A 115,343-nucleotide genomic window follows, 5' to 3' on the forward strand; every position below is an offset into this window, starting at 1 on the left:
GATTATTTGCGTGAGCAGTTACGCTCGCCTTCGGTCGTCTTTGCGTAAGTCCTATTATAAATAACATGGGCTGAAATTTTAATCTATCAGCTTTTTTACAAACCGTTATTTGCTTAATTTACTGCTGATTTCACGCAGCAATAGTACTTCTTCTGAAGGTTCTGGTGCAGCCGCTTCTTGTGCTTCGCTTTGACGGCGTAGGCGGTTCATAGCTTTCACCAACATAAAAATGATAAATGCCAAAATAATAAAGTTGATTAAGATGGTGACAAAATTACCATATGCAAATACAGGCACACCCGCTTTTTTGAGCGCATCATACGTCATAGCGGTGCCTGCAGGTACATCACCTAACACCACAAACATATTGGTAAAGTCGATTCTGCCGCCCATAATCGCAGAGATAATCGGCATAATAATATCTTCTACCAACGACGTGGTGATTTTACCAAATGCGCCGCCGATGATGACACCCACTGCCAAATCCATCACATTGCCTTTGAGGGCAAACTCTTTAAATTCTGACATCATACTCATATAACTTCTCCTACTTTCAAAATAATTGCTACAATCGTTGACTAAAAAACCCTTATCATCATAAGGAATTGTGTAAAATTTTAAATCTTTGCTTTGCCAGTGTGTAGATTAAATTAAAAAAGCTTGTAACAGGTACAAGCTTTTTGTAAATAAATGTTAGGCTTTTTCAAAATTTTTATCGCGTAGATTCGCTATTATTTACGACCGTTACGTTTACGCTCATTTTCAGTCAAGTATTTTTTGCGTAGACGAATTGATTTTGGTGTCACCTCAACCAGCTCATCATCTTCAATAAATTCAAGCGCTTGTTCAAGGGTGAAAATGATTGGCGGCGTTAAAATAATCGCATCATCGGTACCACTGGCGCGCACGTTCGTCAACTGTTTTGCTTTAGTTGGATTGACTACCATGTCATCGCTACGTGAGTTTTGACCGACAATCATACCTTCATAGACTTCAGTTTGTGGCGATACAAACATACGACCGCGTTCTTGAAGGTTAAATAGCGCATAGCCCAATACAGTACCATTCACCATAGAAATCAACACCCCATTTTGGCGTTTTGCCACATCGCCTGTTTTCACAGGACCATAATGTGAGAAACTTGAGGTCATGATACCGGTACCTGAGGTAATGGTTAAGAACTCAGAGCGAAAACCAATCAAACCACGTGACGGTACCACCGCTTCAATACGGATACGACCTTTGCCGTCAACTTCCATATTGGTCAATTCGCCTTTACGGTAGCCCATTTGCTCCATTACCGCGCCTTGGTGTTGCTCTTCAACATCAAAAATCACATTTTCAAAGGGTTCTTGTTTCTCACCCTCGATTTCACGAACAATTACTTCTGGACGTGATACACCCAGTTCAAAACCTTCACGGCGCATATTCTCAATCAATACAGATAAGTGAAGTTCCCCACGACCTGATACTTTAAATTTATCAGGACTGTCGGTATCTTCCACGCGAAGTGCCACGTTATGAATTAACTCACGTTCTAGGCGCTCACGAATATTGCGTGACGTCACGAATTTACCTTCTTTACCCGCAAATGGTGAGTTGTTCACTTGGAAAGTCATCGATACGGTTGGCTCATCGACACTTAGCGGTGGTAAGGCTTCCACGTTTTGTGGATCACAGATAGTATCAGAAATATTTAACGCATCGATACCTGTGATACATACAATATCACCTGCCTGTGCCATAGGTACTTCGATACGGTCAAGACCATGATAACCCATGATTTGTAGGATACGGCCGTTGCGTTTATTACCTTCTTTATCAACAATTGTTACAGGCGTATTGGTTTTAACCGACCCACGCTGAATACGACCGATACCAATCAAACCTTTGAAGTTATCATAATCAAGGCTCGAAATCTGCATACGGAATGGACCGTCCGTATCCACTTGTGGTGGCTCAACAACATTAACGATGGTTTCAAACAATGGCTGCATATCTTCTGCAAGCTCGTCAGGCGATAACCCTGCAATACCATTCATGGCAGAGGTATAAACGATTGGAAAATCTAGCTGCTCATCTGTCGCACCCAAATTATCAAACAAATCAAACACCTGATCCATGACCCAGTCTGGACGTGCGCTTGGTTTGTCAATTTTATTAATCACCACGATTGGCTTTAAGCCCCGGGCAAATGCTTTTGAGGTCACAAAACGGGTTTGTGGCATAGGACCATCAACGGCATCAACTAATAACAACACACAGTCAACCATCGACATCACCCGTTCAACTTCACCACCGAAGTCGGCGTGACCGGGGGTGTCGACGATGTTAATACGGTATTCAACGCCGTCTTTAGGATTGGTCCATTTGATCGCCGTATTTTTGGCTAAAATGGTAATACCACGCTCTTGCTCTAATGCGTTAGAGTCCATGACGCGTTCAACTTCTGCGGCACGCTCACCAAAAGTACCTGATTGTTGTAACAATTTATCGACTAGAGTAGTTTTACCATGGTCAACGTGGGCAATAATCGCAATATTGCGAAGATTTTTGATTGAATCTGACATAAAAAAATAGCTCTTGAAAATTCGGCTAGGAAGGGAAATTAAAACACGCGGTAGTATAACATCTTATCGTTAAAAATAGATTAAATTTATCTAAGTTGAGTTTATAGCTGATAATAAAAATAAAAAAAGCTACCAACGAGGGTAGCTTTTTTTATTTAATAACTAATTATTGTACGTTCATGTCTTTAGTTTGAACAGTTGTGCCAGAGTTGTTACCAGTGATGATAGCATATACACGACGGTTCATTGCACGGCCTTCAGCAGTGTTGTTGTCTGCGATTGGGCGGTCATAACCGTAACCCACTGTGCTAATACGTTGTGGTGCAACACCAAATTGGTTAACTAACATTGATTTAACCGCATTTGCACGTGCTTCAGACAAACGTTGGTTGTAACGCGCAGATGGACCAGTTTTTGAAGCATGACCTTCAATTGAAGCTGTTGAATTTGGATATTCATTCATTTTTTCAGCAACTTTTTGGATTTCTGGTTTGTACTGATCTTTGATGACAGTTTTGTCATTGTCAAAGAATACACGTAATTCCATACGTAATAAATCATCAAATGGGATTTCACGTGGGCAACCGTCAGCATCTACAACAACATTTAATGGAGTGCCTGGGCATTTGTCAACGCTATTTGGTACGCCATCTTGGTCATCATCACCATCAGTCAAAACGATTGGCTCAACGGGAGTAGGTTCAACCAATGGTGCTGCTGGTGCCAAGTGACCACCTAGAACCACGTTAAGACCTGCTAACGCTAGACCTTCCCACCAATCATTATCGAAGTTATAGATCGCACGACCTTCACCACGTAAGCTTAATGCGTCATTGATTCGGTAGTAAGCACCAAGACCTAAGTTACCGATAGTGTCTTTAGAAGTTGCTTTGCTGCCATCATCAAATGCCATTGAGGTTTTTGATTGACCTGCACCGATTAACACATATGGCTTGAATGGGCTGTTAGTATAGCCACTAAAGGTTTCAGTACCGATAGTAAAGTTACCTGAGTATGATTTTTGTTCAAACTTATGTCCGTTAACTTTATCGCCGTTGCCATACAATGCGTCAGAATCAGTTTCACCGTACTCTAATTCAAGTGCGATAGTAGGTGTCAATTCGATACCAATACCTGCACCAGTGTACAAGTCGTTACGTTGATGAGTACCTGCGAATTGCTCACCTTGTTTATCTTCAGTTTTGCTGATACCGTCTACATAATGATAACCTAGTAGTAAAGGTGTAACAGTAACGCCTGCGTTAGCGGCTACTGGCATAACAGCTGCAGCAACAACTGCTAGAGCGATTTTATTTAGCTTCATAGAATTCCTCCAAAGGATTGGCTCATTTTAAATTAAAATAACCTGACAGTTAATTCACAAAATAACACATCAAAACACATGTAATTTATGAACTTGTTAAATATAGCTTAACGCCTAAAAATTGTGTTTACAACTCTTTTTTTTACATTGCTACACAATATTACACGAACATCACAATATGTTATATTTTTATTTTTTAGTAGCTAAGCTTATTAATTACGCTCGATACTAAGAATTCAACAACTATTATAATGATTCGACATTACACATCAAAACTATATACTTATCTTGAGAAGGATTTTAATACAGTCTATTTAAATTTACCATATCTTAAATTCATACTGTCACTAAATGATACATTCTAGTCACATTCATTTACTTAATGTGCAATTGATACGTTTACCATACCACTAAAACAGTTTCGTCTAGATAATCGCTTAACATTAATAATATGGTATAGATGATTTAACATGTAAACCCATCAATCGGTTTTGAAAACTTCAGCATGTCAGACAGCACCAGCCTTTTGGTCGCTTTTATTAGCTTTATAATCAAATACAAATTTTATATCAATATTTGTTTGTTAATCTATCAAAACTCTCTATAATGATGAACTAATATCGTTTATTGTGTTATTCCATCATGATCTAGCCGGTAGCTCTAATAGCATGAATGATTCGAAAGCCAACGTATTCTCAATAAAAAGACAGGGATTTACTTTGATTGAAACAGTCGTTGTTTTGGCGGTTTTATCTATCATTGTGGCGATGGCTTCGATTACTATTACCAACAGCTTAAAGCAAATGGAAGCAAAAAACATTGCTTCAAGTTTAATGAATTTTTTAAGCAGCGCAAAACAAGAGGCGTTGATTTATCAAAATCCTGTCGTCGCCTGTGTCGCTAATGACAGCTTGGCTTGCGTGACAACTGGCGGTCATCAGCTGATTAGCTTTATCGATAAAAATAACAATAACAGCTATGAGGCAGCGGTAGACAAACTCAATCATCAACTTACGTTAGACTTGTCTTGGGGTGTAATTACGGCAAATATCTCGCTGAATAATAACTATATTATTTTTAAGCCAGAAAACGCTAGACCCATTGGTTATATGGGTAATATTCAATACTGCCCTTTAGATGGTAAGGTCGATAATCGATTAAAGGTAAGTTTTAGCAAAACAGGCATTATTAAATATAAGCCCTACTCAGTTGAACAATTTAACTGCCCCTAACAGCTAGGCTTTTACTGTAAATGCCTTTCTCATTGCGCTAACTGCTTGGCTAAGCCCCATAAACACACTATCTGCAATAATGGCATGACCGATGTTTAGTTCATGGATGCCACCCATATTAGCAATAGGTGCAACGTTGTCACGGGTAAGACCGTGCCCTGCATTGACCAGTAAACTTGCTTTTGCCTCGTGGGCATGAGTCACGGCTGTTTTGATACGGGTGATTTCATGGCTAATTTTAACTTGGTCATGTTGCAAACAATAGTCCGCATAGGCGCCCGTGTGAAGTTCAATGGCGTCTGCCCCGAGCGCAATGCTTTTATCAATTTGTGCCAACTCTGGATCAATGAATAGTGACACTTGAGTGCCGACTTGATGTAACTGTTGAATCGCGCGGGCTATTTTGTGCTGATTGCCAATCACATCAAGCCCGCCTTCGGTGGTCAATTCTTGGCGTTTTTCAGGGACAAAGCACACCCAAGCTGGCTTAACATCACAGGCTATCGCTACCATCTCGTCAGTGACCGCCATTTCAAGGTTCATACGAGTGGTTATGACTTTGGCGAGCCGATAAACATCATCATCTTGAATGTGACGACGATCTTCACGCAAATGCAGCGTAATACCATCCGCCCCGGCCTGCTCACAAATTAACGCACCTGCCACAGGATCGGGATACGCCACGCCACGTGCTTGACGCAGGGTTGCAATATGGTCGATATTGACACCGAGTAAGGGTTGATTGCTTGTCATGATATGCCCTATTTTGTCTATTATTGATACTGGGTAAGCTTATTGATATCGGGTAAGCTGCTGCCAAAGTTCTCGGCTTTGCAAGGTTTGATAATTGAGTAAATTATCCATCAAATGCCGGTGCATGGCACTGATGCTATTGACCAATTGTTTGGCTAAATCAAAATCTTGCTGCATCATTTGGTTAAAGCGCGTTTCATCTTGTAAACATTGATACCAAGTTAGCAGCTGCTCACCTGTTAATGCTATGTCGGGTTTATCCAAGGATAAAACTGGCATAAATCCCTGCTGTAGCTGGTATTGATAACGCTGCGATGGTGCTATTAAATCCCCCAACGTATCTTTAGCAAAATCGAACCCATAGCCTAATTGTTCAAACAATACATTTTCAAAGCGCCTTAAATGCCACTTTAAACGGGTCATGTCATGTGGCGATTGCGCTGGGTCGACAAACAGCGTTGCCATGTTTGCAAGACACTGCTGATATGCTTGCCATATCTCAGCAAACGGCTCTTCAACAGGCAATAGTTTTTGCAAAATCTCATTAAGATACATACTTGCATACAGGCTTTGTCCTCTGAGCGTAATGTGATTTTGCAAAATCTGGCTTTGACTAAAGGTTTTTAGGCTGTTTTTACCATTGCCAAAAAATTGTATGGGGACAAATAGCGGTAAGTTTTTTTTACCGATACCATGTACTACCCCCCATTCCTCACTAAACAGGTAAATTAAACTACGGCTTTCACCATACGGCTTCTGGTGCAGAATATAACCTGTTAGCAGTTGATTGCGCATAGTAGCTTATTTGCCTTATTGCTTAGTAGCCCAAGCTCGTTAGCGCACGCTCATCATCTGACCAGCCTTTTTTGACTTTGACCCACAGCGTTAGCATCACTTTTTTATCAAACATTTTTTCCATGTCTTGGCGCGCTTCGATGCCGATTTGTTTGATTTTTTCGCCTTTATCACCGATGACAATCACCTTTTGACCTTGACGCTCGACAAAAATTGTGGCATCGATAAAGGTCACAGCTTTACGCCATTTGCCTGTTTTTGGGTCTTGATGCGCGGGCTCATCCTTGAAGGTGTCGATTTGTACGGTTAAATCGTAAGGAATCTCATCGCCCGATGCGCGCATCACTTTTTCACGAATGATTTCACTGGCTAAAAAACGTTCCGAACGGTCAGTAACTTGTTCTGCATCATAGATTGGCGCTGCAATCGGTAAATGCTTACCGATGACTCGTACTAGCTCATCTAAGTTATGCGCACGTAATGCAGATACGGGCACGATATCGCTAAATACTTGGGTATCATGCAGTTTTTGTAGTAGCGCAAACAGCTGAGCTTCGTCCTTAATGGTGTCGCTTTTATTAACCACTGCAATCACAGGGACACCCAAATTTTGCACTTTGGCAAACACCAGCTCATCATCTTCCACCCATTTTAGGCTATCAATCACAAACAATACCGCATCAACGTCTGCCAAAGCCGAAGTTGCTGCCTTATTCATACGCTCATTGATAGCGCGCACTTCGCGGCTATGGATACCTGGGGTGTCAACAAAAATTGCTTGTAGTTGCTCGTTGGTCAAAATTCCCATAATGCGATGGCGGGTGGTTTGGGGTTTTCGCGAGGTAATCGACAATTTTTGACCCAACACATGATTCATTAACGTTGATTTACCCACGTTTGGACGTCCGACAATGGCTACATAACCCGTGCGAAAATCCACTGCGCGCACGGGCGCTGAATCACTTTGCCCACTGAAGAATTGACTGATAACATCCTGGTTGTTGTCCGCTGATGGATTGTCGACAGCTGGGTCAGTGGTGGTTTGTTGGGTAGCGTCTGCTTGGTTAGACATAAAGTGGGATCTCAACATTGGTTTAAAGGGTACAAATTATTGTAGAATAGTTTTGAGCAAATTTCAGTAAGCATTTCAGCAAATTTGGGTGTTGACGGTATGGCAGGTCGGCAAATTAGCGCAGCGGGGGTAACAAATCACTGATTTTAGCCAGCATGGCTTCGGCGCAGCGCTGCTCGGCAATACGGCGACTTTCACCTTGGGCTGTGACTAAAGCTTGGGTCGGTGCTATGGGTTTGGCGGTTTTATTGTCAAAAACAATGTCGACTTGGCAGCTGACCACAAAAATTTGATTGGGGGCATTGCCAATGGTTTCGGTCACTTCATAGCGGGGCAGCGCAAGTTGGTGTGCTTGCAACAGCTCTTGTAAACGGCTTTTGGCATCTTTTAGCACTTTTTGTTCTTTCACTTTTTCGAACAAATCTTCAAACCACGCCAGCACACAAGCCTTAACCGTATCAAAATTTTGACTATCAAGATAAATAGCGCCAATCAAGGCTTCAACGCTATCTGCCAAGATTGAGGCGCGCTGACGACCACCGCCTTTACGCTCGCCCACCCCTAAAATCAAATAATCTGACAGATTGAGCTGCTTTGCAATAATCACCAAAGTTTCTTCGCGCACAAGCGATGCACGTAAGCGACTGAGCCGACCTTCATTATAGTCGGGATAGCGCAAAAATAAGGCTTCTGCGATGATAACACCGAGCAATGCATCTCCCAAGAACTCTAATCGCTCGTAATTGTGCTCGCTATCAAATGAGCGATGCATGAGTGCCATAATGGGTAAATTCACATTATCAAACTGATAACCCATTTCATAAAACAGCGCGGTTAATTGACGCACTTGTGGCGGTAGTTTTTTGAGATTAAAGGTAGGGATAGTGATTGGTAAATTCATCTGCTTCAAATTGTTAGAAAAGTATTCGCCATTTAAATCATAACATGGCTATCACTTACTTAAGATTGGGGATAACTATTGCTTGGCGACTTTGGCATCTTCTGCGCTAATGGTATCTTCAAAGCGATTGACGATATCGACGTTACCAAAAAAGTTGTTTGCTTCATCGTATTTCAATTTCACTGACATCGCACCTGGCGTATTATCCACCACTTCCACGACGTCCTCTGCCTTTTGGCTGACACCGTTGATATGCCATTGGGAATTGACGCTACCTAAAAAATCTTTAACACTTTCTTTATTGTCATTGGACTTTTTAAGTTCAAAAGCCAACGATTTTTTGAGTTGGTAGTGACCGACTTGGGCAGGGATAATAGCTAAACCGATTTTGGCACACACGACGATGAGTACAATCATAATCACGATACCCGTGACGCTGGCGCCGCGCTGATGACTTGGTAGGTTCATGCCGTATTCTCCTTTGACCATCGCTCAAGATAGATTAATGTAAGCTTTAGTTAATTAAATATTCTCAACAACAAAGGCTTTGATATCCAATTTTTTAAAGTAAGCGGTTAGTGTATTGCGCCATTGCGATTAAAGGTGGGTAGACTGAGTCCACTGGCTTTGTGCGTCCACACATACACGGCTTTACCCGCTAGGTTCTCATCAGGTACAAACCCCCAAAAACGACCATCAGCACTGCGATCACGGTTATCGCCCATCACAAAATAGTGCCCTTTAGGCACTGTTAGTTGCCATTGTTGACCTTGGCTCGCCATCAATTGAGGTGACGCTTGCTGCAAAAAGCTGGCATATTGATACCAATTCTTGTCACCCAAATAGCGCACCAAATGTTGATGATTACTACTGGGCGATTCTTGCACGTATTTGGCAGACAATTCTTCTTGATTGCCCAGTTGCGCTGCTTGCTCAGCTGTCACAAGCTCACCGGTCTCGGTTTTACCTGGCGGATATAGCTGCGCTGTCATCTTAGGGTCGGGGGTAAAGTTGGCAGGCGTAGTAGCAATCGCTTTGCCATTGACGCTTAACTGCCCATTATTAAAGCTCACCGTATCCCCACCCACGCCAATCACCCGCTTGATATAATAAATTTTTGGGTTCTCAGGATAGCGAAATACCACCACATCACCATGCTGCGGTGCGCCTAAATCAAGCACCTTGGTATTCACCAATGGCAAGCGGATGCCATACGCGTATTTGTTGACCGCAATAAAGTCACCCGTATATAAGGTGGGCACCATCGACGATGAGGGGATATTAAACGGCTCAATCAAAAACGAGCGCACTACGAGCACAATCGCTAAAATCGGGAAAAAATCATACGCCCATCGCACCGGCGCAGTCGATTTCTCCAATCCTTTGCTTTGCTTTTGCTTTAGTACCAATTTATCCAGTAGCCAAATAGCGCCTAAAATCAAGGTCGCAGGGACAAGAATCAAATTAAAATCAAAATCCATACTTGCCTCTACGACTGGTTATCCACTTTTAATACCGCCAAAAACGCTTCTTGTGGAATCTCGACACGCCCCACTTGCTTCATGCGTTTTTTACCTTCTTTTTGCTTTGACAGTAGTTTTTTCTTACGCGACACGTCACCACCATAACATTTGGCAAGTACGTCTTTACGCATGGCTTTGACGGTACTACGGGCGATGATTTGGCTACCAATTGCCGCTTGAATAGCCACATCAAACATTTGACGCGGAATCAATTCTTTCATTTTTTCAACCAGCTGATTACCGCGATAGCGCGCTTGCTCAGCATGACAAATCATCGCCAATGCATCAACTTTTTCGCCATTAATCAGCACATCTACCCGCACCAGTTTATCTGTTTCAAAGCGCTCAAAACCGTAATCAAGTGACGCAAAGCCACGTGACACTGATTTTAGACGGTCAAAAAAGTCCATGACCACTTCGCCCATCGGAATATCAAAGGTCAACTGCACTTGCTGTCCCATAAACTTCATATCGACTTGGATACCACGACGCTCGATACATAATGTCATCACGTTACCCAAATAATCGGGTGGCACCAGAATATGACAGCGCGCAATCGGCTCACGAAACTCATCAATCAGACCTGGGTCAGGCATTTTTGATGGGTTATCGATTTGGATAATCTCACCACTCCGTTTTTTGATTTCGTAGATAACGGTCGGGGCGGTAGTAATCAAATCTAAATCGTATTCACGCTCAAGACGCTCTTGGATGATTTCCATATGGAGCATCCCCAAGAAACCACAGCGAAAACCAAACCCAAGTGCATCAGAGGTATCAGGCTCAAAAAACAACGCAGCGTCATTGACTTGCAGTTTTTGTAGCGCTTCACGAAACGCTTCAAAGTCACTCGAATCGACAGGGAACATACCGGCATAGACTTGCGGCTTGACCTTTTTAAACCCTGGTATGCTATCTACATCTGGGGTTTTGGCAAGGGTAATGGTATCACCCACAGGCGCCCCGCCAATGTCTTTGATACCGGCAATCACAAAGCCTACTTCACCGGCTTCTAAGATATTGGTCTCAAACGATTTTGGGGTAAATACCCCAATCGATGTCACAATATGCGTGCCTTTGGTAGATTTGATATGGATTTTATCGTCTTTTTTGAGCGTGCCTTGACGCACACGTACCAATGACACAACGCCAAGATAATTGTCAAACCATGAGTCAATAATTAACGCTTGCAAAGGGGCATCACGGTCGCCTTCGGGCGCGGGAATACGCTCAACAATCGCTTGTAGCAAATCATCCACGCCCACGCCTGTCTTGGCAGACACGCGCGGTGCATCCATCGCTTCAATCCCGATAATGTCTTCGATTTCTTGAATCACGCGCTCGGGATCCACTTGCGGTAAGTCAATCTTGTTGAGTACCGGTAATACTTCAAGCCCCTGCTCAATTGCGGTATAACAGTTGGCAACCGACTGCGCTTCTACGCCTTGCGCGGCATCAACCACCAGCAAAGCGCCTTCACAAGCCGCCAGTGAACGCGACACTTCATACGAAAAATCAACGTGCCCTGGGGTATCAATAAAGTTAAATTGGTATTTGTCACCGTTTGGGTGGTTATAATACAGTGTGACAGATTGGGCTTTAATGGTAATACCGCGCTCGCGCTCAATATCCATCGAGTCAAGTACTTGCGCCTGCATTTCACGTGCTTGTAGACCACCACACATTTGGATAATGCGGTCGGCAAGCGTGGATTTACCGTGGTCGATATGGGCAATAATAGAAAAATTACGAATATGAGATAAGGCGGTCACAATTACCTACTAACAAAAAAGTATATGATTAAATTTGTAGAAAAATAGCCTTATTGTAACGTATTTTTCTACAATCACCTACTGAATTTATTGTGACAGCTTTTGGGAGATCATAAAAAAAGATAAGCTTTGGGTGTCAATATCCATTGCAAACGCAAAGCCCCAAACAAAGCCCAAACCCTCCCCAAGCTAGGCTTTTTTGACGACGCTGGATTTGAGTTTCATCGCGCCAAAACCGTCAATTTTACAATCAATATCATGATCATCGGTAGCATCATGGAGCAGGCGAATGGATTTGACTTTGGTGCCAACTTTAATGGGCGTGCTTGCGCCTTTGACTTTTAAGTCTTTAATAACCGTCACACTATCCCCATCTTGTAGCACATTGCCGACAGCATCTTTAATAACTTGCTCGCTGTCTGCTTCGGTTTCGCCCGCTTGCCATGCCTGCTGCGCTGCTTCAAAGCCACACATCGGGCAAATCAATAAATCGCCATCTTGGTAGGTATAATTTTCTTTACACTTGGGGCATGGGGGACAGGCAGGTAAACTCATAGCACACGCTCAATTATCTTAGAAAAATTTAATGGTCTTAAGATAGTGTATTGTACGCGATAAGTCACATCAATAATAGTAATCAGCTAGTACACTGACAAATGACCTAGCAAATCAGGACTTAAACCAGAATTTAGTCAAGTATAACCTAATAAAGCATGATTGCAGTCCGAGCCCAATTGTGCAAAACTTTGATTATAATTTTTTTAGCAAATAAAAAGAGAGCCACCATGACAGATTTCGTCGTCTTTGATATAACCGGTGCCGATGCCCAAAAATTCTTGCAAGGACAACTGACCTGCAACGTCACCAAACTCAGCGAGCAGTACCAAGCGACCGCAATTAGTAATCTCAAAGGGCGCGTTGCGTTGGGTATTTGGATTAGGAAAATAGCGGATGACGCTTACCAAATCGTCATCAGCCAAGACTGTGCCGATGAGTTTGCCAAGCATATCAAAAAATACGCGGCGTTCTCAAAACTTACCTTATCAGCCCCACGTGATATTTTTGCGGTTGTTGACAATGGGGTACCTAGTTTTAGTGAATCAGAGAATGGCTCTGACACCGACGCTAACCGCAAAGCATGGCAAAAAGCGAGTATCGCTACAGGTAATTACTGGATTGTCACAGCCACCCAAGGCTTATGGCAACCCCAAGAGTTACGTCTACACCAACACGGCGGGGTTGACTACGATAAAGGCTGTTATTTAGGTCAAGAAATCATTGCCCGGTTATATTTTAAAGCCAGCCCAAAAGCTTGGCTCCACCGCGTAGCAGGTACCGGTGATATGCCTAACGCAGGTGAAAAAATTGGCAACGTGGATGTGGTCAATAGCATTGCCACTGACACAGGTTTTGAAGCCTTGGTCGTCGGGCGTCCCGATGATATTGCCGCCAGTAACCTGATCATTCTTGAGTTACCTCAAGCACTGCAACAACCGGTTGCGCGCCAACACTAAACACCCACCAAACTTGATTAAAGTAAATGCGTTAAAATAAATCGGTTAAAATAAAAAAGGCATTTCGCTAATGCCTTTTTTAACCATTTTTTTAGGTTCATCAATACTTAACCCACTTCAAACCTAACCCATTTATAGCTAAACCTCTTTCATTTTATATTTATAGCTAAACCACTTCGCCAGCCACGAACCCACTTGCCCAAGCCCACTGGAAATTGTAGCCACCTAACCAACCAGTAACATCGAGCACCTCGCCGATAAAATACAAATTCGGTTGTAACTGACTTTGCATGGTTTTTGAGGAGACTTTATCAGTAGCAACGCCGCCGCGTGTGACTTCAGCTGTACGATAGCCTTCAGTGCCTGATGGCGTCAAACGCCAAGCATTGAGCTGCTCGCCCAGCTGCGCTAACTTCTCGTCTTTGATATTGGCAAGCTCAGTCTCCGCCATGTCTTGCCACAATAAATTTTGCAAAGTACTCATAACTTTTTTAGGTAGCGCCGCCGCGCCTATCTGGTCATTTAGCACGGTTCTAATCAGCTGTTTTGGGTGCTGTTTTTTTTGCTCGGCTAAAAATGCTGCCATATCAAGGCTTGGGAATAAATTGATAAAAATCGGCTCGCCCACGTGCCAATAATTCGATAGCTGCAACATCGCAGGCCCGGATAAACCGCGATGGGTAAATAGCACGGGCAACCTAAAACTGATGCGCTCGTTAAACGCAATGACCTCAAAACTAACCCCCGATAACGATTTAATCGCATCGCCAATCTTATCGGTAAAGGTAAAGGGTACGAGTCCTGCCGATGTTGGCACAATGGTATGCCCAAATTGCTGCGCTACTTGGTAACCAAATCCTGTCGCACCCATGGTCGGAATTGACAGCCCGCCTGTGGCGACTACCAACGAGTGACAAGTTAAGGTTTGCTGGCTACTTTTTTGATTGGCTGCTTGATTAGCCTGTTGATGAGGCTGTTGACTAGCTGGTTGATTGACAGTTAAGACAAACCCCGTATTGTCGGGTAACGCTTGGATTTGCTGGATGGCGGTTTTTAGTTGAATAGTCACTTGATTGGCACGGCATTCATTCAACAGCATTTGTAAAATATCATTGGCAGAGGTATCACAAAACAGTTGCCCATGCTCACGCTCATGATAAGGAATCTGATACTGGCTAACCATGCCAATAAAATCCCAATTTAAATAGCGTGACAATGCCGATTTGCAAAAGTGCGGATTGCTACTTAAATAATGCTTGGGCTCAATTTCATAATTGGTAAAATTACAGCGCCCACCGCCGCTCATAAGGATTTTCTTACCCGCTTTATTGGCATGATCTACCACCAGTACCCGCCGTCCGCGCTTGCCCGCTGTCAATGCACAAAATAGCCCTGATGCCCCTGCCCCGATGATGATGACATCATACGCAAACGTGGACGGTGCGTTTGTTGACCCAGCGTGATTTTGAACCGTGTCAATCTTTGGTGAAGTATTTGATGAAGTATGTTTTTGCTGCATGATGACCGCTATTTATCAAGTAAAAGACCAAATGAGAATCCGCTTACAATACAGATGTTTGCCCAATATCTGAAAAAATATCCTTAAAAATATCCTGAGTAACATTGCAAAATTTGTAATTTTTTGCCAAACTAAGGAAAAGGCACTCTAGAATCAAGGATTAGATTGTATTGCATTTTCATAGTGAGCGGACGTTTATTGATGGCTCGTTTCATCGCTCTGTTGATGGCCTGTGTTACTGGCAGCTTGTCAATGTTAGCTTATCAACGTGAAAATGTTGTTTTTGAAGTTAAGCCCGCTACCTATTTGAGCCGTTTGTCAGTTCGTAGCCATTTAGAGTATTACCCCACCAACCTACGAGTCATAACAAGGAATGTTTTATGAAGAGCTACCCTCATAGCGCTGAATTTGCCGCTAAAGCCAACACCACTCCCCAAAAATACGCCGAGACCTATCAAGAATCTGTGGAAAATAACGAAGCGTTTTGGGCAAAACGCGCTGAATGGGTTGATTGGATAAAAAAACCTACCAAAATCAAAAACGTCAATTATGACCTAAACAATTTTAGCATTAAATGGTTTGAAGATGGTGAGCTTAATCTATCGGTCAACTGTCTTGACCGTCATGTTGCTGAAAACCCTTACAAACCTGCGATTATTTGGGAAGGCGATCATCCCTCACTTCACAAAATCATCTCATACAAAGAGCTACATTCAGAAGTATGCCGCCTTGGTAGCGCATTGCGTCGTAAAGGCGTCAAAAAAGGCGACCGTGTCACCATTTATTTACCGATGATTCCTGAAGCGGCGGTTGCGATGCTGGCTTGTGCGCGGATTGGTGCGGTTCACTCATTGGTATTTGGCGGGTTTTCAGCGGACAGTCTAGCCAGCCGTATCATCGATAGCCAATCAAAAATTGTCATCACCGCTGATGAATCTGTGCGTGGCGGTAAACATACGCCGCTTAAACAAAATGTGGATCGTGCGCTAGACCATGACGGCACCGAATGTGTTGAAAAGGTCATTGTGGTGTACCGTACCGGTGAATCCATCCCAATGAGCGGTCGCCGCGACATTTGGTATCACAACTTAATCGACAATGCGTCGGAAGACTGTCCACCAGAACCAATGAATGCCGAAGACCCGTTATTTTTGCTTTACACTTCAGGCTCAACTGGCAAGCCCAAAGGCGTGGTACACACCACCGGTGGTTATTTGACCTATTCGTTATCCACCTTCCGTGACGTGTTTGATATCAAAGACAATGACGTATTTTGGTGTACCGCGGATGTGGGCTGGGTCACCGGTCACACCTATGTGGTGTATGGACCGCTTGCCAACGGCACAACAACCGTGATGTTTGAAGGGGTGCCGCAGTACCCAGATTGGGCGCGTATCGGTCATATCGTTGATAAGCATGACGTTACCATCTTGTATACTGCACCAACCGCCATTCGCGCGATGATGAAAGAAGGCGATGATTACGTCCGTAAATCAAACCGTTCTAGCTTACGTCTGTTGGGCTCAGTGGGTGAACCTATCAATCCTGAAGCCTGGAACTGGTACTATAACGTGGTGGGCGAAGGTCGTTGTCCGATTGTCGATACTTGGTGGCAAACTGAAACAGGGGGTATTTTGATGACGCCAATCCCCAATACGGTTGATCTCAAACCAGGCTCCGCGATGAATCCGCTGTATGGCGTCAAGCCAGCGATTGTCGATGCCGAAGGTGCTGAATTAACGGGTGCTGCTGAAGGCAACTTAATCATCAAAGACAGTTGGCCGGGTCAAATGCGTACCATTTGGGGAGACCATAAACGCTTTTTAGAAACTTACTTTAGCACCTATCCAGGCGCTTACTTCACAGGTGATGGTGCCCTGCGCGATGAAGACGGTCATTATTGGATCACAGGTCGTGTAGATGATGTCTTAAACGTATCTGGGCATCGCCTAGGTACGGCAGAGATTGAAAGTGCGTTAGTATCGCATCCTTCCGTCGCTGAAGCAGCTATTGTGGGTATGCCGCATGAGCTTAAAGGCCAAGGCGTTGCCGCTTATGTCATCTTAAAGTCAGGCGAAGAGCCAAGCGAGATGCTCAAAGGTGAAATCAACCGTCATGTCCGTGGTGAGATTGGTCCAATCGCCAACTTAGACTCGCTATATTTGGTCGAAGCCTTACCAAAAACGCGCTCCGGTAAAATCATGCGCCGTATTCTGCGTAAACTTGCCGCGCATGAATTTGAAGGTTTGGGTGATACTTCGACCTTGGCAGAACCAGAGGTGGTTGATAACCTTATCAATGTGGTTAAAGCCGATAAACAACCTGCTTAGTGGCTTACCAAATTTAGAAAACGTCTGTAGCTACAGGCGTTTTTTCATGGTTTTTCAATTGTTAAATATATTTAAAAATCCAATTCAAATTTTTAATTTTAATGATGATTTAATTAAACCCAATTGCTTACAATTTCAAGCTTAATCATGCGATAATTGGTTATGTTATAATGCCGACCAAAGGCATTTTTAATAAAACCAATATAACAAGGATAAACCGATGACAGATATGACTGCGGCCACAGCGCCATTAGATTTTAGCAAACCTATCAAATCGCGTGCTGCGGTAGCTTTTGCTGCGGGAGAACCATTACAAATCGTCGAAATCGACGTTGAACCACCGCGTAAAGGTGAAGTACTCGTCAAAATTACTCATACGGGCGTTTGCCATACGGACGCATTCACCTTGAGTGGCGATGACCCTGAGGGGGTTTTTCCAGCGGTTTTAGGTCATGAAGGCGCAGGTATTGTGATGGCAGTCGGTGAAGGGGTAACCAGTGTACAACCTGGTGATCATGTCATTCCGCTGTATACGGCTGAATGTGGTGAATGTTTATTTTGTAAAAGTGACAAAACCAATCTATGCGTCGCGGTGCGTGCCACCCAAGGTAAAGGCGTGATGCCTGATGGTACTACCCGTTTTAGCTATCAGGGTCAGCCAATTTATCATTACATGGGCTGCTCAACGTTTAGTGAATATACTGTCGTTGCTGACGTATCGCTTGCCAAAATCAATCCTAAAGCCAATCCTGAGCAAGTCTGTCTATTAGGTTGTGGCGTGACCACAGGACTAGGTGCGGTAAAAAATACCGCTAAAGTACAAGAAGGCGATAGCGTCGCGGTGTTTGGGCTTGGCGGTATTGGGCTTGCTGTTATTCAAGGCGCCAAACTTGCCAAAGCAGGCCGCATTATTGCGGTTGATACCAACCCCGACAAATTTGAGTTAGCCCGTGAGTTTGGCGCGACCGATTTTGTCAATCCAAAAGATTATGACCAACCCATTCAACAAGTGATTGTTGAGATGACAGGTTGGGGTGTGGATCACAGTTTTGAATGTATCGGTAACGTCAATGTCATGCGCTCGGCACTTGAATGCGCGCATCGTGGCTGGGGTCAAAGCGTGATTATTGGTGTCGCAGCTGCAGGTCAAGAGATTTCCACTCGTCCGTTCCAACTAGTGACAGGTCGCCGCTGGTTAGGCTCTGCATTTGGTGGGGTGAAAGGTCGCTCACAACTGCCAGGTATGGTGGAGCAAGCCATGCACGGTGATATCCAACTGGCACGTTTTGTCACCCATACCATGGGTCTTGAAGATGTCAATACCGCATTCGATTTGATGCATAAAGGTGAGTCCATTCGTTCAGTGTTGCATTACTAAATCATTACCAAACTTGGCATTATAAAGAATGGGAAATTCACCATGAAAAAAATTGAATCGCATAAATTGCACGGTGGTGACCTACAAGTGTGGCAGCATACCAGTGCGACCACACACACGGAGATGAAATTTGCCATCTATTTGCCACCCAAAGCTATCGCCCATGAAGCCACTGAAACAACAGGTCAAAAATGTGCGGTGCTATATTGGCTATCAGGGCTGACTTGTACTGAGCAAAACTTTATTCAGAAATCTGGGTTTGCTGAGTATGCCAGTCGTCACAACGTGATTGTGGTGGCACCCGATACCAGTCCTAGGGGTGTCGATATCAGCGGTAACGATGTGCCTGATGACAGCGCTTATGATTTGGGGCAAGGGGCAGGCTTTTATGTCAATGCCACCCAAGCGCCTTGGGCAACGCATTTTCAGATGTATGATTATATCGTCGATGAGTTGCCTAATCTCATCGAACAGCACTTCCCTGCCAGTGACCAGCGCAGTATTTTTGGTCATAGTATGGGTGGGCATGGCGCGCTGATGATTGCCCTACGCAATCCCCAGCGCTATGCCAGCGTATCGGCTTTTTCCCCCATCGTCGCACCGTCACAAGTGCCTTGGGGACAAAAAGCCTTTAGCGCTTATTTAGGCGATGACCAAAACACCTGGGCAAACTACGATAGCTTAGCGTTGATGAAACAGTCTCAGCATAGCAAAAAATTACCGCTATTGATTGACCAAGGTAGCGGGGATGAATTTTTGGCTGAGCAGCTCAAACCTGAGCTTTTTGCGCAAGCTGCCAAGGATGCCAATTATCCGATGACGCTGCGTATGCACGACGGTTATGACCATAGCTACTATTTTATCAGTAGTTTTATCGCTGACCATTTTGCTCACCACGCCGCTGCCCTCCAAGCTTAATCACATAATTTTAATCACACAATCACTTGTCGGCGCACACGGCTGACAAGTGATTGACCATTTTGTAATCGCATTCCCCTCTCCGACATTTAAAATAACCACAAATTTGCGATGATTATTTTGTCCGCGATCCTATTTGATAAGGAAGATTGTCATGGTTGACAAGCGCACTGATATCACGGTAACCCCTACCCATAAAGAGCCCTATTTGCAAGGCGTTGTGCTTCGCTACAGCGCGTTTGTCATTGCCTTTGCTATCCTTGCATTGGGGATTGTGCTACTCAAATGGTGGCTGATAGTAATTGGTCTGGTGGGCTTTGTGGTGGGCATTTATGATTTGATGCAAGTACACCATGCTGTATTGCGTAACTACCCAATTTCGGGACATATTCGTTATCTATTGGAAGAGTTCCGACCTGAACTGCGCCAGTATTTGATTGAAGATGACCAAGCCGCCGTGCCGTTTTCGCGCCAGCAGCGTGCGCTTGCTTATCAACGTGCCAAAAACGTCAGTGATACCAATGCCTTTGGTACCTTAGAAAATCTATACCAGTCTGGCAAAGAATGGTTTTTACAATCCACCCTTAGCTACCCCCTCAAAGAAACCAATTTTCGTATTATGGTGGGCGGTGAACGATGCCTGCAGCCCTACTCGATGTCGGTGTTTAATATCTCTGCCATGAGTTTTGGCAGTCTTTCAGCCGCGGCAATCGAAGCGCTCAATCAGGGCGCAAAACTCGGTGGATTTGCTCATGATACAGGTGAAGGTGCGATTAGTCCGTACCATAAAGAACACGGCGGCGATTTGATTTGGGAGCTGGGTACCGGGTATTTTGGATGCCGTAATCACGATGGCACGTTTAGCGCCGAAAAATTCGCTGAACGCTCGCGCATTGAGCAAGTCAAAATGATTGAAATCAAGCTGTCGCAAGGGGCAAAGCCTGGTAAAGGCGGGGTGTTGCCCAAAGAAAAAATCACCCCGGAAATTGCCGAAACCCGTGATGTGCCGATGGATGTAGACTGCGTTTCTCCAGCGAGCCACTCAGCCTTTACTACCCCGCGTGAGATGGTGCAGTTTTGGCAACAGCTGCGTGAATTGTCAGGGGGCAAGCCGGTTGGTTTTAAGCTGTGTGTCGGACAGCCTTGGCAGTTTATGGCGATTGTCAAAGCCATGATTGAAGCAGATAATTACCCTGATTTTATCGTGGTTGATGGTGCAGAAGGCGGTACAGGTGCTGCGCCTGTTGAGTTTATGGATAATGTTGGCATGCCACTACTCGATGGCTTTTTGCTTGTGCACAACACACTGGTGGGTGCGGGGGTGCGTGACAAAATCAAAATCGGTGTCAGTGGTAAAATCATCTCTGCCTTTGATATCGCTCGCATGCTAGCGCTAGGTGCAGATTGGTGTAACTCAGCGCGTGGCTTTATGTTTGCGGTGGGCTGTATCCAATCACGCGCGTGCCATACCAACAAATGCCCAACTGGGGTTGCTACCCAAGACCCGTATCGTCAACGGGCATTACATATTCCTGATAAGGCACAGCGGGTCTATAATTTTCATAAAAACACGCTTAAATCATTGGCAGCGATTGTCGGTGCGGTGGGTTTACACCACCCAAAAGATTTACAAGCGTATCATATTGCCAGACGGCTGGAAAATGGGCAGATTAAGCTATTATCCAAGTTTTATTATTTTACGGAACCTGGCGTGTTATTGAATTTATCGGCGCGCTCAGATGTTTTTAACCAAATGTGGGTCATGGCAAATCCTGATAGCTTTTTGGCAAATAATGAGGCGTTAATTGCTTACAATCACGATGTACGTCACGCCCATGAGCACAACGAAAAGCGCTTTAATGAAGGTAATTACCCTGAGCGTATCGACAGCTTCGATGAAACTGCAAATAGCTATTATACCTACGATGATGACCCTTCTTAATACTTTTCCACAAAAAAACCGCTAACGATTAGCGGTTTTTTTGTGCCAGCTTAACTTATAGCTTAGTTTATTCCACCGTGACGCTCTTGGCCAAATTACGGGGTTTATCAACGTCTGTACCTTTGGCAAGCGCAACATGGTAAGACAACAATTGTACAGGAATGGTGTGTACTATGGGCGATAACACACCAATATGACGTGGGGTACGAATCACGTGTACGCCTTCACTATCGGAAAAATCACTGTCAAGATCGGTAAAGACAAACAACTCACCGCCACGCGCCGAGACTTCTTGCATATTGGCTTTGACTTTATCAAGTAGGCTGTCATTTGGCGCTATCACCACCACAGGCATGTTTTCATCAACCAATGCTAATGGACCGTGTTTTAACTCGCCAGCAGGATAGGCTTCTGCATGGATATAGGTGATTTCTTTGAGCTTCAATGCGCCTTCTAATGCAATCGGGTAATGAATACCACGTCCCAAAAACAGCGCGCTTGGCTTATCAGCAAATTTGCTTGACCAGCTGCTGATCTGTGGCTCAAGATTGAGCGCATATTGAATATCATTGGGTAAGCTGCGCAGCGCATTGGTGTATTCGACCAGTTTAGTGTCATCCACATAGCCCCGCACACGACCAAGTGTCACCGCCAAACCAAATAAAGCCACTAACTGGGTGGTAAAGGCTTTGGTTGAGGCGACCCCAATCTCCGCACCGGCTCGGGTATAGACTACTAGCTCACTGGCGCGAGGCAAGGCGGATTCCATCACGTTACAGATGGATAGACTATGTTTGTGACCCATGGCTTGTGCGTATTTTAGCGCTTCCATGGTATCTAGCGTTTCCCCTGATTGCGAGATGGTGATAATCAATTGTTTTGGATTGGCAATCACCTCACGATAACGGTATTCGCTAGCGATTTCAACATCGGTGGCAATTTTGGCAATACTTTCCAACCAATATTTGGCGGTCGATGCAGCATAATACGACGTGCCACAGGCAAGAATCTTAATACTGTCGATATCATTGAAAACGGCTTCAGCATTTTCACCAAAATTTTCGGCGATAAACCCGGCATCCAAAAAGATTTCGGCGGTATCTGACACCGCTTTTGGCTGCTCGTAGATTTCTTTTTGCATAAAGTGGCTATAAGCCCCTAGTTCAAGAGACGCTAAGGACACTTGCGAAGTAGTGGCTTTGCGGGTCGCTGGATTGCCTTGTTTGTCAATCATTTGTGCCACGCCATCTGCGGTCAACTGGGCAATATCACCATCTTCCAGATACATGATTTGACGGGTAAAGGCGACAACGGCTGAGACATCCGATGCGATAAAGGTTTCATGCTCACCTAAGCCGATGAGTAACGGGCAGCCCATACGCGCCACCACCATGTTTTGTGGCATATCGTTGGCAATCACAGCAATTGCATACGCACCATGAAATTGCTGGGTCGCCGCTTGTACCGCTTTGAATAAATCACCGCCGTTTTGTACGTAGTGCTGGTGCACCGCATGGGCGATGACCTCGGTGTCGGTTTGTGACTCAAAATGATAGCCATTTTGCTGAAGGCGGGCGCGCTCAGCTTCAAAGTTTTCGATGATGCCGTTATGTACCACCGAAATCAAATCACCCGAGATATGCGGATGGGCGTTTGGCTCAGTGACGCCGCCGTGGGTGGCCCAGCGTGTGTGACCGATGCCGGTGTGACCATACACGCCACGCTCTTTGGCAGCGGCTTCCATCAAGGCAACACGCCCCACTCGGCGCACGCGTTTGAGTCCTTCATCGGTTTGCACCGCAATACCCGATGAGTCATAACCCCGATATTCTAAGCGTTTTAAGCCATCGGTTAAAAAATCTACCACATTGTCTTGCGCACGAATGGCGCCAACGATACCGCACATAACTGTTCCTTAGTATCCAGTTTTTGGTGTGAGCAATCAACTTTGACTGCTGTGAAAAACAATCCCCCCGTTTACACAGTCGTTAGATTGTTTTATTGTTGCTTAATCAAACTGCTTTATCGTATAAAGCAAGTTTATCGTATTAAGCAAGAATCTGTTAAATTTAGGCAAAAATTCAAATATCAAGATTTTTTTTCAGGACGTTGCCAACCCTCAATCGTGACTTGTTTGCCACGGGCGATGGACAGTTTTTCGGCAGGGCAGGCTTTACTGATGGCACTACCAGCGCCAATAGTGGCACGGTCACCAATGGTCACAGGGGCAATCAGCACCGCATTTGAGCCAATTCTGACCTCATCACCGATTTCGGTTTTAAACTTATTGACGCCATCATAATTGGCAGTGATAGTGCCTGCGCCGATATTGGTCCTTTGTCCAATGGTGGCATCGCCCAAATACGCCAAATGATTGGCTTTAGCGCCGCTTGCCATTTGGGTGTTTTTAAGCTCGACAAAGTTACCGATATGCACGTCTTTGTCAGTGACCGCATTGGGGCGCAGACGGGCAAATGGTCCGATTTGGTTGTCTTCACCCACCACCGCATTGTCAAATAGACTGTAAGGTTGCACCACGGTGCCACTGGCGATTTTGCTGTTTTTGATGATACAACCTGCGCCGATTTTGACGTTATCACCTATCTCACAGTCACCTTCAATGATGACATTAATATCAATTTGCACATCTTTGCCAACTTTGAGCGAACCGCGTAAATCAAAACGGCTTGGGTCAATCAAATGTACGCCTTGTTGCATCAGCGCTTTAGCTTGATGCGTTTGCCAAGTACGCTCTAGATTTGCCAACTGCAGACGGTCATTCACGCCTTCGATTTCAAACTGATGGGTTGGCGATACGGTGGCGATTTCGATGCCATCATCCACCGCCATTTTGACGATATCGGTCAGGTAATATTCACCTTGGGCATTGTTATTGGTCAAGTTATTGAGATATCGATGCAAAATATCATTGGCAACACAGTACACACCGCTATTGATTTCAGTGATTTGTCTTTGCTCATCGCTGGCATCTTTTTCTTCAACAATGGCGATTACTTGGTTGTTGTCACGCACAATACGACCCAAGCCAAATGGGTTGGCTAAGTTTAGGGTTAGCATGGCAAAACGGCTGTCTGTATTTGCCAATTTCTCTAAGGTATCGACGCCAATGAGTGGCACATCCCCTGATAAAATCAAGCTTTTCCCATCCGTAGGCAACACCGGCAAAGTCATCTGCACCGCGTGACCCGTGCCCAATTGCTCAGCTTGCTCGACCCAATCAATTTGTTCATCGGCAAAGGCATCTTTGACTTGCTGACCTTCAAAACCATAGATAATGATATTTTTTTGGCTACCCAATTGTTTGGCAGTGGCGAGTACGTGATGTAGCAAAGGCTTACCTGCCAGCGGTTGTAGGACTTTTGGCTTGCTCGATTTCATGCGAGTGCCTTTGCCCGCTGCCATGATGATGGTGGTTAAGTTGGTCATGGGAATCCCTTATCTTTTTTAAACTAATTTTAATGATACAACAGATTAAACATAAGTAATGAGCACACTTATAAAGGCTATTAGCACAACCCCTGCCATCAGCCCCGCCAAAATGTCATCAATCAAAATACCAAAACCGCCGCTCACATTTTTATCCACCCATTTAATCGGAAAGGGTTTTAGAATATCAAAAAAACGAAATAAAACAAAAGCGATCAATAAATGAAACCATTGCCATAAGCCTAACCATGTATCCATTTGATAATAATCCATAACACCAAATGGATTAAATTGATAACAATACTTTAAAGGCAACAACGAAATCCACATCCCGACCCATTCATCAAACACAATATGCGGGTCATCGTGTACACCCATCAAATCAGACGTTTTACCGCAGATATAACTACCGACTAGAGCGCCCACCACCGTAACCGCCAAAAACCCCCAAAAACCCAGCCATAACATCGGAATGGCAACCACCAGTCCGCCCACTGTACCCCACGTCCCAGCAGCGCGCTTTGGCAATCCTGAGCCTAAGCCGATACCGAGCCAATAAATCAGCTTTTCCCAAACGCTCGCGGTTGGTGGACAAGGCGGGCAAACATTGGCTTTACGGACGTCGGGTTTGTGCAGTTGAGTCATAGGAAGTTCTTTGGCTAAAAATGCTGATAGCCAGTGATCGAAAATTCAATTGGTTGGTTATTATAAGTCAGCGTCAAGCCGTTTTCTGTGACAATTTTGCCAATGGCAAAAATTTTATCCGAAAACTGTTGATTAAATTTGACAAAATTTTGCTCACTCATGGTAAAGCACAGCTGATAATCATCGCCGCCGTTGAGCTGATGTTGCCACTTTTCAGTATTTGGCAACGCTTGTAATCGTGGATGCGTTGGAATACTGGCCAAATCGACCACTGCACCCACTTGTGATGCGGTCAGGATATGACCCAAATCCTGCCCTAGCCCGTCTGAAATATCAATCATGCTATGGACAAACCCACGTAATTTTTGCCCGAGCTCAACTTGCGGAACAGGTAAATCGAGTGCCGGCTGTAAAGCGATTGGTTGTAAAGCAATATTGTGCTGCTCAGATTTTTCAGCGTTTAAAATCTGCTGTAACGCAAAACTTGCTGAGCCAATCTCACCGCTCACACAGATGATATCACCGACTTTTGCGCCCCCTCTGGTAATAGCTTGCCCAGTTGGCACAAAGCCCAGTGCAGTGACAGAGATGGTTAAAGTATTTGATTGGGTGGTATCGCCACCGATGAGCTCGACATCAAATCGGTTGCAAATGTCCGCGATACCTTGGGCAAATGGTTTGAGCCAGTCATCATGTGCAAGCTTAGCAGGCAAGCTAATACCCAGCAATATCGCATAGGGTGTCGCCCCCATTGCTGCCAAATCGGATAAATTGACCGCGACCGATTTATAGCCGATGGCATAAGCGGATGTTGATAAAGGAAAGTGCCGACCTGCAACCAGCGTGTCAATACAGCTCACTAGTTCGCAATCGCTTGGCATACTGCTTATCGCGCAATCATCCCCAATACCCACTTGGGTCAAAGGATTGTTGCGTGTACAGTGTTGAAAATGTTGATAAATCAAAGAAAATTCGGACATCTTAGCCATCCGTATCGAGCATAAAAGGGCGTAGCGAGTACGCCCTTTACGGTATTATTTTTCTTCTTCAGTGGTCGCTTGCGATGGCGGCTGCGGCGCATCCTCTGTTTTGGCTTTTTTGGCATCTGCCTCTACTTCAGGCATACGCGCGTCTTTGGCGATTTTATCCATCACCACATGAATCATTTTATAGCCGTCTGATGAGCCAAAATGGGTATTGAGCTGAATCGCTTCATCAATCACTACTTTGTAAGGCACTTCCAAGTGCTGCTTCATCTCATACGCACCGACAAGCAGTACCGCTTGTTCAACTTTATCTAGGCGTGTCCAAGGGCGATCAAGTAGGCTGTCGATATAGGCGATTAAGTCATCGCTTTGCTCAATGATTTTGCTCAGTAGCTCGTGATAATAGCCTAAATGCACCGTGTGCATGGCATTCTCACTGCGGGTATGTGCTTCGATTTCGTGCGATGGATTGCCTGTCAACAGCCATTCATATAACCCTTGCACCACAAAACGGCGTGCTTTACGAATCGCGGTCAGGCTGGTTTTATAATTGACGGCGTTGTCTTGACTCGCCTGCTGCTGTGGTGTGGTTTGGGTTGAATTGTCAGTCATATTGCTACCTTATTCACCCGCCATTTGTGCGTCAATTTGACCCAACACGTTAATCATCTCAAGCGCGACCATGGCTGCTTCTGAGCCTTTGTTACCTGCTTTGGTACCAGAGCGCTCAATGGCCTGTTCGATGCTGTCTGTGGTCAAAATCGCATTAATAACAGGCACGTCATAATCTAACCCAATTGCGCCCAAGCCTTTGGCAGATTCACCAGCGACAAAATCAAAGTGCGGTGTGCTACCACGAATCACTGCGCCTAAACCGATGATAGCGTCAAATTTATCGGTTTGTGCCATACGAGCAACTGCCAATGGAATTTCCCAAGCCCCGGGTACACGCACGACAGTAATATTGCTACCTGCGATACCATGACGCAGTAAGGTATCAATCGCGCCGCTGACCAAACTTTCTACCACAAAGCTGTTAAAACGTCCTACCACCATACCGATTTTGGCGTGGGCATTGGTGTGTAATTCACCGCTGATATGCTGTACTTGGGCGAGTTCGTTTTGAAGATTTGCCATGATGATTACCTTTAAATTGTAAAAATTAGAATCTGATTTTGCTAGGTATGATACCATTTTTGTTAGGTTTATTCATGTTATTTAGCATGACCCTAGGTTACTGCCATTAAAATAAAAAATCCGCCATAGCGACGGACTTTTATACAAAACAATTAAGCTTATTGGGTCAAAAAGCTTGGTAATGCTTTATGACGTTTTTCCAATTCTTTCGCTTTTTTCTTACTGACACCGCCTAATACCTCAATGGCATGACGCAGGCGCTGCAATGTCATATCCGCCCCAATCAAATACATTGAATTCATCACAGGCGTGCTTGACTTGCTACCTGCGATGGCAATAAAAAATGGTGACATAAAATCACGTAATTTAATGCCCATCTCGCCTGCCAAGCCAGACAATACCGTTTGGATATGCTCCTCCGTCCATACAGGCAGGGTTTCTAACTGCCATTGCGCAAGTTGTAGAATCTCCACGGTTTGCTCCGTGGATAGCACTTTATGCTCAAAATCCACCTCACTAATGGTTGGCAAGTTTTGGAAATAAAAGCCCGACCAATTCACCGCATCTGACAACAAGTTAATGCGTGGCTGAATGGCTTTGGCAATGGCGGTGAGTTTGTCGCTGTCATTTGCCCAATCAAGAATTTTGGTTTTTAAGGCTTCGGGTGACAGTGAACGCAACCATTCGCCATTGAGCCAAGTGAGTTTTTCCACGTCAAAAATCGGACCACCAAGCGACACCCGTTTGATGTCAAAACTGGCAATCATGTCATCCAAGGTGAATTTTTCGGCTTCATTTGGCATGGAGTAGCCCATCCGTCCCAAATAGTTGAGCAAGGCTTCTGGCAATACACCTGCATCACGGTAATAGGTGATAGACGTTGGGTTTTTGCGTTTGGATAGTTTGGATTTGTCGGGGTTTCTGAGCAGTGGCATATGACAGAGTACTGGCATATCCCAACCAAAATATTTATACAATAATTGATGTTTTGGGGCAGAGTTAATCCACTCTTCGCCACGGATGACGTGGGTAATCTGCATCAAATGGTCATCGACCACGTTTGCCAAGTGGTAGGTCGGTAGACCGTCGGTTTTAAGTAGCACTTGCATATCCACTTGTGACCAAGGAATCTCGACCTCGCCACGTAGCATATCGTCAAATTTGCAGACACCCTCGTCTGGCACACGCATACGAATGACGAATGGCTTGCCTTCGGCGGCGAGCTTGTCCGATTGTTCACGGGAAAGATTTGCATAGCGACCGTCATATTTTGGCGTCTCACCCCTCGCCATTTGTTCGGCTCGCATTTGATCTAACTCTTCGGCTGTGGCAAAACAGCGGAATGCATGACCTTTGTCTAACAGTTCTTCGGCGTATTGCTTGTAGATGTCTTTGCGTTCGCTTTGGCGGTACGGTGCATGTGGACCCCCGACGTCTGGACCTTCTGACCAGTCAAGACCGACCCAGCGCAGGGCGTCCAAAATCATTTGTTCAGATTGCGCAGTGGATCGCGTTTGGTCGGTGTCTTCAATGCGTAGGATAAAATCGCCGCCATTTGCTTTGGCAAAGGCAAGGTTAAATAGCGCGATATAGGCGGTGCCAACGTGGGGAAAGCCTGTGGGGCTTGGGGCAATACGGGTGCGGACTTTTGACATGGATTTCTCAATTTTACAAAAATTTCAAATTAGCGGCTATTATAGCCGACTATCGAATTTTTATAAATTGAATCCTAGCGATGATAGGTGGCTGATAAAATATAAATTTGGAAGGCAACGCTAAATGCTAGATTGACTTTGGCATTTAGCGTTATTTTTGAACACTAATTCAATTATTTATCCTTGCGATGACGAATGATTTCAATCACCATAGGCACCACAGAAAACACGATAATCGCAATCATAATCCACGAAAAATGTTCTTTGACAAAGGGTAATTGACCAAAAAAATAGCCTAGCGTGGTGAAAGATACCACCCATAATACCGCGCCAACGATGTTATAGCGAGCAAACTGGGCATAATTCATGTTACCCATCCCACCTACAAACGGTGCAAAAGTGCGTACAATGGGAATAAAACGGGCAATAATAATGGTGCGTCCGCCGTATCTTTCATAATAATCGTGGGTTTTTTGCAAATAGCTTTGCTTAAAAATCTTGGAATTGGGATTGGAAAATAACTTTTGCCCAAAGTGTTTGCCAATCTCAAAATTGACAAAATCGCCCAATACTGCCGCCACAATCAATAAACCAATCAGCACAAAGATATTCATATCACCCACTGCAGCAATGGTGCCTGCCGCAAACAACATCGAATCCCCGGGCAAAAATGGCAACACCACCAGACCCGTCTCGCAAAACACAATAGCAAACAAAATCGCATAAATCCAATTGCCATAGTTGTTGACCAGCTCTTGTAAATGATCACCGATATGCAAAATAAAATTCACCAACCACATGGGCTATCCTTATAAATTTAGACAAAACAACAAAATATAACTAATCTACAGTCGTTATATGAAGGCAATATTAACCAGGCATCATTATAGCAAGAATGGGTAAAAATTTTGTGTTTTTAGGCAAAAATCATCTTGACAGCAAAATCAGTTTTCAATAAAATACGCGCACTCTTAGGCAAAGCAGTCTAAATAATTCCCAAAAATGGGGCTATAGCTCAGTTGGTAGAGCACTTGCATGGCATGCAAGGGGTCAGCGGTTCGACTCCGCTTAGCTCCACCACTATTAAGTCTGCTTAGAGCACCTCGTGCGATTGCGTCCCCATCGTCTAGAGGCCTAGGACATCGCCCTTTCACGGCGGTAACCGGGGTTCGAATCCCCGTGGGGACGCCACTTATTTTAAAAAAAGCCATTGTCTGACGGACGATGGCTTTTTTGTTTTTGCTATCTGTTTGTCTTAGGCGTTTTTGCTATCTAGTGTTGCCTTGCCACATCCTAGGTTAAATAGGTTACATAGCTTACAATGTTTTGCTTTTCTCCATGTCGCATGCGCCCACCCCACAAAATCAATTTTCCTTGCGCTCAGTTGACGCTTTGTCATCAAAATTAGCATATAATTGAGCGCGCAATTGCATATGTGATAGATAAATGATTTTTTGGCTATCTGCTTTAACCTACTTGATTCTAGCTACTTGATTTAAGCCACTAAATTTTACCACTCGAGTTTTGACTCGCTGATTTTAAGCTATTGGGAAACTGGGCGAAGACTATGGCAAATTTTAACACCCACATAAGCGTGGCTTTTGTCGCAAGTGGCGTCACTGGCTTGGTGATTTATAAAGCAGGGATGCTGACCGCGCCTGAATATTTGATGTGTGTGGTGGCTGGTACCATTGGTGGCTTGCTGCCCGATATTGATTTGGACCACTCGGTACCCGCGACCGTAGGATTTAATGTCGTATCGCTGTTGAGCGCATTTTTTATTGTTATCTTGTGTGTCGGGCAGTTTTCGTTGGTTGCATTGGCAGGATTGTGGTTAGCATCTTATTTGCTGATGCGCTACGGTGTGTTTAATTTATATAGCAAATTGACGGTTCACCGCGGTATCGTGCACTCGATTCCCTATCTGGGGATTATGGCGATGACCCTCGTGTACGCCAGCTTCTATGGGTTTAAGCAAGGCGCTGTTATCAGTTGGTTTTTGGGGCTGTTTTTGATGTTTGGCGCCATTGTTCATCTGCTGTTAGATGAGATGTTTAGCGTCAACCTGTTAGGGCTGAGTGTCAAAAAATCTTTTGGTACCGCGTTTAAAGTGTTTAAATTCGATCAAGTAGGCTGGTATTTGGGCTTATATGCCGTGTTGGCCGCCATGATTGTGTTTGCCCCGCCGTTTAAAGTATTTTGGCAAACGCTACAAGACCCGATTAGTTGGCTTATTTTAAAGAAAAATATCTTGCCTACCGCCATCAACCTACCGAACATTCATTAACATGATACATACGTCACTTTGCCCGTGTGGCTCTACACTGTCTTATGCTGATTGCTGTGCGCCCCTGCATGTGGGGCAAAAAATCGCCGATACCGCAGCACAGCTAATGCGCTCACGCTACTGTGCGTTTGTGCTTCAACATATCGAATATATCGTTGCCACCACCGCGCCTTTTCAGCAAGCATTACTGGATAAAAAAAGCATAGCTGCTTGGTCACAGCAAACTGACTGGGCAGGGTTAGCAGTTGTCAAACACACGCCGAAAATTGGCAAACGCCATGCACAAGTGGAGTTTAAAGCCTATTTTCACTTGCCTGCATCAGCTGGGCATTCCGCGGGTTTGGATTTAACTGTTTTAGATAAGAAAGGTTTAGACAGCAAAGGCGTCCATCATGAACTATCCACCTTTGTGAATATTCCCACCCATGGCACCAGCCGTTGGTATTTTTTGGATCCGACAGTGGTCATGCCTGTCACCCAAAAACAGCCTTGCCCCTGTGGCAGTGGTGAGAAATACAAACGCTGCTGTGGACAGTTTTTGGCTTAATCGCTGCGCCATTGATAACAAAAACTTTAACAACCGCTCTACAATTTTTTTGTTTTTTAAAAGGGCTTTTTTGCTAGACTAATTTTATTTGCGATTTTGCAATAACGACAACGATATTAAAGGAGAGTCCCATGCCAGCCCTACGCCAAGATATTGATCCAGACGGTTTATTAGAATACTCTGTGGTCTACACCGACCGCTCGCTCAATCACATGTCCAAAAAATTCCAAACCGTGATGAATGATTTGTCCACAAGCTTAAAAAACGTGTACAACGCCGATGCGGTGGCAATCGTACCGGGCACAGGGACTTACGGTATGGAAGCGGTTGCGCGCCAGCTTGCCACTGACCAAACAGTGCTTATCATCCGCAACGGCTTTTTTAGTTTTCGCTGGACGCAAATCCTTGAAAAAGGTCGTATCACGGATGACGTGACCGTCCTGACCGCACACATCGGTAATAGCAACCAACAACAGCAGTTTGAGCCAGTGGCAATCGAGACGGCTGTCGCTGAGATTCAATCCAAAAAACCTGCGGTCGTATTTGCCCCGCATGTCGAAACCGCGGCAGGCTTGATGCTGCCTGATGACTACATCAAACAACTTGCCGATGCGGTGCATAGTGTCGGTGGTTTACTGGTCATCGACTGTATCGCCTCAGGCTGTGCATGGCTTGATATGAAAGCGTTGGGCATTGATGTGCTCATCTCTGCGCCACAAAAAGGCTGGTCAAGCACGCCATGTGCGGGGCTAGTGATGATGAATGAAACAGCCGTTGCCAAAGTGGAAGCCACCGAATCGACCAGTTTTGGGCTCGATCTCAAACAGTGGCTCACTATCATGCGCGCTTATGAAAATGGCGGTCATGCGTATCATGCGACGATGCCGACCGATGGGCTGACCAAATTCCGCGATACCGTCAAAGAAGCCGAAGCGATTGGACTTGATAAACTCAAAAGCGCCCAATTTGAATTGGGTCAAAAAGTGCTCTCTGTCCTCAATCAACACAATATTATCAGCGTCGCAGCTGCAGGCTACCAAGCGCCGGGTGTGATTGTGGTTTATACTGAGCGTGATGATATGCACAAAGGTGCAGCATTTGCCGCCCAAGGCTTACAAATTGCAGGCGGCGTCCCACTGAAAGTTGGCGAACCTGACAGCTTTAAAACATTCCGTTTAGGTCTGTTTGGTCTGGATAAGTTGACGGATATTGACGGTACCGTCAGCCGTTTTAAGCAAGCGCTTGAGAAAGTATTAGCTTAATTATCAGCGTACGTGTGAGTGCATTTATTAGCATAACCACGGTTTATTTTAAAAGCTCTGGGAAACAGGGCTTTTTTTATCTCTTAACACTCACTCATACAGCCTTTTTGCCATGCGAAAGGTATTGCAATGGGCTTCCACCACATCGTCGATGTTTTCTGAGTAGCCGCCACCCATCACCACCGCAACTGGAATTCCATGGGCTTTGGCTTGGCTAAATACAAACGCATCGCGCTTGGCGCAGCCGTCACGGGTGAGCGCAAGTTTACCGAGCTTATCAGTGGCGAGCACATCCACAGCGGACTGGTAAAACAGCATATCGGGTTTCACTTTTGCAATAAGCGCTGGCAGCGTCTCCATTAATATGGCTAAATATGCCTCATCCCCTGTCTCGTTTGGCAAATCAATATCCAAATCGGATGCTTGCTTGCGAAACGGATAGTTTTTTGCGCCATGCATGCTAAAGGTAAATACTCGGGGTTCATTTGCCATCAAATGCGCTGTACCGTTCCCTTGATGCACATCCAAATCCACAGTCAGAATTTGTGTCGCCTGTCCACGTGCCAACAATAAATTACTCGCCACCGCCACATCGTTAAACACGCAAAATCCTTCCCCATGATCGGCAAACGCATGATGGGTACCGCCTGCGATATTGAGCGCGACACCGAATTGTTTGGCGAATAGGGCACATTCATAAGTGCCGTGGGCAATCACACGTTCCCGCTCAACGAGCCTTGGCGTCATCTCAAAGCCGATGGCACGCGCGTCTTTGGCGGGCAATGTTTGCTGTTTTAGATGCTGCCAGTACGTTTGTGTATGTGTGGTGAGAATTTCGTCTTCGCTCAATCGCTGCGGGGCAAAAAAATTGGCTGGGGTGAATGTACCCTCCGCCAATAACCGCGCCGCAATCATCGGATATTTTTGCATAGGAAAACGATGGCGTTCGGGGACGTCATATTTGAAAATATCAGAATAAGCGACCTTTATCATATTATAAGCTCGCCCCCACTTTGCGGGCGATGGCAATGCCTTCTTCAATGGTTAAGCGGATCGGATTATCAGGGGTATCTTTAAATAAAATATCGCCATCCCGAAACATCAAACATTCATCCACATACAGCTGTTGCCAGTGTTCGTTGTAAGTCAAAGGAATGGTAGTAATCAAGGTCACTTTATCGGTTTGCGAGGTTACCTCGCTAAAATCAATCGCCAGCTCACTGTCAGCGAGTTTTGCCTCACCAAATGGCGCTTTACGGGTGATAAAAAACAGCAAGCTTCCTGCATACGCTAGCTGCCAATCGCCATTGCTAATGAGACAATTAAACAAGCCCAACGCCGATAACTCACGACAAATCGTGGTCAAAAACTGGAATAACACCTCGTCACTGGGCGGCTCACTAAATTGTGATTTGAGGCGATTGAGCAGATAACAAAATGCCATCTCCGAATCGGTTGTACCTACGGGCTGATAGTGGGTGGGCACAGGACTGAGCTGGTCAATAAAACCCATCTGCAGCTGCCCATTATGCGCAAACGCCCATTCCTCGCCCCATACCTCACGGACAAAGGGGTGGGTATTAGCCAAGCAATTTGTGCCTTGCGTGGCTTTGCGAATATGGCTAATTACATTCATCGCCTTAATCGGATAACTGTTGACTAAATCCGCCACCGGTGAGCAGAAACTTGGCTTGTCATCGTGAAATTGACGTATCCCAGCTTTACGATTACACTGCGATGGGTCGGGATTTTTTTCAAAAAACACAATACCAAACCCATCGGTATGGATATCGGTCTGCCCGCCCCGCTGACGAAACCCCGCAAAGCTAAAATGAATATCGGTGGGTGTGTTACAATTCATTCCTAATAATTGGCACATTAAAATTCACTTTTTGTAATATTTGGTTTAGTTCCTTGAACTATTTCATAGCAAATGCTATCATAACGATGTAGTCTGACCTAAAGCTAGACTTTACAGTAGGACTCATCGGTTCAGCGAAAGCTGAACCTTTCTTTTTTAGCGAATAACAATTCCTAGTAAATCTTTCTTACTTGCCTGTTTAAATAATACTGGTTGCAAGCGGTCAAGGTAATTTTTACCACCTTTTCTTTTAATATACTGATTTGGTTGAAACTTTTGACTGAGAAAATATGCATTAACATCTGCTAACTGAATAAAATAAGAATGTGCAGAATCTTTATGAATTGCGTCTTCAATAATTAGTTTAGTTGGTAAGATACGATAACCAGCACCTAGATTAAAGCTGTTAGGAACGGGATTATAACGCCGCATTTTTCGGGTGAGATTTCTTAGCTTGACTTCATCAGTTTTATCAACAAATAACATGGCAGTATCTTGAATATTCGTTGAACCAATAAAATTTCGATACTGCAATGTATTTTCAATACGTTGAATTAAAGTTTGCCATGCCAAATTAAAAATGTCACTGCCTATTTGTTTATTCTTTTTATTTACCACTACATTGATGATTTGATAGTTTGATAAATTTGCTTGAAAATCAATTACATCTCTCAATAATCTTAAACGCATGGATTTGGCGATTCGTTGGAACTCAGCAGGTTTGTGAATAAAATGTGAGCAATGAATCTCTTCACGTAATTTGAACCCGTATTTTTCTCTCAGAAACCGCCTAAAGTCAATGATTGAATTCAAGGTTTGGTCCCACTTACTTTCATGAATAATGATTGCACTCAAGCAAAAATAATTAGAAGGGCTATTTTGTAATCCTATATCACCACTTTCATCAACATAAACAATATACATTTGTTATTTTCTCGCCCAATGGTATGCCGCCAAGCGTTTCATCAAATCAGGATTTTTCACCATAATATTATCGCCCGTACGACCTTGCTGACGGTTATAATAAATCACATTCAAACGCAGCAGCCAAAACGTCACGCCCGCCATGGCAAGCATAATCGGCAATGCCTCTTTCTCATCATCGCTCAAAGCGCGTTTGCTCTCGTACCCTTGTAAAAACGCTTGCATTTTGGCGTCATCAAAATTCACCGCTTCGCCATCATTGGCGTTACCCCAAGTGGTGCAAAAATCATTAATGGTAATCGCCACATCCATCACAAAATGTTCAACACTGACTTCGGTAAAATCAAGCAAACCTGTGAGTGTTGGCTGGGTTTCATCACTAAAATCCCACAGCGTGTTATCGGCAAACATATCTAGATGACATAAACCTGTTGGCAAATTTTTGCTCGCTACAGTTTCGTAGGCTTGCCAAATATCATTCATCAGTTTGGCTTCATCGCTTGGCATAAACTTGGTTTCACGGTCACGCACCAGATGCCAAGGATATAACTCAACGCCATAGTTTTGTGCAGGGGTCAAGGTTTGCAAGGTTTGATGAAGAACGGCTAAAGCCTCGCCCATTTGACGACACATATCAGGTGTGGTTGCTTTCGGGTGACCGCCCGAGAGTTTTGGTGACACTACAATGGCTTTGTTGTCAAAATACAGCAAAAACTCGCCGTTTTTGGCGGCTAGCGGTGCGGCTACGGGTAGCTGGTCTTTTAAGCGGTTTAGGATAATCGCCATTTTTTGAATTTCATGCGGTTTGCGTTCTTCAAACAAGGTAAATACATAAGACGGCTCGCCGGCTTCGTCCGTGGTTGTTTCAATAAACCAATTACTGTTTTTGATACCCTGTGTGATAGGTATGGCTTTGGCAAAATCCACGCCAAATTGTTGGCAAAAATCACTGAATTGTTGGTCAGTCAACTGGGTATATACAGACATAAGGCATCCTTGAAGCGCAGCACACCGATAAAACTGCGGTAATGGCAAAGTAAATTTGATAAACTTACGGCTATTATAGAAGGAAATCGAATATGTTAGCAAAACGAATTATCCCTTGCCTTGATGTTGACAATGGTCGGGTGGTCAAAGGTGTGCAATTTGTCGACATCAAAGACGCGGGCGACCCTGTTGAAGTGGCGCAGCGCTACAACGAACAGGGCGCGGATGAAATCACTTTTTTGGACATCACCGCTACCCATCATGGACGCGACACCACTTATCACACAGTAGAACGCATGGCAGAAACCGTATTTGTACCGCTGACCGTGGGCGGTGGGGTGCGTAAAGTCGATGACATTCGTCACTTGCTAAACGCGGGCGCGGATAAAGTATCAATTAATTCGGCGGCAATTTTTAACCCTGAATTTGTCGGTGAAGCGGCAGCACGTTTTGGCAGTCAGTGTATCGTAGTAGCGATTGATGCCAAAAAAGTGGGTGACAATCAATGGGAAATCTTTACCCATGGGGGACGCAAAGCGACTGGTATTGATGCGGTGGCATGGGCGGTCAAAATGGCAGGGTTTGGGGCGGGTGAACTGCTTGTGACCTCGATGGACTCAGATGGCACCAAAAATGGCTATGATATTGCTTTGATGAAGCGCATTACAGATAGCGTGAATGTGCCAGTGATTGCCTCAGGTGGCGTCGGCAATCTGCAACACTTGGCAGATGGGGTGCTGCAAGGCGGTGTTGATGCCGTACTAGCGGCGAGTATTTTCCATTTTGGCGAATATACTGTGGGGGAAGCCAAGCAGTTTATGGCACAGCAAGGCATTGAAATGCGCTTGTAATGGCGAGCCTTGTGAGAATGATAGCCGTTGGTAATAACTAAAAGGGCACAGCAAAAAATAGCCCAAGCTAGCCAAAACTGCTATGATATTGGCATTTTCGATAATGACTAAATTGCCATGTTTCCACTAATTTTAACTCACCCACAATGGGATCCTGTCGCTCTGCATTTGGGACCTGTCCAAGCCCACTGGTACGGGCTGATGTATTTACTGGCTTTTGCTGCCGCTTATGCGTTGGCTTGGTATCGCACTAAATCACGCCCAGACTGGAATAGCGACATGGTCGCTGACCTGGTATTTTACGGGGCGATGGGCGTGATTCTAGGCGGTCGTATCGGCTATGTGCTGTTTTATCAATTGAGCGAATTCTTAGCCAATCCGATGTATTTGTTCAAAATCAACCAAGGCGGCATGTCGTTTCATGGGGGATTTCTGGGTGTCGCCATCGCAATGCTATTTTTTGCCCGCAAATATCAAAAGAACATTTGGAATGTGTTAGATTTCATTATTCCCTGCGTGCCAACCGGTCTGCTGTTTGGTCGTATTGGCAATTTTATCAATGGCGAATTGTGGGGTCGGGTGTCTGACGGTGGTTACAACTGGCTGATGCTATTCCCGCAAGCGGTCAATGAAGACAATGAACTGCTCAAACAAAGCCCTGCCCTGCAAAGTCTTGCGCAAACCTTTGTGATTGATGGCAACAATTATTTGTTACTCCCCCGCCATCCGTCACAGTTGTATCAGGCTTTTACTGAAGGGGTGGTACTGTTTGTTTTGGTTTGGTGGTTTGCCAGCCGGCCGCGTCCGCGTATGGCAGTCAGTGGCTTATTCGTGATGGGCTACGGTATTGCGCGTTTTATTACCGAATTCTTCCGCCAACCTGATGCTGACCAAGGTTTTATTTTGTTAGGGTGGATGACAAAAGGGCAAATGTTAAGCCTACCGATGATTATCGGTGGTTTGGTTTTATTGATTTGGGCGTATAAAAACCAAATCTATGATTGGGGCAGTCAAAAGAATGTGGACTAACAAAGAAAACTAACCAAGGAACTCATCACCCATGATTACGTCAAAGAACGAACAAGCCTATTTGGATTTACTTAAACTGGTGCTAGCCAACGGCATACAAAAAGGCGACCGTACGGGTACGGGTACCATCAGCTATTTTGGCGCGCAGATGCGGTTTGATTTGAATGAGGGTTTTCCACTACTGACCACCAAAAAAATCCATACCAAAAGCGTGATTTATGAGCTGCTTTGGTTTTTAAAAGGCGATACCCACGTCCAATACTTGCAGGACAATGGTGTACGCATTTGGAATGAATGGGCAACCGCCGAGCAAACTGCCCGTTTTGGCAAGCCTGAAGGCGAACTTGGCGCGGTATACGGACACCAGTGGCGCAACTTCGGGGCAAGCAAAAAAGCGGACGGCAGCTACCATTCAGACGGTTTTGACCAAATCAGTTGGGTGGTCAATGAAATCAAAAACAACCCAAACTCGCGCCGTTTGATTGTCTCTGGCTGGAATCCATTGGAGGCCAACGAAGTGGCCTTGCCCCCTTGTCATACCCTGTTTCAGTTTTTTGTCGCAGATGGCAAATTATCTTGTCAGTTGTACCAACGCTCGGCGGATTTGTTTTTGGGGGTACCTTTTAACATTGCCAGCTATGCCTTGCTTACCCATATGATAGCCCATGTGACGGGGCTTGGCGTCGGTGAGTTTGTGTGGACGGGCGGTGATTGTCATATCTATAACAATCATTTACAGCAAGTGCATGAGCAGCTTAGCCGCGAGCCGTTTGCCCTACCCAAACTTTGGCTCAATCCTGACATTACTGACATTTTTGCGTTTGATTTTAACGATATAAAAATTGAAAATTATCAAAGCCATGCCACAATTAAGGCTGAAGTCTCCGTATAAGCTTGCAGCCCAATGCCAAAACTCACAACAATAAGGATAAATCATGAGTTATTCTAATGTGGAAGTCGCCCAAATCGTGGCGATGAGCCAAAACCGCGCCATTGGCAAAGACAATCAATTGCCTTGGCATATATCTGAGGACTTGAAACATTTTAAAAAACATACTAATGGCGGTATCGTGATTATGGGTCGTAAGACCTTTGAATCCATGGGGGCAAAACCCCTGCCCAACCGTACCAATTTTGTGATTACCACCAATTTGGACTACCAAGTGGATGATGATGCCGTCATTGTGATGCACAACCTAGATGACGCACTGACCCAAGCCTCGTCGCTCGCCCATGGTAAAGGTTTGCAAACGATTTGGGTAATTGGTGGCGAAAAAGTCTTCCAACAAGCCCTACTGTTTAGTGATCGCTTAGAAATTACCCAGGTCGATACCGTGATTGACAACGCAGCAGCATTTTATCCAGAGATTACCAGTGATTTTGTCAAAACAGCAGAAAGTGAAAAATTCATGGATGAGCAAAGTGGGTTAAGCTATCAGTTTGTCACTTACCAAAAAGCTTAAGCTTGACAGTGACGACTTAGCGCATAAAAAAACCACGTTAGATAACGTGGTTTTTTTATGCAGCCAATGTATTATTTTGATTGTTCTTGAGATTTGACCGCTGAAGCAACAGGTGGTGCGATATTTGGGGTGTCACCTGTTTTGGCTTTAATCTCTGCTTTGGCTTCAGCCGTTGAGGCATTACGCGCTTCAATGGTCGATGTTTTTGCAGTAGCCGTTGGTGCAGAAGATGGCGTCATAGAAGCATTGTCTGGGCTAGCAACCGTGGCATTTGGACCTGTTGCGGTGTCTGCATTGGCAGTGGCGGTGGTGGTTTCACCCGCCGCAGGTGAGGTTGCCGCAGGCGTCGAACCCGCTGGTTTGGCAGCGGCAGCAGCAGATGCAGCGGCTTTGGCTTCTACTTCAGCATTGAGTTTTGCAACGTCAACGTGGTTACCAGCGGGGCGAACAATTGCTGAAATAAGGATTAATAAAACCACGCCTAGAAACGCTAAAACGCCAATTAAAGAATAACTAAGTTCTTTTTTGACATTGTTTTCCACGACTTCATGATGAGCCATCGTAAACCTCACTGTAAATCATTGGGGCAAGAGTTGTTGAATCTAAATGAATTCAAATCTAATTTATAACTATTATACGGAACTTTGTAACCATTATATACTAAATTTTTGCAATTGGTGACAAAACCTTACTGCATTTAAGGTTTTTAACGTGTTTTACGAACCAGCCAACTAATCAGTAGCAAGAGCGCTGCCAGTGCCAAGATAGGATAACTACCCCAGCGCATAAATGGCGTATTACCAACGCGCGATTGGATCTCACCCCGTAGCACCGTGCGTTCAAAGGCTGGCGCTTTGGCAACAATATTGCCTTTATCATTGATGATTGCGGTCACGCCTGTATTGGTCGCGCGCATAAACCAGCGGCCGGTTTCAATCGAGCGCATTTGCACCATTTGTAGATGCTGTAGTGGACCTGCCGATGTGCCAAACCAAGCATCATTGGATACGGTCAATAAAAAGTCGGTATTTTTGGCATTGCGGCGGGTGGTATCAGGATAGGCAACTTCATAACAAATCGCCACGCCAACTGGGTGGTTTTTGACTTGCAAGGGTGCTTGGTGCGCAGACCCACTGCGAAAACTCATGGTGCCACTCATCAAGTTTGGCAATGCCCAATCTAACATACCTTCAAACGGGATATATTCGCCCACGGGTACCAAATTTTGTTTCTTGTATAAGCCTTTGGCATCGGCGCCCAAAGCAATCACACTGTTGTAAAATGGCTCGTATTTATCAACTTTTGGGTCGTATTTATTGACATCGACATACGGAATACCGGTGAGCCATGCGCTATTGCTTTCGCGGGCTTGGGCAGCAATTTGGCTGATAAAGGGCATGGCGTCGGTCTGAAACATCGGAATTGACGACTCTGGCCATAAGATAATGTCCTGCCCCCATTCTGTTTTACTTAAGCCTGCATAGATACCCAGCGTTTGGATTTGGTACTCTTGCAGCCATTTTAAGTCCTGCGGAATATTGCCTTGCACTAACGAAACTTTTAGATTTGGTGTGCCTTTGGGGGTCGTCCATTGCGGGGCAATAAGCCACAGCGCAACGCTTGCCAGTAACATCACAGACGATGGAATTAAAAAACGGTATTTTTTTCGCGCCGCTTCCACCAGACTTGCTGAGACGAACACGGATACAAAGCTCAGCGCCAACACCCCAAAAATTGGGGCAAGGCTCGTCAGCCAAGGTTGCGCTGTATAAGCATAGCCCACGAATAGCCAAGGAAAACCTGTAAATAGCCAGGTTTTTAACCACTCTTGTACCACCCATAATGACGCAAAGCTTAGCGGCTGTTTTGCCACAAAGCGATTAAAAATGACTGCCAAGGCGCCATGAAACAATCCCATCCCCAAGCCAACAAAGCCAATCATCAGCAAAGCTAATAAGGTAGGGGTATCGCCGTAGGTATGAATCGAGGTAAACAACCAAAACGCGCCCACGCTCCACAATCCCATGCCATACATTTCACCGAGCCAAAACGCCCGCCAATTTGACATGGAGGGCAATAACAGCCAATACAGCACCAGTGGCGACAACAGTGCCACTATCCAAAAATTGTAAGGCGCTAACGCAAAGACAAATGCCGCACCCGCAAGCCAAGCCAGCACCAGTTTGGGTAACAGGGGCTGTTTGGTATTTGCAGATTTGGCACTATCGTGATGAGATTGTACAGAAAGTTGCTTTTTTAGGGACTGGGTAGTAAGACGCATTGGCGAGTATTGCCTTTAGGGTTAAACGGTTTTGCAAACATAAGTAATTGGACTAATCGTCGAGCTGATTATACCCTTTAACCAGTTCAATTTCTTGGATAAATCGACCATCTGCTGACAATACCGTCAAACGACAATCGTCAATAAAGACCGTTTGACCCAACACCTCATTGACTTCGCCAAGCTCTTGCATGACCAGTCCGCCCATACTGGTGACATCCTCACTATCAAAATGGGTACCTAGCTGTTCATTACAGTCTGAGACTGAGGTGATGGATTGCACAATCCATGTATCAGGCTGGTTGGGTACAGGCACTATATGATTGATATCGGTATCTTCTTCGATGTCGTCATGCTCATCAATGATATCACCGACAATTTCTTCGAGTAAGTCTTCCATCGTCACCACGCCTGCTGTCACCCCAAACTCATCAATGACGATTGCCATATGAATTTGGTTTTTTTGAAATAGACGCAGCAGGTTGTCAGAGCGCGCAGTTTCACTGATATAAATTGGCTGACGTACAATCGCTTCAAGATTAAAATGGTCAATATTTTGACCTTGCGCCTTGGCGACCAAAAATGGAATCAAATCTTTGGCAAGTAAGATACCCATCACCGTGTCTTTGTTGTCATCGGTAAATACAGGATAACGCGAGTGGGCGGTTTCCATATAGAGCGACATGATGTCTTGCAAGTTTTGGTGCTGGGTGATGCCTGCAACGTGGCTGACAGGGGTCATGATTTCTCGCACTTGAATGGCGGGTAAATCTAAGACACCCTCTAACATATCGACGGTGTCGGGCGCCAAAAATCGACGCGAATCATGTACCAATTTGACTAGTTCATCACGGGTTTCAGGGGCGGTGGATAGCCAGCGTTTCAGACCGCGTGACCAGCTACTGCTTTGCTGTTTGTTTGACAGGTGTGAACTCGAATTGTCGTCTGACATAGCCGACGAGACCCTCATATGGCGAAAGATTTTTTTACCTTACCTTAACCCCATGATGATTGCAATGGTATTTTTCTTAATTTTATTGTATTTTTTGGCTGATTTTACTCACCCATCAGCTTGCTCGGTGCTAGTAAAGTCTCGAATAACCAAGCGCTATTGGCGAATCCAATGAATCACCCGTTCTTCCTGCTCTAGCTCAGAAACTTCTGTTTCAGACTGACAGCGTCCCGCCACGCTGATATTTTTTTGGCGCATCATGGCTTGTGTCACGGCAGCATCTTGAGTGAGGAGTAAATGCCAGCTTGGCAGTTGTTGCCCGTAGTACAAGCGCTTGTAGGCGCAGCTTGCCGGTAGCCAGTACATCTCGCCAATGTTATCGATGGTTAGGCTGATGCAATCGGGCACATAGTCGCGCCTTGTTGGGTAATGCTGGCAAGCCCCTGTGGCACAATCAAGCAGTCGACAGGCGACATCACTGTATTCAACTTCATCGGTGTCATCGTCTTTAAATTTAATCAAACAACACGCCCCACAGCCATCGCACAAGGCTTCCCATTCAGCTTGGGTCAATTGTTCTAACGAAAATCGCTCCCAAAATTGCGGGCGTAAGGTAACAGATTGGCTCATTATGTTTCCAACTTTCGGCTTGTATAAAACAGTGACAGTATTATAACGGAAAATACGATGATTTCAGTATACAGTAGTGCCTATATTAACCGTTGCACTGACTTGCCACGCTCTCATTAGCGTATGAATCCAGCGTTTTTATAACGCCAGTGTCTTATAACAATAGCAACCAATCATATATTTACCATAACATAAGGATCCATGATGCCAATTCAAATTTTACAACTCGAATCTACCACCACCGATGGCGTGGAGCTCAAAAGCTATGTCTGTCTACCAGAATCAGCGAGCCACGACAATCCTGCCCCAGCGATTTTGGTGGCGCCTGAATGGTGGGGCGTGGTTGAGCACCCACAAAAAGTCACTGAGCGTTTAGCCGAAGCGGGTTTTGCTGCCGTCGCCATGGATGTGTATGGCGAAGGTAAACTGACCACAGATGCCGCCCAAGCCAATGAATGGATGAGCCAAATGCTCGCCGACCAAGACATGTTGATGGCGCGCTGTAAACTCATTATGGATGACTTTACTGACCTTGAAGCTGTTGACACAAACCGTCTTGGCGCAATTGGTTTTTGCTTTGGCGGCAAAATCGCCCTAGACATGGCGCGTGAAGGTTTCCCGCTCAAAGCAGTGGCGACTTTCCACGGCAACCCTGCCCCAAAACAACCGGCACAAAAAGGCAAATTCACCGCCAAAGTGTTGGTGGCACATGGTGAAGCCGATAGCATGGTGTCAATGGATGCCATTGAAGGGCTAAAAAAAGAGTTGGACAACGCCGATGTAGAGTACACAGTCGATGTGTACGAAGGTGCCAAACACGGCTTTACCAATCCTAATGCTGACAAACGCGCCGAAGAAAATGGCGTGGACTTGGGCTATGATGCGGATGCCGCAAAAGCCAGCTGGGATAAAATGATTGCGTTTATGCGGGACAATCTTGTATAACATACAGTTGCATCCTAACAGCAAAAGCAATATCTGTGACGATATTGCTTTTTTTATGTCTATGTCCCAGTTTGAGTGCAGCTTTGTTAAGTCTGTTGTCAGTCACTATTGAATACTAACCAGAAAGTCTTATATAGCTATCACGATAGTAACCCGATGGTGAATTTTGAACGCACATCCGAATACCAGCCACTCAACGATGCCAAGTCCCAATCAGCACTTAAGCCACAATTATACCCAAGCGCATACCGAAGCGCATACCAAAGCGCAGCTTGATAGTTTTGCACCGCGTATTTTGACTTGGTTTGACCATAGCGGGCGTCATGATTTGCCGTGGCAGCAGCATCAGCTTGACACGCCAGACCCCTATCCGGTGTGGTTATCTGAAATCATGCTACAGCAGACCCAAGTGGCGACGGTAATTCCTTATTTTGAGCGATTTATGGCAAGTTTTCCCACCGTGCAGGATTTGGCAAACGCATCTTGGGAGCAAGTCGCTGAGCACTGGGCAGGACTGGGTTACTATGCGCGTGCGCGCAACCTGCATAAAGGTGCCAAGCAGCTGGTGGATATCATCGAGCAAACTGGTAAATTTCCGCAAACGGTTGCCCACTGGGAGCAGATTTCAGGGGTGGGGCAATCTACGGCAGGCGCGATTGTGGCGATGGGTGTCAGAGCTGACCAATATGGCGGTGACAGGGGGGTGATTTGCGATGGTAATGTCAAACGTGTGCTGACCCGCTGGGCAGGTATTGACGGCGATATCACCAAAACTGCCACAACCAAAGCGCTTTGGCAACTTGCCGAGCGCCTAACACCGACCCGTGATAGCGGGCACTACGCCCAAGCGATGATGGATATGGGGGCGACGCTATGCACCAAAGCCAAACCTGCCTGCCTACTGTGTCCAGTGCAAGCCGACTGCGTGGCAAATGCCCAAGGTAAGCAAAGTTTTTATCCGGTAAAAAGTAAAAAATCGCCCAATCCGTCTAAGTTTTCGCTAGCGTTAAAGCTGGTTTGCGATGACAAAACCTTGTGGCTACAACGTCCTGACACTGGGATTTGGGGCGGACTGTGGTGTTTACCATTGGCCTTTGTCAAAAAACAACCGGGGGCAAAAAATACAGGCGCGCCGCTACTGGCAACCTGGCAGCAAGAGGCGACGTTTGAAGCAGAATATAACACCGCTGAGCAGATTATCTTCGAGTTCTTACAAGCTGAGCAGCTGCTAAATATCCAGCAGGTTAATTTAGATAGCACTGATACTGTCAAACATAGCCTTACCCATTTTCATTGGTTTTTGACCCCGCTCACCATGACGCTGACGATAGAGCAGGGTATGCGGCTAACTCAAACACTGCAACAAGCGCTGCAAACGCTGTCATGGGTAGAAGATTCAGCGCAAAACAGCTTAGCAAAACCGAAAGCCATGCAACTATTGGTGAGTAGTTAAAGCTTGTAGAATCGTCGCAGGTAGTAAGTCGGGGATGATAGTTATGTTAAGATTGGCCTGCCGTAATAACATTTGCTGTGCAATACGCGACTGCAATACCAAATAATAACAGCTGGCAGCCATTTCAGTGCCTAATGTTAGTTGTTGCCAGTTTTGCCAGGCGGTCAAACTTGAGATGAGTACAACGATGGGTTGGTTGTGGCTCTGATGTTGCTGCCAAACCGCGAATGCTTGGGTGGTTGTGCTTGGTAAAACCCGTTGGTACAAGTTTAGCAAATGCACTTGCACACCTTTTGCCGCCAATGTATCTGCCAATAATTCTCGCCCGCCGATGCCGCGCCATACCTGCAAATAATCGCCTTTACCAAGCGCTTGGATTACCGGCAAATTCAATAGCCCTTCATTGTTTTGAGTACGTTTTTCACCGGGAAAAGTAACCGTAGGCGCTGGCAACTCTGTGATCTGCTGCCAAGTCTGTTTAAAGCAATTTGCGGTTTTGTCACCCACCGCAACCCATGTAATCTTTTTGGACAATTCCGTTAGCTTGACCGAGGTGGCAAGCCTTGCTAAGCCATACTTTACTGCCGCTTCACTGACTAGCACCACCACTTGATAACGGTCAATCGATTGTAAAACTGCCCGCTCTGCGACTGTTAGCGGCTTTTCTACCAACGTCAACAGCGGCAGCTCAATCACTGCAACACCATGCTGGCGCAAAAATAGGCTTAGCGCTTTGGCTCGCTGATCGGGTCTGGTATTGATAAATTGCATCGCTATGCGTATCGTTCAATATCAGCGGTCTTGATAAATCTGCGCCAAGATTTTGTCTGCACCCTGTGCAATGAGCGCTTCAGCCACCACCACGCCCACGGCTTCGGCAATTTGCTCAGACTCCCGTACGTCATCAACTAACGCGTTATGATGCTCAGCTTTTAACAAGGTTTTACCATCTACACTGCCGACACGACCCTGTAAATAAATTTGTCCATCTTTAATGGTAGCAAAGCCTGCAATCGGCACTTGGCAACCACCCTGCAAATGACGATTCATGGCGCGTTCTGCCATCACGCATAGACGGCTTGGCTCGTCATTGAGCGATTTTAATAGTGCCAGCACATCGGCATCATCACTTCGGCATTCAATGGCAAGCGCACCTTGTCCGACCGCTGGCAAACTGATATGCGTATCAAGTTCATGGCGGATACGATCGGTAAGCCCCAAACGCGTCAAGCCACTGGTTGCCAAAATAATGGCATCATACTCACCTGCATCTAGCTTGGATAAGCGCGTGCCTACATTGCCGCGTAGGCTGATAATCTCTAAGTCAGGACGATATTGCTGAATTTGGCATTGACGGCGTAAACTTGAGGTACCAAGTTTAGCGCCTTGTGGCAACGCATCTAGACTTTCATAGTGATTTGATATGAAGGCATCGGTTGGCTGCTCACGCTCACAATATGCGCCAAGCGTCAGACCTTCAGGGAGCACCATAGGTACGTCTTTGAGCGAATGCACGGCGATATCGGCACGTTTTTCATATAAGGCTTGCTCAAGCTCTTTGACAAACAGACCTTTTCCGCCGATTTTGGCTAGCGGGGTGTCCAGGATTTTGTCGCCTTGGGTGACCATCGGTACTAAATTGACGGTCAGGCTTGGGTACAGCGCTTGCAAACGCGCTTGGATGTGTTCGGCTTGCCACAATGCAAGCGGGCTTTGGCGAGTGGCGATATTTAAAGTGGTTAACGTAGTCATAGCAGTATCTTTTTTAGCAAGCAATAAAATGCCTAACTCTCTAAGCTAGGCATTTGTCAGATGGGTATCTGTCAGTGATTCAGCGAGTTAGTCATTAGTATAGCAAAATGTCAGGCTAATTACTCTTACGACTCATTGAAGTAGACGCAAACATACGAAAGCCTACGCTACTACGCTACATTGATTGGATTTTATCGCGTAATAATGGCAAATGACGGCGGCTGACGGCAAGCTTGTCAGGCAAACCTTTGAAACGTACTTGGTACTGACCTTGGTCAATCGCTTCAAGCATTTCTAGGTAGTTAACATTGATTAACGCATTGCGATGGATACGAAAGAACGCATCCCCAAATTCTTGTTCAAGCTCTTTGAGGGTTTCATCAATTAAAACCGTGCCACCTTTATGACGGATTTGCACGTATTTTTGGTCAGCCGTAAAGTAATAAATATCTTGCAGCGCAATCAACTCCACACCACGATGGGTACGCGCCGCGATATGCTGACGATTTGACTGTGCTAGCGGATCTTCTAATCGACTGATTTCATTGAGCTGTGCATTACTAAGCGTTGACGCTCTCGCTAGCGCCTGTAACACTTCTTCTTTGTTGGCAGGCTTTAACAAATAGCCCACCGCGTGTGCTTTGAATGCGGCAATCGCGTAATGGTCATACGCGGTCACAAAAATAATGGCTGGTGGATTGTTAAGTTCATTGAGCTCTTTGGCGCAGCGGATACCATCCATTTCTGGCATACGAATGTCTAACAAAATTACATCGGGTGCGGTTTCTTTGACTTTTGCAATGGCCTCAATACCTGTGGCTGCCTGTGCAACAACCTCATGTCCTTCTTCTCTTACGATGCGTGTTAGCCTCTCTCGGGCCAGTGGCTCATCGTCACAGATCACAACTCTCATTGTTTACTCCTTTGCTCCTTTGAGGTCAAAAACACCTGTATTTAACCCTACAAGTCTTACTTTCTTCACAATCTAATGCCAAATCTAACATAACCGCTTGGTGAGCAATCAAACACTCTTGACTTCCTCCCCTCTCTAAAGTGAGGGGATTCCTTCTACAAGACGGTCAAGCCCGACCGCAAGAATGTTCCGACTGGCATTAATATCTCTATCATGCCGTGTGCCACACTTCGCACAAGTCCATTCTCTTATTCGCAAACCTGCTCTACCTTTCGGACTACTGGACATATCGCCACAGCACGAGCAAGTTTGGGTAGTGTATTTCTCATTTACGATTTCAAAACGGCAACCTGCGTTCTCGCATTTATAGGTCAGTTGTCGCTTGAGTTCAAACCAACCTGCATCGTAAACCGATTTGGCTAGTTTGCCTTTTTTGCTGTTAAATTGGGTGGTTTTAACATCACCCACCACGATTAGGGCATTGTCTTTAACTAATTGGGTGGTGAATTTGTGGATTAGGTCTTGCCGTGTATGTTTGATTTTGGCATGGATAGCCTTGACACGCTGTTTGTTTTTGGCTCTTTGAGCAATGGCTAACGCTTTGGCATATTTGAGCGTTTGCTTGATTTGTAGTTTATCGCCATTTGAGGCTGTAGCACTGTCTTTTAAACCTAAGTCAATGCCTACGCTACCAGTTCCACAAGTGGTTTTAGGGTATTCTTTGACGGTGATACACGCATACCAACGGTTACGACTGTCTTGGACTAACTCGCAAGTGTTAATTTGATATAGGCTAAGGTTGTAGCTGTCCCATAGGTCAATGACTAGTTTTTGCCCTTTGGCTAGGGATAGTTGCAAGGTGGATTTTAAGCCCTTTTTGCCTGTTTGGTGCGTGGCAATATGCTTGATGGCAGATTGTTTAAATGGTAGCCAACCCAAGCTTTTACGCTTTGATGTTGGGTTGTTGGTTCGCCATGATAATTTAGCTTTTTTGAATTGTTTTCTAGCTTTGGCATGGGTTTCATTGATGGCTTGGATGGTTTGAGAGTGTAAGCCAAGTAGTTCACCGCTACCTTTGGTATATTCGTTTAGGTCGTAGGCTGAAAAGAATTTACCAGTCTTTTGTAAGTGCTTATAACTCAAGTCATTAACATAGTTCCACACGAAATTGACCGAACCGCTTAGGCGGTTAAGCTTCACTATGTGTTTGTCTCGTATGCGCAACTTGAGTGTTTTCATGGGTTTATTTTAACAAAATTCATGCAAGTATTATAGTGCATGAGCATGGTTGCTTAAGTTGCCTTATATCCACCGCCTAAAGTCGGTGGTTTTACGGCAACAGAGGATAAACGCATTGTTTTAAGTAGACGCAAATTAATATACCATAGTTTGTTAGATAAAATGTGAAATGCCGCGTCAGATTGGTGACTTTTTTAGACCCATTGCGACTAACAAAATGACTGCGCTAAAAAGCCGCGACATCTTTGAGGGGATAGCGAACAGATTGGGCAGGAAAAAGGTGCTGGTGAGCGGCTCTTTAATGCGCTTGAGTGAAATTTGTGAGGTATCCTCAGTTTTTGCTATACTAGCCCTAGATTTTGCAGAGGGAATTAACAGCTCCAGCAATCTCATTGTCTTTATTCCTTTCACACTTACACAAAAAATGGACGTATTATGAGCAATCAAATTTCCGCTGATTCTAGCACATCTAGTATGTGGGGTGGACGTTTTAGCGAAGCCACTGACAGTTTTGTCGCTGAATTTACCGCGTCTGTCGGATTTGACCAACGTTTTGCCAATCAAGACATCGCAGGCTCGATTGCTCATGCCACCATGCTTGCCAAAGCAGGGATTATTACCGAGGCGGACAAAGACCAAATCGTTGGCGGTTTAACCCAAATCAAACAAGAAATCGCCGATGGCAAATTTGTATGGTCGGTGGCGCTTGAAGACGTGCACATGAATGTGGAATCTCGTTTGACCGCTATCATTGGCGATGTCGGCAAAAAACTGCATACAGGGCGTAGCCGTAATGACCAAGTTGCGACCGATATCCGTTTATATCTGCGTGACCAAACCGATATTATTTTAGGATTACTAAAACGTCTACAAACGGGCTTACTTGATTTGGCAAGCCAACATACCGATACTATTATGCCAGGCTTTACCCATCTGCAGACCGCGCAGCCTGTCAGTTTTGGTCATCATGTGATGGCATGGTTTGAGATGCTAATGCGGGATAGCGAGCGCTTGATTGATGGTCGAAAACGTATCAACCAAATGCCCCTAGGCGCCGCAGCGCTAGCCGGTACGACTTATCCGATTGAGCGGGAATTTACCGCACAGCTATTAGGCTTTGAAGGGATTTGTCAAAACTCGCTGGATGCGGTATCCGACCGTGATTTCGCCATTGAATTTGCCAGTAGCGCAAGCCTGTTAATGATGCACTTGTCACGTATGAGTGAAGAAATCATCTTGTGGATGTCAGCGCAATTTGGGTTTGTGGTCGTCCCCGATCGTTTTTGCACAGGCTCATCGATTATGCCACAAAAGAAAAATCCCGATGTGCCAGAGCTGGTACGAGGTAAAGCTGCCCGCGTGTTTGGCGATATGATTACCCTATTGACCTTGATGAAAAACCAACCGCTGGCTTACAACAAAGATAACCAAGAAGATAAAGAGCCACTATTTGATGTGGTAGATACTGTAACCGGCTCACTACTTGCCTTTGCTGATATGCTACCAAACTTAATTCCAAACAAAGAAAATATGCGTGCTGCGACCATGAAAGGGTATGCGACCGCCACTGATTTGGCGGATTATCTAGTGCGTAAAGGCTTAGCCTTCCGCGACGCGCATGAAGTAGTGGGTAAAGCAGTAGCGTTAGGTGTGCAAAAAGGCGTAGATTTGAGTGAATTATCACTCGATGAGCTTCAAGGCTTTAGCGACTTAATTGGTGAGGACGTGTTTGAATATCTGACCCTTGAAGGCTCGCTCAATGCCCGTAACCACATTGGTGGTACAGCGCCCAATCAAGTCAAAATGGCGATTGAACGTGGGCGTCAGCGTATCGAACAATTAGGTCATTAATATGCCAAAACTGTTCTCGTATGGCACATTACAACAAGAAAATGTACAGCTTGCCACCTTTGGGCGTACACTGGTGGGTAGTAAAGACCAACTCATTGGCTACCAGTTGGGTGAAATTGAAATCACCGATGACGATGTGGTCGCCAAAAGTGGCAAACGTTTTCATCCGATACTACTTAAAACCAATAACCCAACTGACAAAGTGGCAGGTGTGATTTTTGACATTACCGAGGATGAGCTTGCCCAAGCCGACCGCTACGAAGTCGATGCCTACGCACGAGTGGAAGGTCACTTTGACAGTGGCGCTACCGCTTGGATTTATGCCGATGCTAGCGATTTAGACTAGCAACTATTAACAGGATAAAAAATGGAAACTTATAACCCCGCTGACCACATGGTCATGTGCCGTAAATACAAACAAAAGCTACCCAAAATGCCAAAACCGCCGTTTCCTAATAAGCTTGGTGAAGAGCTGCAAAACACCGTGTCTGCCAAAGCGTGGAACGAATGGCTAGAGCACCAAACCATGCTCATCAATGAAAATCACTTAAGCATGATTGACCCAGAAGCTAAAAAATTTATTACCGAGCAGCGCAATAAATTTTTGGATAATGAAGACTACGAACGCCCCAAAGGCTGGACAGCGCAAAAATAAATAAGCGCTAACAACAAAAAACCCCAAATAGATTTATTTGGGGTTTTTGCTTTTTTGGTGTTGATTAAACCCTGACAATCAAAGTTTAACCCATTTAGGCAGATAATAAATAACGCAGTTAAAGCCTTAAGCTTGCGCTTCTTCTTTACGCACTGACAGTTTTTCACGGATACGTGCTGATTTACCAGAACGGTCACGTAGGTAGTAAAGTTTGGCACGGCGTACATCACCACGACGTTTTACTTCAATTTTTGCAATTTGTGGTGAATGGGTTTGGAACGCACGTTCAACACCTACACCACTAGAGATTTTACGTACGGTAAACGCAGAGTTTAAGCCGCGGTTACGTTTAGCGATAACAACACCTTCAAATGCTTGTAGACGCTCACGGTCGCCTTCACGCACTTTTACTTGTACGACAACAGTGTCACCAGGACCAAAACTTGGTACGTCTTGCTTAAGCTGGCTATTTTCGATTTGTTGAACCAAAGGATGTTTGTTACTCATGAGATTTTCTCCTCTCACTGGGGACAGAGGCTAAGCTGACTAAAGTTAGTTGATGTCAGCAAATGCGCATACTCCCCGCTAATTTTATGTGTCTTGATAGCAATCGACACGATTAGGCATCCGTCAAGTGGATGAATCTGGGTGGCTGTCTTTAGCAGATTGCGCTGCTTCTGTCAGCCATTTTTGTTGCTGTTTGGTTGGCACAAAGGCTTGCCACAAATCAGGACGTCTTAGCTGGGTGCGTGTTGCCTGCTGAATAAATCGCCACTTGGCGATATTGGCATGATGCCCTGACAACAGCACGTCAGGCACTTTCATCCCTTGAAATTCAGTCGGTTTGGTATATTGTGGACAATCGAGCAAGCCATCCACAAAGGAGTCTTGCTGCGCCGATAAATCATCGCCCATCACATTGGGCAATCGGCGTATCACACTATCCATCAATACCATCGCGGGCAATTCGCCCCCTGTGAGCACATAATCACCAATTGAGCATTCGATATCGACATACTGACTCAGTAGTCTTTCATCGATGCCTTCATAACGACCGCATAACAAAATCAAGCCGTCATATTGGCAAAAATCAAGCACTCTGCTTTCGCTCAGTGTCTTGCCTTGTGGCGACAAATACACCACAGGACAGGTTTTACCGCGCGCATTGGCTTGCGTTTTGGCGTAGTCGATGGCTTTTTGTAACGGCTCTGCCATCATTACCATACCAGGCCCTCCACCAAACGGACGCTCATCGATACGCCGATAATTGTCTGTGGTAAAGTCTCTTGGGTTAATCAGCAAGATTTCCGCTTGCTTGCGAGCCAGCGCCCGCCCAGTGATGCCAAAGTCAGTAATACTAGCAAACATTTCGGGCAAAATGGTTATTACCGCAAAAAACATACGCTACACTCACTTTAGCTTGGCATTAACAACGCCTTGTTGATTGACAACTCCCATCGAATAAATGCTAAGCACCCATCAACGACGAACACGCAACGATTAATCATCAATGCTAGTTATCAATGTTTAATAATCACTGCCCCAATCGACCATCAGGGTTTGCTTGGCTAAATTTACCTCGCCAATGGTCTGTTTGTGCCAAGGAATCAGTCGTTCTTCACCATCCACACTATCCGCAGTCGGTTCGACCACCATAATGGCATGTGCCCCTGTTTCAAACAGCTCTTTTACACGTCCTAAAATGACATTTTCTGACTGGCTAATCACTGTCAAGCCAATCAAATCTGACCAATAATATTCGTCTTCTGCAAGCTCAGACAGATTGTTTTTTTCTGCCCAAAGGCTTACACCAAACATGGTTTCTGCGATATTGCGGTCGGGTACTTCGTTAAGTTGTACCACGTAGCCTTTACCTTGTTGTCGCCAGTTTTTTACCGTTAAGGCCTTTTGACCCATGGCAGTATTGATGACCCAAGGCTGCATATGAAATATCGCTTCACGGTCTTCAGTAAAGCTAAATACCCATAGCCAGCCATGAATGCCATAAGGCTTTTTTAGCTCGCCGATTTTAAACAGCGATGTGTTAGCCTCATTGGTATGCAAGTCTGTTGGTTGTTTTGCCATATTAAAGTCCGCTCTACTTAATTTTTATAAAAAATTAAGCAGTTGCTTGTGCTTTGCTAGCTGCTTTAAATAAAGCGGCAACACGGTCAGAAGGTTGTGCACCTTTGTTGATCCATGCTTGGTAAGCGTCAGCGTTGATGCGTACTGGCACTTCTTGACCTTGCGCTAGTGGGTTAAAGAACCCGATGTTTTCGATGTAACGACCGTCACGGGCATTGCGTGAGTCGGTTACCACGATTTGATAAAATGGGCGTTTTTTCGCACCACCGCGTTGTAAACGGATAACTACCATAATGTTCTCTCTGTGAATGCAATCAATTGAATCTAGTTCAGTGGTTAGAGCCTAAAAGACCCAAACAATTGAAAAAACGGCATAAATACAGTTTTAGCAAAGTTTAGGTACACCAAAAAGGGCAATAGTTTAGCATATTTTTATCAAAATCAATAGCTTTTTGGGGTAAATTTTGACTTTTTATATTTAGCGCAAGTTTAATCACATTGAAGCGATAGCATCGCTCACCAGTCCATAAAACCAGTCCATAAAAAAGGCGCTCATTTGCGCCTTGTTTAATGATTGAATAGCTTATTATGTCAATAGCCAATTATCGTATTATCGAATCATGGTTTCAATCAGCACATACACCCCTGCCCCGACCAGATAGCCAATCAGTGCAAGCCAAGTGATTTTTTTCATGTACCACATAAACGGGATTTTCTCCATGCCCATCGCTGCCACGCCCGCGGCTGAGCCGATAATCAAACAGCTACCGCCTGTCCCCGCACAATAAGCCAAAAACTCCCAAAACATGCCATCTTGACGAAACAGCTCAAGGCGCGCCGCTTCTGCTGCCGCCGCTTGCGCGATATTGGCATCGGTGGTCAGCGGATACATATTCATTGCCCCTGCCACCAAAGGCACGTTGTCCACGATTGAGGATAACAAGCCAATCATGACGTTGATGACATACACATTGCCAAAAGTGGCATCCAGCCATTTTGCTACGTCACCGAGTATGCCCGCAGTGGCAAGTGCTGCCACCGCCAATAAAATACCGAGGAAAAATAAAATACTGGGAATATCAATACGGCTTAATACGCCTTCAACCCCGATACGCTCACGGATATAATTATCTTGGTGACGGTGCATGATTTCAGTGACCATCCACAGTACAGCCAAGCCAAACAACACGCCGACATAAGGCGGCAAATGGGTAATGGTTTTAAAAATTGGCACAAATGCCAATGCACCCAACCCTAGCAGTAACACTGTCATGCGCGTTTTTTGACTGATGCTGTCTTGGGCGTTTGATTTGATGGTAGCACGTAGGCTTTCGATACGCTGCTCTATAGGCATACTAGCCAATTCACTGTCAGATTCTTGTCCGCTTGGCAGTACAGGCGCGGTCACGGTTTGACCTTTTAGCTGCATCATCACCAAGCCCATGGGGATTAACGTACATACGATACTTGGGATAAACACATTTGCCATAATACCCGTTGCAGTAATCTGCCCGCCAATCCATAGCATGGTGGTGGTGACATCACCCACAGGTGACCAAGCACCGCCCGCATTGGCCGCAATCACAATAAGACCGGCAAAATACCATCGCATTTTTTGGTCATCGATGATTTTTGACACCAGTGATACCATCACAATGGTGGTGGTTAAGTTGTCGAGTAACGATGAGAGAAAAAAGGTGATAATGGTAATAATGGCGAGTAGCTTACTGGCATTTTTGGTATGAATTTTATCGGTAATCACTCGAAAGCCATCATGCGCATCAATCAGCTCAACAATCGCCATCGCGCCCATCAAGAAGAACAAAATCTCGGCGATTTCTGCCAAATGCTCACGTAACTGCTCGCCGACAAAATGCAAAGAATCTTGATGATTGGCAAGACTGGCGGTCACCGAATGGTTGGCAACAAGCGTATCGATACCAAAGGTCAGCAGTACCCATAACGCAATCGCAGTCAGTAGCGCGCTGGCAGCTTTGTTGACATGGATGTTGTGCTCAAAGGCAATCGCCATATACCCTAATATAAAAATCCCTGCTATCACCACGTATAACATTGTCCTTCCCCCTGTTATGCTAATACCCACATGCAAAATATCTTAACCTTAGTTGGCATTATACGGTAAAATTATCGCCAAATTCTAGCGACACGCATTTTGACTAACCTAGCTCAACTTTGCGCCAACTGACAACAGGACAACCCCATGACGACGTTATCAACTACGCCAACTTTAATTATCCCTGCCATTGACCTCAAAGACGGCAAATGTGTCCGCCTCAAACAAGGGCGTATGGAAGACGATACCGTATTTAGTGATGACCCTGTCGCAATGGCAAGCCGCTGGGTAAAAGAAGGCGCTCGACGCCTGCATTTGGTGGATTTAAACGGTGCTTTCGATGGCGTGCCGGTGCATAAAGACGTCGTCACCGCGATTGCCAAAGCCTACCCAAATTTACCCATTCAACTCGGTGGCGGTATCCGTAGCCTTGATACCATCCGTCATTATTTAGAAGCGGGTTTGAGCTATATTATTATCGGTACCAAAGCAGTCGAACAACCTGAATTTGTTGAACAAGCGTGTCAAGAATTTGCCGGTCATATCATTGTAGGTATTGATGCCAAAGACGGCATGGTAGCGACACATGGCTGGGCAAATGTCACCGATGTCAAAGCGGTGGATTTGGCAAAACGCTTTGCCGATGCAGGCGTATCTTCTATCGTCTATACTGATATTGCACGTGATGGCATGATGCAAGGCGTCAATGTCGAGCAAACGGTCAACTTGGCAAAAGAAGGTGGTATTCCGGTGATTGCCTCAGGTGGGGTGACGGACTTACAAGACATCGAAAACCTAAAACCCTACAGTGATTATCTTGAAGGTATCATTACAGGCCGTGCTATTTATGAAGGTACCCTCGATATTGCTGCGGCGCAGGCGCTTCTCGATAGCTAAATGATATTTAATTCGCTATATGACGGAAGGTCAGATTAATTCTACCTTCCGTTACTTTTTTGGTCTTAGGCAGGCTGTGTAACCAATGGCGCTGGGTTTGTCCACGCATGACAATTAGCTGTCCATTTTGCAAAGGAATCTCGACTTTTTCCTTGGTGATACGGTGCTTGAATACAAATTTACGCGTTGCCCCTAATGAGACAGACGCGATAATGGGTTCATTACCCAGTTCGCTTTCATTATCGGCATGGTAGCCCATACCATCATCGCCTGTGGGGTAATAATTAAACAAACAGGCGTTAAAATTTGCGCTCATCTGTTGCTCAGCCAGTAGCAATTCTATGTGCTGTTTTAATGCCAAAACATCCGCGGTCCAAGGCGTTGCCGTCTTGCGTTGCCCAGAATAGTGGTAATCGTTTTCACTCATCCACACGATTTGGCGATGGGTGACATGGGTTTTGCCAAAAATTGTGACAACGTCATGCTGCCAAGGTAACTGCGTTAAAAAATGCCGATAAAGCGCATTGGGCTCATAAGCGGGGCTGTCAAAAACCTGCCCAAAATCATTGACAATACCATCGTAGGGCAATAAATTCTCGTTGGGATTGGCGGCAAATAATGTCATGTTAGCTTGTCAACTTCAGCTTTTGAAAAATGAGCTTGGCGCATAATTCTGGTGCTTCCAGTGGCAGTAAATGTCCATAGTCATTGAGCACTGTTATTTGCTCATTGGGCACGAATGTATCCCACATCTGACGCACTTGTTGACTGATAAACATCGACGGCTTACCGATGATTAACTGCACAGGCACTTTGTTGTCGGCAATGAGCTGTTGTAACGGCTTTATAATCAGTGGTGTGCCAAAATAATTGGCGAGTTCTTGCTTGGGTGAAAAACGTAACGTGAGTTTACCCTGCTCACCTGCCTCTAAACTATTTTTGGCATAGGTTAAAAGGTGTTCATCACTGATACGTTTGTACGCTTTATGACGGCGAAGAAACTGATAATACGCATCCACACTGGGCCAGTCGGCTTGTTTAACTTGGGTGCTTTTAAAGGGTTCTCGAGTCATTTTTACCATGCGTGGCACTAGGCTGTAAAGCTTGCCTTGCTGGTTGGTAAAGGTGACAGGCTCAAGCAAATAAAGCGCGCTAAACAAGTCTGGGCGTTTGGCAGCTGCCATGGTGGTGGCAGTTGCCCCTTGCGAATGTCCGATACCGATGACGGGCTTGCCGTCTCGCTCTGCTAGAGTGGCTTGCAAGAACTCAATCAAGATATCGGCGTCCTGTTCCCGCGTCAGCGCGGTTTCGGTCGGTTTATCGTACCATTCGCCCCGCATGGTTAGCGCGGTAATATTAAGATGTTGCGATAAATCGTTCAAGAGCGGCTCATAGACGCCTAAGGCAAAGCCGTTACCGCCGTAAAAATGGGCAGTCTGGCTGGCGGTGGGGTTTTTGATGTTATAGTATTTGGCGTTTTTGCCATTTAGATTGATGCGTTGTTCTTCCATGCCAATTGTCCTAATTAATCACTTTTCTAGCCACTTTTTAGTGACTAAAAGGTGACTAAAAATTGACTTGGTTACTTGATTATAAGACCCAGTGAAAAATTATGGCTACCCCTTTTGTGACTTGGCATTCACCCTTGCCGTTGGGCGGTATCAAATCTATTGTAAGTTAGCACTTCTTTTATTTAATCATCTTCGCCAAGAAAACCGCCGCTTTGTCTTGCCCATAATTTGGCATATACACCATTTTGAGCTAGAAGCTCACCATGGCTACCTTGCTCGACGATTTGCCCTCTATCCATCACCACCAATCTATCCATCGACGCAATCGTCGACAATCGGTGGGCAATCGCAATCACGGTCTTGCCTGCCATCATATCGTTGAGACTGTCAGTGATAGCGTATTCCACTTCGCTATCGAGTGCCGAGGTCGCTTCATCCAGCAGCAAAATCGGCGCATTTTTGAGCATCACACGGGCGATGGCAATGCGCTGGCGTTGTCCACCCGAGAGCTTGACGCCACGTTCACCGACTTGGGTATCCAAGCCGACATTGCCTTTGGCATCGCTTAAATGTTGGATAAACTCCCACGCATGGGCTTGTTTGGCGGCGCTGATGATTTGCTCATCGGTGGCATCTGGGCGACCATAGGCAATATTTTCTCGCACGGTGCGGTGTAGTAGTGAGGTATCTTGAGTAACCATGCCGATTTGTTGGCGTAAGCTCTCTTGGGTGACATCGCTGATATTTTGATTATCAATCAAAATCGCGCCCCCATCGACATCATAAAAACGCAGTAGCAAATTCACCAAGGTTGATTTACCTGCGCCAGAGCGTCCCACTAGACCGATTTTTTCACCCGTTTTAATCTCAAGGTTAAAATCATCGAGTAGTTTTTGCTTGGCATCGGCGTCATTGGTTTTATTGCCACTGCGACCATAATTAAAATCGACATGGCTAAAGTTGATTTTGCCTTGCGTGATAAGTAAGTCCCTAGCGTTCGGCTTATCTACCACGGTATGCGGTTTTGACAAGGTTTTCATGCCGTCCTGTACGGTACCAATATTCTCAAACAATGCCGCCGTTTGCCACATTATCCAGTGGGTCAACCCGTTAAGACGCATCGCCATTGCAGTCGCTGCCGCAATCGCCCCTACGCTTAAGCCGTTGTAATACCACAGGTACAAACCGAGCGCCACCGTAGTACCGACCAATACCACATTAATCAAATGATTGACCAGCTCAAGGCGGGACACCCAGCGCATTTGCTCATGCACCGTATCCAAAAACTGGCTCATCGCATCTTTGGCATAGGTCAGCTCACGGCGAGAGTGGCTAAATAATTTGACCGTCGTGATATTGGCATACGCATCCGTAATCCGCCCTGTCATCAAGGCACGGGCATCGGCTTGGCGACTGGCAGAGTTTTTAAGCTTGGGGATAAAATACGCCACAGTGGCAAAGAACATCACCATCCACAACAAAAATGGGATGAGTAACCAACCGTCAAGGTTAAATAAAATAATGCCACTACTGACAAAATACACCAATACATACACCAGCATGTCGGCAATGGTCATAATGGTATCGCGCACTGCAAGCGCGGTTTGCATCACCTTGGCAGACACCCGACCAGAAAACTCGTCTTGATAAAACTGCATGGATTGACCGAGCATTTGACGGTGAAAACGCCAACGCATCTGCATCGGGAACACGCCTTGCAAAGTCTGAAAATGAATCAGCGAGCTTAAGCCCACCAAAATTGGGCTGACCACCAACACGGCCGCCATCATTAGCAAACTATCGGCTTTTTCTGCCCACAGATTAGCGGGCGTATAGGCACCCAGCCAATTGACGATATCGCCAATCCACTTGTACAGTAGCGACTCATACACACCTATCAAGCCTGTCAAGAACATGAAGGCAAAAATCCAACCGCGCAGACCCTTGGTACACGCCCACAGAAACTTTAAAAAATTATCCGTCGGTAGGTTGTAATTGTCTTCTGGATAGACTTCCAGACGATTTTCAAAAAAACGAAATAAACCCATAATTGATTATCAGTAGTTTAAAATTATCTGTATTATTTTAGCAGATATTGAGGATTGATAGCAGCGTTGCTGAAGGCTAGCTACAATCCTTTACATACAAGTAAACAATTTTCAACTTAATCCCTAAGGGGTAGTTATCAAAACTTTTTTGTCGCCATAAAAAAGCCATTATCCTAGAATAATGGCTTTTTTTGAGGCTTTTTTTGAAGCTTAGCCAACCGCTATGATATTGGGTAAAAATGGTAAAATCATAAGCTATGCAAATGACATTCTTATGAAGCCTTGTAAAGCTTGCGCGATAGATTGATGATAAGGCAAATTTACTGCGGTTAATTCGCCTTTTTATCCACTAATCAAACCGATAGATATCCATACCCAGATTGTAGTGAGCAAAGCTTTCATGCACTACCGACATCACATCCCCTGCGCCCCGCGCAAAAAATACAGGCAGTAAATGCTCGGGCGTTGGGTGATTGTGGCGCGCCAAGCTATGCGTCTGCCAATCAAACATCGTTTTGTCATTGGCTTTTAGCTGATCTATTATCCAGTATTTAAAGGTTTTGGCTTGCGGCTCAATCTGTTGACTGTTAAAACGCACATTATATAAGTTATGGGTAATACTACCCGATGCCACAATCAACACCCCTTGTTGCCGTAGCGGCGCAAACAACTGCCCAAGTTGATACAACTGACTGGGGCTAAACCCGTGTGGCAACGACACCTGCACGATTGGCACATCGGCATTGGGGTACATGTGTAGCAGCGGTGTCCAGACACCATGATCAAATGGTTGATTGTCGACCACTTTAACCGCCACTTGCATTTGCGCTAGCTGCTTGGCGATACTTTGCGCAGCGGCTGGATGACCGGCTGCGGGGTATTGGATTTCAAATAACGCTTTAGGAAAGCCCCCAAAATCATGTAAAGTGCGGGGGGCTGGATTGGCATTGATCAGCCACTCGCCACTTTCCCAGTGCGCCGACATGATGATGATAAGCCTAGGCTTGGGTAAAGCTGCACCGAGCTGATGCAGCGCCTGAGTAAACGGCGTATCTTCAATCGCAATCGTTGGTGCACCATGCGAGATAAATAAACTAGGCAGCGTTGGCTTGTCAATGCTTGCGCCTAATACATCAGTTAATGTTAAACCCTTCATGGCGACCTCCTATTGTTATCACCTAAAACTTTTATCAACTAAAATTTTTATTAGCTAAGATTTTGATTAACTAGGCACTGACAGCTTGTCCACGATTATCAATGGAGAAAGCACCCGCGCCTGCAACAGATAAGTATAAGAAAGCAAAGCTATACAGTACAGCGGCTTCCCCTTGATTCAGCAGTGGCAACCAAAAATTATCAATGCCTGCGTGCATCATAAAGTATGCCACCGCCATTTGACCTGACAGAATAAAAGCGACAGGACGCGTGAACCAGCCCAAAATCAGCAAAACGCCACCGACCAATTCTAACACGCCTGCTAAGCCCATCAGCGAAAACAATTGCAAACCATCAAACATCGCCACATGCGGCACTCCAAATAATTTTGCCATGCCATGTAGCATAAAGGTGTAGCCCAGTACGATGCGAAACAAGCCAAGTACATAAGGTTGATATCGAGAAACATTGTTCATTGTTGTATCCTATTAGTCTAAAGTTAAAGTCATGAATATATGTGATGACGCCATTATAGTGATATCTTATTAAGAGAAAAACACATAAAATATTGATATATTATTTCTTATTAGTTGATAATTAACATGACGCATTCAAGCGTTAATTCACTGGAAACATTAACTCACTGAAGGATACGCATGGATACGCTCAAAAGCTTGCAAGTGTTTCGCACCATCGTAGAAAAAGGCAGTTTTACCAAAGCCGCTGATGCACTCGATATGTCGCTTGCCATGACCAGCAAACACTTACAACACCTTGAAGCCTATGTGCAAGCCAAGCTGTTAAATCGCAACAACCGTAATTTAAGCCTCACTGAAGTCGGTCAACAATACTATGCAGAAGCGGTACACGCCCTAGATATTTTGCAGCAGGCAAAAACCAAGGCACACGATGGCAGTGTATTGCCGGAAGGAAAACTGCGAATCATTGCACCGGTATGGTTTGCCACGCCCTATTTTGTCAATCTGCTTGCCAAATTCCAGCAAGATTATCCCAAAATTGAGCTAACGGTTGATTTGGAAAATCGCTTCACCGATTTGATTGCTGCGGGCTATGACCTAGCGCTGCGGGTGGTCAACACGCCACAAGATAATTTGATTGTCAAACCGCTGGGCAAAATAGATTTTTATTATGTCGCAAGTCCGCGTTTTGTTGCACAGCACGAGCCGCCTACGTCTGCAGACGAGCTCAGTGACCTGCCCGGGATTTTACCCAACTATACGCACATGGCAACCACCCTCAAACCCTATAACAGCAGTAATAACACTGTGATGATGGCACAGATGGCGCTGACAGGCATGGGCGCTGCAATATTGCCCGAATGGCTGATTGAGGATGAGATTGGGCAAGGGCGACTGGTCAAATTGTTTGAGCAGCCATTTAGCAACGTATCAATCTATGCGGTCTATATGAATCGGGCATTTTTAAATTTAAAAATACGCTTATTAATTGATTTTTTGGGGGATAATTTAATAAAAAACGATTAGCCTGTTAACTGTTTCTCTCCTTTAAGTCACGAGCCTTAGCGTCAATTGGGCAACGGAGCCGGCATCCGACTGGTTCATGTTGTTTGAATTGTACAAGTTGGGTATTGACTATTGCTATTAGTATGCGCATTATCTGATGATGTGTTGCAATAATTTTTAATAAAAAAATTTTTAATATAACAACAATTTAGTAGAAAAATATTCGTTTAATTTTTCACCAAAATATTTCTCATGCATCAATTTGGTTCATGTCATGATTTTTATGCGCCTATGGCGTAGATTTTTTGTTTTACACTGCACCAACTTCAATAATTCGACTAATTTTGGTGCAAAATCGAGCGATTTTTAATCTATTTTTCAACTATTTAACAGCCTTTCGTTTTGTTTTTTTTGGCATGAAACTTGATGAATTATTTAATAAGTTATTTATAGCATAATCTGTCAAGAAAATGTCTGCCATCGGGAGGCAAAAACTATTTCTTCTTTCGTCATACATAAGGAGCCAATAATGCCAATTGCCAAAGCATTTGATGAACTGCAACTCGCCGATGGGCAATATAGACATTCGGCACAACAGGTGGGTGCTTGGCTTCAAGAGATGAATTCAGACACGTTAATTAGTTTGAATAACCAAGCATCGGATATTTTTTATCGCCGCGGCGTGACCTTCACTGTGTATAGCGATGCCAGCAACATTGAGCGCATGATACCCTTTGATATCATCCCGCGCATCATTGACATTCAAGAATGGCAAGTGATGGAACAAGGCTGCCAACAACGTATTCGCGCGCTCAATCAATTTATCCATGATATTTATCACGAACAGACGATTGTCAAAGAAGGCATTGTGCCAAGCGAGTTTGTGTTTAAAAACAGTGGCTACGAGCCGTGGATGCTGGGTATCAACTTGGATAAACCCGTCTATGCTCATATTAGCGGCATTGATTTGATTCGCGACCAGCACGGACAATATTGTGTGCTTGAGGACAACTTACGCACCCCTTCTGGCGTCTCTTATATGCTCGAGAGCCGCAATGTGTCGCAAACCTTACTAAGCAAGCTCTACCAATCTCAATCGGTGTTACCGGTGGCGGACTATCCAAAACGGTTAAAGGCGTGTCTATCGAGCACCACCAACAAATACGACCCACAAATCGTGGTACTCACCCCAGGACGTTTTAACAGTGCGTACTACGAACATGCGTTTTTGGCGCGTGAGATGAATGTGCCCTTGGTGCATGGCTATGATTTGATTGTAGAAAACAACCATGTCTACATCCAAGGGGTGCGCGGCAAGGTACAAGTGGATGTGATTTATCGCCGTATTGACGACCCATTTTTGGATCCGTTGGCGTTTTTACCCGATTCAATCTTGGGGGTGTCAGGGCTGATGAGTGCGTATCGCGCAGGCAATGTGGTGATAACCAACGCCCCAGGCACAGGCATTGCTGACGATAAAAGCCTTTATCCATTTGTACCCAAGATAATTGAGTATTATTTGGGTGAAAAACCGATTTTACCCAATGTGCAAACCTATCAATGCAGTGATGCCGATGAGTTGGCATATGTGCTCGACCATATGCCAGAGTTGGTGATTAAAGAAACGCAGGGCTCGGGAGGTTATGGGATGTTGATAGGACCGACTTCAAGCAAAGAACAAATTGCCGCTTACCGCAAACGTTTACTAGACAACCCAGCAGGGTTTATCGCCCAGCCGACTATTAGCTTGTCCACCAACCCAACCGCGGTCGCAAGCGGCATCGCACCGCGCCATATTGATTTGCGTCCTTTTGTGTTGTCACATGGTGACGGTACGGTAGATATTGTGCCAGGCGGATTGACGCGAGTGGCAATGACCGAAGGCTCATTGGTGGTCAACTCATCCCAAGGCGGTGGGGTAAAAGACACTTGGGTGGTCGATACCGTCAATGGCAAACTCAGCGGCAAACAAGGCACCGCTCATTTGGGCACCATTCAAACCAACCATGAACGAAAATCACAATCATCGACTTTATTGGCGTATGAAAATATCAACCATAATCGCTTAATTTTGCTGTTATCAACAGCGAGCTATTTAGTATGGCTAGGTCGATACAGTGAGCGCTTACGCTACTATGAACAAATCATTACACGGCTGTCAAATGACCAGTGCAACCAAATAGACGTCGATGCCATCGTGCACAATCTTGGCTTGCCGATTTCAGCCGATGCCGATGCTCTATATGACTATCTTGCCAACAAAAAGGTGCCAGAAACCATTGGCTTTATCGAGCAAAATGTCCAAGACGTCAAAGGCGTTATTGGTAAAGATACGGCTGAACTCTATAACCTTATCAAACGGTTAGCCAATACGGGAGCGTACCGCGCTGCCAGCCTACAGCTCTATGCCTGCAATGCGTCGATGCAACAAGAAAACCCGATTGTGGTCACGTTTTGGCAACTCGGACAATGTTTTGAATCGCTGGACTGTCATATATTGATGAAAAAAGATTGCCGTGAGTGCGTGCAAAAACTTAAAGAGGTTGTTAACACCTTGCCAGAAAACACCCGCTGGCGTGAGCTGGATCGATTGGTCAATCAACTGTTAAAGTCTAATCAACCCAAAGATTTTCAGTCACTATCGGGCGCGTTTTCAAATATTTTACAGCAAGGTGTGTAAGCCAAATCTATTAGATGACTACCATCATTTTGACAAAAATAAGCAGTTAGTGAGAGCACAATGAGACTTATAATCAGCCACCAAACCAATTATTTTTATGAACAACTTGCCTTACGCAGTGTGCAATACATCCGCATGACGCCGATGACCTTACCCCACCAAACCATCCATAACTGGCAAGTGATGCTGCCTAAAGTCGCACAAATGCAAACGGATGGCTTTGGCAACCAATGGCTCACCCTAAGCCGTCACGAACCGCACAATAACTTGCAAATTCAAGCCTTTGGGGAAGTAGAAATTAACGCTGATACCTTATTTATCCCTGACAATCAGCAAGTGCCGTATCAGATTTTTGCCGTACCCACCAAGCTGACCCAATGCTCCGAAGCCATGCGTGACTTTGCCCATGACGCGCTTGAGCAGTTTTTGCAAAGTGAGGACATCGATGCGCAGTTAGCTATCCTCAAGTCATTGGCAAAAGACTTGCTCGATAAAATGCCCTATACCAAAAGCGTGACCCATGTCGGCACCACAGCAGAGCAAGCGTTTGCAATGGCGGCTGGGGTGTGCCAAGACCATACCCATGTGTTTTTGGCACTGCTACGGGATAAAGGCATTGCAGCGCGCTATGTATCGGGTTATATTTATGAAGCAACCCAAGCGCATATGGCAAGCCATGCATGGGCAGAGGTGTGGCTTGCGGGTAATTGGTACACCTTTGATATCTCTAACCAACATTTTACCCCCAATTGCCATGTTTACATCGCCTTTGGGCGTGACTATGCCGATGCGGCGCCAGTGCGCGGGGTGCGAACAGGGGGCGGTGACGAGCGACTGTATAGTCAAGTCATGGTATCTACACGCCCCCAGTACATACTACAGCTTAACGCGCAGTTTGCAGCGCAGCAGTAATTTGCCACTATTGATTTACCAATATTTGCTAAACCAGTATTTGCTAAAAAGGAACAACCATGACCTATTGTGTGGGTATCAGACTCAAAGACGGGATGATTTTCGCCAGTGATACTCGCACCAATGCGGGCGTCGACCAAGTATCGATGTTTCGCAAAATGTATCAATACGGCATTGAGGGTGAGCGGTTTTTGGTGCTACAAACCGCGGGGAACTTGGCGACGTCACAAGCGGTATTTACCAAATTAGATAACGCCATCAAACTTGCGCAAGAGCGCAACTTGCATACCGTCCCTACCCTGTATGATGCCGCGCAATTGGTGGGTGAGTGCCTGCGAGAAACCACCATCCATGCCCAAACCATCGCACAAGAAACGGATACTAAGTTTAGAAGCAGTTTTATCTTGGGTGGGCAAATCAAGGGGCAATCCCCGGAAATTTATTTTATCTACCCTGAAGGCAATTGCATCAGAGCAACGACCGATACGCCTTTTTTCCAGTTAGGTGAAAGTAAATACGGCAAACCTATTTTAGACCGTTCCATGAATTATGACGCATCACTCAAATCAGCGATGCGAGCCATTCTGATTTCTTTTGATTCAACCATCCGCTCCAACCTATCCGTCGGTATGCCCATTGATGTGTTGGTCTATCACAATGACAGCTTACAGATGCCACAAGGGTATCGCATTGATGAAAACGATGAATACTTTGCCAGCATCCGCCAACACTGGTCAGATGGGCTGAGAAAAATTCTAAATGAACTTGAAGACTCACCGATGAGCTATTGGCAATAGCAACTGTTATACAGTTAAAAATCAACCTACATCGAGCTATTTGGCAGGTTCTTGACTGTTTCCTCGCCTGTCGATTTATACCGCGTTTTTGGTTATACCGCGCTTTTGGTTATACCGTTTTTGGCATATACCGTTCTTGAAATAATGCGCTCCCATCTATATCAACCTGTCTTAGGCAATTGAGTGGCTATAGTTCAATTGCCTTGCCAGAGATAATGCAAATACCTTGGGTTTTTGGTAGGCGGTAATTTTGGTGGGTATGGTATGATGTGATTTTTTATGATTGTTTGGTTTTTATGCTATGCAGCTAACTGATTTGGCACCTTGGGGTGAATCACTTAGAATCGCCGTAGAAGTCATCGGCACCATTGCTTTTGCCTTGTCGGGCATTTTGGCAGGCGTGCGCAAACGTATGGATATGTTTGGGGTAGCGGTGCTGGGATTTTTATCGGCGTATGGTGGGGGTACGCTGCGTGATATTTTGCTAGAGCGTCGTCCGTTTTTTTGGGTGTCCCAAGAGCTAATGTTATGGCTGGTGTTTGCGCTTTGTATTGTGGTAATGCTAGTCAATAGCCGCCGCCCGTTTCGTATCACACCTGCAGCGATTCAATTGGCAGATGCGTTAGGGTTGGGCTTGTTCGTCGCCTCTGGGGTACAAGCCTCACTGGCAAGCGGTATGCCGATGGCGGTATCAGTCATTATGGGGATTATCACTGGGGTATTTGGCGGAGTGATGCGTGATATTGCCTGTGGTGAGATGCCCACCGCGTTTTTTGACCATCGTCCGTATGCCATGTGTGCGTTGGTTGGCGGCTGGGTGTATGCGATTTTGGCGGTGTACAGCTCGCTTGCCGCTTGGGTGATTATGTTTATCAGTACCGTCACTACCACAGGGCTGCGTATTGCCGCGCTGGCGTTTAATTATCGTTTACCCGGTTGGAAAAAAAGCGCCTCTTAGCCAACAGATTGGGTAGCTATCAGATTAGGTAGCTAAAAGATTTGTTAGCCATCGGATGTGGCTTGGCTGTGCCAATCCGTTAATGAATTCAAGGCTTTATCAAGCAGATGATGCAGCTGATCCCATTCCTGCCCGCTCATCTGATGAAAAAACTTTGCTTCAAGCCCGCGACCAATCGTCTCACAAGTTTGCCACGCCTGCTCACCTGCCGCCGTCAAGCGTAGCTGCTGAATACGGTTATCTTGTTTATCGGGAATTTTTTCTATCATACCGCGCTGCTCAAGCCCTGCTAAATATTTGGATAACAGCGTTTTATCCAGTACCAATTTTACTTTAAGTTCGCTTGAGGTGATATTTGGGTAATCATGAATCAGTCTAAGTAGACGTATTTCTTTGACTCGCAGCCCGCAAGCTTTACGGTACAATGGCTCGGCGGCATTGAGCACAAGGATTTTGATGACGTTAAGCTTGTAAGTCAGATAGGCATGATGGTCGGTTGGGGTTGGGATATCAAGCGCTGCTGCTGCAAGATAATGATACAGCGACATCTCACTGTCGCTATCTAAGTTTGGCGTATGGGTGTTGTGAGCAATAGTCGGTGTCGGCATAAAGATGGCTTACTTTTGTCAGATGATTTATTCCACAGTATAGCCGAAAGCTTGCATTTCCCATACCAGTTGCTCAGCAAAACCCCGCATAGTTCGTTGATTATAGCCCACCTATTAAAGAAAGATAACTTTGATTGCTTCAGTTTGATTCCTTTAATTCATTAGGCTTGATTGATTAGGTTGATAGCGGTCGCCACCATGACAAAATTTTTAACAACCCCATTTGATGGTATCTCATCCTCGATATCCATCGTTTCGTCAATGATGGATAAGTCGCTATTAGAAATAATCAAGCTTACATAGAAAAATTGAGTTTATATAAATGAATGAAGCTTGCACAAAAAACAAAGCTTACACCAGTCGCTCGACCGCTTTTTTCTTCCAAAAAAATTGGTAGTACAAGCCTTGTAAGACGCTCATCACTATAAAGTTCGCCACATACGCCCACCAAATGCCCTGCAGTCCAAAATGACGACTGAGTAAAATCGCACTGGGAATCTCTACCAATAAGATACTGCCGATACTGATAAACATAGGCTGCCACACCATCCCAGTCGCGCGCATCATGCCACTAAAAATCATGCCACTGCTAAAAAAAAGCAAACTCCATAACACAATGTGCAATAACTGTTGCGCTAGTATAATCACGCCTTCCACCGTGATAAACATCGCCATCAAATAACGGGAAAAAAGATACGCCAGAACAATCAATCCACCCGTAATAATGAGATTGGTCATCATGGCAGTGCGAGTGACGCAGTTTAAGGCGCTCGCCTTACCTGCGCCAATCGCTTGCGAGGCATAAATTGATGCCGCTATCGCAATCGACATGGCAGGAAATTGCACATAGCTCAACACTTGGTTGACTGCGCCATAAGCTGCGGTGGCATTGGTACCAAAGCCATTGACGAGTCCAATAATCACCAAGCCAGATATCGCGCCCGTGACCATCTGAAACGCGGTAGGCAACCCTAACCGAATCACTTTACGCGCGATGTCGGGTTGGATGCGTATATATTTGAGCAATTGAGTATCAATTTGTAAGGGGTGATTTTTGGCACGGGTATAAAAAAACAAAAACAGCAATACCAACAACTGTGATAATAGAGTCGCAATCGCAGGGGCTTGGATATCGAGCTTGGGTAACCCAAACCAACCTTGAATGAGCGCAGGCGTCACCACAATCCCAATCACAATGGAAATACCCACGGCAAACAGGGGCGTCACCGAATCGCCAACCCCGCGCAATAACGAAGTATAAGCGATAAATAAAAACAGTAGCGGACTTCCTGCCAACATCAACTTGGCATAACGGTTTGCCAAGCCTTGAATCTCAGCAGGGACGCCCATCTGTACAATGATAAACTGACTGAGCAAGCTACCTGCAATCGCAATCATCACCCCTAACATCAAAATAATTGCAAAGCTATTGCCGGTAATTCGTTTGACCAAATCCAACTCTTTGGCACCCCAAGCCTGCCCTACCAAAATTGATGAGCCTGAAGCGATACCGATGATAAATGCCATCAAAAAAAACAGCACTGGGGCAAACACCGATACGGCGGCAATCGCCTGCACCCCTAGCATCTGCCCAACAAAAATGGTATTAATCGTCCCTGACAGCGATTGCAAGATGTTGGTCAGCAGTAAAGGCAACAAGAAAAACAAAAACGGTCGCCATAGCGTGCCGACCGAACTAAAATCTGGAAGTTGTTGTGTTTTTTTCATACCGTCAAATTTGCTTAATGATAATTGCTTCTTAATGATAAATGCTTAATGATAATAATGATAACGATGGCTATTTTAATTATTTTTTTACTACCTACCTGTTAGGTAAACTTTATACAGTGTTAGATAGCAAACCAAAGCGTATCGAAACCCTAAAAATCTACCGACGCTGGCAAAATTTCGTTCATGGTAAACGATAGCTCAACAACATATCGCAATAAAATGTTAACTACCTTTCGGTATCACCCGTCATCTTACCGCTTACTTTAACAAAGATAACAAACGACACATATTCTCAAACTTTTATGGGTAATAACTCTGTTAAACTTTACCCTGTGCTTTGGTGCATAACTGGCGATAACCAGCCGCTTTGATAATGAGAGAATCAAAAAATTCACTAAAAAAGAGAACAATAATGACAACCGACAACCAAACCGATACCCAGCAATTTCGCAGCGAAAAAGACACCATGGGCGCCGTCAACGTCCCTATAGATGCCTACTGGGGCGCGCAAACCGAGCGTAGCCGCAATAACTTTAAAATCGGTGGTGAAACCTTACCACAGCCACTGATTGAAGCCATGGCACTGGTCAAAAAAGCCGCCGCCATCACCAATGCCAAATTAGGGCGTATCAGTGATGACAAACGTGACCTTATCGTGCAGGCCGCCGATGAAATCATCAACGGGGCACTGCGTGACCAATTTCCTTTGGTGGTTTGGCAGACAGGCTCTGGCACCCAGTCAAACATGAATATGAATGAAGTGATTGCCAACCGCGCCAATGAACTTGCCGGTCAAGGCAAAGGTCGTTATCAGCCGATTCATCCCAATGACGATGTCAATCATGCACAATCTACCAATGACAGCTTTCCCACCGCGATTCGGGTAGCGGCGGCGCGTCAGATTGTCTATCTGCTTATCCCTGCGGTGCAAAAACTGCGTGACACCTTAGCAAGCAAAGCTGAGCAATTTGCTGGCATTGTAAAAATCGGACGTACCCATTTGCAAGACGCCACCCCTTTGACGCTAGGACAAGAGTTTAGCGGCTATGTCAGTCAGTTAGATCATGCGCTCATTCGTCTAGATGCCGCGCTACAGGGTCTGTATGAACTGCCTTTAGGCGGTACTGCAGTCGGTACAGGACTCAATGCGCATCCTGACTATGCGCAGACTGTCGCACAGACCTTAGCGGATTTAACACAAATTCCGTTTGTCACCGCGCCCAATAAATTTGAAGCGTTAGCGGCAAGAGACGCTGAAGTTTTTGCCTCAGGTGCCCTAAAAACCTTGGCGGCAAGCCTTAATAAAATTGCCAATGATGTGCGCTGGTTGGCTTCAGGTCCTAGATGTGGGATTGGCGAGCTTAAAATCCCTGAAAATGAGCCAGGCTCATCCATCATGCCAGGTAAAGTCAATCCGACCCAGTCTGAAGCCATGACGATGGTCGTCGCGCAAGTGATGGGCAATGATGTCACCATCAATATGGCGGGGGCGTCGGGCAATTTTGAACTCAATGTTTTTATGCCAGTCATCGGCTACAACCTGCTGCAATCGATTCGCTTACTTGCCGATACTTGTGACAGCTTCAATGACCATTGCGCGGTAGGCATCGAGCCTGTGACAGAAAAAATTGATTATTTCCTACACAACTCATTGATGTTAGTCACCGCGCTCAATCGCCATGTCGGCTATGAAAATGCAGCAAAAATTGCCAAAACTGCTTATAAAGAAAATAAAACCTTAAAACAAGTTGCCGTTGAACTCGGTTTATTGACTGACGCCCAATTTGATGAGTGGGTCAAACCTGAAGCCATGACTGGTCCAAAGTGATTAATCGAAAGTGGCTAATCAAAAATGATTACTCCAAAGTCATGTGAGCGTTGATGAGGCGTAATCCCCATTGTTTGATGAATCAATTTTGACAAATCAATTTTTATCAGCAAAATTTTAGCCAGATGACAGCCCTCTGGCTAAAAGCTAATTTACGCAAGCTTTGGCTATTTACTAAATCGCCACTAATTCTCTGATGCCTTTTTCTGGCATATCACCGCCCATGCCTTGGGCAATGACTTGTCCCCGTGCCATAACCGTATAGTTGTCGGCAAGTTCTTCAGCAAAGTCATAAAACTGTTCGACCAAAATAATCGCCATATCGCCTTGGTCAGCCAAGCGACGAATCACCCGCCCGATATCTTTGATAATCGATGGCTGAATCCCTTCAGTCGGCTCGTCCAAAATTAGCACCCGTGGCTCAGAAGCCAGCGCCCTGGCTATCGCTAATTGTTGTTGCTGACCGCCTGACAAGTCACCGCCGCGGCGCTGGCTCATTTCATCGAGCACAGGAAAAATCTCGTACAAATGGTTTGGGACTTTTTTGGCTTTGCTGCCTTTAAATTTTGCCATGCCAATCAAGATATTTTCTTCTACGGTTAAGGTTGAAAAAATATCTCGCCCTTGTGGCACATACGCCATGCCCGCGCGCACGCGGTTTTCGGGCGATAATTTGCTAATGTCTTTGCCATCGAGCAAAATTTGACCCGATTTAATCGGTAAAACCCCCATCAGGCACTTTAACAGTGTGGTTTTACCCACGCCATTGCGACCGAGTACCACAGAACACTCACCCACAGGCGCGGTCAAACTGACATCGCGCAAAATATGACTACCGCCATAATATTGATTGATTGTGTTTACTTCTAACATCGCTATCCCCCTATCGCCCTAGATATTTTTCGATGACATCGTCGTTGGCTTGTACTTCAGCAAGCGTCCCTTCTGCCAAAATCGCCCCTTGTGCCAATACCGTCACTTGCTCACTGATGGTGTCAATAAAGCTCATGTCATGCTCAACCACCACCAAGGTATGGTCTTTTTTGAGCTCCAAACATAGCTCGGCGGTGCGTTCGGTTTCGGCATCGGTCATGCCTGCCACTGGCTCATCGAGCAAAATCAGCTTGGGGCGCTGCATCAGTAGCATCCCAATCTCCAGCCATTGTTTTTGCCCGTGCGACAACAATCCTGCCGGTTTATTGACAAACTCACCCAAGCGAATCGTCGCTAAAGTCTGGTCAAGGGCATTTTGCGCATCTGGGTCAAGTTTGCTAAACAGGCTTTTTTTGACCCGCTTGTCTTTGGGTGCGGCAAGCAGTAAGTTCTCCATGACGGTAAAATTTTCAAACACCGTGGGTTTTTGAAATTTTCGCCCAATGCCAGCTTCGGCAATTTGCTCGGTGGTCATGCTGGCAAGATTGTGTGTTTGTCCAAAATACACTGACCCTTCAGTGGGGCGAGTTTTGCCAGTAATCACGTCCATCAGCGTGGTTTTACCCGCACCGTTAGGTCCGATGATACAGCGCAGCTCGCCTTCTTTGATGTACAAAGATAAGTTGTTTAAGGCGCGAAATTTATCAAACCACACGCTGACATCTTCCATATATAGGGCAATGCCTTTGCTAAAATCCGCTTCTGGTGACTTTAGCCGTCCGTAGTTGCTCTCAGCAAAGTCATTGATATTATTATCGTTTGTATTCATAACAGACTCTTTGATGTGTTATTAATGGGGTGTTTATGGGGTATTAGTCATCGGGTATAATCAAACTAGCAATTTGGTTGCAGGCGGTCAGCCTGACGCCGCTGCCGCCCCTGAAGCCCCTGCCGCCTATGATTCTTTTTTTGCTTCTATGTTTGTTTCCATATTTTTTACGCTTGGCGTGACCGTTTTTTTGCCATGCGTGATGTTGTCCAATAGACCAATAATGCCTTTGGGTAAAAACAAGGTGACGACCACAAACAACCCGCCCAAAATCAATAGCCAAGCTTCGGGATATGCCACGGTAAAGTAAGTTTTCACCGCATTGACCACACCTGCGCCCAATATCGCCCCAATCAGCGTACCGCGTCCACCTGTGGCGACCCAGACCGCCATTTCAATCGAGTTGACAGGGTTCATCTCACTGGGATTGATAATGCCCACTTGTGGCACATACAACGCGCCAGCAATCCCTGCGATAATCGCCGATAACACCCACGCAGATAGCTTGTACCATAGGGTACGGTAGCCAAGGTATTGCAAACGGTTTTCGCTATCACGCACGGCGCCCAATACGCGACCATAAGGCTTGTGCATCAAATAACGTAAGCCAAGGTAGGCAAGCATCAGCACGAATGCGGTGGCAAAACATAGCAAGGTGCGTGTCATGGGAGCGGCGATGTCCATGCCCAAGATGGTTTTAAACCCGGTAAAACCGTTGTTACCGCCAAACCCAGTTTCGTTACGGAAAAATAAGAGTGATGCGGCAAATACCATGGCTTGGGTGATAATCGAAAAATACACGTCTTTGATTTTTGAGCGAAAGGCAAAAAACCCAAATATAAAAGCCACCAATGCCGGCACCAGCACGACCAATATCGCCGCCCAAGCAAAGTTGTCCGTGCCTGCCCAAAACCAAGGCATTTTATCCCAGCTCAAAAACCGCATAAACTCCGGCAAGCTATTGCCCGATGCTTGGCGCATCAGATACATTCCCATCGCATACCCGCCAAGGGCAAAGTACAAGCCATGCCCAAGGCTCAAAATCCCCGCATATCCCCATACCAAGTCCAGTGCCAAAGCAACCATCGCCAGACACATGATTTTGCCAATCAAAGTGACCCAATAAGCGGATAAATGCAGCGCCGAATCGGCAGGTAGCAAGTGCAACCAAGGCAACACCATCAATACCGCAAAACAGCCCATAATTGCTAAGCGACTCACTGGTTTATCTGCAAATAATTGTAAAATACGCATTCTTTCACTCTCCAATGATTACTCGACAAAGCGACCTTTAAGGGCAAACAGACCTTGTGGGCGTTTTTGGATAAATAGCACCACCAGCACCAACAAAATAATTTTGGCAATCACCGCACCCATGCCAATCTCAAGCACCGTGCCACTCACGCCTAGACCCAAGGCGGCCAGTACTGCCCCCCAAATTTGACCGACACCGCCGACCACCACCACCAAGAAAGCATCGATGATGTAGTTTTGCCCCAAATCAGGACCGACGTTGCCCACTTGCGCCAAAGCACAGCCTGCCAAACCTGCCAAGCCAGAGCCGAGCCCAAACGCCATCATATCGACACGCGCCGAGCGAATACCCACCGCGCGCGCCATTTGCCGGTTTTGGGTCACAGCACGTACAAACAGACCAAAGCGGGTGTATTTGAGTAAAAACACCAGTAATAACAATACGATAATGGTAAAACCGATAATCGCAATACGGTTGTATGGCAACATCAAGCTTGGGGTCAAGGCGACAGCGCCGCTTAGCCATGAAATATTGGAGACTTCGACGTTTTGCGCCCCAAAAATCATGCGAACTAACTGCATCAGAATCAAACTCACCCCAAACGTGGCAAGCAAGGTTTCTAGCTGTCTGCCATATAGCGGACGTATCACTACCCGCTCAATAATCATGCCAATGACGGCGCTCACCAAAAACGCCAGCGGAATCGCGGCAAGCATGTACCAATCGACATAGCCTGCCAAATGGCTCTTAAAAAAACTTTGCACCACATAGGTGGTATAGGCACCAATCATAATGAGCTCACCATGCGCCATGTTAATGACACCCAATAGACCGTAAGTAATGGCAAGTCCCAACGCCGCCAACAACAAAATACTCGCGGTGCTGAAGCCAGAAAACACGTGTCCTGTCCACTCACTGGCTTTGATACGCGATTTGACTTTGTCTTGGGTTGTTTGTAAGGCTTGTTTGAGCTCGGGTGAATGGCTGGGTTGTTTTGCCATCCCTTCGATATCGGCTAACACATCAGGGCTGTTACTGGATGCCAAGGTTTTTAATGCCGCAATCTGGGTCATCTCATCGCCCGATTGCAAATCCATACGCGCTTGCAGTTGCGCCAATGCTGCTTTTACCGTACTGTCTTTTTCATTGGCATAAATATCGGCAACGGTTTTTTTATCGAGTGTGGCGATATTGTCGGCTAGGATATCCACCGCTTTAAGGCGCTCGCTGGCATCGTCAGATTTGAGTTTGGCTTTGGTTTGCCCTAAGGTCAACGCCGAACGCAGCGCGTTATTGAGTGTGACTTGGTTTAGGTCGCTTGGCCAATTGCTTACCAAGGTATGCGTAGGATAGCGGTAGAGTTGGTCGGTGTTTTCTAGGGTATAGACATTGCCGGCATCATCACGGTACAGCTCGTCTTTGTTAATCAGCTCGACCAGTTTGTCATAGGATTGGCTGGTGCCTGTCCAGTTGTTGAGCATGGCTTGACGCCCCGCAAAATCGGCGGCTACAAATTTTTGAATATCATCGCCTGCGCTGGCTATGGTGCTTGTGGTTACGTTGTTTGTGGCTGCTGTGGTTACTGTACTGGTTATCGTAGTGGCCGAAGCGGTACTTGCCTGTGCATTACTCACGCTTGGCAAGCCAATGCCCACCGTGGTCGCTAGCGACATGCCGAGCACAATTTTTTTACTTTTTTGCAAAAACTGCCCGAGAGAATGATTACCATTGAGCATGATGGTCGCTCCTTAGTTTGTATGATTAGTCTTTATGATTAGTCATCTGTTTGGTGGTGTGACGGATCAATGTTTAAATCAATAAAAGGTGAAATCGTAAAATTTTGGCAAAAAAATAAGCCATACCAGCTGGGGTATTGATGCGCGGTATGGCTGTCACAACATCGATTGTTAACTTCATTCAAGCTTATTGGAAAGGCTTATTTTGGAATATAAGGACTCCAAGGTTCAGCTTTAATGGCATCTTTGGTTTTGTAAACCACATCAAACTGACCATCGGCACGGATTTGCCCAATCATCACAGGTTTGTGTAAGTGGTGATTTTCAGCATCCATGGTTAGCGTGTAGCCCGATGGCGCGGCAAAGCTTTGACCTGCCATGGCAGCACGGACTTTATCCACATCGGTGGAGCCCGCTTTTTCAACCGCTTGTTTCCACATATTGATACCCACATAGGTGGCTTCCATTGGGTCATTGGTCACGACTTTATCGGCATTTGGCAGTTTGTGGTCAATGGCGTATTTTTTATAAGCATTCACAAACTTGATGTTGACAGGATTTTTGACTGATTCAAAGTAGTTCCATGCTGCCAAGTGTCCGACTAATGGGGTGGTGTCGATACCGCGAAGTTCTTCTTCGCCCACAGAGAACGCCATCACAGGAATATCCGCCGCTTTGATGCCTTGGTTACCAAGCTCACGGTAGAAGGGGACGTTTGAGTCACCATTAATGGTGGAGATAACGGCGGTCTTTTTACCCGCTGAGAATTTTTTGATATTACCCACGATGGTTTGGTAGTTGTTAAAGCCAAATGGGGTATATTCTTCCATGATGTCGCTATCTGCCACGCCTTTAGACTTTAAGAACGCCCGTAAAATCTTATTGGTGGTACGAGGATACACATAGTCAGTACCCAATAGCACAAAGCGTTTGGCACCGCCACCTTCTGGTGACATCAAGTATTCAACCGCAGGAATGGCTTGTTGGTTGGGCGCGGCGCCCGTATAAAAGATGTTTTTGGACTGCTCTTGTCCTTCGTACTGCACAGGGTAGAACAATAAGCCGTTTAATTCTTCAACCACAGGCAACACGGATTTACGAGAAACCGATGTCCAGCAACCAAAGATAACCGCGACTTTGTCTTGTGTTAGTAGCTGGCGCGTTTTTTCGGCGAACAATGGCCAGTCTGAGGCAGGGTCGACAACCACAGGCTCAAGTTTTTTGCCCATCACCCCACCTTTGGCATTGATTTCATCAATCGCCATCAACGCGGTGTCTTTGAGCGATGTTTCAGAGATTGCCATAGTACCTGAGAGTGAATGTAATATACCCACTTTGATGGTATCACCATTGCTAGGGGCAGGCGCACTACCGGTGGCAGCAGTGGTTGACGTGCCACTGGCTGGTTTGGCATCACTTGATGATTGCGGTTTTGAACAACCTGTCAACATCATACTGCCCGTTACCGCTAGGGCAACCAAGGATCTGCCAAATGCACGACGGCTTAATTGAGGCTCAGTCGTGGTTAGCTCGGTGGTTTTTTTGTCTAACATGTGTCACTCCTAAAATAGATGGATTGCCGTTTTAAGGTAGAGCGTAACGGATAGGCTTTGGCTATCGGTTGCTGGTTGTCTTAACTGACTATAATGACAATTCAATTAGTGTGCCAATCTGCCTGTTAAAAGCTATTTTTGAAAATTTTATCAATTAAATCAAAATCTTAAGGTAATAAGATTAAAAAAATTTATTTTAAACAATCGCCTATTGGATGAATGATGTTCCTTGGTAAAAAATGGGTAAACTTTGGCAGCCTTAGCGATTTCACCAATCTGATGAACTGGAATAGTTTTTTGCACTATTACCATTCATCTGTCATTTATTTGGCATTGCTCTAGCATTGACTGACGCTAAACAATGCTTTATCGCCAGTGTCTTTATGACATGACCCAATTTGTTGCATAAAAAAAGTGCAAGCCAGACAGCTTGCACTTTTTATCAAAAATGTTGTTAATCCCTAGTTAATCACTAGTTAGCCAATACCATTGCCATGCCCAATGCCGCTATAATCGAAGGTAGCCAAGACAGCTTGGGATGCGCATGGGATTGTGCTTTTACCCAATTCATCACCCCTGCACCCACAGCAAACAAGGCAGACATCGCGGTTATCATGCCTAAGCCAAACCCTTGACTCACGCTACTGACTGGCATCTCCACGGCATGCGCCATACCATGAAATAGCGTCAAACCAAATAAGCTGATCGCCATCATGAGCGAAAAGCTTTTCTGTTTGGCTTGTGCTATCTTGGTGCGCTGCGCCAAAACTGCGACCGCTGTCAACACCACCGATAGCAAAATCGCACCTTCAATAATCGATGAGCCAATCGCCACATGAGCTAGTTGCACCAAAGCAAATCCTAACAGTAGGCTTGTCACCAATAAGCCTAAACCCAGTTTTTTGTGACGGGCAAACACCATGCCCATGCCAACTGCAAGCACCACGTGGTCAAGACCTGAGATAGGATGCATGAGCCCTGCGGTGACGGCAGCCATTAAATCTACCGAACTTGCACCTGCATGATGGGTTAAATCATGAGCGACATGCGCCACTGCCAAGCTTGAAAGGCTAAAAAGCGCGGTTGCCAACGCTATTTTTTGGGGTGTTTTTTGGGTTAAAGTTTTCATTATGTCTCCTTGATTTTATCGCATTTTTTACATATTTTCGCTTGAGCTTGGTAAATGTTGTACCGGCTGTGACGGAATCTCTAGCGCTCTTAGCATGCCCTGTTGTTGGATAAATTTGATAATGTCATCCAAACCGTCTTGAGTTTTCATGTTGCTAAACACAAACGGCTTATCGCCGCGCATTTTTTTGGCGTCTTTGTCCATAATCGACAAATCCGCGCCCACTAGTGGTGCAAGGTCGGTTTTGTTGATAATCAGCAAATCTGATTTAGTAATCCCGGGTCCACCTTTGCGGGGGATTTTATCGCCTGCACTCACATCAATCACATAAATGGTTAAATCCGACAACTCTGGGCTAAAGGTCGCCGCCAAGTTATCACCGCCCGACTCAATGATAATCAGCTCAAGACCGTCAAAGCGATTTTGCAAGGTGGCCACGGCATTAAGATTAATCGACGCATCTTCACGAATCGCTGTGTGTGGACAGCCGCCCGTTTCCACGCCGATAATCCGCTCAGCGGGCATGGCATCGTGGCGGGTCAAAAACTCCGAATCTTCTTTGGTATAAATATCGTTGGTAATCACCGCCATGTTGTACACATCTTTAAGACGGCGACACAGACTCAAGGTCAAAGCGGTTTTGCCAGAGCCAACAGGCCCGCCAATGCCAAGGCGTAATGGGGATAAGCGAGGCGCTTGGGTTGGGTTTTTTTGGGTAAAGCCAGTCATGAGGTTTTCCTTGTGAATGATATTAAAGACAGGGTTTAGGAACGAAACAGACGACTATATTGTTGTTCATGATGACAGGATAATTCTGCCAACGACGGTACAGACGCTGATAGTTGCAAGTGTTTGATTAAAATCAGTAATGTTTGGGCATGCTGCTGTGCCTGTAAAAATTGTGGCGCAATGTCTTGTAGCTTAGCCACAACCGCTTGCCGATGATGGATGGCTGTCAATGCCGTTTTGACTTTGCTGGCTTGCGTTTGGCAAAGCTTGGCAATCGGTTCATCCATCGCTTGCCCCAATTGCCAAATAATGCGTTGCCCTGCCATTTGTCCCAAGGGTAAGGTTTTGACAATCGCTAAGGTCAGATTTTCCATTTGAGCAAACGCATAGGTCGTCAGGCTATCGGCTATCGGCAGTTGCCAAAAATACGCCAAGCGAGCGAATAACGGTAAATAGCCTTGCGCTATCCAATCTTGTGGCATCGCAAGGTCGAGCACGCCATCGAGCCAGGCACAAAATGCCTGCGCCAATTGTTGACTCTCTAATAAAAACTCATGGCTATCACGGCTTGCCCCATAAAAATTGGCTAGACTATCCACCAAGCTGTGGTGATTTTTTTGCGCTGACAGCTGCATCATACTTGCCATCAGCGGCAGTTCAAAATTGAGTAAAACCTCTTGTTGATACGCCTGCAAAAACGCCAAACTACTGGCTTCATCATGGATAAAGCCTTGCTCAATGGCAGACTCCACGCCTTGGGAATAGGTATAACTACCAATCGGCAAATTGCTCGACGCCAGCATCATCAGCTTAAGCAATTGTTGTGGCGGTGTCGTCTGTGTGAGGTGCGACGTTGTTGTCATCGTTTTCATGAAAAAAACGTGGCTTTGGTTAAATCACCGATGATTGTGCTTTGCGTATCTGCATGGCTTAACCGATTATCATGCCCATGTGAATGCCCGCCATGCCCATATGCCCCTGTTTCGGGTTCAAAGGCGTGCGCCACTTCGCTCACGGTTAAGCCTAATTTCACCAGCATATCGGCAAGCACATAATCGGGCTCAAAGTATAAGGCATAATCATTGTCATGCTGAACCAACATCAAAGGCACATGACGGTTGCCCAAATGGTACGCCCCGCGCATCAGTTCAAAAGCATTGTCAGCGGTGACTTTGGTGAGGGTTTGCGGTTTGGCAAAAATTTGTATGATGTCGCCTGACGCATTTTGTACCACATCCCCATCTTTGAGCGTACCTGTGCGTGGCAGGTCGATACCGACCGCTTCACCATTTTGCAGGGTGGCACGAAAGCGTGACCGCTGGCGTGTGTCAAAGTCGAGCTGCAAAAACTGCCCGTTTGCTTGTTGGTTGACCAAATCTGCTTGCTGTTGGTCAGTTAACTGTTGCACCCGTTGATTATAAATTTTCATTACTATCCTTTGTTAAATTTTCTACCTATTTAGAAGTTTGCCCATGACAACCGAATTGTTGACAGCGACCCTCTTTAAATTGATGTTCACAGTTGTTAAGCCCGTACAGCCAATGCGAACAGTTTGGGCAAAGATTTTGCATTGGCGATACACTGTTAAAAAACTCACTGCCACATTCATCACAGATGAGATTGTTCGGTTCTAGTCATCACATTGGCATTCATGGCTAAAATCACATTTAAAATAAGAAATACCGCTGTGCCATTGGCAACACAGCCGACGGCTCGCAAGTGAGAAGCTGACCATCGGCACGTACTTCATAGGTTTCTGGGTTGATCGACATCTCAGGGCAATAGCTATTAAACCGCATATCTTTTTTGCGAATTTTCCGAATACCCTGCACAGGGCGAATCACTTTTTGCAAACCAAGTTTGTGTTGGATATTGTTGTCAAAGGCGATTTTGGATACAAAGGTGATACTGGTTTGGTGGGTGGCTTTGCCAAGGCTTGCAAACATCGGACGATAATGCACCGGCTGCGGGGTTGGAATGGAGGCATTGATATCACCCATCGGGTAAGCGGCGATGCTACCACCTTTTAAAATCGTGTCAGGTTTCACCCCAAAGAATTTGGGCGACCATAGCACCAAATCCGCCCATTTACCGACTTCTACCGAACCGACTTCCTCGGCAATACCGTGGGTAATGGCAGGATTAATGGTGTACTTGGCGATATAGCGTTTGATGCGAAAATTGTCATTTTCGGTCACTGTATCTTCGGTCACTGTATCTTCTGTCACTGGGTCGATGTCATGAAGCTCACTGTTAGACGCATTTTGGCTTACTGTATCGGGTGCTAAAAATCCGCGTTGGCGCTTCATTTTATCCGCCGTTTGCCAAGTGCGAATAATCACCTCGCCCACCCTTCCCATCGCTTGCGAGTCGCTACTCATCATCGAGATTGCCCCCAAATCGTGCAAAATATCTTCAGCGGCGATGGTTTCTTGGCGAATACGGCTCTCGGCAAAGGCGATATCTTCGGCAATCGCAGGGCTCAAATGGTGGCAGACCATCAGCATATCGAGATGCTCATCAATGGTGTTGATAGTAAACGGACGTGTGGGGTTGGTCGAAGACGGCAACACATGCGGCTCGCCAATCGCCCGCAAAATATCAGGGGCGTGCCCGCCGCCTGCGCCTTCAGTGTGAAAGGTGTGAATACAGCGGTCTTTAAAGGCATTTAGCGTGCTTTCTAGATAGCCACTTTCGTTGAGCGTATCGGTGTGAATCGCCACTTGCACATCATACTCTTCGGCAACGCTCAAGCAGTTATCAATCGCTTGCGGCGTGGTGCCCCAGTCTTCATGCAGTTTTAGCCCGACCACGCCCGCTTCGATTTGCTCGATAATCGGCTGCGGCAAGCTAACATTGCCTTTGCCCAGTAGCCCAATGTTCATGGGCATATCATCAAGGGCTTTGAGCATGGTTTCGATATGGTATTTGCCGTTGGTGCATGTGGTGGCAAGCGTGCCTTGGGCAGGCCCTGAACCACCGCCAATCATGGTGGTTACCCCAGACATTAAGGCAACCTCCGCTTGCTGTGGCGCGATAAAGTGAATATGGGTGTCAATCCCGCCCGCGGTCAAAATTTTGCCTTCACCTGCAATAATCTCGGTGCTTGCGCCAATGGCGATGGTGACATTGGATTGAACATCGGGGTTGCCCGCCTTGCCAATCGCCCAAATTCGGCTGTCTTTTATTGCCACATCGGCTTTATAAATCCCGGTATAATCCAAAATAAGCGCGTTGGTAATCACGGTATCAGCCACCTCAGCAAATGGGCGCTGCCCTTGCCCCATGCCATCACGAATCACTTTGCCACCACCAAATTTGACCTCTTCACCATAGCTGGTAAAGTCTTTTTCCACTTCGAGCCACAGCTCGGTATCAGCAAGACGCAGTTTATCCCCCACGGTTAAGCCAAAATGCTCGGCATACATTTGGCGGGGTACGGATTTTTGTGATTTTGGCAAACTTGCGGTATCCACAGATGCGGTGGCTTGCCCCATCACCCGCCCAGCAAACCCAAAAATCGCCTTATTGCCACCAAACTCGACCAGTTCGACTGATCGCGCTTGCCCGGGCTCAAAGCGCACTGCCGTACCCGATAAGATATTTAAGCGAAACCCGAGCGCCTTGTCACGGTCAAACGCCAGTGCGTCATTGGCTTCGGCAAAATGGTAGTGAGAGCCGATTTGAATCGGTCTGTCGCCGGTGTTTTTGACCAAAATAGTTTGGACGGCGCGCCCTTCATTAAGGATAATGGCTTGGTCTTTTAGCTTATATTCGCCAACTTTCATGGTTTACCCCTTATACTGTTTAAATTACACAATCGGTTGGTGAATGGTCACCAGTTTGGTACCATCGGGAAAGGTTGCTTCCACTTGCACATCGTCAATCATCTCAGCGATGCCATCCATCACATCCTCAACCCTAAGCCACGTGGTGCCTTCGCCCATCAACTGTGCCACTGTTTTGCCCTCTCTTGCCCCTTCGAGTACCAACATACTGATATAGGCTATTGCTTCTGGATAGTTAAGTTTTAAGCCACGTTGTTTGCGGCGTTCGGCAACCAATCCTGCGGTAAAAATAAGTAATTTATCTTTTTCGGCGGGGGTTAAATGCATGGGTTACTCCAATTATTTTTTCAGTGTTAAAAATTAGACCGTCACTGCCACTACGTCGCCCAAATTCGGGGCAAATGACTGTCTTGTTGCCACATTAAAGTGCGAATCTCACCACGAACTGCACCAAAACTGTCAAAACATTGGCGGACATCATCCCCCAAATAGCGAATAATCATCACCTCGCCTGTTTGGGTGCAAGAGACAGGCAAGCTATGGTGGTCGATAAATAAGCGTAATTGCTTGACCCATTCAATCAGCTGTTTTTGCGCATCAACGCTTGGCACAACCCATAAGCTCGCAAAGACGCTATGGTTATTGAGACCCACGGCTGAGCCAAACCAATCGTGTTCGGCACAGTGATGTAAGGTATCAGCAAGCAGCAATTTGGGCTGCTCATCCACGCGCCAAAATAGGTTTGATAACCGCATCTCGCCTGTACTGTAGCGCTCGCCATGATACTCTCGCCCTAACAGGTTAATTTCCCAAGCGATAACACTGGCAGCTGGGCTGATAAAAAACTGATTGGTGGCATGGGCAAAACTTGCGTTATAAAAACAGTTTTCTTGCGGTAGCCATTCAAAACGGCTGTCATCTTGTAGATAAACCGTGACATTTTGAACAGCATAACTATTTGAATTCTCTTGAGTTTCTTGGTTTTTTTTGGTTTCTTGGGTTTTTCTGGCTGATGGGCTATCATCGGTTTGCTTGTTAGCGGTGTAACTTGGTAAATTGCCGTACCATTTATTTGCCCCGGGCGTGGTAATCACAGCGTGGGCGTGATGTTTTACGCCAATGTCAATATCGAGTTTATCGCCTAAGGCGATGCCAGCAGGCGGATACAGCATGATGACATGACAAATACCTTGCTGTTCACCGCTTTCAGGATACAAGGCTTTTTGTACCCGCAAGGCGCCTTGGTGGTGGCGTTGTACCAAATTGGTGCGCGCATGCTCACCCGCATGTTGGGCGTCAAAAGCTAAAGTAAGGACTGAGTGCCAAGCCATATCTATCTAACTATATGAAAAATATATGGTTTTATAGAATGCAAGGGCTGTGCCACATTGGTGCAGTGAGCTTTGATACCAATATGGATATAACATTGATACCAACATGCTGAAGCCCAAATCAGGGATGTTTACACGGTTTGGGCTGTTATTAGACTTGAGTATCGACTTCTGTCAGTTGCCGATGCCGCTGCAAGGGCAGTTTAATAGAGTTTAGGAGGGTGGCTAAAAGGATTAATATCATCCCTGAGTACTGCATGCCATTGAGCGATTGGTGCAGTAATACGATCGACAATACAATCGCGGTAAACGGCTCAAACACGGTGAATACCGAGGCTTTGGTCGCAGGGAGTTTATGTAAGGCTGACATATACAAGAAAAACGGAATCACGGTACCCACTAGGCTGAGCCCCATCACCCACAACCAAGTGATGACAGGCATGCTGAATGCTTTGGCATAGGTTTGATAGGTCATCGGTAGGAATAATAAAGCCATGGCACTAATCACCACCGAACTAAAAAACACCAAGGTTGGTGGATAGTGTTTGTGTAAGGCTTTTTTTCCTAAAATGCCATACAGTGAATAGCACACCCCAGACAATAGACCAAACACAATCCCCCAACTCAATGTAAAATTTTCACTCAGCGTTGTCAGTGCCACGCCCAATACCGCGATGCAAGCTAAGGTAAATGATTTTTTTGTTATCGGTTCTTTTAATAAAAAAAATGCCAGTACCAAACTAAAAATCGGCGCCGTATATAGTAGCGATACCGCAATGCCCGCCCCCACAAAATTGACCGCGATAAAATAGCAAACCGTCATGCCTAGCACACCAATCAACGATTGCAAACTCAACTGTAATATCTCGCCGACCGATAACCGCCTAATAGACGTCCACAACGATGGCAATAATATCAGTAGCATCATAGCAGCGGTCACCACTCTTAAAATGGCAATTTGCACACTATCAAAACCCAGTTGATGGAGATAAGTGGTAAAGATACCCAGCGTGCCCCAACAGATAGCCGCCACAATGACTTGCAAGCCACCCATCGTCGCATGATTGCGCGTGTTACGGGATTGGTTGGTAGCGAAAGCGGGTTTACGAGTCACTGGCAATTCCTAAAAAATGGGGGATAAAAAAAGTGATTCTAGCAAACAAGGTTGGCTAAAACCACTTTGGGAAAAAACTTAAATTAACTTCATGGGGTTATTGATAACCGTGGTTAATCAATTATTTTTCTAACATCTTTTTAACGTTTTTCTAACGTCTTTCTAACCTTTTTCTAACATAGACACACTATCGGATTTTTTATACATCACCGTTGCTACCAGCGCGATTACGCTTGCTATCACCAATAACCAAGCTGGCGCGATTTGACTGCCTGTTTTGCTCATTAACCAAGTTGCCATCAACGGGGTTGTGCCGCCAAGTAGGGCATTGGCTGAGTTAAAGGTGAAAGCAAAACCTGAATAACGCACCTCGACTGGGAAAATCTCACTTAAAAAAGCCGGTAGTGTACCGTCATTGACGGATAATAACAGCGAGAACAGCAGTTGAATCAACACAATGGTTAAAAACCCACCCATGCTTAGCATATGAAACAAAGGCACGGTCAACGCGATAAACAATACAGATGCGATAATCAGCATGGTTTTGCGACCGTATTTGTCTGACAGTTTACCCATGGTGAAAATCATACCGATATAAGCGACTAATGAAATGGAGGCAGCTAGCAGCGACTGCGTTTCATTGATGTGCATTTGGGTCGATAAATAAGTCGGCATATAGCTTAGGATTAAGTAAAAAGCCACCGCATTCAAACTACATAACATAAAGGCAATACACAAGGTTTTTTTATGGTTGGCAAACAAATTTTTGATTGGCACCGGTTTTTCAATGGTGCTTTCTTCAAAAGCCTTAAAAGCCGGGGTTTTTTCAAGATTCAACCGCATATATCGACCCACTAGACCCAGTGGTGCAGCCAATAAAAACGGAATACGCCAGCCCCAAGTTTGTACAAAGTCAGCATCCATAAAGGCGGTCATAGCTGCCGCAATCAGTGAGCCCAGTAATAGACCCGCGGATGTACTGGCAGGTACGATACTGGTATAAAACCCTTTTTTGTCGGGGGGCGCATACTCTGCCATAAATGCTGATGCCCCTGCATATTCTCCCGAAGCTGAAAAACCTTGAATCATACGCAGCAATAACAACAACACAGGCGCTAAGATACCCACGGTGGCATAGCTTGGCAACAATCCGATTAAGAAAGTGGCACCTGACATAATCAAAATCGACCAAGATAAAGCCGCTTTTCGACCGTATTTATCGCCAATATGTCCCCAAAAAATACCCCCAAACGGACGGACAATGAAGGATAGCGCAAAAATTGCATAAGTTGACATCAACGCGACGGTTGCATCGGTTTTAGCAAAAAATACGCTAGCGATGACCGTGGCAAAATAGCCATACGATGCGTAATCAAACCACTCGACAAAGTTACCAATAAAACTGGCTTTGGCGGCTTTTTTGAGTAACACAGGATCTTTAACATATGGCTCGGTAGCTGGTTGTTGCATTGCTACGGCAGTGGGTGAAAGTGCAAAAGTTGTCATTTAGTTTCCCCTTGGTTGGTAGTAAGTCATGCTAAAGTAAGCTAACTGATAATGTTATGCGCAGGGCCATAGGCGAAGCCTGTGATATTATCAGTGCCCGTTTCAGTTAAAACCAAAATATCATGTTCACGATAACCGCCTGCCCCTGCCATACCTTCTGGAATCATAATCATCGGTTCCATTGAGATGACCATATTTGGTTCAAGTACCGTATCAATGTCTTCACGCAGCTCTAACCCTGCTTCACGACCATAATAGTGTGACAACACGCCAAATGAGTGCCCATACCCAAAGGTGCGGCGGTCTAAAATGCCATATTCGGCATAGATTTTGTTGAGCTCTAAGGCGATATCACAGCAACGAACGCCAGGTTTGATGAGTTTTATGCCTTCTTCATGCACTTTGCAGTTAATTTCCCAATAGTTGAGCGTTGCCGCATCAGGCTCACCAAAATACAGCGTACGCTCCAGCGCCACATAGTAGCCTGCAATCATCGAAAAGCAGTTTAAGCTTAAAATATCATTGCGCTGCACTTTGCGATTGGTCACAGGATTGTGCGCGCCATCGGTGTTGATACCTGATTGAAACCACGTCCAAGTATCCATGAGCTCGACATGCTCAAAGCGTTGCCCGATTTCTCGTACCATCGCTTGCGTAGAGGCTAACGCTACCTCATACTCAGGAACCCCTTCATGCACGGCGTTGACGAGCGCTGCCCCACCAATGTCACAAACCTGTGCACCTTGCTTGATAAGGGCAATTTCCTCGACTGATTTCACCATCCGCATTTTCATGCAAGCTTGGCTGATATCGACAAATTCGACATTGGGCAACGCGTCTTGGAGTTTTTTCAAACGTTCGATGGGTAAGTGGTCGTATTCAATCCCCACTCTGCCTTTATTTTTGATTTGACTTGCCACGGCTTTAAAGTAGTTATCGCGTTGCCAGTCGGTATAGACGATATTGTCATCGCCCATGGTACGTCGCCAAGGCTGTCCACCGTCGATATTGGCGGAGATAGTCACTACTTTGTCTTGGTCGATGACCAGACCATAGAAGCGTCCAAATGAGCAATATAAGAAGTCTGCGTAGTAGTTGATATTGTGATAGGAGGTGAATAACACGCTATCAATGTCGCTTTTTGCCATATAGGCTTTAAGCTTTTGTTGACGGTTTTGGTATTCTTGGGCGCTAAAAGTCGGCTTGACCTTCTCGCCATTTTTGATTTGGATTAAGCTTGGCATGCTAAGTGCAGTATCCAGGCTAGCCGCTTTATTTATCATATGTTTAACTGACTGATTCATTGTTTGCGCCTCACGAGGTTTAGGTTGATGTTAAGAAAATCTTTGCTCTCCACATCCCTCATCATACGCAAATTTAAAAATTCAGTTTTTCATAAGACGACATTTTTTTGATTAATTACGACAACACGGCTTGTCCATTCATACTATATTTATGACAGCGAATATTAAAAAAATTGGTTTTTTATTGATTGATGGCTTTACCATGATGGCTTTTAGCAATGTCATCGAGCCGTTACGAATGGCAAACTATGTCAGTAGTCAGCCCGTATATAGCTGGATTATTAGTGGTTTTGCAGGTCATCAGACCAGTGCCAGTAATGGGGTACAAGTCACTCATACCGCTGAAATCAAACATCTATTTGATTGTGAACTCGTGTTTATCTGCGGGGGCTATGAAGCCGAAAATTTAATGACAGACGCGCTAAAGGGGATTGTGGAGCGTTTAGCCGTTCGGGATATTGCGTTAGGGGGGCTTTGTACGGGGGCAATAGCGCTTGCGAATGCCGGGTTGTTAGCCAATCAATCAGCCTCGCTGCACTGGGAAAATGTTACGCTGGCTCAGGAACAATTTGGCAATGTCAAATTCTTAAACCATATTTTTACCATTGGTGATCGGCTCTACACCTGCTCTGGCGGGGTATGTGCGCTTGATATGACCCTGCACATCATTAAACAGCACTTTGGGCGAGAAATCGTTGAAAAAATTCAAGACATGTTTGTCATCACCGCTATCCGAGAGCCAGCGAGCATCCAACATCTACCCAAACCAAAAACCCTCAGTCATAGCTACGCCCATGTCATCGATGCTATCACGTTAATGAAAACCAATATCGAAGAACCGCTCACGCTAGCGGACATTGCTAAATATGTCGGCATTTCTGAAAGACAACTACAGCGGCAATTTGCCAAACAGCTAGGGGTCTCACCCCAACAGTATTATCTTAATTTACGATTAGACCATGCTAAAAACCTACTCCAACATACCACCATGCCAGTGACCACCATTTCAATGGCGACTGGCTTTTTCAATTTGGCATCTTTTTCCAGAGCCTTTCAACAGCAGTTTAATATGTCAGCCAGTGATTTTCGAAAAACGCTGTAAGGGTTAATGCGTCTTGTACCATCGCTTAATCAAGTGGTTGCTTTGATCAGTTAAAAACCTATTCATCCCACTGCCAATGAATGGCCAATTGGTCTAACACGGTTTTGACTTGTGGTTGATGTGATGCATCGCCATCTAGCTTGACTAGCACAATAAACCCATAAGTAGAATCATCTTTGCTGCTGACGGTAGCCTTGATATGATGTTGTAGTAGTAATTCACTGACAGCCATCACCGTCGCTTGACGTTTTAGTGCAGGTTTAAATACTTTACCCACTGCCGTTAAAGGCAATGCATCAATCACGTAGATGGCTTTAGGAATCGCCGCTTTTTCGCCAATGTTTTGTTGGCAAAATTGCATGAGTTTATCAGTGTCTAAGCTGACACCCGGCTTAGGGGCAACGAATAAAACAGGTAACTCGCCTGTATAGCTATCAGGCTTACCAATGGCGGCACAGCCAGCTACCCCGTCATATTGATAAACCACCTCTTCGATCATTTTTGGGTCAATGTTGTGTCCCCCACGGATAATTAACTCTTTTTTTCTACCCGTTAAGAAAAAGTAGCCGTCTGCATCTTGATAGCCCAAATCGCCGGAATTAAACCAAGTTTGATTGTCAGAGTCAGTTACCCAAATTCCTTGATTTTGCTGCGCCAAATAATAGCCGACAAACACATTATCGCCGCGAATACAAATATTGCCCACCTCGCCTGTGTTAGCAACTCGCACAAACTTGCCATTATCATCAAGCATCATCACTTGCATAGGCTGATACGGGAAACGTAGCCCTATTGAACCAATTTTCTTCTCCCCAAATCTTGGGTTGGCGGAACTACCACAATTGCCTTCCGTCATACCGTACGCTTCAATGATTTGTACCCCTGTTTGTTTTTCAAATTGCTTGAATACTTCTATCGGCATCGGAGCTGCGCCACACAAACAGTGCTTTAAACTAGCAATATCATGACTGCCAATAGGTAGATTTAATAATCCAGCAAAAAGCGTGGGTACACCACTAAAAAAGTTTACGCGATAATGCGCAATAATCGCCCAAAAATTCGCCATAACCCCATCGCCGCGATAGCCCTCTGGCGAAACCAGCAAAATTTCACCCCCCATCGATAACGGTAATAATCCTGTAACCATGACGGCATTGACGTGAAATAGAGGTAGTCCACACAGCACGACATTGCCCTGATTTAGCATGTCATCAACAAACAATGCCCGTGCCTGTAAGACATTGGCGACTTCATTTTTATGATTACGCATGGCGATTTTGGGCATGCCAGTTGTACCACCGGTTCCAAAGAATGAAGACAAATCCTCAGGCCCAATGGTACGGGTGTTAATTAATCTATCTTTGGGCTGGTTGGCCATCCCAGTATAAAAGTCATGATAGGTGACCCTCTCTGGTAATTGCTGTACAAATTCTTTACTTGCATCTGGCAAGGTTATGTTAAGTTGATGGGCGAAATGATGAGCCATCGTCACCCCAATGATATGCCGCAAACTTGGGGTAAGCTTGGCAACCGCGACCGCCTTGTCCCAAAGCTGCGGCTTATTATCTTGATTGGGTAATGGCGCAAGCGTAATGAGTAGCCTGGCTTTGACTTCATTTAATAAGCCGGCAATCACAGAAGGTTCAAGCAGTGGGTTAATCGGAAAAATAATACCCGTTGCCTCGCCACCCCAGATACAAAAATGGGTTTCGGGTAAATTTGGCAATAAAATCGCAATGACCGTATTTTTATCCGCGCCCAATGAATAAAGCATATTGGCGGTTTGACGTATATATGCCAATAAATCCCCATAGCTATAGCTTGTGCTGTTTTGATACTGCGTAGCATTTAACACAAAGGTAAGGGCTTTTTTATCGCTAAACTGAGCTTCGCTATCACATAACATCTGATAGGTGCTGCTAGGCAGGTTTAAAGGAAAATTTTGTTCATACTGTTTAAGGTCGTGCTGATTTTTTATTTGCTGGTTCATCGTATCAAAGTCCTTTTTACGGTTAAATTAAGTATCGCAATACTTTGAAATCATCTCTAGAAATAATACGGTATGTCAGTCAAAAGTTCTGATATTATTTCGTACATATTTGCTACAGTTAGCTGATGTGATGGATAAACTCAGTTAACTCATGAAACTACGGGAAAAAGGATGTTCCGATGATTGTACTATTGGGGCAGGCGCGATGACCGTATCACATGCCAACGATAGCTATTTTTGGGTTGTCAGTCAGTTTAGTCGTATGAGTGTACCACAAGCCTATAAAGCACATACTGTCGCTACAGGTATCCAAGGGGTCGTCAGTATGGTGTTTATCTGGTTATTATCGATTATTCTACTTTAAGTCATACCCTGTCATAAAATAACTTTAGGAAAAGCACCGTGAAAATTGTCATTGCCCCAGATTCATTTAAAGAAAGTCTCACTGCCAGTGAAGTATGTGATGCCATTGAGACAGGATTTACCACTGTTTTTAAAGAGGCTGACCTCATTAAAATCCCAATGGCAGATGGTGGTGAAGGCACGGCTGCCGCGCTTAAAGAAACGCTGTCTGGCGAATGGCAACGTATCATTGCACATGACCCTTTGATGCGCGCGATTGAGGCAAGCTATGTGCTACTGCCCAATCAAACTGCCATTATTGAGATGGCAAGCTGTGCTGGCTTGCACCTGCTGACACAGTCAGAGCGAGACCCAGGTATCACGACCACTTATGGTGTGGGTGAAATGCTACTTGATGCGATTGATAAAGGCGCAAAACATATTATCCTGGGTATCGGTGGCAGTGCTACCAATGATGCAGGTACAGGTATGCTAAAGGCCTTGGGCTATCGTTTTTTGGATGCACAGCATCATGAGCTTGCGCAAGGCGGTAAAGCTTTAGCGGCATTGGCGTTTATTGACAGCAGTGGGGTTAGCGATAAAATCGCTGATATTAGTATTACTGTCGCCTGTGACGTGACCAATCCATTATGTGGCAAACTCGGTGCTAGCCATGTGTATGCCCCGCAAAAAGGGGCGACGCTAGACGATATCGTTATTTTAGATAATGCCCTTAGCCATTTTGCCAATATTGCCAGCCGTCAAAATTTCCCCGATAATCGTAATGAAGCAGGCGCAGGTGCCGCAGGCGGTTTGGGTTTTGCGTTAATGACGTTTTTATCGGCAACACTGACTGGCGGATTTCAGCTGGTAAGTGAATTTAGTAATCTTAAGCAAATGATTCAGCAAGCAGATTTGGTCATCACCGGTGAAGGGAAGATGGATTTTCAAACCTCCATGGGCAAAGTGGCATCAGGCGTGCTATCACTCGCCAAAGCAGTCAATGTGCCCGTTATCGCCATTTGTGGCGTGGTCGATGACCCACACCGCCATTGGAAAGACGATGGTTTTACAATAGCGATTCCCAGTATTCAAACTTTAGGCTCGCTTGATGAGGCACTTGCTTTAGCAAAACAGAATGTTGAAAAGACTGCCTATAATATCGCGATGGCGATTCAATTGGGTCAACAGTTAAACCGTTAGTATTTAGCCCTATAAAGATGCTCGCATGTTAATTGGTTGCGCTAATAAAATAACAATGACCAACAACAATGCTGTGGGATAGTTGACTTGAAGAACATGCCTTTATTTTCCATAGCTTTCGCCACACGGCGACTAGTCAAGTCGCTTTTAAATACGAGCCTTCAATTTACCAGTCTGGCTTTCCTTACTTTATTATTGAAAAGATTGTGAGGAAGTTCTTACTTAATTCATTTTTAAGTTTCTAAAAAAATATAATGATTAAAGCGTTAAAATAACGAATAGAGCTTTGACTTTATACAGATAATTGTTTAATTTAAGGGAGGAAAACACCCTCAGAAAAATTTTAGCTAATTCAATATTATAATATAGGAGATACAAATGGCTATTTCACTTAATAAAGGCGGTAACTTATCCCTGTCAAAAACAGATCCAAGCTTAACACGGTTATTAATTGGTCTAGGTTGGGATGAGCGTGCCACATCAGGGGCAGAATTTGACTTAGATGCCAGCGTATTTTTGCTTAATAATACAGGCAAAGTACGCGGCGACCATGACTTTATTTTTTATAACCAACTAAAATCTGACAACGGTGCAGTTGAACACACCGGGGACAACCGCTCAGGGGCAGGTGACGGTGATGACGAAGTAATCAAAGTCAATCTTTCCCAAGTACCCGCCGATATTGAAAAAATTGCTGTCACTGTGACAATCCACGATGCCCAAGCTCGTAATCAAAACTTTGGTCAAGTATCCAATGCCTTTATCCGTGTGGTCAATGAAGAAACAGGGGCAGAGGTAGTACGGTTTGACTTAGCAGAAGACTATTCCATCGAAACTGCGATGGTGTTTGGCGAAGTCTACAAACACAATGGCGAATGGAAATTTCGTGCGGTGGGTCAAGGCTATGCAGGTGGCTTAGCTGCTATGTGCCAACAATATGGCGTAAATATCGGCTAAATCGGATTTCAAGCAGCAATTTACCATTAAAATAATGATAAAAACTGATTAAATAAAGGATATGAAGATGGCGGTTAGTCTACAAAAAGGACAAAAAATTTCACTCGATAAAGAAGCAGGCACGGCACTGACTCATATCAAAATGGGTCTAGGGTGGGATGTTGCATCCACCCCAAAATCCGGTGGCTTTTTGGGCAGTCTATTCGGTGGCGGCGGTAGTAATGATAGTATCGATTTGGATGCATCTTGCATTATGTTTGACGCGAGCAAACAGCCCATCGATGCAATTTGGTTTGGTCAACTGCAGTCAAAGGATGGTAGTATCGTTCATACAGGCGATAACCGCACAGGCGCAGGGGATGGCGATGATGAAGTCATCAATGTCGATTTATCTCGTGTCCCTGCTCATGTACAGTCACTGGTATTTACTGTGAATAGCTTTACGGGTCAAACATTTGAGAAAGTTGCCAATGCGTTTTGTCGTATCGTTAATGCCGGCAATAATAGCGAAGTGGCTCGCTATAACTTATCAGCCCAAGGCAGTCATACCGCGCTGATTTTAGCAAAGATTTATCGCCACAATGGTGAATGGAAAATGCATGCCATTGGTGAAATTGCCAGTGGTCGTACCTTTCATGATTTGATGCCTGCCATTACACCACATGCCTAACGTCTAATTGTAGATAACAATACCCTATTTGACTCTATTTGCAGTCAATAGGGTATTTTTTTATTCGGATAATAAAAAAAATAATAAGGAAACACGATGCCAACTTTGGTACCTGGGGCAAATACGCCTATCCCCCAAACGCCTTGCCAAGTGACAGTAACTAGCCAAAATGCCAGTCGTTTTGGGGTTGAGATGGGCTGCGTTTGGATAGCGATGGATGCAAGTCGCCGAGCAACTACCAGCCCTGCTTATCTGCATGAAAGCAAAGATTGGGCAACGGTAACAGTCGAGAGTGATAAAATCCATGTTTGGATATTAGACTTAGCCCATGTGTTTTCCCAAAATCAAACCCAGTATCTGCAACTGATCGTGTATGCTTACCAAGACGCGAGTGTGATTGCCCCAGCCGTGGAAGTCAATGATCTGGGTATCAAAGTCGGTAGTGATATTGACTATGCGTTTCATACCCCAGAGCGCCATATCAAAGCCAGTATTGTACTGGAGATCTACCAGCGTAATGGGCAATATAAATGCCGAGCACTCGCGGAAACATCTAGTCAAAGTCTAGCCAATTTTGCCGAACGTTTACAAATCAGCCTTGACGCCCGTTACCCTAATAACATGACGACAGGCAACGTTTTGCACGCCCTACCAGACAACAGACGTCCTCGCCCTCAGCCAGGTGACACTTGGACTGGGACAGCTTTTGCGATTGACCCCTATCATTTACTCACTTGTGAGCATGTGGTGGACGGGACAACGCAAATCGCACTGCGTCAACAAGGATATCCCGATATGGAATGCCAAGTGGTTCTGACAGATGAAGGTAGTGATACAGCGTTACTTAAAGTCAATCAGCCTTTACCAAGTTATCTGCCCGTGCGAGAACGTGGCTATGACTTGCTGGGTGAGCAGATTACCACGCTTGGTTTTCCGCTAACAGGTCTTGGTAGCCAATTACAAGTCACCCAAGGCAATATCGCAGGGCTACAAGGCATTGGCAATGATATTCGTTTTATGCAGTTTACTGCGCCAATTCAGCCTGGCTCAAGTGGCAGTCCGCTCCTGCTTCCCACAGGCGAAGTGGTCGGTATGGTTACCCACACCATTGCCAATACCCAAAACATGAATTATGCCGTCAAATATCAATTATTATCCGCGCTTTTGACCAGCTGCGGTCTTAATGTAGGCGAGCTTACCCACAATATTAGCCAAACACCCCTATCCACGCCTCAGATTACCAAACAGAGTAAATCTGCTTTGTGGTTAGTTGGCTGTGGGGTATGAAAGATTTGGCTGTGGGTTAAAAAAACCCGACCTTGGCAAATTTTCGGCGCTAAAATTACACCTAATGACCTTAAATGATTTTAAGGTAAAATCCCTGAAACTAAAATAGTTCCAGGGATTTTTTTACGATGTATTTAAAGTCATTTAATATCGGTTTATTTCTTCAAACTCTGATATTTGTCACGTAAAATGAGATATTTATGCTACATATAGTTCATCGATCACGTAGATTGCTTTAGGAATAGCAGCTTTTTCGCCAATATTTTGTTGGCTTTACGATTAAATTGAGTAGTTATGGATGATACTTATAAATGACATAAAAAAGCATATTAATCTTAAATCATTAATGTAAAATTAGTTCTATTTTGGTTTTTAATTATCACTAATTTGAAATTATTTCAATTTTAATCTAAAACTACTATTTGATGATCTTATTTGGCGTATTGATTCAGTCCATCCGTCAATCTATCAATAATAATTTCTCTGAGCTTAACAGGCTCAATAACTTCTGACGTATGCGACATACTGATTAGCCAATCTTCAAGCCTTACGGTATTCATCACGGTCGCTGTAAGTAACAAGTTTTCTTCATCCATTTTTTCTAAAGTTTGATCGTTTGATAGCGGTCGCTCGGTCAGATGTTGGGCAGCCATATGATTAATTTTAAGCTTTAATGTAATTGTCTTTCCTCGCTGCGTTAGATGGGTTTCAAGCACGCCCTTTCGACTTAATTCTTCCAAACTTAAATCATTCACCCAATTGGGTATTGGTTCTTCTAAAATCTGTACGGATTGGATGCGTATGATGGCGTAATTTCGATTGGCATCTAAGTAGACTTTTTCAGGCGTCGATATACTTTCCTCTACTTTGTAAAAAGCAGTTAGGTAAATCATATTATCAATAAATATCAATCCCCTTGGATAAACCCACCGTGTAACAGGCTCATTTGCCCACTTCGCTAGATAACTTATTTCTAACCTTTTGCCATCGATAATGGCTTGATGAATGGTTTTTAGAATATGCTCATCGTATTTAGGCGCTTGCAATAAACTTGGTATCGTAAATAGGTGGTTTTTCCATTGCCCAAGCTGACTAATTTGATATTGCAGATTTTGATGATTTTTTACATTCGCAATCTTGGCAGTTAATTTATTGTGAATATTTTTAGGTAAGTAGTTGGCAGTGAATTTATCAAGCATTTCCCAAAAAAATAGGTTTTCATTGTCAAAGCTATCTAGGGTAAAGTTGGGGTGAAGGTAGTATTTTGGGGTTTTACCTGCGATTGACCCTTCTTCCCATGCTGGCATACGACAAATAGAGTTGTCACCAAATAAAGAGTATAAAGAAAGCAAATCTTGCTCTAGTAGTTTGGCTCGGCTTTTGGCTTTGTCGCCTGTGGGGTTAAACCTGGTTAATAGCTCGCTTAGCGTTTTGGCGTTTTTTTCGCCTTTGGGTAAATATTGATACAGTAAAATCAAGCGTTCGCCACGGTTTTTTTCCATAATATTCATTTTATTTGCCTTCCAATATAAAAGGCGATTACCGTTGGTTGCAGCCAATGGCTTAGGTTTTGGGAATTTCTTAGATTAAAAAAAATAATGAATTAATAATAAATTATTAATATCTTAAATTTACATTTGTCATAATCTATTCAATTTATAATTCACCAGAAATAATATAAGGAATAAGTTGAGCAGAACCATTTACATATAAGGGGTGTTTAGGTTCACCAGATTGATTAATTGCTAAACAATACAAATCATTGCCTTTTAACATTTCTAGAACTTCATTTGATCTATTTCGAAAAGCACCATTATTGCCCCAACAAACTACTATTCTTTGAACTTTGTTGCCAAGCTCTGCCAAAAATTTATTATTATCATCGCCAACGGGATTTTCTTCATTCATCATCATTCCTGAATCAGTCGATCTATAAGCGAATAAATTCATCATATAAAATCCACCAAAACCCCACTCCTCACAAAATTTAATACATCGTGAGATTGTTTTGTCGTCAAATTCTCCATCGGCAGTTGAAGGATTTAATCCAACAAACCCAATCAAAGGCTTATTTTCATCCCAAATTCTCCAAAGTGAGTATCTATAACGTTCACATGAAGATATATCTGCACCTTTTTTCATAATTTAAGATCCTCTTAAAACATATTGTATTTATTTAAACTACTCTTCAATAAATGATATCATCAAACTAATATCTATAAAATATTTTTCTAGCTTGAAATTAAAATTTCATTTAGCAACATCAGACCCTCCAACGCCCCCACACTCACCCCAAAACAATTACTCTTATTAGGCACTTGCGGTTCTCGTATATTGACACGCAGTAGACTCACCGACTCGTTAATTGAATGATTTACTAACCGCTCACCAAAATTTCGCACGCTCGGCACAGCTGTCCCTGCCCCCAATTCAATAATGGCTAGATTGTTAACTTGCTTTAGCCAAGCCATTAACTTCTGCTCTTTTTCGTCTTGCATCTGCGATTGCCAATGCCAATCGCTAAACATCAAGATATTGGGGCGCGCCATTCCGCCGCAGTGCGGACAAAAGGGAAAATCATTGATTAATTGACAATGATATTCATCAACAACAGGCACAAAGCTATCGGCTGACCAAATATCACGGGTACAATTATCCAAACATTGCAACCAATGAATTGAGCCATGACATTCAAAAACCTTATTATCGTCAAATCCGACCTTTTGGAACTCACCATCGACATTACTGGTAAACACAAATGAGCCGTTTTTAAGATTGGGTAATGTTTCTGACCATTTTTTAAGTAGATGAAAACCTTGATGCGGTTCGACTGCTCGATACGCATTGAGCCTCAAACCATAAAAACCCCAAGCCAATTTTGGATTGGCGTGGAACAGTTCTGGCGTCGCCATATCGACAAAGCTTTTGCCAAGGTGCTTTAGCGGTGGATAGGCTTTCCAAAATCCTTGGTCACCTCGAAAGTCAGGCAAACCTGAATCGACCCCCATCCCTGCGCCTGCAGTGATGAGTAAACCATCAGCTTGTTTAAGGTGTTCGGCAAAATGGGTTAACTTGGTTGTATTATCCATTTTTATTCCTTTGCTGTTGTCGTCTGAGATACTATTTAATTGAGTTGCCTGCTCTTTGAGTTGGATTAGTGGTTTTCATCGGTATATCGTCTTCTATAATAACTGGCTCAATATCATCTTCTTTATCGGCATAAACCAAAAACATACAGATACAACAACCCTGCTCACCTTTTTTCCAGTAATCAAACTCATGAAAGAAACTTAACTGATAAAATGTAGTCGCATCATTAACCATTAAATTTTTATCTATTTGTTGGATAATAAAATCTTGCTGCTCACAACCAAAACTAATATCCGCAAACATATTAATCATCACGTTTTTAATCGGATAGTTGGATGATAGTCTCTGTAGTTTTGAGATAAACTGTTCACATGCTAAAGCCACGCAATTTTCACCACCTGCTACACCATGTAAAAATTCAATATTTTTGTTACCAGAAATTGCCCATTTTACTTCGTCCCAACTCATACCAATGATGCCACTACCGCTATGTAGTCGTTGAAATGCTTGCATAACTAAAGGCACTTCATTTAGTGAACACAAGATGACATTATCCGCAAGTTTTAGGCAATCATAATCTTTACCAGTGCCATTAATCGCAATCAAATAATCCGTTTGCGCCTGTATCCGATAGCGTTGCAAATCTGCCAAATCAACCTCATCACTCGCCACAAAAAAAGTGACTTCATTTTTGCCATTGGCAATTTTATGTGGTTCATATTTATCGACTTTTACAATGTCACTATCAAGTACTGATGAATTATTTTCCATTTCACACACGCCTTTTTTCTTTAATGCTCATCAAACCTTACTAAAATTGCTGTTGCGTTATCATACGCACGACCTTCAGAGGCATAAATCTGCTTACGTAACTGTTTAAGCCATGCTTGCAAATCGGTATGCTTATCGATACTTTGCCATTTATCGCAAGGCACTAAGTCATGTACGCCATCGGTACATACCACTAAGCAATCATCTGATGAGACCTTTAACGTTTGACTGTCAAAAGTAGGCATTGGATTGTTGTCTAAGTCACTATCGGCAATCAAACAATCGGTTAATGCATACATAGGACTTGCCATACCGTCTTGGTTATATTCGCCAAAGTCGGCTTGGCGATTTTCATTTTCCGCTTTTTCATCAATCAATTGATTGATTAGATTATGGTCACTGGTGATACAGTGCCAAGTTTTTGTGGCAGCTGAAAAATAATAAACTCTACTGTCACCGATGTGTTTGATAACGATGGGCGGATTGGTTTCACTGGCTTTAGCAAGTGGTCGATAGACTAGGGCAAGCGTCGCGGACGCGCCATAAAAGCGTTTTGGTAGGGTTGCGACTTTTTCATAAATCTTTGAGATATCCATGACAGCCGATTGATTTGAATTGTCTAAATAGTTTTGCCACAGTTGTTTGACTGTTTTAACTGTCTTAAGGCTAGCATATTGCGATAGATTAGATTCTGCTACACCATCGGATACCGCAACACAAAAGGCGTCATCACATCGATGCACAGGTGTGATACCAATCGCTTCTTGGTAATAATCATCGACAAAGAAAAATGCATCTTGCTGCAAGCGGTTGCTGGCATTGCCTTGAAAGGTCATCGCACAAATCGTAGTGGAGAGTCTGGTCATATCACGAGTCGAGTAAGAAGGTTAATCTGATTATAACCGTAAAGTTGGAAAAATATATTCTAGGTTTCTTTATTCGATATAGTCCGTGATTCAATACGTTTTTTGGCTGTGGTATAAAAAGTATGCTTCCTAGACCCAGCCATAATTGACATAGTGGAACAGTAAATCAAACGCTTTAAAATGATTTGCTAGCTTTTTCGAAAAACAGCTTGTCTTTCGAAAGACTCGCCTAAGCCTTTGCCTAAAACGATTGTTGTTCCCTTCAATATCAACCGTATGGTATTTACCCACCTTTTTAAAATCAAAATCAAAGGCGGTTAAAAAGCTATCCCAGTTATCACAGCAGACATAGCCAAAATCAACACCTAATTCATCAAGCTTGGCTCGTAGCTGTTTGGCTGTCTTTAAGTTGCGTTTGCCCCATATGAAAGCGACAATCTCACTTGTTTCTGGGTCATAGGCATAAACAAGCCATACCTTGTTTTTCTTGTGCCCTACATACGTCCAAAAATCATCCACTTGCAGTTTTCGGTAATAGCGTCGTTTAGGTTTTATCTCATAATTGGAATTGACCAAAACGCTTAATACTTTGTACTTGCTAAATTTCTCGATGACAACGATATCAGCAATGCTACAGCCTCGAACTAGCATTAAACGTATCTTGTCATCAATATCGCTTTTACAGCCTTGGTAGCTTAAATCCATCCCATGGATGAATTGCCGATGGCAGTCTTTGCATTGATAGTTCTGTTTACCATAGATTTTCCAGCCATCTTTCTTTATACTTAAACCCAGACAGCTTTAGCATCTGATTGTAATTTGTGTCTTCATAACCTCAAATTATCATCTTTTTCTCAAGCTGTCTTTTTTATTTCACCTCAGCATACTTTTCAAACCAGTACCAAATTGGGGAGTATATGCCGTATTTGGTGAGGGCGGGGTTTGAAAAAACGTATTAGCTTTATGCCACTGCTATAATGAATAAATTAGATTTTTAACCCAAGAACCCAGTTTTTTAATACCTGTAAAATAACATCTTGATGGATAAACTCCTGCTCAAGTCGTCGCTTGTCAATATCTTGCTGCTGAATAAACGCAAACAACTCGGCTTCGTCAATGGTTAAAAATTTGGGTGCTACTTGATTAAAAACAGGCTCGGCAACGCGTTTATGATCATGGCTTCCTAGCGTATGTTTATCCATCATTAATGACTCAACATGAGCACAGCATTTACGGGCATAAGAGAGCATTGCTAGCCCTTCTGAGTCAATATCACCCCAATAGCCCACTTTTTTATGCTTCAGCCATTGTGCTTTTAACCATGTTAGGTTCTTTCCACCGCCAGCGACAGCAATCGTATTGGCTAAATTTGGTAGCATAAAACAAGGTGTTTCGTTTTCGATGATTAAGATATTATCTGCAGGTAATTCGAAGTTTAATAACGTTTGAGAAGATAGTTTTAAAATAGGTAAATTCGCCAAAGCCAATTTTGATGCATCGCATAGTGGTCGGATAAATAGCCAATCTTTTGGTTTACTTTCACAGCCGAGCCAATCTAATAATTCAAGCTGGTTGTTTTCATCAATGGTATCTAAAGCAATAGCTTTGTCGGTTTGGTGCAGGCTTTGCACTAAAATCTCAATTGTTCTAAAATTATTTTCTATAAACTTAGTGTCAATACCTGCGACGTTTACCGCTCTAAGGTAATTACCTTTACCCATACCTTCATATAGTTGTGGCATCAAGATGACTAGATTGGCAATTTGTTCATTAGATAAACGTTCAATCATATCTAAGTGATTAATTAAACTATCAAAAATCCTTTTTTGTGTGTCTGGATTTGGGCTAAGTTGAACTAGACTTTTAAATTTAAATTGCAAACTATCAAGGCGTTCAATCGCCACTTTGCCCAAAATTTCAGCAAGCGTATTAAGGTCATGGATAATTAACTTTACTGGAATAGATTGCTCACCAAGAAAACCTAAATTTTTAGTTTCTAATTGGATATGGCTATTTGGATGCTGAGTTTCGAAAATCTGCCACGCTTTAACAAAAGCTTGAAAATGTAGCGTGTTTTGAGCGGCTACTTTACCAGAACTTGGGGGTTTAAGTGTTATTTCAATAGCATTTTCTTGGGAGATCCCATGGTTCAGCAGTTGTTTAAATCTGCCTAAATTTTGCCAGTAACGCTGATTAAGTTCTTTGAGAACATCATTAGGCAGCTTGCCCCACGTAGTTTGAATTTGATTCATACCATGTTCCTATGTTTCAACATGGGTAATTTGAATGTTCATTTCAGCTAGCTGTTCATTCAGATGACTTGTTTGCTGTTGCGCTTTTTGTTTATCGTAGTCTTGCCAAGTCACTTCGGTAAGCCTGCTTTCATGGTCATTGATGTTGCGCTCACAGATAATCAGGCTATTGGCAGCTTCACGGGCTAGGTTAAGGTTTTTGTAAGGGGTTATTAAGTTGATATGGATATTGAGTTCTTTAAATACTTTCAGCACACGGCGACTGACCGATTCCTGGGTGTTGGAGAAAGCTTCATCTAAAAATACAGTACTGTAAATCGGCTTATCGCCTCCTGTTGGCGTAAGTACATAGGCAAGACTTGCAGCAACAATAATACCTGCGAACGATTCTTTTTCTCCCCCTGATTTACCGCTTGATGAGCTTAATATATCTATCACGATATCATCACCTGTTTCAGAATCTATTTTAAACTCTTCAGCATTAAAACTCATTTGGTAACGTGGGTCGAGCAGTCTTAAGCTTTCAAGGTTGCTTGCTGTAGTGCCATTAGCGGCTTTATCAAGTACCGCGTTGATATCACTAAGCAGCTTAAAGCGTTTTTCATGTTCTTCTGTGGTCATGAGTTCCATGAGCATGGCAAGCTGTTTATTAAATTCGACTACATTGACAATGCGTTCTGGCTTGATTTTTAGGCGTAAAAATGTACCTTGGCGAAATTCGGTTTTTTGAAGTACCAGATTGACTTGCTCAATACCTTGTTTGATTTGTTCTAACTCACTATTCATTTTGGTCTTAAAGTTCGCCAACGATTGGGTGAGATTATTATTCATACGGCTTTTAAATTTTGTCGTAAGTTTTGCAAGCCCTTCTTGTATTAGATGGTCATAATGGGCAAGAAAATCTGGCATACCTTGCTCAGTTGCTGACCAATCTGACGTGATAGGTTGCCATTTTTCATTGCCTTTAAAATTACCCATAATACCAATCGCTGACTTACTGTCTCGACTGATACGATTACTAGCACTTTCAATGTCTTCATTAAGGCGAGTTTTTAATACATCGGCATTGTGAGCGAGTTGTTTAAATTTTTTATCCAGTTGCTCTATGATGGCTTCGCTCATCGGGTGGTTGGCTAAGATATCGTTTTGGGTGATTTTAAGCTGATGGCTTTTTAATTCTTGAGATTTCGCCCCTTCTTTGCGATTAAGTTTAATTAGCTGGCTTTGTAACTCGTTAAGATTTTGTTCAGCTTGTTGATATAGTTGTTTTGCTTTGGCAATATCGCCTTGGGCATTTTCAAGCGTGGCAAGTTCTTGCTGTTGGTAATCGAGTTGGGTTTGCCAAAACGGTGCATTGATATCATCCCAGTTGGTTTCAAGTAATTTGTGCCAACGATTTTTTAATATTTCTATGTTGGTCATGGCTTGGCGAGCTTGTGCGAGTATTTTTCCTTGTTCGACAAGTTGAGTTTTGAACGTTTGTTGTTGAGAAAGCAGTGAGTTTAATAAGGATTGGTTATTAAAGCCCAATTGCCATTCACGTCTGTCATCGATTTTATGCGTATCTTTTTTCTCAAAACGCCCCCATTCTCGATGAATCAATCCTGTAATCGTCATAGAAAAAGGTGTATTATCCAGTTGCTCGCTATCATCGACACAGGTTAAATCATATTTTTTTAAAAACCCCTTAAGCCAATCACGGTAAGGATGTTCTCGCCATTTAAGTTTTCGCAAAAACCCATTCGCTGAAAATTCAGTCGCTGTGGCGCTGGTATTCTCAACCACTTGCACTCGTAAATGTAACCCCGTGTGCCGTTGCGTGTTGATGTAGCTAGTGACAGCTGGATAATCCTGTTTACTCACAAGTAAAGTTGTTTTGAGACCCCCTGAAGCGCGCTCGATTGCCCCTTGCCAAGCGGTTTGGTTATCCTCAATATCCAACATTTCACCGATAAATTTGGTATTTTGTGATAGATTTAATTCTTGGCAAAGGGCATCTCGCCAATGTTGTAAACGTAATGGAATATTGGAGTCTGGGCGTTGTCGAATTTGCTCTATTTCACTTTCTACACTGCATAGATCTTGTTGCGTTTGACTAAATTTACCTGTTGCTAAACCAAAGTTATTTTGTGCAGTGGTGTATTGCTCGCCTAAAATCGCTTGATTATTAGTTGCTTGCTGTTGATGTTGTATAAAGGTGGTTCGCGTTAAGTTTGTTGTGATATCCAAAACTTCACAAAGCTGTTGATAGGCAGACGCATTTTTGCTAGTACGGCGTAATCCATCTTGGGTATAGTTAATATCTTTTTGTAACGATTCAATGCGATTACCGCCAAGTTTCATGTATTCATCACGGTAAGTTTCGGCAGTTTGTCTGGTTTGCTCAAGTTGTGTTTGTTTATCAAGAATGGCAGTTTCAATAGTTCGATAATCCGCTTCTAGCACTGCAAGCTCTTTTGCAAGGGCGTGTTGTTCGATTTTGGCAAGATAAATGGGAATAGCGTCTTTTAAAACTTCAAGTTCGCTAAGTTGCTGTTTGGCTTCTTCCATTCTTTTGGCGAGTATCGGTAGTTGCTCAAGCCGTTGAACTTGTTCTTGGGCATCGACTAATATATCGTGTTCTTTCTTTAAATCTTGAAACTCTTTGACAATAGCTTGAGCATCTTCTCGTAAGTTACTCGGCTCAAGTACAAGGGTACGGATAAGGTCGGTTAAGTTATCGATTTTTTTAAGCCCTAATGCTCGAGAAAGCAAAGCTGGGGCATTTTTGTTGTTTAAGTGCAAAACTTCTTGATACAGTTTTTGATACTCATCAAAGGTTGTCATATGCTTGATATGCTGACTCTCCAGCCATGTTTTAAACGTGCGGTCATATTTCTCATCAAACTCTGCCAGTACCGTTTTTAGCTTTACATCGCGATTGGCAACCAAATACAGGCGTTTGACATCACTGGCACTAGTCGCTGTGTTATCTGCCCAAAATAGCGCTATTAGAGTAATATCATTACCATTATCTTGGCGATAATAAGCTCGTAAGCCTGTGACGACTTTTTGACTGCGTTTGGATTTAGTGGCGGTGGTTGTCCCATCATGTTCTTGACCATAACTACCACGCATATAAGATAGAATGGTACGATCTGCCTTGTCGTTTTGAGCGGCGGCGATGTTGAAATTGGCTCTACTAGGTGGCATTAGTAGAGCCATTAGTCCATCAACCAGCGTGGATTTTCCTGCACCGTTATCTCCTGTAATCAATGTGCCATTTGGGTCGATATGAGCAGTATGCAGGTCTGCAAAGGAGCCCCAATTAAATAGCGAAATTTCTCGTAGTTTTATTTGTCCGTTATCGGATTGATTAAGTAGCGTGGCTTCCATGACATATCTCTTTTTACTTATAAGATTTATTTCTAGTGCTGTGTTAATATTAAAATAGGCTGTCCTGCTGTCCGAATAGTTGCGTGTCCCCTGTTGTATTTTTTGTTGGCAAGTTAAGTTCTACTACTGTGTCATTTTTCACTTGATTAGTGACAGCATTGCTCGACTGTTCTAGATTGTGTTCTTCATCGTCATACTTGTCTGGCATCTCACCAAGCAATGCGATGTATTCATTGAGCATGGCTTGTAATAGGCTTGCATTGACGACATAACGTATCATAGGTGTGATCTCATAGCGTTCAACGTTGCCCCGTTTGAGAGTAACCAATTTATGATTTTTAGCAAAATGCTCCAGTCTCGCTGAGAGTTTTTTCTTATCTTTTGAACCGTGGTCGGTGAGTGGCAAAAATGGCGACATTAAACTTTCTAGTTTTTCGATATCGATGATGATTTCAGTCTCGCCCAAGTTTTGGCGTTCTTGATAGTACTTACGCAAATTGAGCAATAAAAGCGTGTCATATACGTTGAGCGTACGTTTTTGAATCATGGACGTAATATCTTCGCCATCCAGTTCAGCTTGCTCGGTGTCATTTTCGAAATTATCTAGCCCTTTAAGCTGTTCATGGTTTTCTGCGACAAAATCTGCTCTCGCTACGAAAGCAACTCCGCTATGTTCATCAATAATTAAGCTACAATAGATCTCGGATAAATGACGGCGAATACTGGTTTGATGACGCACAATATTGTCAAATAATTGCGGTTTGGCACTGTGCAGTATCACGCCTTGCTGAGATAAATAAATCAACGCTCGGCGTGCGTCAGCTGGCATGTCACTCTCAGTAATAGCGGTCGATTGAGCATCTGATCGCGCATCGAATGATCCATTTTCATCCATCTTTTGTGTGTTCAGTTTTTGCCTATCGCTACCATGATCAATATTTTGGCTTGATACTCTCGAAGCCTTTGAATCATTTTGCTGTTGGGTGTCAAAACAGGTCGAATTATCGGTGCTAGTTACCATGTCAAAAAAGCTGTTTGTCATTATTTTTCCAGATTTATTCGCTGTAAGAGATTTTTATAACGCTAAAGCCATCGGATTATCGATAAAATCTTGAGGGAAATGCTCAGTTGTCAAAATTAGCTTAGGTATAGTTGCTTTTAGCTGATTACCAAATTTATCATTGACCAAAATCAACTCTGTTTGTCCGATGTCGGTGGCTTTGACAGCTTTTGCAATACGGATGAACGCGACCAATTCCTCAAGTCCTGCTTGAATTGGCATATAGTTATTGATACTCGCTATGCTCATCGCACCGTATTGATCTAAGGTGTAATAGATTTTTTTGGCGACTTCAACGACCTGGACTGTTTCTAAATTTTCTAACGTTTTTTGGCTTAGGGTGTGATTGTTTTCATGCTCTTGAATGTCGCTTAAATCAAGTTTTTCTTCAGCAATTCTGAGCCGTATACTATCAGGCGATGAATACGGCATTTTGCCGACTTTAATTGTTAGATTCAGGTATTTATCAATAATTTTTGGCGTGTCTTTAAAGGCAATTGCCCGTTTTTCAAGTTGACTAATTAGCCTATCAACTGCATGATTCTCGCTCATTGCGCCACTTTCAATGTAAGACTTTAACTGTTCTTCAGTACGTCGTCTGATACGAAATACTCTATCACTTTCTCGTGTTAGCTCTGAAATAATGGTGCTCAAAAACTGGTGGTGATGTGGGGCAAGTTGGTTTTTATCAGTGGTTTTGAGCACACTTCGCATCTGCTCGGTAAACTCGGTTAAGCGATTGTCATCGGATAACAAATGAAAAAATCCATCAAATGCACTACCCGCATCAGTTTTGGCAAGTAAGTCTTCTTGTTCAAATACTTTTTGCAGTAACTCGCCTTTACTCAAGTTATCATCAATCATTTGTACGCGTAAGGTCTTATCCATTTTGCGGATTTCTTCTTCAAGTAGCCGAAAATCCCCTGTTAAACTGTACGCAAGGTTATAAATTTCTCGAATTCGTTCCTTTTTCTCATAGTCATTGAGATAGACCATTTTACCTACATTTAAGTCATTGATTTGGCTTTCTAACTGGGCTTTTTGTTTCTCTAAAATAGCGATACGCTCGGCCGTATTTTCACTCATCATCACCGCCAAATCTCGAACCGACTCTTGGACAATCCGCAGATGCGATGCAGATGTACTGATAATCCGCTCATCAAAACTTTGGCAAAACCGTAATACCCTATCAGTAGCGTCAGTGACTGTCAGGCGGTTATCCATTTCTCTAAGCCAACCTTTTTTTATCCAATCATTCAGATAGGTCATTGCGTTAGATTCGGTTTGCCAACTGCCATCAAGCCGTGCTTCATCCAAAGCATTATCGAGCAATATTCTAGCTTGCCCATAACTAATTTCATTGTCGGTCTCAAAAGCAGTAGCAATAAAAGCTAAAATAAATGGGGCATTATCGGCTCGCAGTAGTCGCCATGCAGCCGACTCTCGAAAGTGACGTTGGTAATTTGCCGATTTTGCCATAAAGCTCATGATGATGCCTTTTTTAGTCAATGTTGTTTGGGCTTATGCGATACGCCCTCTGTCTATTTTATCCCTACGATTTGCATTAAGCTGTCAAAGCTATTAACTACTTCATAGCTAACTGGCATTTTTTCAACTGCCGCCAAGGTATCCACTTGTTCAAGCTCGCTATTGTTCCCTTGTGTCTGTTGCAGTTTGGCAAAAAACGCTTTGGCACTGGCGATTTTTTGTTTTTCGGTCTCTCTCAAGTCTATTTCGCTGGTAGAGCCTTTGGTCTCTGCGACAAAATAGACATGACGCACCTTGTCTTGATTAAAGGCAATCGCCCAGTCAGGGTTATAACCGCCAAATGGCGTGGGGATGACAAAGTTTTTGGGCAGTTTGGCATACACTACGACTTCATTGATGTGCTGCTCTAGCTCTGCCAAGAATTTGCGTTCAACATCCGAGTCTGTTTCCACATACTCCCAGACATGACGGTTGGCTTTAATTGCGGTATCTGACAAAGGAATATTACTTACAAAGATATCGTTACTATCGTATCGCTCTTGGGTAAGCTCATAGGCGATGTTTTGTACAATTAGTTTGGCTTGTTGCTCGTTGATGATACGGCTGACTTCGCTGATAAAGGCTTCTGGGTTATGTTTAAACTGTGAAAACACCGCTGAGTTTATTTTACTCAATACAGCAACGACAGTACGACGGGTCAGATTGGTACGGCTTGCCACTTGCCCGATAAGGTCATAGCGAATCGGCGTTTGTACATTTACACTGTATTGCTCACGGTTTGACTGCACTTGCCCAAAGCTGTCACCTTGTCTGAGTGTGTCGTAATCTAGACTATCTTTTTGCTCAGATGTTTTGACGGTATAGGTGAGTGACTGGACAAAGTTGTTGTTACGCTCACGGCTAACTTTATCAATTTCGCTGATACTCTCAGCAATTAATTTTTCGCTATCAAGCTGGATTTGATAAATCGATTTTTGGTTGATGCGTCGCCATAGGGCTTGGAATTCTTTACGGTTTAGATTGTCTGGGTTGATGGTATTTTTGGGTTTATTACCGTTGTTAAACATGCTATCAAAGGCGTTGGGATTAACAACGCTGCCAATTAACTTATGAACGGAATTTTCAAATGGTTTTAATTCTTCTGGTAATTCTGGCAATTTGCCGTTTTCTTTATCTTGATGATAGCTTTCTGACAGATTACCTGCTTTATCCGTGTAACCATGAGAACGTAAATAGAAGAAAATTTCATTAGCTGTATCTGCATCAACGACCATTTGCCCACCCAGTTCACTCACCAAGGTTTTACCCGTAAAGTACTGTGGATTTGCTTTGCTCGGGCGAGTTGCAAGATTTTCGAGCATTTCTTTTTGTAGATTACCGACAAATTCAGCATAGCTTTCATTGGTAATCACGGTTAGGTTATTCAGCCGATGTATTTCACCGAGTGGCAGATAGCCACTGTCCATGCGTGTGCCATGTCTATCGACTGCAAGTCGCAAGCCACGTCCCACTTCTTGACGGCGAGAGATGACGTTATCCGAGTGCTTGAGCGTACAGATGACAAAGACATTGGGGTTGTCCCAGCCTTCACGCAAGGCAGAATGCGAAAAGATAAAACGCACATTTTTACGAGCGATTTGTTCGTCACTATCGAGCCGTTCGGGGAAGGCAAGCAAGGATTCTTTATCCTTCAAAATCAAATCATAGGCATCGATATCATCAGCGACCAGCACTTTTTCGCCCAGTTCTTCGTCTTTAACGCTTTTGACATTGGGATCGACCATGTGGCGTTTTTTATCAAGGCTAAAATAGCCGTTATGCGTACCTTGAGCAGTGATGGTTTTAAGATAGTCCTGGTATGGGTCATTTGTTAGGTTTAAATCAATGCGTTTGCCTACTTCTTCGCTGTAAGTCTGTTCGAAGATATCAGCATATTCGCCATTCACCGCATTGCCGTCCATGTCGTACTGGCGGTATTTGGCGACTTCGTCAATAAAGAATAAACTTAAAACTTTAATGCCTTTGTGAAACAAGCGTTGTTCGATATCCAAGTGCGAACGGATGGTTTCACGGATTTGGATACGGCGTAAATCTTTATCGTCGCCATCGCCTTTATTACTGCTACCTTGCCCGATGTGTAGCACAATGCCATTGGCAAATTCGATACTGTCAGCGGTGATTTGGGTGACGGTATAGCGGTCTTTGTATTGTTCGGCTTCTTTGGATACCACAAATAAGTCATCGCCTTTTGCAATATTCCGGATTTCACGTCGAAACTCGCCTTTGGTTGATTTGATTTCTAGCTCTAGCCGTGCAACGGGCGCTTTGCTTGAGACAACCACGTCTTGTAAGTACAGATAGCCATTTGTGCCCGTCAAGCCTTTGACTTCAATGCCTTTAACGGTGATTTTTTTGACCAGTTTTTGGTTATAGGCATCCAGTGCGTCAAGGCGATACACTAGGTTATAGTCACGCTTGTGGGTGGCGGAATAGCGTAGGATAAATAACGGGTTAAAGTTGGCAAGGCTTTGTAAGGTTTTACCCTCTCCCATTTTTTGCGGTTCGTCTAGGATAATAATAGGGCGGTTTCTTTTAATGATATCAATCGGAATTCTCGATTGAAACTCATCTAAACCCTCCATTATTGGATTGCCAGCTTTATCCAAAACTGGTTCACCATTTTTGTATTGTACTTGCCCATAAATTCTTCGTGCATCTTTGCCTGTGGCATTAAAGGCTTGCACATTGATAATCATGATGTTGATACCACCATCCGAGCTAAAACTCTCTAGGTGGTGCAAGACTTTGGAATCATAGATAAAGGCACGAGCCTTTTTGCCATATTCTGCCAGTAGGTCGTCCGCCATCATGGCAATGCTTTTGTTCACGCCCTCACGGATGGCGATACTAGGCACGACGATGATAAACTTACTCCAGCCGTATTGTTTGTTCATCTCAAAGATGGTGCGTAGGTAGGTGTAGGTTTTGCCCGTACCTGTTTCCATTTCGATATTGAGATTAAGCGGGCTTGTGGTGAGATTGTCGCCTTTTTTGTTGTCACTGGTAACAAGCTCGTTGGATTTTGGTAATTGTCTATTGGCTTGCACCGTTTGGATGTTTTTAAGAATTTCATTCAAGTCAAATAACGGCGTATTGGCAAAGCCGATATTTTCATCGTCTAACATATCATAGGTTTGTAAGGCAGAATTTTGCAATATATCAGTTTCGCCAAAATCTAGCCCTGCCTGTTGTGTCACGCGTTTGGGGGTTGGCTGTATGCCCCTATCGAGTGTATAGCGGGTTTGCCCGATAAGCTGCTGTTGTCCACGGAACACATCGACGACGGCTTGCACGGCATCGAGTTGGTAGGCTAAGGGTTTAAAGGTAATTTTCATGTTTTTCTCCTTTTTCCCTTAGATAAAGCGTACATCGGTATGCGGTGATAGTTGTTTAAAGCGTTCTTTGATGTTGGTTTTGTCGCTGTCGGTGGCGATGGCGCGTTCGCTGGTGATGAATTTGAGTGGATTGAGTGCGGCGATGTCATTGACCATATTTGCGTCGATGTAGTCTAGGCTGGCAATCAGTGAGTTACCGCCCACTTGGTAGATGGTGTGTCCATTTATTGTGGTGCGTTCGATAGGTAGGGATAACGGCACGCCTGTGTCTAGCATAAACTGAAA

General features: G+C 44.6%; 104 protein-coding genes, 2 tRNA genes and 1 pseudogene (1 of these 107 running past the window's edge). 34 read left to right on the forward strand and 73 right to left on the reverse strand.

All coding sequences use genetic code 11. The annotated features are described in order from the left end of the window. Positions 1-105: 105 nt before the first annotated feature. The 3 genes from mscL to RTS10_RS09125 form a co-directional block, all read right to left on the reverse strand. Positions 106-537, reverse strand: a complete 432-nt coding sequence (gene mscL, locus RTS10_RS09115; RefSeq protein ID WP_036595296.1) for a large conductance mechanosensitive channel protein MscL — start codon at positions 535-537, stop codon at positions 106-108. Between the two features lie 194 nt (positions 538-731). Next, positions 732-2,570 (reverse strand): translational GTPase TypA, encoded by a 1,839-nt coding sequence (gene typA / locus RTS10_RS09120; RefSeq protein WP_036595294.1) that lies wholly within the window; start codon positions 2,568-2,570, stop codon positions 732-734. A gap of 166 nt (positions 2,571-2,736) precedes the next feature. After that, a complete protein-coding gene (locus RTS10_RS09125) occupies positions 2,737-3,894 on the reverse strand; it encodes an OmpA family protein (RefSeq protein WP_312540060.1) in 1,158 nt (385 codons plus the stop codon). Between the two features lie 668 nt (positions 3,895-4,562). On the opposite strand from RTS10_RS09125, the gene RTS10_RS09130 reads away from it, so the two are divergent. Continuing rightward, on the forward strand, positions 4,563-5,126 hold the full coding sequence (locus RTS10_RS09130) for a GspH/FimT family pseudopilin (protein ID WP_312540061.1): 564 nt from the start codon (positions 4,563-4,565) through the stop codon (positions 5,124-5,126). 3 nt (positions 5,127-5,129) lie between these two features. Here the strand turns inward: RTS10_RS09130 and pdxJ are convergent, their stop codons facing one another. From pdxJ to RTS10_RS09170, 8 genes are all read right to left on the reverse strand, one after another. Beyond that, the gene (pdxJ, locus tag RTS10_RS09135) at positions 5,130-5,879 is read right to left on the reverse strand and encodes a pyridoxine 5'-phosphate synthase (RefSeq protein WP_219331942.1); all 750 of its coding nucleotides are present in this window, start codon (positions 5,877-5,879) and stop codon (positions 5,130-5,132) included. A gap of 39 nt (positions 5,880-5,918) precedes the next feature. Further along, positions 5,919-6,674, reverse strand: coding sequence for a DNA repair protein RecO (recO, locus tag RTS10_RS09140; protein ID WP_312540063.1), 756 nt, complete (start codon positions 6,672-6,674; stop codon positions 5,919-5,921). A gap of 22 nt (positions 6,675-6,696) precedes the next feature. Further along, positions 6,697-7,746 (reverse strand): GTPase Era, encoded by a 1,050-nt coding sequence (gene era, locus RTS10_RS09145; RefSeq protein WP_312540064.1) that lies wholly within the window; start codon positions 7,744-7,746, stop codon positions 6,697-6,699. 115 nt (positions 7,747-7,861) lie between these two features. After that, positions 7,862-8,647 (reverse strand): ribonuclease III, encoded by a 786-nt coding sequence (gene rnc, locus RTS10_RS09150; protein WP_201665420.1) that lies wholly within the window; start codon positions 8,645-8,647, stop codon positions 7,862-7,864. 75 nt (positions 8,648-8,722) lie between these two features. Next, the gene (locus tag RTS10_RS09155; protein ID WP_095356528.1) at positions 8,723-9,115 is read right to left on the reverse strand and encodes a DUF4845 domain-containing protein; all 393 of its coding nucleotides are present in this window, start codon (positions 9,113-9,115) and stop codon (positions 8,723-8,725) included. A 107-nt stretch (positions 9,116-9,222) separates the two neighbouring features. Further along, complete coding sequence (gene lepB, locus RTS10_RS09160) at positions 9,223-10,128, reverse strand: signal peptidase I (protein ID WP_095356710.1); 906 nt, start codon at positions 10,126-10,128, stop codon at positions 9,223-9,225. 8 nt (positions 10,129-10,136) lie between these two features. Beyond that, positions 10,137-11,942 carry a translation elongation factor 4 gene (lepA, locus tag RTS10_RS09165; RefSeq protein WP_076774812.1) on the reverse strand — a complete coding sequence of 602 codons (1,806 nt, stop codon included), beginning with the start codon at positions 11,940-11,942 and terminating at the stop codon, positions 10,137-10,139. Positions 11,943-12,131: 189 nt separating this feature from the next. Then, positions 12,132-12,497: a zinc ribbon domain-containing protein YjdM gene (locus RTS10_RS09170; protein WP_159375429.1), complete on the reverse strand. Its 366-nt coding sequence runs from the start codon at positions 12,495-12,497 to the stop codon at positions 12,132-12,134. Between the two features lie 230 nt (positions 12,498-12,727). On the opposite strand from RTS10_RS09170, the gene ygfZ reads away from it, so the two are divergent. Then, a complete protein-coding gene (ygfZ, locus tag RTS10_RS09175) occupies positions 12,728-13,456 on the forward strand; it encodes a CAF17-like 4Fe-4S cluster assembly/insertion protein YgfZ (protein WP_312522558.1) in 729 nt (242 codons plus the stop codon). A 166-nt stretch (positions 13,457-13,622) separates the two neighbouring features. On the opposite strand, the gene RTS10_RS09180 is transcribed toward ygfZ, so the two are convergent. Further along, positions 13,623-14,975, reverse strand: coding sequence for a BaiN/RdsA family NAD(P)/FAD-dependent oxidoreductase (locus RTS10_RS09180; protein WP_312540065.1), 1,353 nt, complete (start codon positions 14,973-14,975; stop codon positions 13,623-13,625). A gap of 380 nt (positions 14,976-15,355) precedes the next feature. Here RTS10_RS09180 and acs point away from each other — a divergent pair, with 380 nt between their 5' ends. The 4 genes from acs to RTS10_RS09200 all read left to right on the forward strand — a co-directional run bounded on the left by acs (position 15,356) and on the right by RTS10_RS09200 (position 21,543). Beyond that, complete coding sequence (gene acs, locus RTS10_RS09185) at positions 15,356-17,305, forward strand: acetate--CoA ligase (protein ID WP_100274165.1); 1,950 nt, start codon at positions 15,356-15,358, stop codon at positions 17,303-17,305. A gap of 268 nt (positions 17,306-17,573) precedes the next feature. Next, the gene (locus tag RTS10_RS09190) at positions 17,574-18,683 is read left to right on the forward strand and encodes an S-(hydroxymethyl)glutathione dehydrogenase/class III alcohol dehydrogenase (RefSeq protein ID WP_312540124.1); all 1,110 of its coding nucleotides are present in this window, start codon (positions 17,574-17,576) and stop codon (positions 18,681-18,683) included. 42 nt (positions 18,684-18,725) lie between these two features. Then, the gene (gene fghA, locus RTS10_RS09195) at positions 18,726-19,601 is read left to right on the forward strand and encodes an S-formylglutathione hydrolase (protein ID WP_312540066.1); all 876 of its coding nucleotides are present in this window, start codon (positions 18,726-18,728) and stop codon (positions 19,599-19,601) included. A 154-nt stretch (positions 19,602-19,755) separates the two neighbouring features. Then, positions 19,756-21,543: an FMN-binding glutamate synthase family protein gene (locus RTS10_RS09200; RefSeq protein WP_312540067.1), complete on the forward strand. Its 1,788-nt coding sequence runs from the start codon at positions 19,756-19,758 to the stop codon at positions 21,541-21,543. 67 nt (positions 21,544-21,610) lie between these two features. Here the strand turns inward: RTS10_RS09200 and glmS are convergent, their stop codons facing one another. From glmS to RTS10_RS09240, 8 genes are all read right to left on the reverse strand, one after another. Continuing rightward, a complete protein-coding gene (gene glmS / locus RTS10_RS09205; RefSeq protein ID WP_159375435.1) occupies positions 21,611-23,449 on the reverse strand; it encodes a glutamine--fructose-6-phosphate transaminase (isomerizing) in 1,839 nt (612 codons plus the stop codon). 182 nt (positions 23,450-23,631) lie between these two features. Continuing rightward, positions 23,632-24,990, reverse strand: a complete 1,359-nt coding sequence (glmU, locus tag RTS10_RS09210) for a bifunctional UDP-N-acetylglucosamine diphosphorylase/glucosamine-1-phosphate N-acetyltransferase GlmU (protein WP_312540069.1) — start codon at positions 24,988-24,990, stop codon at positions 23,632-23,634. A 45-nt stretch (positions 24,991-25,035) separates the two neighbouring features. Beyond that, positions 25,036-25,635: a phosphatidylglycerophosphatase A family protein gene (locus RTS10_RS09215; protein ID WP_312540070.1), complete on the reverse strand. Its 600-nt coding sequence runs from the start codon at positions 25,633-25,635 to the stop codon at positions 25,036-25,038. A 14-nt stretch (positions 25,636-25,649) separates the two neighbouring features. Continuing rightward, positions 25,650-26,615 (reverse strand): thiamine-phosphate kinase, encoded by a 966-nt coding sequence (gene thiL / locus RTS10_RS09220; protein ID WP_312540071.1) that lies wholly within the window; start codon positions 26,613-26,615, stop codon positions 25,650-25,652. A gap of 54 nt (positions 26,616-26,669) precedes the next feature. Next, positions 26,670-27,233: a transcription antitermination factor NusB gene (gene nusB / locus RTS10_RS09225; RefSeq protein WP_076774785.1), complete on the reverse strand. Its 564-nt coding sequence runs from the start codon at positions 27,231-27,233 to the stop codon at positions 26,670-26,672. A gap of 9 nt (positions 27,234-27,242) precedes the next feature. After that, entirely contained in the window at positions 27,243-27,758 is a 516-nt protein-coding gene (gene ribH, locus RTS10_RS09230; protein ID WP_007115135.1) for a 6,7-dimethyl-8-ribityllumazine synthase, read from the reverse strand. A 158-nt stretch (positions 27,759-27,916) separates the two neighbouring features. Continuing rightward, positions 27,917-29,413 carry a glutamate--tRNA ligase gene (gene gltX, locus RTS10_RS09235; RefSeq protein WP_203172458.1) on the reverse strand — a complete coding sequence of 499 codons (1,497 nt, stop codon included), beginning with the start codon at positions 29,411-29,413 and terminating at the stop codon, positions 27,917-27,919. A gap of 173 nt (positions 29,414-29,586) precedes the next feature. Further along, positions 29,587-30,213 carry a DedA family protein gene (locus RTS10_RS09240; RefSeq protein ID WP_050325648.1) on the reverse strand — a complete coding sequence of 209 codons (627 nt, stop codon included), beginning with the start codon at positions 30,211-30,213 and terminating at the stop codon, positions 29,587-29,589. A gap of 204 nt (positions 30,214-30,417) precedes the next feature. On the opposite strand from RTS10_RS09240, the gene RTS10_RS09245 reads away from it, so the two are divergent. The 5 genes from RTS10_RS09245 (at position 30,418) to RTS10_RS09265 (ending at position 33,509) form a co-directional block, all read left to right on the forward strand. Continuing rightward, a tRNA-Ala gene (locus tag RTS10_RS09245) sits at positions 30,418-30,493 on the forward strand. 35 nt (positions 30,494-30,528) lie between these two features. After that, positions 30,529-30,604 (forward strand) — tRNA-Glu (locus tag RTS10_RS09250). 376 nt (positions 30,605-30,980) lie between these two features. After that, positions 30,981-31,700, forward strand: coding sequence for a metal-dependent hydrolase (locus RTS10_RS09255; RefSeq protein WP_312540073.1), 720 nt, complete (start codon positions 30,981-30,983; stop codon positions 31,698-31,700). Between the two features lies 1 nt (position 31,701). Continuing rightward, the gene (locus RTS10_RS09260) at positions 31,702-32,247 is read left to right on the forward strand and encodes a YchJ family protein (RefSeq protein ID WP_312540074.1); all 546 of its coding nucleotides are present in this window, start codon (positions 31,702-31,704) and stop codon (positions 32,245-32,247) included. A gap of 131 nt (positions 32,248-32,378) precedes the next feature. After that, on the forward strand, positions 32,379-33,509 hold the full coding sequence (locus RTS10_RS09265) for a pyridoxal-phosphate-dependent aminotransferase family protein (protein WP_312540076.1): 1,131 nt from the start codon (positions 32,379-32,381) through the stop codon (positions 33,507-33,509). 90 nt (positions 33,510-33,599) lie between these two features. On the opposite strand, the gene RTS10_RS09270 is transcribed toward RTS10_RS09265, so the two are convergent. The 4 genes from RTS10_RS09270 to RTS10_RS09285 all read right to left on the reverse strand — a co-directional run bounded on the left by RTS10_RS09270 (position 33,600) and on the right by RTS10_RS09285 (position 37,281). Then, positions 33,600-34,502 carry a histone deacetylase family protein gene (locus RTS10_RS09270; protein ID WP_312540077.1) on the reverse strand — a complete coding sequence of 301 codons (903 nt, stop codon included), beginning with the start codon at positions 34,500-34,502 and terminating at the stop codon, positions 33,600-33,602. A 1-nt stretch (position 34,503) separates the two neighbouring features. Continuing rightward, a complete protein-coding gene (locus tag RTS10_RS09275) occupies positions 34,504-35,388 on the reverse strand; it encodes a class II glutamine amidotransferase (protein WP_203172463.1) in 885 nt (294 codons plus the stop codon). A 138-nt stretch (positions 35,389-35,526) separates the two neighbouring features. After that, a complete protein-coding gene (locus RTS10_RS09280) occupies positions 35,527-36,294 on the reverse strand; it encodes a DUF3800 domain-containing protein (RefSeq protein ID WP_065253845.1) in 768 nt (255 codons plus the stop codon). Positions 36,295-36,297: 3 nt separating this feature from the next. Next, a complete protein-coding gene (locus RTS10_RS09285; RefSeq protein ID WP_312115265.1) occupies positions 36,298-37,281 on the reverse strand; it encodes a homoserine kinase in 984 nt (327 codons plus the stop codon). 92 nt (positions 37,282-37,373) lie between these two features. Between RTS10_RS09285 and hisF the strand changes: the two genes are divergently transcribed. The 4 genes from hisF (at position 37,374) to RTS10_RS09305 (ending at position 40,624) form a co-directional block, all read left to right on the forward strand. Further along, positions 37,374-38,132, forward strand: coding sequence for an imidazole glycerol phosphate synthase subunit HisF (hisF, locus tag RTS10_RS09290; protein WP_036600629.1), 759 nt, complete (start codon positions 37,374-37,376; stop codon positions 38,130-38,132). Positions 38,133-38,261: 129 nt separating this feature from the next. After that, on the forward strand, positions 38,262-39,161 hold the full coding sequence (gene lgt / locus RTS10_RS09295; RefSeq protein WP_203172644.1) for a prolipoprotein diacylglyceryl transferase: 900 nt from the start codon (positions 38,262-38,264) through the stop codon (positions 39,159-39,161). Between the two features lie 31 nt (positions 39,162-39,192). Continuing rightward, entirely contained in the window at positions 39,193-40,053 is an 861-nt protein-coding gene (locus RTS10_RS09300; RefSeq protein ID WP_060996014.1) for a thymidylate synthase, read from the forward strand. Between the two features lie 43 nt (positions 40,054-40,096). Next, positions 40,097-40,624: a dihydrofolate reductase gene (locus RTS10_RS09305; RefSeq protein WP_100274183.1), complete on the forward strand. Its 528-nt coding sequence runs from the start codon at positions 40,097-40,099 to the stop codon at positions 40,622-40,624. Between the two features lie 71 nt (positions 40,625-40,695). Here the strand turns inward: RTS10_RS09305 and RTS10_RS09310 are convergent, their stop codons facing one another. The 4 genes from RTS10_RS09310 to RTS10_RS09325 form a co-directional block, all read right to left on the reverse strand. Next, a complete protein-coding gene (locus RTS10_RS09310) occupies positions 40,696-41,184 on the reverse strand; it encodes a hypothetical protein (RefSeq protein ID WP_065253848.1) in 489 nt (162 codons plus the stop codon). A 146-nt stretch (positions 41,185-41,330) separates the two neighbouring features. Next, positions 41,331-42,905 (reverse strand): apolipoprotein N-acyltransferase, encoded by a 1,575-nt coding sequence (lnt, locus tag RTS10_RS09315; RefSeq protein ID WP_312384668.1) that lies wholly within the window; start codon positions 42,903-42,905, stop codon positions 41,331-41,333. 52 nt (positions 42,906-42,957) lie between these two features. Continuing rightward, a complete protein-coding gene (locus RTS10_RS09320; RefSeq protein ID WP_135887611.1) occupies positions 42,958-43,857 on the reverse strand; it encodes a CBS domain-containing protein in 900 nt (299 codons plus the stop codon). A 156-nt stretch (positions 43,858-44,013) separates the two neighbouring features. Beyond that, positions 44,014-44,487: a YcgN family cysteine cluster protein gene (locus RTS10_RS09325; RefSeq protein WP_312384666.1), complete on the reverse strand. Its 474-nt coding sequence runs from the start codon at positions 44,485-44,487 to the stop codon at positions 44,014-44,016. 204 nt (positions 44,488-44,691) lie between these two features. Here RTS10_RS09325 and RTS10_RS09330 point away from each other — a divergent pair, with 204 nt between their 5' ends. Beyond that, positions 44,692-45,432: a dienelactone hydrolase family protein gene (locus RTS10_RS09330; RefSeq protein ID WP_312384664.1), complete on the forward strand. Its 741-nt coding sequence runs from the start codon at positions 44,692-44,694 to the stop codon at positions 45,430-45,432. 166 nt (positions 45,433-45,598) lie between these two features. Further along, positions 45,599-46,885 (forward strand): A/G-specific adenine glycosylase, encoded by a 1,287-nt coding sequence (mutY, locus tag RTS10_RS09335; protein WP_312384663.1) that lies wholly within the window; start codon positions 45,599-45,601, stop codon positions 46,883-46,885. Here mutY and RTS10_RS09340 read toward each other — a convergent pair. The 4 genes from RTS10_RS09340 to RTS10_RS09355 all read right to left on the reverse strand — a co-directional run bounded on the left by RTS10_RS09340 (position 46,868) and on the right by RTS10_RS09355 (position 50,789). After that, positions 46,868-47,656: a uroporphyrinogen-III synthase gene (locus RTS10_RS09340; RefSeq protein WP_312384660.1), complete on the reverse strand. Its 789-nt coding sequence runs from the start codon at positions 47,654-47,656 to the stop codon at positions 46,868-46,870. The two genes, mutY and RTS10_RS09340, sit on opposite strands and share 18 nt — an antisense overlap. 21 nt (positions 47,657-47,677) lie before the next feature. Beyond that, positions 47,678-48,637: a hydroxymethylbilane synthase gene (gene hemC / locus RTS10_RS09345; RefSeq protein WP_312540078.1), complete on the reverse strand. Its 960-nt coding sequence runs from the start codon at positions 48,635-48,637 to the stop codon at positions 47,678-47,680. 175 nt (positions 48,638-48,812) lie between these two features. Beyond that, positions 48,813-49,550 carry a LytR/AlgR family response regulator transcription factor gene (locus tag RTS10_RS09350; RefSeq protein WP_312540079.1) on the reverse strand — a complete coding sequence of 246 codons (738 nt, stop codon included), beginning with the start codon at positions 49,548-49,550 and terminating at the stop codon, positions 48,813-48,815. Between the two features lie 135 nt (positions 49,551-49,685). Beyond that, on the reverse strand, positions 49,686-50,789 hold the full coding sequence (locus RTS10_RS09355) for an RNA-guided endonuclease InsQ/TnpB family protein (protein ID WP_312540080.1): 1,104 nt from the start codon (positions 50,787-50,789) through the stop codon (positions 49,686-49,688). A gap of 474 nt (positions 50,790-51,263) precedes the next feature. Between RTS10_RS09355 and argH the strand changes: the two genes are divergently transcribed. The 3 genes from argH to RTS10_RS09370 are packed head-to-tail and all read left to right on the forward strand — an operon-like array spanning position 51,264 to position 53,295. Next, the gene (gene argH, locus RTS10_RS09360; RefSeq protein ID WP_312540128.1) at positions 51,264-52,640 is read left to right on the forward strand and encodes an argininosuccinate lyase; all 1,377 of its coding nucleotides are present in this window, start codon (positions 51,264-51,266) and stop codon (positions 52,638-52,640) included. A gap of 1 nt (position 52,641) precedes the next feature. Further along, entirely contained in the window at positions 52,642-52,986 is a 345-nt protein-coding gene (locus RTS10_RS09365) for a gamma-glutamylcyclotransferase family protein (RefSeq protein ID WP_100274195.1), read from the forward strand. Between the two features lie 21 nt (positions 52,987-53,007). Beyond that, entirely contained in the window at positions 53,008-53,295 is a 288-nt protein-coding gene (locus RTS10_RS09370) for an oxidative damage protection protein (protein WP_007115982.1), read from the forward strand. Between the two features lie 126 nt (positions 53,296-53,421). Here the strand turns inward: RTS10_RS09370 and rplS are convergent, their stop codons facing one another. From rplS to nhaD, 5 genes are all read right to left on the reverse strand, one after another. Further along, on the reverse strand, positions 53,422-53,802 hold the full coding sequence (gene rplS / locus RTS10_RS09375) for a 50S ribosomal protein L19 (protein WP_007115984.1): 381 nt from the start codon (positions 53,800-53,802) through the stop codon (positions 53,422-53,424). A gap of 123 nt (positions 53,803-53,925) precedes the next feature. Next, positions 53,926-54,696 (reverse strand): tRNA (guanosine(37)-N1)-methyltransferase TrmD, encoded by a 771-nt coding sequence (gene trmD, locus RTS10_RS09380; RefSeq protein ID WP_312540081.1) that lies wholly within the window; start codon positions 54,694-54,696, stop codon positions 53,926-53,928. 126 nt (positions 54,697-54,822) lie between these two features. Further along, the gene (gene rimM, locus RTS10_RS09385; protein WP_312540082.1) at positions 54,823-55,380 is read right to left on the reverse strand and encodes a ribosome maturation factor RimM; all 558 of its coding nucleotides are present in this window, start codon (positions 55,378-55,380) and stop codon (positions 54,823-54,825) included. Between the two features lie 34 nt (positions 55,381-55,414). After that, on the reverse strand, positions 55,415-55,672 hold the full coding sequence (gene rpsP / locus RTS10_RS09390; protein WP_128681602.1) for a 30S ribosomal protein S16: 258 nt from the start codon (positions 55,670-55,672) through the stop codon (positions 55,415-55,417). 318 nt (positions 55,673-55,990) lie between these two features. Beyond that, positions 55,991-57,454, reverse strand: a complete 1,464-nt coding sequence (gene nhaD, locus RTS10_RS09395; protein WP_312540084.1) for a sodium:proton antiporter NhaD — start codon at positions 57,452-57,454, stop codon at positions 55,991-55,993. Positions 57,455-57,601: 147 nt separating this feature from the next. On the opposite strand from nhaD, the gene hisA reads away from it, so the two are divergent. Beyond that, positions 57,602-58,351 (forward strand): 1-(5-phosphoribosyl)-5-[(5-phosphoribosylamino)methylideneamino]imidazole-4-carboxamide isomerase, encoded by a 750-nt coding sequence (gene hisA / locus RTS10_RS09400; RefSeq protein WP_095356674.1) that lies wholly within the window; start codon positions 57,602-57,604, stop codon positions 58,349-58,351. Between the two features lie 7 nt (positions 58,352-58,358). Here the strand turns inward: hisA and RTS10_RS09405 are convergent, their stop codons facing one another. The 5 genes from RTS10_RS09405 to RTS10_RS09425 all read right to left on the reverse strand — a co-directional run bounded on the left by RTS10_RS09405 (position 58,359) and on the right by RTS10_RS09425 (position 63,541). Next, on the reverse strand, positions 58,359-58,976 hold the full coding sequence (locus RTS10_RS09405) for an alpha-ketoglutarate-dependent dioxygenase AlkB family protein (protein ID WP_312540085.1): 618 nt from the start codon (positions 58,974-58,976) through the stop codon (positions 58,359-58,361). 1 nt (position 58,977) lies between these two features. Next, positions 58,978-59,862, reverse strand: coding sequence for an alpha/beta fold hydrolase (locus RTS10_RS09410; RefSeq protein WP_312540086.1), 885 nt, complete (start codon positions 59,860-59,862; stop codon positions 58,978-58,980). Positions 59,863-60,044: 182 nt separating this feature from the next. Next, complete coding sequence (locus RTS10_RS09415) at positions 60,045-61,910, reverse strand: ABC transporter ATP-binding protein (RefSeq protein WP_312540087.1); 1,866 nt, start codon at positions 61,908-61,910, stop codon at positions 60,045-60,047. 349 nt (positions 61,911-62,259) lie between these two features. Next, positions 62,260-63,066, reverse strand: coding sequence for a DODA-type extradiol aromatic ring-opening family dioxygenase (locus tag RTS10_RS09420; RefSeq protein WP_312523166.1), 807 nt, complete (start codon positions 63,064-63,066; stop codon positions 62,260-62,262). A 70-nt stretch (positions 63,067-63,136) separates the two neighbouring features. Further along, on the reverse strand, positions 63,137-63,541 hold the full coding sequence (locus RTS10_RS09425; RefSeq protein WP_312523164.1) for a DoxX family protein: 405 nt from the start codon (positions 63,539-63,541) through the stop codon (positions 63,137-63,139). Positions 63,542-63,721: 180 nt separating this feature from the next. Between RTS10_RS09425 and RTS10_RS09430 the strand changes: the two genes are divergently transcribed. From RTS10_RS09430 to RTS10_RS09450, 5 genes are all read left to right on the forward strand, one after another. Beyond that, positions 63,722-64,570, forward strand: a complete 849-nt coding sequence (locus RTS10_RS09430) for a LysR family transcriptional regulator (protein ID WP_312523163.1) — start codon at positions 63,722-63,724, stop codon at positions 64,568-64,570. A 508-nt stretch (positions 64,571-65,078) separates the two neighbouring features. After that, entirely contained in the window at positions 65,079-67,229 is a 2,151-nt protein-coding gene (locus RTS10_RS09435; RefSeq protein ID WP_312540088.1) for a circularly permuted type 2 ATP-grasp protein, read from the forward strand. 60 nt (positions 67,230-67,289) lie between these two features. Next, positions 67,290-68,141 (forward strand): transglutaminase family protein, encoded by an 852-nt coding sequence (locus RTS10_RS09440; protein ID WP_312540089.1) that lies wholly within the window; start codon positions 67,290-67,292, stop codon positions 68,139-68,141. Between the two features lie 59 nt (positions 68,142-68,200). Continuing rightward, a complete protein-coding gene (locus RTS10_RS09445; protein WP_282841646.1) occupies positions 68,201-68,938 on the forward strand; it encodes a proteasome-type protease in 738 nt (245 codons plus the stop codon). Positions 68,939-69,239: 301 nt separating this feature from the next. Next, positions 69,240-69,896, forward strand: a complete 657-nt coding sequence (locus RTS10_RS09450; protein ID WP_060995987.1) for a trimeric intracellular cation channel family protein — start codon at positions 69,240-69,242, stop codon at positions 69,894-69,896. Between the two features lie 44 nt (positions 69,897-69,940). On the opposite strand, the gene RTS10_RS09455 is transcribed toward RTS10_RS09450, so the two are convergent. The 3 genes from RTS10_RS09455 to RTS10_RS09465 all read right to left on the reverse strand — a co-directional run bounded on the left by RTS10_RS09455 (position 69,941) and on the right by RTS10_RS09465 (position 72,232). Then, the gene (locus tag RTS10_RS09455; protein ID WP_312540090.1) at positions 69,941-70,504 is read right to left on the reverse strand and encodes a MarR family winged helix-turn-helix transcriptional regulator; all 564 of its coding nucleotides are present in this window, start codon (positions 70,502-70,504) and stop codon (positions 69,941-69,943) included. 161 nt (positions 70,505-70,665) lie between these two features. Then, positions 70,666-70,797, reverse strand: a complete 132-nt coding sequence (locus RTS10_RS09460; RefSeq protein ID WP_312523157.1) for a hypothetical protein — start codon at positions 70,795-70,797, stop codon at positions 70,666-70,668. Positions 70,798-70,855: 58 nt separating this feature from the next. After that, a complete protein-coding gene (locus tag RTS10_RS09465) occupies positions 70,856-72,232 on the reverse strand; it encodes an MATE family efflux transporter (protein ID WP_312540092.1) in 1,377 nt (458 codons plus the stop codon). A 415-nt stretch (positions 72,233-72,647) separates the two neighbouring features. On the opposite strand from RTS10_RS09465, the gene fumC reads away from it, so the two are divergent. Then, a complete protein-coding gene (gene fumC / locus RTS10_RS09470) occupies positions 72,648-74,063 on the forward strand; it encodes a class II fumarate hydratase (protein WP_312540094.1) in 1,416 nt (471 codons plus the stop codon). A 174-nt stretch (positions 74,064-74,237) separates the two neighbouring features. Here fumC and urtE read toward each other — a convergent pair whose 3' ends face one another. The 15 genes from urtE to RTS10_RS09545 form a co-directional block, all read right to left on the reverse strand. Next, positions 74,238-74,936 carry an urea ABC transporter ATP-binding subunit UrtE gene (urtE, locus tag RTS10_RS09475; RefSeq protein ID WP_050325608.1) on the reverse strand — a complete coding sequence of 233 codons (699 nt, stop codon included), beginning with the start codon at positions 74,934-74,936 and terminating at the stop codon, positions 74,238-74,240. 10 nt (positions 74,937-74,946) lie between these two features. Then, complete coding sequence (urtD, locus tag RTS10_RS09480; protein WP_076774723.1) at positions 74,947-75,765, reverse strand: urea ABC transporter ATP-binding protein UrtD; 819 nt, start codon at positions 75,763-75,765, stop codon at positions 74,947-74,949. A 126-nt stretch (positions 75,766-75,891) separates the two neighbouring features. Then, complete coding sequence (urtC, locus tag RTS10_RS09485; protein WP_312540095.1) at positions 75,892-77,019, reverse strand: urea ABC transporter permease subunit UrtC; 1,128 nt, start codon at positions 77,017-77,019, stop codon at positions 75,892-75,894. A gap of 18 nt (positions 77,020-77,037) precedes the next feature. After that, positions 77,038-78,693, reverse strand: a complete 1,656-nt coding sequence (gene urtB, locus RTS10_RS09490) for an urea ABC transporter permease subunit UrtB (protein WP_409455600.1) — start codon at positions 78,691-78,693, stop codon at positions 77,038-77,040. 263 nt (positions 78,694-78,956) lie between these two features. After that, positions 78,957-80,210 carry an urea ABC transporter substrate-binding protein gene (urtA, locus tag RTS10_RS09495; protein WP_060996033.1) on the reverse strand — a complete coding sequence of 418 codons (1,254 nt, stop codon included), beginning with the start codon at positions 80,208-80,210 and terminating at the stop codon, positions 78,957-78,959. A gap of 571 nt (positions 80,211-80,781) precedes the next feature. After that, the gene (locus RTS10_RS09500; protein ID WP_312540096.1) at positions 80,782-81,438 is read right to left on the reverse strand and encodes a HupE/UreJ family protein; all 657 of its coding nucleotides are present in this window, start codon (positions 81,436-81,438) and stop codon (positions 80,782-80,784) included. Between the two features lie 27 nt (positions 81,439-81,465). Then, positions 81,466-82,167 (reverse strand): urease accessory protein UreG, encoded by a 702-nt coding sequence (gene ureG, locus RTS10_RS09505; RefSeq protein ID WP_312523147.1) that lies wholly within the window; start codon positions 82,165-82,167, stop codon positions 81,466-81,468. A gap of 35 nt (positions 82,168-82,202) precedes the next feature. Next, complete coding sequence (locus RTS10_RS09510; protein WP_312540098.1) at positions 82,203-83,039, reverse strand: urease accessory protein UreF; 837 nt, start codon at positions 83,037-83,039, stop codon at positions 82,203-82,205. Further along, positions 83,036-83,596, reverse strand: a complete 561-nt coding sequence (gene ureE / locus RTS10_RS09515; RefSeq protein WP_312540100.1) for an urease accessory protein UreE — start codon at positions 83,594-83,596, stop codon at positions 83,036-83,038. Before ureE ends, RTS10_RS09510 begins: the two co-directional genes overlap by 4 nt. Before the next feature lie 238 nt (positions 83,597-83,834). Then, a complete protein-coding gene (ureC, locus tag RTS10_RS09520) occupies positions 83,835-85,955 on the reverse strand; it encodes an urease subunit alpha (protein WP_312540101.1) in 2,121 nt (706 codons plus the stop codon). A gap of 24 nt (positions 85,956-85,979) precedes the next feature. Continuing rightward, entirely contained in the window at positions 85,980-86,282 is a 303-nt protein-coding gene (gene ureA, locus RTS10_RS09525) for an urease subunit gamma (RefSeq protein WP_060995978.1), read from the reverse strand. A gap of 50 nt (positions 86,283-86,332) precedes the next feature. Next, entirely contained in the window at positions 86,333-87,286 is a 954-nt protein-coding gene (locus tag RTS10_RS09530) for an urease accessory protein UreD (RefSeq protein WP_062333399.1), read from the reverse strand. A gap of 151 nt (positions 87,287-87,437) precedes the next feature. After that, a complete protein-coding gene (locus RTS10_RS09535; RefSeq protein WP_312540103.1) occupies positions 87,438-88,400 on the reverse strand; it encodes a DMT family transporter in 963 nt (320 codons plus the stop codon). Positions 88,401-88,562: 162 nt separating this feature from the next. After that, positions 88,563-89,870 (reverse strand): MFS transporter, encoded by a 1,308-nt coding sequence (locus RTS10_RS09540; RefSeq protein WP_312540130.1) that lies wholly within the window; start codon positions 89,868-89,870, stop codon positions 88,563-88,565. 77 nt (positions 89,871-89,947) lie between these two features. Beyond that, positions 89,948-91,189: an aminopeptidase P family protein gene (locus RTS10_RS09545; protein WP_409455601.1), complete on the reverse strand. Its 1,242-nt coding sequence runs from the start codon at positions 91,187-91,189 to the stop codon at positions 89,948-89,950. Between the two features lie 172 nt (positions 91,190-91,361). On the opposite strand from RTS10_RS09545, the gene RTS10_RS09550 reads away from it, so the two are divergent. Continuing rightward, complete coding sequence (locus tag RTS10_RS09550) at positions 91,362-92,312, forward strand: GlxA family transcriptional regulator (RefSeq protein ID WP_312540106.1); 951 nt, start codon at positions 91,362-91,364, stop codon at positions 92,310-92,312. Between the two features lie 58 nt (positions 92,313-92,370). Here the strand turns inward: RTS10_RS09550 and RTS10_RS09555 are convergent, their stop codons facing one another. Next, a complete protein-coding gene (locus tag RTS10_RS09555) occupies positions 92,371-94,302 on the reverse strand; it encodes an acyl-CoA synthetase (protein ID WP_312540108.1) in 1,932 nt (643 codons plus the stop codon). 151 nt (positions 94,303-94,453) lie between these two features. Here RTS10_RS09555 and RTS10_RS09560 point away from each other — a divergent pair, with 151 nt between their 5' ends. The 6 genes and pseudogenes from RTS10_RS09560 to RTS10_RS09580 all read left to right on the forward strand — a co-directional run bounded on the left by RTS10_RS09560 (position 94,454) and on the right by RTS10_RS09580 (position 98,761). Continuing rightward, complete coding sequence (locus tag RTS10_RS09560) at positions 94,454-94,666, forward strand: GntT/GntP/DsdX family permease (RefSeq protein WP_159676802.1); 213 nt, start codon at positions 94,454-94,456, stop codon at positions 94,664-94,666. A gap of 38 nt (positions 94,667-94,704) precedes the next feature. Further along, a complete protein-coding gene (locus RTS10_RS09565; protein ID WP_312540109.1) occupies positions 94,705-95,847 on the forward strand; it encodes a glycerate kinase in 1,143 nt (380 codons plus the stop codon). 126 nt (positions 95,848-95,973) lie between these two features. Further along, positions 95,974-96,057: pseudogene (locus tag RTS10_RS11020) on the forward strand (IS5/IS1182 family transposase); the annotation flags it as partial. Positions 96,058-96,225: 168 nt separating this feature from the next. Beyond that, positions 96,226-96,804, forward strand: coding sequence for a TerD family protein (locus RTS10_RS09570; RefSeq protein ID WP_065252628.1), 579 nt, complete (start codon positions 96,226-96,228; stop codon positions 96,802-96,804). A gap of 67 nt (positions 96,805-96,871) precedes the next feature. Then, a complete protein-coding gene (locus RTS10_RS09575) occupies positions 96,872-97,474 on the forward strand; it encodes a TerD family protein (RefSeq protein WP_282849443.1) in 603 nt (200 codons plus the stop codon). A 96-nt stretch (positions 97,475-97,570) separates the two neighbouring features. Then, on the forward strand, positions 97,571-98,761 hold the full coding sequence (locus RTS10_RS09580; protein ID WP_312540111.1) for a S1 family peptidase: 1,191 nt from the start codon (positions 97,571-97,573) through the stop codon (positions 98,759-98,761). Between the two features lie 431 nt (positions 98,762-99,192). On the opposite strand, the gene RTS10_RS09585 is transcribed toward RTS10_RS09580, so the two are convergent. From RTS10_RS09585 to RTS10_RS09640, 12 genes are all read right to left on the reverse strand, one after another. Continuing rightward, a complete protein-coding gene (locus tag RTS10_RS09585; protein ID WP_312540112.1) occupies positions 99,193-100,272 on the reverse strand; it encodes a helix-turn-helix transcriptional regulator in 1,080 nt (359 codons plus the stop codon). A 145-nt stretch (positions 100,273-100,417) separates the two neighbouring features. Beyond that, complete coding sequence (locus RTS10_RS09590) at positions 100,418-100,903, reverse strand: DUF1643 domain-containing protein (RefSeq protein ID WP_203172500.1); 486 nt, start codon at positions 100,901-100,903, stop codon at positions 100,418-100,420. A gap of 89 nt (positions 100,904-100,992) precedes the next feature. Beyond that, entirely contained in the window at positions 100,993-101,850 is an 858-nt protein-coding gene (locus RTS10_RS09595) for an SIR2 family NAD-dependent protein deacylase (RefSeq protein WP_219332360.1), read from the reverse strand. 31 nt (positions 101,851-101,881) lie between these two features. After that, positions 101,882-102,622: a hypothetical protein gene (locus RTS10_RS09600; protein WP_312116990.1), complete on the reverse strand. Its 741-nt coding sequence runs from the start codon at positions 102,620-102,622 to the stop codon at positions 101,882-101,884. 20 nt (positions 102,623-102,642) lie between these two features. Next, on the reverse strand, positions 102,643-103,488 hold the full coding sequence (locus tag RTS10_RS09605; RefSeq protein ID WP_312384846.1) for a PP2C family protein-serine/threonine phosphatase: 846 nt from the start codon (positions 103,486-103,488) through the stop codon (positions 102,643-102,645). Positions 103,489-103,617: 129 nt separating this feature from the next. Further along, complete coding sequence (locus RTS10_RS09610) at positions 103,618-104,283, reverse strand: IS1 family transposase (protein ID WP_312117055.1); 666 nt, start codon at positions 104,281-104,283, stop codon at positions 103,618-103,620. 191 nt (positions 104,284-104,474) lie between these two features. Then, positions 104,475-105,740, reverse strand: coding sequence for a Wadjet anti-phage system protein JetD domain-containing protein (locus tag RTS10_RS09615; protein ID WP_312540115.1), 1,266 nt, complete (start codon positions 105,738-105,740; stop codon positions 104,475-104,477). A 9-nt stretch (positions 105,741-105,749) separates the two neighbouring features. Then, positions 105,750-109,115 (reverse strand): ATP-binding protein, encoded by a 3,366-nt coding sequence (locus RTS10_RS09620; RefSeq protein WP_312540117.1) that lies wholly within the window; start codon positions 109,113-109,115, stop codon positions 105,750-105,752. Between the two features lie 49 nt (positions 109,116-109,164). Further along, positions 109,165-110,157 carry a DUF4194 domain-containing protein gene (locus tag RTS10_RS09625; RefSeq protein ID WP_050325919.1) on the reverse strand — a complete coding sequence of 331 codons (993 nt, stop codon included), beginning with the start codon at positions 110,155-110,157 and terminating at the stop codon, positions 109,165-109,167. A 33-nt stretch (positions 110,158-110,190) separates the two neighbouring features. Further along, the gene (locus RTS10_RS09630; protein ID WP_050325918.1) at positions 110,191-111,663 is read right to left on the reverse strand and encodes a DUF3375 domain-containing protein; all 1,473 of its coding nucleotides are present in this window, start codon (positions 111,661-111,663) and stop codon (positions 110,191-110,193) included. Positions 111,664-111,716: 53 nt separating this feature from the next. Then, the gene (locus RTS10_RS09635) at positions 111,717-115,058 is read right to left on the reverse strand and encodes a type III restriction-modification system endonuclease (protein ID WP_312540118.1); all 3,342 of its coding nucleotides are present in this window, start codon (positions 115,056-115,058) and stop codon (positions 111,717-111,719) included. An 18-nt stretch (positions 115,059-115,076) separates the two neighbouring features. Beyond that, positions 115,077-115,343 carry the 3' portion of a site-specific DNA-methyltransferase gene (locus RTS10_RS09640; RefSeq protein ID WP_312540120.1) on the reverse strand. The gene runs 1,644 nt beyond the window's last position, so only the last 267 of its 1,911 coding nucleotides appear in the window; its start codon lies off the right edge, out of view; the stop codon is at positions 115,077-115,079.

The organism is Moraxella sp. CTOTU47616 (genome assembly GCF_032017465.1).
Taxonomy (GTDB): Bacteria; Pseudomonadota; Gammaproteobacteria; order Pseudomonadales; family Moraxellaceae; genus Faucicola; species Faucicola tetraodonis.

Bases quoted from the DNA above. Each gene is read 5' to 3' on its own strand.
- RTS10_RS09570 (WP_065252628.1), top strand. From the start codon at position 96,226: ATGGCTATTTCACTTAATAAAGGCGGTAACTTATCCCTGTCAAAAACA.
- urtD (WP_076774723.1), bottom strand. From the start codon at position 75,765: ATGAATACAAACGATAATAATATCAATGACTTTGCTGAGAGCAACTAC.
- RTS10_RS09545 (WP_409455601.1), bottom strand. From the start codon at position 91,189: ATGATAAATAAAGCGGCTAGCCTGGATACTGCACTTAGCATGCCAAGC.
- acs (WP_100274165.1), top strand. From the start codon at position 15,356: ATGAAGAGCTACCCTCATAGCGCTGAATTTGCCGCTAAAGCCAACACC.
- glmS (WP_159375435.1), bottom strand. From the start codon at position 23,449: ATGTGCGGTATCGTTGGCGCCATTCGTGCGCAAGACAATGTGGTAGAT.
- RTS10_RS09280 (WP_065253845.1), bottom strand. From the start codon at position 36,294: ATGTATATTGTTTATGTTGATGAAAGTGGTGATATAGGATTACAAAAT.
- mscL (WP_036595296.1), bottom strand. From the start codon at position 537: ATGAGTATGATGTCAGAATTTAAAGAGTTTGCCCTCAAAGGCAATGTG.
- RTS10_RS09560 (WP_159676802.1), top strand. From the start codon at position 94,454: ATGAAACTACGGGAAAAAGGATGTTCCGATGATTGTACTATTGGGGCA.
- RTS10_RS09415 (WP_312540087.1), bottom strand. From the start codon at position 61,910: ATGGGTTTATTTCGTTTTTTTGAAAATCGTCTGGAAGTCTATCCAGAA.
- nusB (WP_076774785.1), bottom strand. From the start codon at position 27,233: ATGACTGACAATTCAACCCAAACCACACCACAGCAGCAGGCGAGTCAA.
- RTS10_RS09275 (WP_203172463.1), bottom strand. From the start codon at position 35,388: ATGTGCCAATTATTAGGAATGAATTGTAACACACCCACCGATATTCAT.
- RTS10_RS09130 (WP_312540061.1), top strand. From the start codon at position 4,563: ATGAATGATTCGAAAGCCAACGTATTCTCAATAAAAAGACAGGGATTT.
- RTS10_RS09155 (WP_095356528.1), bottom strand. From the start codon at position 9,115: ATGAACCTACCAAGTCATCAGCGCGGCGCCAGCGTCACGGGTATCGTG.
- urtC (WP_312540095.1), bottom strand. From the start codon at position 77,019: ATGCGTATTTTACAATTATTTGCAGATAAACCAGTGAGTCGCTTAGCA.
- RTS10_RS09365 (WP_100274195.1), top strand. From the start codon at position 52,642: ATGCCAAAACTGTTCTCGTATGGCACATTACAACAAGAAAATGTACAG.
- RTS10_RS09555 (WP_312540108.1), bottom strand. From the start codon at position 94,302: ATGAACCAGCAAATAAAAAATCAGCACGACCTTAAACAGTATGAACAA.
- urtB (WP_409455600.1), bottom strand. From the start codon at position 78,693: ATGTCGCTAGCGACCACGGTGGGCATTGGCTTGCCAAGCGTGAGTAAT.
- RTS10_RS09510 (WP_312540098.1), bottom strand. From the start codon at position 83,039: ATGAAAACGATGACAACAACGTCGCACCTCACACAGACGACACCGCCA.
- RTS10_RS09550 (WP_312540106.1), top strand. From the start codon at position 91,362: ATGACAGCGAATATTAAAAAAATTGGTTTTTTATTGATTGATGGCTTT.
- rimM (WP_312540082.1), bottom strand. From the start codon at position 55,380: ATGGCAAAACAACCAACAGACTTGCATACCAATGAGGCTAACACATCG.
- RTS10_RS09350 (WP_312540079.1), bottom strand. From the start codon at position 49,550: ATGAGAGTTGTGATCTGTGACGATGAGCCACTGGCCCGAGAGAGGCTA.
- hisA (WP_095356674.1), top strand. From the start codon at position 57,602: ATGACGACGTTATCAACTACGCCAACTTTAATTATCCCTGCCATTGAC.
- RTS10_RS09240 (WP_050325648.1), bottom strand. From the start codon at position 30,213: ATGTGGTTGGTGAATTTTATTTTGCATATCGGTGATCATTTACAAGAG.
- RTS10_RS09305 (WP_100274183.1), top strand. From the start codon at position 40,097: ATGAGTTATTCTAATGTGGAAGTCGCCCAAATCGTGGCGATGAGCCAA.
- RTS10_RS09200 (WP_312540067.1), top strand. From the start codon at position 19,756: ATGGTTGACAAGCGCACTGATATCACGGTAACCCCTACCCATAAAGAG.
- ureC (WP_312540101.1), bottom strand. From the start codon at position 85,955: ATGAAAGTTGGCGAATATAAGCTAAAAGACCAAGCCATTATCCTTAAT.
- RTS10_RS09605 (WP_312384846.1), bottom strand. From the start codon at position 103,488: ATGACCAGACTCTCCACTACGATTTGTGCGATGACCTTTCAAGGCAAT.
- RTS10_RS09540 (WP_312540130.1), bottom strand. From the start codon at position 89,870: ATGCAACAACCAGCTACCGAGCCATATGTTAAAGATCCTGTGTTACTC.
- rnc (WP_201665420.1), bottom strand. From the start codon at position 8,647: ATGAATTTACCAATCACTATCCCTACCTTTAATCTCAAAAAACTACCG.
- ureG (WP_312523147.1), bottom strand. From the start codon at position 82,167: ATGACTGGCTTTACCCAAAAAAACCCAACCCAAGCGCCTCGCTTATCC.
- RTS10_RS09435 (WP_312540088.1), top strand. From the start codon at position 65,079: ATGCCAATTGCCAAAGCATTTGATGAACTGCAACTCGCCGATGGGCAA.
- RTS10_RS09255 (WP_312540073.1), top strand. From the start codon at position 30,981: ATGGCAAATTTTAACACCCACATAAGCGTGGCTTTTGTCGCAAGTGGC.
- RTS10_RS09265 (WP_312540076.1), top strand. From the start codon at position 32,379: ATGCCAGCCCTACGCCAAGATATTGATCCAGACGGTTTATTAGAATAC.
- RTS10_RS09425 (WP_312523164.1), bottom strand. From the start codon at position 63,541: ATGAACAATGTTTCTCGATATCAACCTTATGTACTTGGCTTGTTTCGC.
- RTS10_RS09215 (WP_312540070.1), bottom strand. From the start codon at position 25,635: ATGACTCAACTGCACAAACCCGACGTCCGTAAAGCCAATGTTTGCCCG.
- RTS10_RS09420 (WP_312523166.1), bottom strand. From the start codon at position 63,066: ATGAAGGGTTTAACATTAACTGATGTATTAGGCGCAAGCATTGACAAG.
- RTS10_RS09615 (WP_312540115.1), bottom strand. From the start codon at position 105,740: ATGAATCAAATTCAAACTACGTGGGGCAAGCTGCCTAATGATGTTCTC.
- RTS10_RS09370 (WP_007115982.1), top strand. From the start codon at position 53,008: ATGGAAACTTATAACCCCGCTGACCACATGGTCATGTGCCGTAAATAC.
- fumC (WP_312540094.1), top strand. From the start codon at position 72,648: ATGACAACCGACAACCAAACCGATACCCAGCAATTTCGCAGCGAAAAA.
- RTS10_RS09620 (WP_312540117.1), bottom strand. From the start codon at position 109,115: ATGGAAGCCACGCTACTTAATCAATCCGATAACGGACAAATAAAACTA.
- argH (WP_312540128.1), top strand. From the start codon at position 51,264: ATGTGGGGTGGACGTTTTAGCGAAGCCACTGACAGTTTTGTCGCTGAA.
- RTS10_RS09630 (WP_050325918.1), bottom strand. From the start codon at position 111,663: ATGAGCTTTATGGCAAAATCGGCAAATTACCAACGTCACTTTCGAGAG.
- RTS10_RS09500 (WP_312540096.1), bottom strand. From the start codon at position 81,438: ATGAAAACTTTAACCCAAAAAACACCCCAAAAAATAGCGTTGGCAACC.
- ureA (WP_060995978.1), bottom strand. From the start codon at position 86,282: ATGCATTTAACCCCCGCCGAAAAAGATAAATTACTTATTTTTACCGCA.
- RTS10_RS09330 (WP_312384664.1), top strand. From the start codon at position 44,692: ATGCCAATTCAAATTTTACAACTCGAATCTACCACCACCGATGGCGTG.
- glmU (WP_312540069.1), bottom strand. From the start codon at position 24,990: ATGACCAACTTAACCACCATCATCATGGCAGCGGGCAAAGGCACTCGC.
- RTS10_RS09410 (WP_312540086.1), bottom strand. From the start codon at position 59,862: ATGGAAGAACAACGCATCAATCTAAATGGCAAAAACGCCAAATACTAT.
- RTS10_RS09325 (WP_312384666.1), bottom strand. From the start codon at position 44,487: ATGAGCCAATCTGTTACCTTACGCCCGCAATTTTGGGAGCGATTTTCG.
- RTS10_RS09260 (WP_312540074.1), top strand. From the start codon at position 31,702: ATGATACATACGTCACTTTGCCCGTGTGGCTCTACACTGTCTTATGCT.
- urtE (WP_050325608.1), bottom strand. From the start codon at position 74,936: ATGTTAGAAGTAAACACAATCAATCAATATTATGGCGGTAGTCATATT.
- RTS10_RS09270 (WP_312540077.1), bottom strand. From the start codon at position 34,502: ATGATAAAGGTCGCTTATTCTGATATTTTCAAATATGACGTCCCCGAA.
- fghA (WP_312540066.1), top strand. From the start codon at position 18,726: ATGAAAAAAATTGAATCGCATAAATTGCACGGTGGTGACCTACAAGTG.
- RTS10_RS09320 (WP_135887611.1), bottom strand. From the start codon at position 43,857: ATGTCAGACGACAATTCGAGTTCACACCTGTCAAACAAACAGCAAAGC.
- RTS10_RS09625 (WP_050325919.1), bottom strand. From the start codon at position 110,157: ATGACAAACAGCTTTTTTGACATGGTAACTAGCACCGATAATTCGACC.
- rpsP (WP_128681602.1), bottom strand. From the start codon at position 55,672: ATGGTAGTTATCCGTTTACAACGCGGTGGTGCGAAAAAACGCCCATTT.
- RTS10_RS09465 (WP_312540092.1), bottom strand. From the start codon at position 72,232: ATGAAAAAAACACAACAACTTCCAGATTTTAGTTCGGTCGGCACGCTA.
- urtA (WP_060996033.1), bottom strand. From the start codon at position 80,210: ATGATGTTGACAGGTTGTTCAAAACCGCAATCATCAAGTGATGCCAAA.
- RTS10_RS09440 (WP_312540089.1), top strand. From the start codon at position 67,290: ATGAGACTTATAATCAGCCACCAAACCAATTATTTTTATGAACAACTT.
- RTS10_RS09580 (WP_312540111.1), top strand. From the start codon at position 97,571: ATGCCAACTTTGGTACCTGGGGCAAATACGCCTATCCCCCAAACGCCT.
- RTS10_RS09125 (WP_312540060.1), bottom strand. From the start codon at position 3,894: ATGAAGCTAAATAAAATCGCTCTAGCAGTTGTTGCTGCAGCTGTTATG.
- RTS10_RS09405 (WP_312540085.1), bottom strand. From the start codon at position 58,976: ATGACATTATTTGCCGCCAATCCCAACGAGAATTTATTGCCCTACGAT.
- RTS10_RS09285 (WP_312115265.1), bottom strand. From the start codon at position 37,281: ATGTCTGTATATACCCAGTTGACTGACCAACAATTCAGTGATTTTTGC.
- RTS10_RS09445 (WP_282841646.1), top strand. From the start codon at position 68,201: ATGACCTATTGTGTGGGTATCAGACTCAAAGACGGGATGATTTTCGCC.
- RTS10_RS09455 (WP_312540090.1), bottom strand. From the start codon at position 70,504: ATGCCGACACCGACTATTGCTCACAACACCCATACGCCAAACTTAGAT.
- RTS10_RS09585 (WP_312540112.1), bottom strand. From the start codon at position 100,272: ATGAATATTATGGAAAAAAACCGTGGCGAACGCTTGATTTTACTGTAT.
- thiL (WP_312540071.1), bottom strand. From the start codon at position 26,615: ATGTCCGAATTTTCTTTGATTTATCAACATTTTCAACACTGTACACGC.
- typA (WP_036595294.1), bottom strand. From the start codon at position 2,570: ATGTCAGATTCAATCAAAAATCTTCGCAATATTGCGATTATTGCCCAC.
- RTS10_RS09355 (WP_312540080.1), bottom strand. From the start codon at position 50,789: ATGAAAACACTCAAGTTGCGCATACGAGACAAACACATAGTGAAGCTT.
- RTS10_RS09575 (WP_282849443.1), top strand. From the start codon at position 96,872: ATGGCGGTTAGTCTACAAAAAGGACAAAAAATTTCACTCGATAAAGAA.
- RTS10_RS09530 (WP_062333399.1), bottom strand. From the start codon at position 87,286: ATGGCTTGGCACTCAGTCCTTACTTTAGCTTTTGACGCCCAACATGCG.
- RTS10_RS09430 (WP_312523163.1), top strand. From the start codon at position 63,722: ATGGATACGCTCAAAAGCTTGCAAGTGTTTCGCACCATCGTAGAAAAA.
- RTS10_RS09300 (WP_060996014.1), top strand. From the start codon at position 39,193: ATGATTACGTCAAAGAACGAACAAGCCTATTTGGATTTACTTAAACTG.
- lnt (WP_312384668.1), bottom strand. From the start codon at position 42,905: ATGCGTCTTACTACCCAGTCCCTAAAAAAGCAACTTTCTGTACAATCT.
- pdxJ (WP_219331942.1), bottom strand. From the start codon at position 5,879: ATGACAAGCAATCAACCCTTACTCGGTGTCAATATCGACCATATTGCA.
- ygfZ (WP_312522558.1), top strand. From the start codon at position 12,728: ATGACAGATTTCGTCGTCTTTGATATAACCGGTGCCGATGCCCAAAAA.
- lepB (WP_095356710.1), bottom strand. From the start codon at position 10,128: ATGGATTTTGATTTTAATTTGATTCTTGTCCCTGCGACCTTGATTTTA.
- RTS10_RS09180 (WP_312540065.1), bottom strand. From the start codon at position 14,975: ATGCAGCAAAAACATACTTCATCAAATACTTCACCAAAGATTGACACG.
- rplS (WP_007115984.1), bottom strand. From the start codon at position 53,802: ATGAGTAACAAACATCCTTTGGTTCAACAAATCGAAAATAGCCAGCTT.
- RTS10_RS09310 (WP_065253848.1), bottom strand. From the start codon at position 41,184: ATGGCTCATCATGAAGTCGTGGAAAACAATGTCAAAAAAGAACTTAGT.
- nhaD (WP_312540084.1), bottom strand. From the start codon at position 57,454: ATGTTATACGTGGTGATAGCAGGGATTTTTATATTAGGGTATATGGCG.
- RTS10_RS09590 (WP_203172500.1), bottom strand. From the start codon at position 100,903: ATGAAAAAAGGTGCAGATATATCTTCATGTGAACGTTATAGATACTCA.
- era (WP_312540064.1), bottom strand. From the start codon at position 7,746: ATGTCTAACCAAGCAGACGCTACCCAACAAACCACCACTGACCCAGCT.
- recO (WP_312540063.1), bottom strand. From the start codon at position 6,674: ATGCGCAATCAACTGCTAACAGGTTATATTCTGCACCAGAAGCCGTAT.
- ribH (WP_007115135.1), bottom strand. From the start codon at position 27,758: ATGGCAAATCTTCAAAACGAACTCGCCCAAGTACAGCATATCAGCGGT.
- RTS10_RS09340 (WP_312384660.1), bottom strand. From the start codon at position 47,656: ATGCAATTTATCAATACCAGACCCGATCAGCGAGCCAAAGCGCTAAGC.
- trmD (WP_312540081.1), bottom strand. From the start codon at position 54,696: ATGTTTTTTGCGGTAATAACCATTTTGCCCGAAATGTTTGCTAGTATT.
- hemC (WP_312540078.1), bottom strand. From the start codon at position 48,637: ATGACTACGTTAACCACTTTAAATATCGCCACTCGCCAAAGCCCGCTT.
- RTS10_RS09635 (WP_312540118.1), bottom strand. From the start codon at position 115,058: ATGAAAATTACCTTTAAACCCTTAGCCTACCAACTCGATGCCGTGCAA.
- gltX (WP_203172458.1), bottom strand. From the start codon at position 29,413: ATGTCAAAAGTCCGCACCCGTATTGCCCCAAGCCCCACAGGCTTTCCC.
- ureE (WP_312540100.1), bottom strand. From the start codon at position 83,596: ATGAAAATTTATAATCAACGGGTGCAACAGTTAACTGACCAACAGCAA.
- RTS10_RS09600 (WP_312116990.1), bottom strand. From the start codon at position 102,622: ATGGAAAATAATTCATCAGTACTTGATAGTGACATTGTAAAAGTCGAT.
- RTS10_RS09170 (WP_159375429.1), bottom strand. From the start codon at position 12,497: ATGAGTTTACCTGCCTGTCCCCCATGCCCCAAGTGTAAAGAAAATTAT.
- RTS10_RS09450 (WP_060995987.1), top strand. From the start codon at position 69,240: ATGCAGCTAACTGATTTGGCACCTTGGGGTGAATCACTTAGAATCGCC.
- RTS10_RS09595 (WP_219332360.1), bottom strand. From the start codon at position 101,850: ATGGATAATACAACCAAGTTAACCCATTTTGCCGAACACCTTAAACAA.
- hisF (WP_036600629.1), top strand. From the start codon at position 37,374: ATGTTAGCAAAACGAATTATCCCTTGCCTTGATGTTGACAATGGTCGG.